Here is a 115,343-nt window from a genome sequence, read left to right as displayed (position 1 = left end):
TCGATCTCGCCGACCGATATGTCCATTGGGTCCAGTAAATGTTTCATCAGGTTCCTCCTGTTTTGTCGATTTCATACATAATCCGCACACGCGGCTTCCCCCCCGAAGGTACAAAAAAATGTCTCCCCTGTGACAGAAAGACATTGCGATTGCACGAAAAAATAAATGTGTAAAACCTTATCAGCCTCTCTGTACCAATTTAAAGGTTCTTTTATGTATCCTCAATTATTCTACTACACAAGAAAGCGAATGGCAAGAGGAGAATTTTCATGTTTCCATATGGAAAAAAGCGTCCATTATTAAACCAGAACGATTGATTTCGGGAAAGGAAGTGAAACAAATGTCACACAGTATGGCGGCAAAATTTATCGCACTCTCGGCAGTTATTATCGTAGGCCTCGCAATGATCTTTGTGACGCTCCCGAATACTCCGCTTCCCGTACGAAACCTGGCGGAAAGCCTTACGGCGTCAACAGAGACCCAAGCCGAAACGGTATCAGCCTCAATTAACTGATTTTTCTCCTTTCAAATGATAAAAGGGCACGGATTTATTCCGTGTCCTCTTTGCTTTTCCCGCCCTTCAGCACCACGCTGCGGTATGGGTAAGGAATCTCTATCCCGTGACGGTCAAACTCTTTTTTGACCGAATAGCGCAAATCGGACAGGATCGGGAAGCTGGAAGAGGTATCCGGCGTCCATACAAACGCCCGCAGCTGGATTGCCGACTCCCCGAGATTCTGTACGCGCACCGTGACCGCCGGAACCCCGTTTTTCTTTTCTTTCTCCGTGCGCACGTCGAGCGTTCCTGCGTGGGCCTTAACAATATCCGAAAGAAGCTTCATTGCAAGGTCGATATCGCTGTCATAGGAAATTCCCACATCAAGGAAGCTGCATACGTTTGACTGTTCCACAATATGAGACGCGCGGATCATATCTTTGTCAATGATGCTGTTCGGGATTACAATGCTCTTGTTCGAGGCATCGAGAATTGTCGTATGGCGCAGGCCGATGTCCTTTACCACACCCATGACCGGCGGTGTAACATTCAGGATTTCAATGAACTCTCCCACCTCAAACGGTTTTGCCGCGCTGATCGATATGCCGCTGAACACATTCCCAAGCGTCTGCTGCGCCGCAAGGCCAATCACGATCCCGGCGATTCCCGAGCTTGCAAGAAGGCCGGCCCCGAGGTTGCCCAGCGGCTTAATCGTCGCGAGCACGCATAAAACCGCAATGATAATAATCGCCACATAAATCAGCCGGTAAAAAATCCGCGCGTTGCCCGTCAGCTTTCGCGCGAGGAAATGCTGGATCAATTTAATGATGATAAAAGCAATCACGGCCACAATCGCCGCATAAATAACGGTGTTCAAAAGCCCGCCGAGGGCAAAGGTCTCTTTCTCCCATGTGGTGTATGAGTCCACGGCGTTTTGCGCGATATCGGTTACCGTTTGATCCGCCAGAAGGCCGATCCCTTTATCTGTTTGTATCATTTTACACTTCCCAAGCTAATATTTTGAACGACATATTAATACCCCAAAAATCCTTTTTCATTACATCATCGGCGCAAACACGCGCAGAATCGCCTGCATGAGGCGTATATACCACGGCCGCCGGTGCACCTCTTCATAGGATACTTCCCGGCATACCTCGAGCGTTTCCAGATAATCCTCTTTCAGCTGCCCGATGGTCTTCGTTCCATAGAGCCACACACCGCATTCATAATGCAGGAACAGGCTGCGGTAATCGAGGTTAATTGTGCCGATAATCCCGAATTCATCGTCGCATACAAAGGTTTTTGTATGGATAAAGCCCGGCGTATATTCATAAATCCTGACGCCCGCCTTCAAAAGCTCCTCGTAATGCGCCCTCGTAAGCAGGAATACCATCTTTTTATCCGGAATATGGGGCGTGGTAATACGTACGTCCACCCCGCTTTTCGCCGCGTTTTCAAGGGCGGTCATGAATTCATTGTCCAGGATCAGGTAGGGCGTATTGATATAAAGATACCGCTTTGCCCTGCCGAGCATATTCATGTAGGTATTTTCACTGACGTATTCGTCGTCCATCGGATCATCCGTAAACGGCTGGACATATCCGTCCGACTCGATTCCCTCGAGCTCCTGCGGCTTTGGCCGGAACACGGAATAGTCGCCGTCCTCCTGCATCATAAAATTCCATGCCTGCAGGAACATCACGGCAAAGGCCCATGCGCCCGCGCCCCTGAGCATCACCGCGCCGTCCTTCCAGTGGCCGAAACGCTCGATTGCATTGATATATTCGTCGGCAAGGTTCGCCCCGCTGCAAAACGCCGTATGCCCGTCTATTACAGTGACCTTTCGATGGTTTCGGTTATTGAAAATCGAGGAAAGCTCGGGCCGGAGCGGGTTAAACGTCGTGGCCTTAATTCCCATTTCACGCAGCCGCTTGAAATAGCGGAACGGAAGCGTGCGCGCACAGCCCATGTCGTCGTACATAAAGCGCACGTCCACTCCTTCGGCCGCCTTGCGCTGCAAAATTTCCAGCACGCTGTCCCACATGACGCCTTTTTCCACAATAAAATACTCCATGAAAATATAGCGCTCCGCCTTTTCAAGCTCTGTTTTCAGCCGCTCGAAAAAGGCTTCCCCGCTGGAAAAATATTCCGATTCCGTTTTATCATAAACGGGAAACATGCTTGCCCGGCGTATATAGTCCGTCTGGCGCAGCGCATCAAGGTTTTTCTCTTCAAGCTCGTGCGTCACGCGGCGGTCCTGCCCCAGGAGCGGCATTGATTTTTTGATCTCCGCCTCCGCTTTCCGTCGCAGCCTCCTTGTCAGCTGGCGCTGGCTGAAAAAGATATACATCAACACGCCGAACACGGGCAGCACCAGGATCACAATGATCCAGGCGAGCTTGTAAGACGGGTTTTGCCGCTTATTTACAATGTAAAGCGTCATCACAAGACCTGCCACCCAGAAAATTGTCCGGATAACCTGTGACTGGTCGTCAAAATACAAAAAAAGGCTGATGATAATCCATGCCTGGATGCCGATCAAGGCAAATACGATAAACATCCGGCTGATGAAGAAACTGAAAAATTTTTTCATATAATACTCCCGCGGGTTTGCCCCAGCTATCATTTTACGTTAAAACAAATTTTTACGCAATAAACAAAAAACGCGCACAAAGGAGCGGTGAAGTAAAAAAACATAGTGTAGTGAATCGGTATAGCATAAGAAGTCTATGCCGATTTTCTTTTTGCCTGCTCGATTGCTTTGTCAAAATCAAATGGCCCGATGAAGTTATATACAATGTGGATTTCCCGTGTATCAGACGTCCTGTCACACGCGGAAATATAAATCTTATGGATAAATTCCCGCAGTATCGTTGCGTCCACCTGCTTCAAATCGGTATATTTCTTTACCATAGCAATAAAGTTCTTGACATTGACCTTTTGCTTTTCTCCCTGCTGTATGTCCTTACGAAGCGTTTCTGATTGCATTTTCAGTTCTTCCTGTTCGCGCTCATATTCACGGGACAGCTTCAGGAACCGCTCGTCCGTCAGTTTTCCCATAACATTATCTTCATACAGCCTGCGGAAGATCGTGTCCAGCTCAGCCCTCCGCTTTTCCGCCTGCTCAAGCATATCCTGTTTTTTCGCCAACATATGGCTTTGCTCCCTTGTTTCCAGCTCCGCCGCTTCCCGGATAAAATCATTTTCATACCGGGAAACATATTGTATCGCTTCCCGCAGATTCCTCAAAACGATTTCTTCCAATATTACGTGGCGGATCGTGTGCGTGGAACACAGCGCTCGATCTTTGCGGTATGTGGAGCAGAGATAATATTCCTGCCGTTTTTCAAAATGATTTGCGCGGCAAAGGTACATCCTGCCCCCGCAGTCCATACAGTAGAGCAGCCCGGAGAACATCCCCATTTCTCCCATCCGCGTAGGCCGTTTGCGTTCCTTGCGGATATTCTGCACGGCCATAAACACGCTTTCCTCAATGATCGGCTCCTGTGTGTTTTCAAACACCGCCCACTCGCTCGGATCAGTCCACAGCTTTTTTTTGCTCTTGTAAGACTTTTTGCAGGTCTTGAAATTCACCGTATGCCCCAGATATTCGATCCGGGATAACATTCTGGAAACTGCTTCGTTATTCCAGCGGTATACATCCTGCGGCGGCTTTGTAGTCGGTTTTTTGCCTTTGGACACAGCGTAAGCCGCAGGACATAGGACACGGTTTTCATGCAGCCACTTAGCGATCTGCGTCGGGCCTAATCCACCGATACAGAGGGAAAAAACCTTCTGTACCACGGCGGCGGCTTCCTCGTCAATGATCCACTTCTTTTCATCCTCCGGGCTTTTCCTGTATCCATAGGGCGGGTTTGTGCAAAGGTGTTCGCCTGCATTCCCTTTGGATTTCCACGTTGCCCGTATTTTCTTTGACGTGTCCCTTGCGTACATCTCATTGAATATGTTGCGTATGGCGGTAAATTCGTTGTCGCCCCGTGTGCTGTCCACTCCGTCGTTGACAGCGATAAAATGTACGCCTAACTCTTGAAACAGGACGTCCGTATACATTCCCACTTGCAGATAATCCCTCCCAAACCGGGACATATCTTTAACGATTACGCGAACGATCCTGCCCGCCTTGATATCCGCAAGCATTTTCTGAAAGCCCGGACGGTTGAAATTCGTCCCGGTATACCCGTCGTCCTCATAATGCCGGATATTCGTGTAGCCGTGGTCGCGGCAATAACGCTCCAATATCTTTTTCTGGTTGCTGATACTGTTGCTTTCGCCTTCCGTGCCGTCATCCTGCGACAGGCGCGCATACAACGCGGTCAGCCCGGTGTATTCCACAGGCTGCCCTGCGGGTTCCTGTGCGAACAGTTCTAAAATACTTTCGCGTGCTTCTGCGGAAAGCGGACTTGCTTCACCAATTCTTTGAAAGGACGTTACGGGGGTTGTCATTTCAAGCCGCCCCCTTCCATCATGCAGGACAGCAAGAGAAAGGAATCTACCGTTATGTTTTCGTCAATCACGGTAATATCCACATCATATTTTCCCGCCAAATGGAAGAATTCCATCATGCCTGATATATTCCGCGCAATTCGGGCTGTGTCCGTTACGACGATCCTGCTAATCTTTCTGTCCCGTATACCGGCTATCATTCCGGACATTGCCGGGCGGTCAAGCGTTATGCCGCTTACCCTAGTGTCCACATAAAGGAGATAGCTTTTGAGCCTGCTTTCTCTTGCATAGCAAAGAAGTTTTTGCATTTGATTGTCAAGGTGCGGTTCTATACTTTGGTGCGCTGTACGGTAGTATAACGCTATCGTTTTGTCCGTATTTTGTTTCATGATCTGCCTCCAATTCCGGCAGCCGGACAAACGGGAACCATATATACAGAACTTATACATATATTATATGACATATCCCGCCTGCCGTCCATGATGCCGTAACTTCCTCAAAAAGGTTACGCCTGCTTTGCTTTCTGCATTTCGCCCCTGATCAGGCGGCGTACTTTTTTGACCGCATCCTCGGCAGATCCTGACTTGACGGAAGCCTTTACGATATATGTCGTACCTCCGATATTGTATTTACGTACTACTGTATTCTCATTTTGGTTTTTCATAAGCGAAAATTCCTTTCCTGTTTCACGATCCACATAAAAGGAAAGGACAGCGTATACCGTCCGTTTCGCTTTGTTTTGCACTCCGGGCCAAGTTGGCCCGAAGCTCCTTAAAAAAGTCCCTCTATATATCAGGACATTTTTTGAGGATTTCGGTCCCCTGATGGCTAAAATTTTTTCAAAAATTTTCCCATCGCCCGTAATCCATAGCGGATAGACTTGCGCAGATTGCGTTCTCCGATGCCTTCCATCCGGGCAAGCTCCCGAATGCTGACGCCGATTATATAATGGGCTTCAATCCTCCTTGACTGAATCTCCGGCAGGGCGTTCAGCGCACGACAGAGGTTACAAAACATCTCCTTAAATTCCAAGACTTCATGCGGAGATTTGGCCGCAAATGCTACCCGCATTTCAATTCCATCATCAGCGTCGAGGGAATACTGTGCCTTATAGCGACGGATGCGCCGTTCGCTGGATTCTTCATGCCGCTTACAGATCAACATTTCCTCCGCGATCTCGTCCGGCACTTCCACATATTCATCGTGCGTATACCACGGATAAAAATCTTTCAAGTTGATTCTCATCATTATATTTACCTCCATTCGATTTCGAGCTTAAATTGTGAAATCATATATCGAATGGGATAGGGTGGAGATCGACAATGAGATTGTATGTATATTACCTCGGGCCAAGTTGGCCCGAGGTCCCATGATATGGAAACTTGATGCAGCCCTTCAAAAACTTTTCCGTAAAATCTTTTAGATGTCAAAAAAACGCAATAACCGGTCTTAGATCAAGACCTGTTTTGCGCCTTTCCGATTAGCATTTAGCTTTACTTGTGTAATGTATGTCAAGGGCGGGTGATAACTCTTAAATGGATAAAGCATGGAATATAATAGACGGCGTAAGCAATGCGCCAAACGGCAATTGCCCCGCCAATCACACCTCCAATAATGATATTTAACGCAAACACTCCTACTGTGCCACCGATTCCATAACCGTGTGGCACAAACCACACAAACATCTTTTGTAAACCAAATGGAATCCCCAATATAATCCATGCAAGCAGATAATTTATTTTGTCGTTCTGTACAAACAATGGCTTACACAGAAAATACAACAGAGCAAGGATAAGAAGAGGAAATATTGAATTCTCAAATAATGTAAAAAATCCGGGTCTTGCAATCTTCGCCATTACAACTCCCTCCTATCAGGAATTGATTTCAATTATGGAAACGTTTCATTCATTCCTCTTGAAACACCGCCTTTCTAGCTCATCAATATTACTTTCTATGTAAAATTCTTTCTTAATAAGGCTGACCTCATAGACCAATGGATTCAGTTTTTCCCAATCATATAATTCTTTGCTCAGCTTTTTCCAGCGTTCGTAAGCATCACAAAAGCCCTTATGCACGACTTCTTCTGCCTCTTTACGCACAGCCAATGCCTCTGCAAGATTCTCATAGTTTCCTAAATAGTACTTCTTCCTCTTGAACCCTATATGTACTTGGTAACGTCCGTGTCGTGTTATTGTGATGCCACGATATCCGCTTTTGCTGTCAGATCGTGTATTTTTCCGGAATTTCAACAACTCATAACTTGTCCCGTCTATGAAGCTTACCAGCCTACCCATTTCTTTATTGATCTCAGCTTTCCTACAGCCACAGCTTACAGTATTGCCTGAAACCAGAGAATCCTCTGTCACGAGGCACTTTTTTCCGCAATCACAGATACATTTCCACTTGACCGATCCTTTCTTATCTCTGTGTTTAGTCGCTTCTAAAGCCAGAAGTCGTCCAAATTTATGTCCAGATATGTCTTTGTATTTTTTATCGTTCAATCCACGGATACATCCGCAGCTTTTTTGTCCTGCTTTTAAATCGCGTGCGGTATATATTTTTTCTCTGCCGCAGTCACACCGGCACAGCCAACATACCTTTCCATTTTTGTTTTCCGCGCGCGTTAGAACCGTCAATTTTCCAAACCGTCTGCCTTTCAAATTCTCTGCACGCTGGCCATTTTTCGCCGTTTTCTTCGGAATACATCCGCAGTTTGTAACCGTGCCTCTCGACAGCCACTTGGTATTGACGATGGTTTCGTTACCGCAGTCGCAACGGCACAACCATTTAGCATAGCCCTTTGTCCCGTCTTCAACACGGTGCAGGGCAGTCAGTTTTCCAAATCTCTGTCCTGCGATTTTAAGATATCTACCCATTGTTCAATCCGTTTTGTTTACTGCAATTCACCGTTGCTCAAAGCCGACTGGTTGATTGGATAATGTTCATGCTCATGCCCCTTCCGCTGTCCAGCCGCTAATCATAAAGACGCTTTAGCCGTGGCGCGGTCTCTTTCAGACACGTAAGGAGATCAGGACAAAACGAGCCGCAATCTCCAGCGTTGATCATATTGATCGTATCCTGATATGGCAAAGCGTTTCTGTAAACACGTTTGCTCATCAGCGCATCGTAAACATCCGCCAACGCGGTTATGTGCGCCCAAAAAGGAATACTATCCCGTATGAGCCCAAAGGAATACCCCTCTCCGTTCCACCGTTCGTGGTGATACAGACAAATCTCCCTGCAAAACCTGTACATTTCCTCATCCTGCAGCACCTCTATATACCGCAGCTGTTCAAGCAGCTTTGCTCCTTTTTCACAATGTGTTTGCATGATTGCACGCTCTTCCGGCGTCAATTTCTCAGGCTTATGCAGAATACTATCCGGCATAGAAATCTTTCCAATGTCGTGAAGCATGGACGCCCTCGTAATTTTTACAATCTGTGCGCTGGATATCCTCGCTGCCCACGCGCAATGTCGTTTTGCCGATCCCAATAAGAGGTTCACTATGTCAGATATTCTGCGCAGATGCCCTCCTGTTTCCAAATCTCGGAATTCCATCATATCGCACAGGCATTGGAGCTGGCGTTCATACAGCCCTTGCAGTTTATCCATATTGGTAGTTTGCATCACTGCTCCCCCCCTGCCAACTATCTGAAGGTATCGCTTTACGGCGTCAGAGAAATATATGCTTATTGCTCGTTATACAGATACGGCCTTCTGGCCAGATTGAAGCCAACCGCATCCGTTACCACCACGCCGTTTTTCGAGGAAGAACAGTGGATGACCTCTTTCGGCGTACCGTCGCTGTTCACAGATAAAACAATCCCCACATGATTTGTCCCTTGGGCTGACGGAGTTTTGTAAAACAACAGATCTCCCGGCTGCACCTTGTTCCATGCAATGGCTTTTGAATTCAAATACTGGTTTGCCGTGCCATTGCCAACGTAGGGCAACGTGGATTTATCTCCCGCCGCGTTGATGAACGCCCACGAAACGAATCCCGAACAGTCCATCCCCATCGGACGCGCCGTGCCATAAGTTGAACTACCTATGTCGGTTACCCTCCGCATTTCGCCCCAACGGTCATCCCAGCCAACATAGTAACTTTTACCGCCCCAGAAATACTCGACTTTTCCTTCAAGGGCCAGCGCAGCCGTGAGTACCGCTCTGCGTTCAGATGAGATGCCGGCAGGCAACCGTTCCTCTATTGCAGTAAATTCCTCATCCGTAAGAGCAGTGAGGATACTGCCTTCAAGAAGCTCATTTATTTTTGCCTTATTGCTTTCCGTTATGAGCGCCTGCGCCTGTTCCGCTTGTGTGCCGCTCATTTTGAGAACGTCCGTCGCTTCGGAAATACCAAGCCGCCGGACGCTTATGGTCTCGCCCTTGGTGTTGGAAACCCCCACCACCTGCGTCATGCTCCAATAAACGTTCCTCAATATCTCCGCATCTTCTTTCGTCTCTATCGTCAAGCCATAGGGAAAGTCCTCCGTCTGTCCGCTCAGTGCTGCATACGCCGCGAATACAGCGCAAAGATTCTTCGGATCTTCCCGTATCCTTCCGCTATTGGTAATTCCCACAACATCCATGACTTGCGCAATATGCCCCGCAAGGGCTATATCCAGCGTCTTGCACTCGGAAGCCGCAAGCAGATTTCCCTTAATATATTTTTGTCCGCTGCCCGCCCAGCCGGGAGGATATTCCCAATCGGTAGTATCGCCCTCCTCCGGATCCTCAATGGCAGGGTCTTCTTCCTCGATCGGATCAATCTCTACTGTGCGTACTTCTATCATAACATCCGCTTCCGGAACAAACTCCGCAAGCTGGCTGGCCGAATACGCTTCTGCGTCGATGATATATGCTTCGAGTTTGTACCCTTCAGGAAGCGACAGTAAAGGGATATTTTCTACGCCTATCGCTTCTCCTTTCGCTACTGTTGCTTCTGTGAAGGATAATTCGCCCTTATCGTCTGCGTGCAGAGAATAAACCAAAAGATATGTTTCTGTCTCGGGCGCTTCGCTCAGCGTTGGCTTCGGCGTTTGGCCCGGCGCAGGAAAAGCCTCAGAACTTTCGTGCGGCTCCGGCTGCTGTGGTATTTCCGTTTCAGGTTCCGGCAGTATTGTTGCTTCCAGCGTTTCGTTTTCTACGAATGCTTCTTTTGCTTCATAGAGTGGGCAGCCTTCCGCATGCGTATCCGCAGCGCAGCCGCAATGTGTCAGTTCATCAGGTTGTCCGTAAAGCGGACAACTCTCTTCGTGTTCTAATTGCCCACAGGTGCAGGCAGATAATGGACAGTTAGAGCCATGCACCGTTATCTTGCAGGTGCATTCCGGCTCCGCCGCGCCGACCACGACCAATGAAAGGAATACCCCCAACGCAAGAGCCGCGCATACCACCACGGATAACGTCCGTTTTCTTTTCATGTATTTGCCTCCTTCAGTTAGCCGATCCGTTCGGCATAGACTACATATCTCTGGTAATTATGCCGATAGGGATGGCAGGTAATCAGCGTCACCAAATCCCTACCCGGCTGTATCATGACTTCGCCCGTCTCGTCCGGGGCGATTACTTTCAGTTCACACACACGGTAGACAAGCGTTTCCCACGGATTGTGGATATATATCTCGTCCCCTATTCGCAGTTCCTCAATGTCGCGGAACATGGCTGCCCCATGATAGCCTCGGTGTCCCGCGATGACACAGTTCGTATTCTTGCCACCGATGGGCAAACTGGTTTCCGTCAAATGTACCGCGCCCAGTTTCATGTGCTTCTCAGTCGCGCCAAGATAAAGCGGCAACCTAACGTCCATACGGGGGATATGGATATATCCAATCATCTGATCGTCAAACCCCCATTGCGTCAGATCAAAGCTTTTCGACTGGTAGCTCCATGCATCCTTGAACTCCGCTTGTCCATTCCTGTACAGACTCTCATTGTACTTTTGCATTTCTCCATACAGCTCCGATAGATACGGCGCTTCTTCAGGCGTCTCATAGTTGATTGCTTCACCGGGCTGTGGCTCCTGCGATCCTGCCTGTTCCCACATTTCCTCCCGCCATTCATCAAACTGCATAGCGGATCGGTCCGCGTTTCTCGAGTAGAGCCATTGTTCTATATGGGGAAAAGAGATTACGCCAATCCCCAATACAATACACACTATCGATATGATGGTCACGATCCTGCGTCTTACCATTTTCCGATCTCCTGCCGCATACGCCTGATCCGTTCCTGTTTTTCCATCCTGCGCCGATGTATGTGCAGCGCGAAGATCACGACTGCGACCATCACGGCCGTAGCAATCACGGCCACGATCAGCACGATTCTGTCCTCATCTGTCCCCGAAGAAACCGGAGTGATCGCCTCTTTCTCTTCCGGGATATATTCTGTACGCACCCCGCGCACCAACAGCCGATGAGAATTGACGGCGTAGGGCGTACAGGTCAAAAGTGTACAGTAATCCATACCATCCACGCGCCGCAGATCATCCGTGTTTTCCGGCTCTATAACCTTTATCTGATCGACCCGGTACGCCAGCGTTTGGTTCAACACATGGACATAAAACAGGTCGTCTTTTCCCAGCTCAGTTAAATCCGTAAAAATCTTCGCGTGTGTCAGCCCGGTATGTCCGGTCAATACACTATGCGTTCCCTCTCCGCCTACGGGTATAGACGACCCCTCCAGATGTCCTACGCCTTTTTGCAGCACTTCGTCTGCCGTTCCGTGGTATATAGGTAAATTTACGGATATTTTCGGGATTTCCACATATCCCATTGTATCGTTCAGCTTCAAAACCTCGTTATAGTTATCCTGCATCGCCATTCCGGTGCCTTCCAGAAACGGATCGTGCACAGGCTGACCGGACAGACTCTCGTTGTATCTGACCGCTTCGTCCCATGCCGCTTGGATCGCTTGTTCATCCTCGTTTGCAACGGCTTCCTCATATGTTGCGATTGCATAAGAACCGTTTTTTTCAGACAGGTAATTGCTGATAGTCGGGTACGCCAGTACGCCCAAACCCGCCAGCATGATAAAGATAATAATAACGCTTCGTTTCATCCTGCCCTACTTTCCATTTATAATAGCAGGGGAGAGGAGCTTCCTCTCCCCTGCGCCTTACAATCTTCGGATCGTTTTCCCTTATTTTGCCGATTGTTTCTTCTTTTTCGAGGTGGCGATCAAAATAACGGCAATCCCTATGATCGCGATCCCGCCGACCGTAAACAGGATTGTCCCCATGCCGCCTGTCTTGGGCAATGTGAACTTGTTTGTATCCTTTACGGTTGAGGCGATCGTGTAGCTGTTCGTTTCCGTAGAGTTCGTCTCGGAAAATGTAACGGTAATGGGTGCGTCCAGTAAGTTGTAACCTGTGGGCGCCTTTGTTTCAACAATATAATACGATAAATATGTCTTGTTCTCTGTGCCGTCCGGTAAAAACGTTGAGGTGTAATCTTTGAGCCCGTCAAAGCTGGCAATACCGGTCGTCACTGCGCTCGTCGCAATCCACGGCTGTGCGGACGCATAGTCCGGGTCGCCCTGGTCTACGATGCCATTTGGCCTCGTCGGATGAGACGAAGGCAGTTTTTTCAAATACACTCCATTTTGCGCGTTAGCAAGGCTGGACGATATTTGGAACTCTGCTCCGGCCAGTTTCGCCGCTGTGGAAGCATCTTCCTTTGTAAGATCGACCGAAGCAGTGTGTACCTTCACGGGATCGCTTTCTTTGCTCTTATCCTCTCCGAATTTGTTGGTAAAATCTACCTGCGCCTTATTCTCCACCGTCTGGTTCGGCTTGGATAGAATTCCTTCGTTGACAACCGTATCAAATTTGATGGACAGGAACTTGTATCCATTGTCATGCAACAATTTTCGGCCGGTTGCGTTCATTGCGACTGTAAAGCTTCCGGACACTGTGTAATTGGAAGAGGGAATCAGAACGCCTACACCCGTTTTTGTGGTGAGCCCGTACACTTTAATGCTTGCCGCGTTCAGCGTCAGCGCGGAATCCAGCGTATCTGTCACGCTGTATTTGATTTTTGCGTCCTCTGTCGGAATCGTGGAATAGATTCCGGTTGGAATGGACGAAATAATCTCAAAACTCATTGTGCTGCCGATTGCAACCGACGTAGTGGTCGTAGGTTTCTTTTCAACCGAAATATCTTCATTTTTGGGGTAAACGTGTACGTTTTGAATCCAGCCTTCACCATTCGGGTTGGTCATGGGAACGGCAACCACAAACGGATCTGCCGGGGAAGCAACCAGCGCGCTGGTCTGCTCTACCACCAGATAATATCCTTGTGGCAGGTTGCTCGCTGTCGCTTCGCCCGCAGGGTTTTCAAGTGTACCGCCTGCCGTGGTAATACTGGGCGTTGCCGCAGCCGCAACAGTAAAGCTCGCGCCCGCACCGTCTGTCAACGTCGTTCCCGAAAGCGTGTAAGGGCCCTCCCCCGGAAGCGCGCCGGTAGCAGGGTTAGGCGTTATTTTATACAAATTAAACGTAATACCGTTCAACGGCTTGGCCGAGGCAGGTACCGCCGGGTTCGTGCCGGTTCCCGCCGGGTTGCCGTCGTTGGGCAGAGCGGCTTGCGACACGTCATCCATAATATACTTATGTATGGTCAGATTTCCCGTTGCCGGAGGCAACGCGGTGTTGTCCGCAAGCGCCACGGTCGAGAACATGGCTAGGATCATCAGCACCACGACCAGCATCACACCAATTTTTACAGATTTCTGTTTCATAAGTTCTCTCCTTATCTCAATGATTGTTATTTTTTATATCATCAGCGGCGCGCAACACGTCCGCTGTTGCAGCGTGTATTATTTCTTCTTTTTTCTTTTATTTATCACCAGAAGGGCAACCGCCACACCCACCAGTGCAATGCCGCCGATCGTAAAGAGGATCGTTCCCATACCCCCTGTTGCCGGGAAGGTCATTTTCGGGTAATTCGGCAGTTTAAGAATCGTTACCCCTCCCGATGTTTCGGTTGCAAAGGCCGGCGGCGTTTCGCCCCGCGCTTTGATCGTTACAGTTCCCGCTACCGCATCAACCTGTATCAGCCACTGGCCGGCAGGAAGCTGGCAGCCGGGCCTTGTGCTTGTCTCAGCTAGCATATAATCCCCGCTTGAAAGCTTTTCAAACAGCACTTTTCCATTCGCATCCGTTGTCGCAGTCAGGACGCTGCTTCCCTCCACGGCCCAGCAGTTCCCGGCTTCGTTGTTGGCAATCTCAGAGTGATTGTCCTCTCCTGGAATAGGGTGCCCTCCCGCGTCTATCTTGTGGTAGTGGTTGCAGGCGGCAGGATCCACCAGCCCGCCGCAGTACGCGTTGTGGGTATGGGTACAGCGATATAACTGGAAGGTCGCTTCTCCCTCGCCAAAGGCATTGCCGTCCTTATCTGTTTTGATAAATTCAAAATCCATTCCGCTCCGCACCCACAGGGTGATTTCCGTATTGAATTGTATGTCGTTGATATATGCCAAAGCTGCGGCAGGTATCCCTGTCGGATCGTTGGTTCCGCCCGTCGCCGATGTGGTTTCATCCGACGGCACGTTTGCAAGTTTGTTGAACCGCAGGTACAGCGCTCCATTCGCATCTTGCGCCACTGTATAGGTCACATTTACCGTTTCCTGCTTAATGACCTCACGGTTCGCCTGCTGCGCCGAATCGTACTCCTTATCGTAATAATAATATTTTACGGGAATGGTAAGGGTATCTCCCGCTTGCAGGTCGCCCGCGATCGTCGCCGTTCCCATGAGGGTTTTATTCGTGTCGTTGGCGTACAAGTCTACCTGCGTCTTTACGACCAGAATATCCCCGTTCAGTTTTTTCCACGCCGCCGCCACGTTTTTTGTATAGCCGATATCCAGTGTTTCAGCGTGCGTGGCTGTACCCGTGGTCAGCGTATATCCCGGCTGTCCCAACGCGTTGTCTATCCCCGTCCCGATATACAGGCTGCTGGCATTAACTGGGTCTGTTTTCAATCCCGCCTGCATGGACAACACATCCAGTTTCAGGTCATATTCGCCCGGCTCAATGGTGATGATCTTATAGTCCGTGGCATATCTGCCGTCCGAAAGCATCCAATAATATGCAACGATATATTTCCTTTGTATACTGGTGTCCGGGTAAAGCGGTAACTCGCCGTTCCAGCGCTGCTCGTCCAGCGTCAGCCCGTTGCCCGTGCCCACACCTGTTACTTTGACTGAAATATCCGGCACAAGCTTGTTTGTGCCTTCCACATACCCGTATTGATTGGCCGTATCCTGCACATAGCTTCCGTCTGCGTTCTGTTTTGCACGCCATACCTCCGTATACAGCCATGCATCCCGCGAAGCTGAAAAATTTGTTTCCATATGGGTTGTAGGTACAGCCCAAAACTTTTTACTGGCCGGATAGCCGCCCTGTTTGCTGGTCGACCAGATCTCACTGTCGTCCAAACCCACAACAAGGTTATCTGTAAGGGTATCCATCATAGTCAGTACAACGTCCGGGCGATGATCGTAGGTTTCGCCGTTATGCGACGTATGATTGGTGCCCGCTTCGATACCCATATACCCGATCAGCCGGATGGGGCGCGATCCTGTCTGCCCCCCGCTCGTTGCCGAAATGCGGTACCAATCCATCCCCGGATTCTCCGTTGTTCCTGTTTTTGCCGTGTTGTCGATCACCACCGTATTCGTGACCGGCGTTGTTCCCGACATACTGGGCGCGCCGCTGCCCACCATATGGGCGTAACTTGCATTTGGCGTTGCCGTAAACGGCGATGTGATCTCGCGCACCGTATCGTATGTATATTCATTTCCCTTGTGATCCGGCTTTCCCGTCGACGCCAGCGTCCGATCGTAACTCACCTTGTTCACTGTACGCACGCCGTTGTCATCCCAGTCATAACCTTCGCTCCAGGTGTTAAGCATGACCGTAGAAGTGGACGCAAGGGAACATGCCCGCACTAAATTGGCTTCTGCTGCGTTATACCAGTCGCCAGTTGCCGCCGATGCAAATTTGTTTAACTGTGGATAATGATTCGCGGTGTATACCCATTGGGTATTATCTGAAAAGCCCGTAAATCCCAGCGTCCCCGCGCCAGCCGCCGTAGGATCGTCCGTTAAACCGTTGATTCTCTGCCCTCCACTGGTTTGCGACGCTGTAGTAAGGACGCCAGTTACGCCGGGCCATGCATTTGTAACGCCTGTGGCAACTTCACGCATGGCCGTTGTCTGTTTATCGTAGTAACAATTCGTTGCCTGTAAGCCGTTTGCCCTTGGGATATATCCCGCAAATCCGCCTGTATAAAACGGAGCAGATGCGGCTTGGTTAATATCTGTGGTAAAGTTGCCCACTTCACCGGCCGCATAGCAATCACGTACTGTCACCGGGGTGTTGTAAGTGCCCCACTCTAATGTCGTTCCGACGAAACCGCCGAGACGTTTCGCCTCACTTCGCAATCCAACAAGCATCGTACTATAACAATTTGTAATGATAGACGGTCTATCCGAGATTGGTGCTGTGCCAAAAAAGCCATAGATATCGGCGAACCCTTCCATCTTTCCAGAAGCGTAACAGTTGTCGATAATAGATTCATAAGATACGCTTGCAAATGTTGCCAACTGAACGGTTCCATAGAATTCAATATTGCTTACAAAGCATTCCCGGGCCCCCAATCCGCCGACAATGCCTGCACAGGAAGCAAATCCACCCGAATGGCCTCCTGTTGAGCAGACGAGATTGTTGACTGAATACGAATTTTTTACGTTTGATACTGCGCCAAATATAGAGGTAACATGGTCATATGCATAAATATATGACTCCGCCGTAACACAATTTGTGAACACCCATTCATTAGTTGCAGATGGCTGAACGTTATATGGAAAGACCTGTAATGTTCCATAAAGCAGACCTGTATATGTTCTCAACATTTTCCCTGAGGTCATTCTTGTATTTTTAAAAATAGAGCAAGAACTCGTTATGTCCGCAGTATTTATGATTTTGGGTGAATGAAAAGTACAATAATTATATTGGCTGACTGCATTGGGGTCACTGGGAGTCGCGTAAATAAACCCGGAACGATTCCCATTTGCCGTATTTGTAGAGCCGAGATTGAAAAAACCCACATTGCTTCCATTCAAAATCAATGCCTTGTTGCCTGTATTTATCTGCCCCCAGTTATACATATTCCCATTAAAATTTAGAGCTTTTTGGACCTTTATTGTTTGCCCTGAGGTAAAATTAAGCAACGCATAACGAAGTTGTTGAACAGAATACACATACCATATTCCGGACGTCGGCGACGGAATACAGTTTGGATTGCTAGCGGGAGTAATCGTTGCCGTTGGCGAAACTGAGGCAACGGTTCCATCCCAATTCCAATAAGCAGTCACGCTCGTCTCCGCTTGTGTTTTCCACGCAAATTTATTAAACGCTTTGTTAATCCAGAGCGTATTAACATAATCTTTCCAGCTTCCAGGAATTGTCATTGTAGACACGGTTGAGGTATAATCCATATTTCCGCTTGTCGGGGTTGCGGCTATCATGGCGTTATCTCCCGCAACATCGTTCGCGCCCCCGCCATTAATGGATAATAGTTCCATTTTGGCATCATAGCTGTTCCCGAATTTTTCACTACCTTCCACGATCTCAATTTTCCCAAGGGCAGGGTAAAGGACACCCGCTTCTACTTTGACCTGCTCTGCCGCAGCTCTGCTATCCGCCGATTCATCAGAGGGGAAACCATTTTCTGCTGCAGGAGACCCTGCCTCGCTTGATTTTCTATCAAGCGTATCGACATCAGTCTCATTTTCATAGGTGGTGACATTTTCTCCGTCAAGGGAAGAGGTCAATTCGGTCGGCTCACTGTTTGTCGTTTCTGCTGCTTCGGTTGCCTCCTGTGCCGCAACGATCCTTTCCGCATCATCTTTTCCCATTACAGATTTTTCACCTGTAGATAATTTAATAATCTCCACTGTGTCCCTTCCGTAAAGGGGACAGTCAGGGTTTGAGGGATCGTGAATATGGGTAAATCCGCCGGGAACCAATTCGGTATGTGTCCCTGTTACGTCTCCACTGCAGCAATCAATATCCTCCACTTCCATTTCCACCATCTCCCGACACATGCATTCGACGGGGGAATAGTGGACGCAATCCTCCTGATGTGCCCATGGAAAATTATCTGCGTCGATCGCTTCTCCATCGAGGCCACAGTGACAGTCATGATAGACCAGCCCGTTCTCCGCCTCTTCCGGTTTTTGTATTGGCTCCTCCGGCAGAGTATCTTCTGCATTCGTGTTATCGTGGTCATCGCGCTTGTGATCGTGGCCGCCGTTGTTTCCATATTGTTCTCCTACTGTAATTTTTGCAAACGGGCGGGCCTTACCATAAACATAACCGGAAAAAGAGGCGGTAAAAGTATACTCGCCCTCGCTATCCTTATCATAGTCTCCACCCTCCCATGTCACAGGAATATCCAATATTGCACCAGTGATGCTCCCCGCTTCATCACAGGCAAACCACATATTTTCGCTCCCGTCGATAGAACCATATACGCGATATGCCACTTCGCCCACTTTTTCGGGTTCGTCCTGGTCGGCATAATAAATAGAATAAATAGCTTTTTCACCCGCAGCATATATTTCCGCCACGTTCTTGGGAGCGACATAACCATAGTAGTAATAATCATAGTGCTCATATCCGTCGCTCATGTCCGCTTCTGGTTCTGCCTGCAAAAAAGCGCTTGTATCCACATCCTGTGGTAAAGAAACGACCGCACGCAGCGTTTCCGGCAGCTTTAAATCTTCCTTTGCCGTTCCTACTTCCACAACCTCGGTATACACAGGGTCATATCGCTCAAACCGCTCGATGTTTGTCGGCCATTCAATAGCTGCAATCGCCGGAACGATCAGCCCCGCAAGCATTAGCGCAGCCACAACTACCGACAATATTTTAATAGATATTTTTTTGCGGCCTGTTTCCATTCCCATTTCTCCTTTACCGTTTCTTTCTCAATACCACTTCGAGTCAAGTTGGCCCGAAGACATCATATATATCAAGCAAATCGTTATTGCTACTGAACCCCATTATCCGGCTTTAATCACCTGCGCCAGTGTCCCCGCATCGACCACGCCCCAACCATAGCTGGGATCGTAACCTTGCTCACCTTTATCCTGCACACTTTGCTTCAAAAGTTCTGTAAACGCCTCCGGCGTTATATCCGGCTGCCTCTGTTTGGCAAATGCCGCCAGCGCGGTTACCTGTGCCGCCGCATAGGACGCGCCGGCGCCGTTTCGTTCATAGCCGCCGTTAAAATCAAGGCTCACAATCTTTTCTCCTGGCGCCGTCACGAATACGCTCTCGTTATTTACCGCTGTTTCCAGCAGCTCTAAATCGGCAGACACTGCATCCACGCCGATCACGCCGTCGTATGCGGCAGGGTAATAGGGCGTTTCGCTGTCGCCGCCCGCCGCCGCAATGATAATCGAACCCTTGCTTATGGCATATTCCACGGCTTCCTTCAATGTATTATTTTCATTTGGGGTTCCCATCGAAATATTGATAACTGAACACTGATAAACATCTACCGCATCCCGAATGGCCTGCGCCACGTTGTCGATACCAATATGCGGCTCGCTGCCAAATACCTTTAGAATCACAATCTCGCTATCCGTCATGCCCGCGATTCCGGTTTCGTTGTCCCGCGTGGCGGCAAGCAGGCCTGTTATAAATGTTCCATGCCCGCGCACATCGGATATATCCGTTTGGTCTTCGTCCACATAGCTCTTGCCCCTTATTTTGCTCATATCTAAATCTTCATGTGCGTTAACGCCTGTATCAATAATTGCGATCTTTACGTCCCTGCCGGTAAGCCCTGCCCGCCACGCATCTTCTATATGAATGGAAGCAAGATTTCCCTGTTCCGCATATAACGGGTCGTTCGGCGGCAATTTGTTGAGTAAGACTGTTATCTGCGGATACAGGAGAAGCAGAACAACGGTTGCCACAATCAGCACGGCTATAACCGCAATCAGTATTTTAATCTTCCTGCCTTTCTTACTTTTCGTATCTTTCACGTGCGTTCCCTGATATTTTTTCAATTCCCAACCCTCAAAACCGCTATTACCTTTCCTTCGATCCCGCTTTTATTCACCGCGCCGTAATTGCGGCTGTCAAGAGAATTTTCCCGATGGTCGCCCATGCAGAAATACTCGTTTTCATTGAGCGTCAGCGGGTAATTCACTCCGACTTTGCTGTTTGTTTCTTCATATACGCATGGCTCAATGGCCACCTGCCCATCCACTATAAAGGCCCCCGCTTCGTCGTCTATCTCTACGGTCTGCCCCGGCAGGGCGCAAACCCGTTTCAGATAATCCTCTCGTGAATCCGTGTCGATCAGCACAATATCTCCCATATAGTACTCCGGAGCAAGACGGTAAAACAGCAGGATATCTCCTTCCTGAATGGCAGGGAGCATGGACTCCCCCTGCGCAATACCGATCCCGAATACAACCCCGAACAACAGGTATATAGCGGCTACGGCAATCACAGAGCGAATGCACAACGCCCATAGCCACTTTCTTCCGCTCACGCGTTCCAGTCGTTCGTCCACCGCCGCGCTGACGCCGCGCTGCTTTCTTCTCACCGTATCAATTCCTTAATACGGTCGCTGCTGCGATCGTTCTTTTTATCCAATCCGGCAAGACTTTCCTCCGCATGTGTAATCCGGTCAAGGATCGCTATCACGTCGTTTTTAACCGTTGCCAGAACCGGGGACGCCTCGTCCATCGTCATCTGTATCCTGCGCTCAGCCTGTTCCTTCTGTTGCCGCAGTTCCCGTAATTCAGTCCCAGCAGCGATACGCGCCCGCTCCCTGATCTGGTCTGCTTCTTTATGCGCAACATACACGATATCTTCCGCTCTGCGCCGGGCGTCATCCAGCAGCCTGCTTTCCTGTTCCCGCTTTTCTTCCTGCTCTCTCTCAAACTCCCTGTACTGGCTTAATAATTCTGTTCCCCGGTTTTTGCTCTGTTCCTGTTCCTCCGTCAGCTGTTTCTGCAGGATATCCGCGCGTTTCCGTGCATTTTCCATCTGTATGTATAGCTCGGAGCTGCGTTTTTTTTCAGCTTCAAACTGACGATCCACAGCAAGGCGCTGTACGTTCGCCTCTTTCGTTTTATTCTCCGATTCTTGCAGTTGGCGGCGTAAAAATTGTACGTCCACATTTGCCTGCGCCAGCTTCTTTTCCAGTTCCGCTCTGTTGACATTCGCTGCTTCCAATTGGCGCAGAACACTCTCTGTCTGCCCCGCGACCTGCTGCTCGCACATATCCTGGTACATCGAACAGATATCTTTTATGGCGTGCAGCACATCCTCTTCGTCGCAGCCTCCAAAAATCTTCTTTCGAAACTTCCTTTCTTTGATATATTGGTCTATTTTTTCATATGCCATCGCGCAGCCTCCTAACGTTATTCGGCGTCCAGATCACTCAGATGGATACTGGAAAAGTATTTCTCGGTCTGTTCCTGGTATGCTTCATATATTTTATGTAAGGCGCAGTATTCGGTTGCATTGCGGCTGCAAAAACCATCCGGCTCAAGGCACCGGTTAAACCTGATCGTATCTTCGGTCACACGCATCACATCAAGTAAGGAGATATCCCCCGCCCGACCGATAAAGCGATAGCCGCCGTCCGAGCCGCCTATGGAATCCACCCATCCCGCATCCCGCAATTTGCGCAACGATTTTAACAGCGACGCATTGCTGATACACGTATGATCGGCAATTTCATGGAGTGGGACATATCCGTTTTCTGTCGAAAGATAAAGAAGCGCGCGGATCGCATAGTCTGTTATAGTCTTTAACTGCATATGTATTCCTTCCTCGTCTTATTGCGTTCCTGTTCGGAACGGGAATCTGGTAAAAAAACACCTTTCTTCTCTACTACATAATTAGCATTATGTAGTGCGGTTTTACCCCGTCGGCCAAAGCAAACCGATGTTAACACGGTTTGCACACAAAAACGGCCGCGCAAAAAAAGCAAAAGCATACCAAAACTGGCCAGCTTACAAAAAAATGAAGTTCTGGTGTATTTGTCGTACTGTTTTTATAGATAATATGGCAGGATTTTTCATGTTTCGGAGAAAAATCCTTGTGTTTTTATTTAATATATGGTTTAATTAAGAAAAGTTATTTGATTTTCAGACAGAAATATATGATTGCTTACTACATAATGCTAATTATGTAGTTTTTTATAGTTACCCCGTCAGGCCACAAGCCCCAGCTTTGATACGATCCTCACATGCTCTTCTCCGGTTTCCATAATATATATACGCGTTGTTTCAATCCTGCTGTGGCCAAGTACATCCGCCAGCTTCGCAATATCCTTTTTGATATGGTAAAACGTCCTCGCAAACAATCGGCGGAGGTTGTGCGGATACACCTTCCCCGGCTCAACATTCGCTGCTGCGCAAAGTCGTTTCATAGCCTTCCAGATATTTGACCGGTTGACCGCCTTGCCATTGGCTGTGACAAAGATCGGACCCGACTCGATCTTATGTCTTTTGATATATTGTTTCAGCCGTTTTTGCAGCTTTCCGGGAATCAGCACTGTCCGCGTTTTCCCTTTCAGGCATACTTCCGCGCGTCCCGCCCACAATGCGTCCACCGTAAGAAAAGCCAGCTCGGATACACGCATTCCCGTTGCGCAAATACTCTGCAAAATGAGGTTTAGGCGTTCGTCGCCCGTCTTTGCCGCAGCGTCCACCAGCCGCAGGTATTCCGATTTGGTCAATTGCGTGTTCGCATGGCAATATGCCCGCCGTTGTGTCCGAACCTGTCTGACCCGGCAGCAGCCATACCCTGCAAACGATAAGAAACCATTGATCGCGGCGAGCATCGAGTTCACGCTTGCAACCGCATAACGAGCGATCAGTTTTTCTTTATATGCGATCACAAGTTCTTTTGTAATGGTACGGCCGCCTGCGAATGAACAAAATCCGTTGATATCCCGCAGGTATTTTTCTATTGTGGCAAGCGATTTTTCCATTGAGGCCAGGTAGAAACGATAAGCGTCCATATCTGTCTGTTGGATATATTTTCCCATGTAAAATCTTCCTCCTTCTTTGTCTCCCATTATCCTCTGTTTTTCCATTGGATATACCTATATATTTTAATTCAAAATCCGATGCAAACAGTCATAGAAATCAATTTTTGATATTTTTGATTCTTTCTGGCTTTATGCAAAAATAAAGCCTCCATGCTTGTTATGAGCGGGTATCCTTGTTATAATAGATTAAAAATCAGAATGGCGGTCATTGTTATGAAAAAGATAATCATTTTAGTTCTTGTTTTACTTATGATGTTCCCGTTCGCGGCTTGCGGAGACATCCCGTCGGAAAAAGAAACAACCCCGGTTGAAACGGAGGCGCCGCCCGAAACGACCGCCAAACCCGAATCGACGGAAACGCCCGGCGAGAATGAAGAGCCCGAGGAGACCACATCCTTTGCATCCGGGGATAAAGGAACGGGAGAAGCCTTCATAAGCAATGGCTTGTTTTCTGTCACCATTCCGGAAGGGCTGGATTATGAGATTTATACATGGTATACCGCAGAGGATAACGAAAAGTTTGGCACATACGAGATAGATATTGCAGAAAAAGGCGAGAGCAGCGCCGTTCGTCTTACGGTTACGACACAGAGAATGGTAGATTCTTTGGAGAGCGCAGCGAAGGAATGTATCCGCATGAACGATTTCAGCGGAGCAAAAACAGCAACGATCGGAGCTGATATAACAATCAACGGCGTCACATATAAGACCGTGACGATCACCGGCGACGAAAGCTATGACGAAACCAATATGTATTATGCGACCTTCTACTATACGAATGCAGATGGCGACAATGACGTATATGTTGAGATATCTTCTACGGAAGCCGGTCCATTTACCAATCTTAGCATGGAAAATCCTCTCGTCCAGAAGATGATCGAAAGCCTCAAGTTTTATCAGTAAGTTTTTGCTTCTCTCTATTCAGAACTTATATGATTGACGGTGTGCGAAGTATGTTTCGGGAGGCATAGTTCGCTTCTGGGTCAGCCAATGGGGTGTAAGAAAAACATTCAAATCAGTATGTGGGAAAAACAATGTGAAAAATGAATGCATACATACAAAATTGAATTAAAGAAAATAGAGAAAAACATATATTTTCCTATTCGTTGTTATATAAATATGATCTAAAGAGCTGTGGTCGGAAGCCATCTGTGGTAGGAGGTAAAAAACAATTCGCAGTAGTACTTACAGTGTAGCACGGCCCTTGGAGAGGGGCCTTAATAACTACTACTTTATAATACAAGGAGACAAAGATGGAAAAGTACATTTGTGAACCCTGCGGATATATCTACGATCCTGCAGTGGGAGATCCGGATAGCGGCATTGCTCCGGGAACAGCGTTTGAAGACATTCCGGAGGATTGGGTTTGTCCGATATGCAACGTAGATAAAAGTATGTTCAAAAAAATTGATTGAAAAAAGGAGAAAACAAATGGACAATCAAATGTTTTGCTATCAGTGCCAGGAAACGGCGAGGGGCACGGGATGTACCATGGTCGGAGTCTGCGGGAAAAGGCCAGATGTTGCAGAGATGCAGGATCTTCTGATCTATGTCACAAAGGGACTTGCCTGTGTAACTACTAAACTCCGTGAGGAAGGAAAAACAATAAGCAAGGATGTTAATCATCTGGTGACTGTCAATCTCTTTACAACGATTACGAACGCAAACTTCGATAAAGCTGCAATTATCGCAAAAATCAAGAATACACTTGCAGTAAAGGAAAATCTGCTTTCTAAGGTCAACGATAGAAGCGGCCTCCCGGACGCGGCGCTCTGGAATGGAACAGAATCTGAATTTGAAGCAAAAGTCGCATACGATAAAGTTGGCGTTCTCGCAACCAAAGATGAAGATGTCCGCAGTCTCAGAGAACTCATTACATACGGTTTAAAAGGGCTGGCTGCTTATTCCAAGCACGCAAACGCTCTTATGCAGGACAATGAAGATGTGGACGCCTTTATTCAGAAAGCGCTTGCCCAAACGCTGGACGACAGCCTGACCGTCGATGAGCTAGTTGCTCTGACACTGGAAACTGGCAAATACGGCGTGGATGGCATGGCGCTTCTGGATGCAGCCAACACGGGAGCCTATGGCAATCCAGAAATTACCTCAGTGGATATCGGTGTCAGAAACAATCCCGGCATTCTGGTTTCCGGCCATGACCTTAAAGATCTTGAGCAACTGCTTGAGCAGACAGCCGGAACTGGTATAGATGTTTATACGCACTCGGAAATGCTCCCGGCTCATTACTACCCTGCCTTTAAGAAGTATCCGCACTTCGCGGGAAACTACGGTAATGCATGGTGGAAACAGAAGGAAGAGTTTGCCACATTCAACGGCCCGATTTTGATGACCACAAACTGTATCGTTCCTCCCGCCGACGGCTACAAGGATAGGCTGTGGACCACAGGCGCGGCCGGATATCCAGGCTGCCACCACATCGCCGGCGAGTATGGGACCGTCAAAGACTTCTCCGCTATCATCGAACAGGCAAAGATTTGCCAGCCTCCGCAGGAGATTGAGACAGGAAGCATCGTCGGTGGATTCGCGCATGAGCAGGTATTCTCGCTTGCGGACAAGGTTGTGGATGCTGTGAAGTCTGGTGCGATCCGGAAGTTCGTTGTTATGGCTGGATGCGACGGAAGAATGAAGTCCAGAGATTATTACCGCGAGTTTGCCGAAAAACTGCCGAATGACGTGGTTATCCTTACCGCAGGCTGCGCAAAGTACAGGTATAACAAGCTGAATCTTGGAGACATCGGTGGAATTCCTCGCGTGCTTGACGCCGGGCAATGTAATGATTCCTACTCTCTTGCACTGATCGCTCTGAAACTCAAGGAGATATTTGCATTGAATGACATCAATGACCTTCCGCTTGCGTTCAACATCGCATGGTATGAGCAGAAGGCAGTCCTCGTGCTCCTTGCGCTGCTGTACCTTGGTGTTAAGAACATTCACCTCGGGCCTACACTTCCGGGCTTCCTGTCACCAAATATTACGAAGGTTCTTGTAGAAAACTTCGGTATTGCAGGGATCGGAACAGTTGATGATGATCTGAAGCTGTTCTTCGGAGAAAATGCGTAAAAATCGTATATGAATTAGATCTTTAAACAAATAGACAGAAAATTTTAGCAGACCGATTATGGCCAAAGGATTTCCGAAAGGAGGCCCTTTGGCCGTTTCTCTGGGCAAAGGATGCTGCTCCGTCATTGGCAATCATAACGGTGCATCTGAAAATATAATAAAAAAGGTTTTGTTGGAGCGTCACCCTTGCATCAACTACACACTGGTCACAAAGTCCCCGACCTTTAACCTATCAAAAGAAGAAGAGGTGAGGGGAATATTTGAATAATAGCTGGCAAATTGCGGCGGAAAATATTTCGATTATTACCTACTCCACAATCTGCACTGTATTCTTTATATAGGAGAAATTAAGACCTTCCGTCTGAGTGCATGAAGAATGGAAGGATATCAGCGTGGGAAAACTATGAGTCCGGCAAAGCGGCGATCGCCGACAGAGAAAGTATGCAGGCATATCCGTCTATCCGAGCACCGGGCATAAAAATTGATATCAAACGGCAGGCAGATAATTTGGTTGAACATCATTAATGAACAACACAAGGGAGCGACTAACGAGCGTCCCAAAATGGAACTGGCAATACATGAATGTTATCGAGACTCTTTCGAGGTTGTTTGTGCGGCAAGGCTGCCCGGAGCACCTTCGGAGCGATAACGGCAGCGAGTTCACGACTACACATATTAGGTTTTAAGTGAACAGATTTGCTATTGAAACTTGATATTGTTTTCAAAGTATAGTATATTATATAAAAATGGTAATATTAATAATCTTATGGTGATCGAAGAAAAAATCATAATTATTTTCTAAGCACTGGCTTTTCGGCAAAATTGACGAGAATTTAATATGGAGGTTAGCCTTATGAATATCGATAATAATGAAAAGGAAAAACGTGCTTTTGCTTTGACGTACGAAGGAAAAAAGGAAGAAGGGCAAGCTCTTCAAGAAGAATTTTTGGATGACTTGCACAAAGCACTGCGCAATAAAGAACAAGATTTTTGCTCTTGTAAAGTTGATTGTAATCTTCACGGCAAATGTTTGGATTGCATTGCAGTACATCGAGGTCATCAGGACCATCTCCCTAACTGCCTGCATGATATTGTAAATAAAAAGCTTGAAGTTGTTTTGTCGGTAACAGAGAGTAAGCTTGATACTGGAATCAAATAGGTACTTTATAACGTACTTTTTCTGTAAAGAGTACGGCGTTTCTCAATCCGTCCTTGGCAAGTGGATCAAGCAGTATTCTACCGTTCAAGTCGATGACGACGGTGAAGTCCTTACTGCCAAACAGGTTAAGGAACTCCAAAAACGGAATGCCCAGCTCGAAGAAGAAAACCTTATCCTAAAAAAAGCGATTGCCATATTCACGCCTCACGCAAACAACGATTAGACGCTGTCCACAGGCTCCGTTTTCAGCATCGTATTCAAACGCTTTGCCGTGTCCTGTTTGTCAATAGAAGCACTTACTACAAGCATTTTTATTCTCCTCCCGCTCCCCGTGTTTCTCTTAACCAGGATCTCCGGCGCCTTATCCTTGGCGCCTATAAAATCCACCATGTCCTCCAGCGTGACTATGGCGTCCACATCAGCGTTGAACGAGTGTACCGCCTGATGCGCTCTATGCATTTACCAAAAATGTCTACTGCCCACCCCAAACATTATTTCTGTCGTTCCGATGACAGCCTTTGTCCCGACCATCTCCGGCAAAGCTTTACTCAAAATGCCCCTAATCTTGTTTGGGTGAGTGATATTACTTATCTGCGGGCTGGCGGAAAATGGCATTATCCCTGTGTTGTCATTGACCTTTTTTCCCGCAAGGTCATTGCTTGGCACCTGTCTTCCAAACAGGATGTGGAGCTTACGGTCACTGCTTTCCGCAAAGCTTATGCCGCCCGCAACGCTCCGCAGAAGCTACTCTTCTTTTAAGGATTTAAGCCTTGCTGTTTTTTCCTATATTGAATGCTTCTATAATGCCAAACGTCCTCATGCTTCCCTTGGCTATTTGACTCCTGATGAAGCCGAGGCTCGTTTTCCCTGATTTTTTCTGTCATCTCTATTGACTACACTTCAAAATTGATGCATAGCATTTTCTTGGCAAGCAGGGCGAGTGTATATACACTCGCGTTTTTTTACTAAATTTCCTTATTCGTAAATTTAGCAAAAATGCTTGTTGGGGAGCCTCCCCAAACCCGGTACTTCGGGCCATGTTGGCCCGAAGTGTGGCGGCGCGCTGCGCCTTGTTTCGCGTCATGCCGCTATCGCGCCATTTCCTTGTTTTTTTCCTTGCCTGTCCTACCGAGCAGGCAGTCTATATTTGCCTTTACCGTAACGGCCTCCCGCATTTCTTTTTGCATGGCGCGGTATTCCGCGTAACCGGATTTTTTCTTTGCCGCAAGCCTGCGCCATTCCGCTTTGAGCGCGTCCATCTTCGGCAGTTTCGCACCACCCAGAAGCTCCCGCATGGAAGCCTGCGCCGCCCGGTAAACGGCAAGCTCCGCTTCGTGCTCCATGAAATATTTCCGGCTATATTTTTTCGCCTTGTATTCCTCAAACACAGGCCGCGTCTTTGCATAATCCACGATTGCCTTTTTGAGTGCGGCATTTCGTTTCATGGCAGCTTCAGTTTGCTTCAATTTATCTGTGGCAGTATGGAAACGCTCGGTTATCTCAAACGTCTTTGCTTCCAAGTCCTTATAGGAAAACAGGTTGTTTTCCTGTAAATACTGCACGGCAACCGCCATCTGCTTTAAGTTGAAAACCTTTGCCCACCGCTCATAGCCGGGGCCTTTTCCTGCTTTCAGCCGCTCCTGTATATCGATCACAAGGCTCATTTTCCTCCGGGGCGGTACGTTGCCGAAACCTGTGGCGCAGCCCTCTATGGCGGCCCGTATCTCATCTTCACCATAGCCCTTTCCAAGCGTGGAAGCGCACAGGCGGGTAAAACGCTCCTGTCCCTCCGTGCGGAACGAGATCGCGCCGCCGCGCCCACGTTTCATCTCCCATCCAGCCTTTTGCATAGCCTGCAAAAATGTTTCAAAACTTTGGGGGATATTCGCAAGGCAGGCATCGATATGTGTCTTGAGCCGTTCCTTAAAACCCGGTTTCCTGTTTGCGCCCAGCCATTCACCGTAGTGCCTGTATTTCCCTTTGCTTTTCAGCTTTGGATGGGCAATATATGACAGGCGGTTCTCAATACATATCCTGTCGGACAGCCGCCGGAGCGCCCATACCGATCCGTTGAAATTTCTGAATTTCCGTGTACAGTCAAGCGTAGTGGAGTTGTAATAAATATGGATGTGTGGGTGCGGGCGGTCTATATGCGACGCGACGAAAAAGGCGTGCTTTCCTTTCGTCCAGCGCATGGCAAGCTCATATCCGATCTTGAGCGCGCCTTCCGCATCAATCTCTCCGGGTAGAAAGGACTGACGTATCTGGTAACACAGCACGTCCTCGTTTTTCTTCTGCTTTCGTCCGGTAATTGCGTGGTATTCTGCTTTGGCAAGGGCAAATTCCCGGTAAGCGGTTTTTGCGTCGCACTCGTAGGACAAAACAAGATCGCCGTCATTCGTTTTCAAAGGATTCTGCCCGTAGTCAAAACGACCTTTCATGGTTCGCCCTGCTGTGGAGCCTTTGGTGATGTGATGAGCGATGAGGCGTGTTGTCGCCATGAAATGATACCTCCTTTATGCTTCGGGCCAACTTGGCCCGAAATTAGTTAAATCTTGTTGATCTTTGAAAAACAAGATATAATCATCATATAGAAACTATTATGAGATGAAAGGATAATGGGATTTATGGGAGATAAAATACCAAAAATTTTCATATCATACTCTTGGATTGTATCTGAAAGGGTACTTGAACTTGCAGAACGGTTTGTTGCGAACGGCGTAGATGTCATTTTAGATAAGTGGGACTTGAAAGAAGGACAGGATAAATACGCATTTATGGAAAAATGTGTTGTTGATCCTGAAATAGATAAAGTGCTTCTGATTTGTGATAAATCATATTGCGATAAAGCCAATTTGCGTGCGGGTGGGGTTGGGGATGAAACAGTAATAATTTCACCAGAAATCTATAATCAAGTAAATCAAGAAAAATTTTTGCCGATTATTTTTGAAGTAGATGAATATAACAAACCCTATATACCAGCTTATATAAAATCACGCATTTATTTTGACTTGTCAACAGAGGACGATCAATACGAAGTCGAATATGAAAAATTACTTAGGAATATATACAATAAACCTTTATATAAAAAACCTGCATTGGGTAAAAAGCCTGATTGGTTAGAAACTGAAACAGTTGATTTATCTCCAATACGTGACTTGATTAGGCAAACACGAGGCTATACGGGCGGTAATAAAACAAAGGCAGACTTTTTACTTAGAAAGGCAGTTGCTTCATTTATTACGGCATTATTAGGGTATGCAAGTCCTCGAATAGATAGTGAAACATTATTAAAAAAAAATCGAAGAAATGAAACCTTTGAGAGATTTGTATAGTGACTTTATTGAATCTATCATTTATAGTGGCTTACCTTTAGTTGATACAATTACATCATTTTTTGAACAAACATATAATGCCACGCATGATGCCAATGTTAACGAATTATCAAGTTGTAGTGCGTCTGATTTTGAACTTTACGATTTTTTTATCTGGGAAACTTTTATAGCTACTGCTGCCGTATTATTTCATTATGAAAAATACGCTGAATTACGTGGTGTTTTGTTGCACACTTATTTCTTACGCGATAGCTATTTTGATGAATCTCGTATAAAAGAACACGATTATTGCGTTTTTAGGAAATATTTAAGAACTATTGAGGGAAAATGCAAAGCGGATTGTGACGAACCAAATTTACATTCTTTAGCAGGGCGTATGCTAATACGGCGTGAAAAAAAACCGCTTCTTACAAGCCAGTCATTATCCAGAGCAGATGTTTTACTTTATCAACTTCATAATGTTATTGGTCTGTCAACCTCGGATACAGAGTATTGGTTTCCCTTTTCCTATTGCTATTTTAAAGGAGGGGAGTCGATGTGGATAAAACTCAAATCAAAAAAATACTGTCAAAAAGTACTGCCTTTATTCGGTATGAACACAATAGAAGAATTAAAAAAAAGATTGGCTATCTGTACGACTGATAGGAGAATGAGTTATCCATATAGTTTTGATCCTGCCCCTAACATTTTAAGTAGTATAAACCTTGACAGTATTGCAACTTTAAATTAACCTAATAATAAATTATTCATTATAAATGCAAGGGAAAAATCCCCTTGCATTTATAATTTCACAATTTCCGTAAGCTGTTTTAGAACCTCGGAAACTTGCTCCCACAGCTTCGCGTAGTCTTTCTGCAATCCTTTGACCTCGTACTCATAGATCCCGTAGGTGTTGGCGTGAACCGCCACCTGATTGAGATTATTCGAGCAGCGCCGGAGCAAAGATACCAGTTCCCGGACGGGAGCAAGGTCTACGTTCAGCACATACCCATTGAGCGCCATTTTGCGGATGTACGCGCTCATATTTTGTATGCCTGCTGCAGCCATGCGCTCCTGTATTTCCTGCATTTCATCTTCTCGTACCCAAACATAGATGGGTATATTCCGTATCCGTTTGCAGCTCACCGTTCCACCTCCCGTTCCCGCGCCTTTGGCGTAGGCTCCTTTACCTTGTCAACCGGCTTTTTCACCAGTCGGGCAGAGTGGATCGCCGGAGCTCCCGGCAACGCCCGTCCTATCGCGTCATTTCCATGATTTTTCTTTTGCAGCTTCATAGTGATTCCTCCGTTTTTTTGCTTTTGGGGACAGCCGTTCCCGCAGGCTGTCCATGATCCCCGCGCGCGTTACCACGAGCGCGAATAAAATGCAGCGTATCAAACCAAACATCCAAACCTCCTTAAACTCCATTCATATTTACCGCCAAAACGGCCAGCCTCCCGCTCGCGCCATACCGGGAACGGTCGCAGGTGGAGAGCGTCAGGATGTTCGCGCCCTCCGGTATCTGCATGTCCGCACCGCAGAGGGATAGCGCCTGCGCCTGCGTGATCCATTCCTGAAATTCTGTCTCGTCCCGGAAGTTTTGCTTCAAATAATCCCATTTTGCTGCGTCCGCGTCCAGTTGAACGACGGCGAACACCCGCCACGGGCCATGCTCCTGCCAGACGGTATCAAATTGAATCTGCCTGTGCGCGTCATAGTATTCTTTTTCATTGTAATAAAGGAGCGCACCGAACATATCTGTCCGTCCCTGTCCCATGTTATGCCCATAGAGAATGGTGTTTCTGTCAAGCGGATGAATGACATTGCCGCAGTCCATAAAGACAGTCCCCGCGCCGGAGCGTTCCCCGTAAAAGGACGTGTGCAGGTATTTTTCGTTGTCTTGCGCCTGCACCACGGGATAGCAAACTTCTGTGCCAGGAATCGACAGCCATCCCACGGTTTCGGGGTTCGCGTCCAGCAGGGCTGCAAAGTCCACGGACAGGCCGGGTGCTTCGGCGTATTCAAAGCCTTGCGGCATATTGCCGGAAACAATGTTTTCAACAGTGTAGGTTTCCCGTATCTGCACATATTCCAATACTTCTTCCTGCGCCGTTTGGTATTCCCGCCAAAAGAAAAAGCCGCACAGGGCGGCGGTCAAAAGCAGGGGTAGCAGGAGCAGGAAAACAATGGTCTTTTTCATTCACGCCTCCACATCCACCCGCTTCGGGCCTCGTCCGCGCAAATTCCGCTTACAGGGCTTCGGGCCAAGTTGGCCCGAAGCAGGTTCGTCATGTTATCCGCGTTTGTTCTTGCGGAGATAGCGCACAAGCAAGACCGCCCCGGCGGCGGCTCCGCCCATCACAGCAAGCATCCAAAACGGCAGGCCGCCGCGCCCGGTCTGCGCGCCCTTGCCGCTTTGCGGTTCCTCTGGGGGCGGTTCCACGCCTACGCTTACCATCTGCGCCTCGTCGTCTATGTCCGCGTGTTCGGCCAGTTTCGTCCCGCTTTCGTTATGCGTGAGCGTTTCAAATACCACGAGCTCTTTGCCCTGCAAGCTCCGCGAATCGAAAACAAATTCCACTGCGGCGCTGCCGCTTGCGCTTTCCGGCGTAAACACCGTGGAAGCCGTCACTTCCTTTCCATTTACGGAAACAGGGTTTCCCGTTTCCCGGTCGATCAATGTACCCGTCAAAAGGTATTCTTGTCCAGGGGAAAGGTTTTCATAGGCGACGGTATCAACAGCCTTTGCAGTCTCGGAAACGGCGACGGTCTTTGTCCCGTCCTCTGCAACCGCGCTTGTCCCGATCATGGGCGTTAAAAATCCCACGGTCTGGCCTTCGTCGGAAATATCCCTGTGTTCCGCAATAAGCAGTCCGTCAAAATACAGTTCCTCAAACACCACGGCCTGTTTTCCCGCAATGGCGAGGGAATCTAACGTAAATTCCACCGTCACGCTGCCGTCTGCTTCCTTTGGGGTAAACTTCTGTTTCACGCGGATTTCTTCGCCGTTTACGGTAAGCGGCGCGTTTTTCTCCCTGTCCATGAGTATGCCTTGCAGGGTGTAGGTCTTTCCGGGGATCAGCCCCGCGTATTCCACCTCATCATAGATCACGGTTTTTGGGTGAACAGCAAGCTGTTTCGCTTCATTTTCTCCCGTCGCCGTTGTGCGAACCTCCGGGTTTTTGAACCTTACGGTCTGGCCCTCGTCGGAAATGTTCTTGTGTTCCGCAAGGAGCGTCCCGTCCACGCCGTAAAGTTCCTCGAACACAACGATGCTTTTCCCGGCAAGCAGGGTGGAATCAAAGGAAAATTCCACCGTAACGCTCCCGGCATCAGACAGGGCGCGGAACGGCGTTTGCGCCGTGATTCCCGTTGCATCTTCCGTTCCGGCGTCCATAAGCGTCCCTTTTGCAAGATATTCCCGTCCCGGCGTGAGGCCGGAATAATATACCGTATCGAGGATCACGGTTTCTTTGGAAACATACGCGCTGCCCAAATCCATCGCCTTATCGCGGGCTGTTGTGAATATCTCCGGCTTTTGCACATAATCGTTGGTGAGCGTCCCTAAATCCACTGTGGTATTGTAGCGGTAGATGGACACGTCGAATGACAAAAGCTCCCTGTCCGCGTTTGCCTCGCAGGGCAGCTCTGTGAGCCGGTAATCGTCATACAGCAAAGCCCCTAAAGAATCATCCAGCGCGTTCATGCTGCCAAACCAAATCCCGTCCCGGTCAGTTTCGCCTCGGTTGGTATTCTGGCTGTGCGGGTTCCATGACGATGATGTATTCAACTCTCCGTTTTTGTCGGTAACTATGATATGGGCCTCGCCGGTCGTGAGGGAGCGTATCTCAAACGGGATCCCTGCCATGCGGTTCCCGTCGCTGTCCGAGATTTTCACGCCCCGGAGATCACCGCGAATGGGATTGTTTTTGAGCGCCATGTCCGTGGTATCGAGCCTCACCATTTCGCCGTGCCTGCGTATGGTAAAAATGCGCGTCAAAACGCCCGTTGCAAGATAGCCCTCCGAAACAGCGGTTTCCCGCACCTCGTAAGTAGAGTAAGGCAGGTAGTATGCGTCCGGCGTGGAGCCGCGCCCCTCACTGTCCAGCGTCATGGTATAGACCACTTCGCCCGGTGCGTATTCCTTGCCGCCTACCAATACCGGATGTTTGCCGATGTTGGCGATCTCCACCGTTACATCGAGGGAACCGCCGCCCTGCGCCTTGTTTTCGTCTAACTCTGCGTCCCACTTCTCTATATATACGCCGCCCCGGATCACCCCCTCCGGCACAATAGGCATATTGTAGGTGTTGACCGCTTCCATCGCGCCATCTGCGGTGATTTGCCGAATGAATACGGTATCATTTTTCAAATATCCCTCCGGGCTTTTGGATTCACGGATCGCCACCGTTCCAAGCGGGATCGTGGGCGTCGTCCCGTTACTCGCATAATACAGGGGATCGCTGCCCGGTATAAGGCTTTTCGGGAGCAAGATTGCGTAGCCGTCCCTATCCGTTTCCACAATCCATGTACGATCTGGGGTTTTGCCTTTGAGCTCGTCCGCCGTTTGGTACGATCCCTTGTAATACTGAATGGTAAACTGCGCGCCGCTCAAATCCGCGCTACCCTGCGGAGTATTTGACGCAGTATCGCCGTCCTGTTTTTTGAGCAGGATCGTGACCGGATCGCCCTGCGGGTGGTTTGTAACCGTTACCGCCGCTGTCTGGCCGGAAACGATCTCAAACGGGATTTTTTCCGTATGCTTGGCATAGCCTTTGGGCGCGGCTTCCTCCAACAGGTACAATCCGTTTTGTCCCACCGCGATCCCGTCCAGCCGGCCTTTGCCGCTTTCGTCCGTGGTAATGCTGCCAAGCTTTTCGCCATTCCCGGTATACACGCCGAACACCGCGCCCGCAAGGGAATAACAGGGATTGCCGTCCGTCTTGGCGGGATCGCCGGACACTTTCCGTACCTCCACGCTTCCCGTTGGGGTATATTCCCACGACATCAGGGGCTGGTTCGTGCCGGAGCCCACGTTATATAGGAATACCTCAAATCCCTCCGGGGGTATGGGCTGTTCGTTTATGGCCGCAACAACCTGTTTCAAGTGCTTAATCACCTGCGCCGACAGTCCTTTGAACGCTCCCTCGTCATTCAGGTACACATACGAAGCCGTCGCGTGGCACAGGCCATAGGCTTCCATCGAGTCGGGTTCACCGAACAGGTTATGCTTGACGCTATCGTAACCCGGCCCACCATACAGGTAATATGCCATCTTGATGAGTAGATCGTCCGTACCGCGTGTGAGCCATGCGCTCACATCGTATGTTCCCGCGTTGAGCCCGCTTACCGTGGGATCGAGGCAGAACGCCGTGTTGCCGTTCGCCGTATAGTACGACGTATAATATCCGTAATATATCTGCTCCGCGCTTCGCGTATGGACGACCTGCGCGGTATTTCCTTTTGCCGCGCGCATGGCACGCATAGCCGGGATATATGCCGTAACGGAAATATCCCCGCCGAGCGCGGGTGCGGAAATATGCAGCTTCCCGTCGTCCAAACGGTACAGGCTTTCGTCAAGGTCAATACCGTTCTGCGATACGACCAGCCCGATTGATTCTGTAAACGGTATGCTGATCCCGCCCGCGTTGGAAGCGACATTTAGCTTTTTTGTTTCCGTGGAAAACGCGCCGTTTCGGTACATGCTCATTGTTATCCTGACCGGAAGCTCCACGGCTTCGGACTGCGGGCAATACCATTCCACCGTAAGCTCATGTCCCATATATTCCTGCGGCAACGTTACGATTCCCGTTTCCGCGTCATACGACGCAAGGGCGGTAATATCTGTCTCGCCGCAGAGAACGCGGAAATGCAGGGCGTCCGTATAGACGGGTACTCTGCCCGGATAATGGTTGGCGGGTATGGCAAGCCCCGCGTCTGACGTCTGCGCGAGGGTGTAATATGCGTGGGTGGACGTAACCGCGTAATCCGCAATACTGTCCACACTGTTTTGGGTATCGTCATAGTAATGGTATATAACCTGTACCAAAGGGCGCTCCACGGTCTTAACAGGTTCGGCTTCCACGGCTGGAATCACTGCAGCTTCGGGCCAAGTTGGCCCGAAGCTCTCCGGCGTTGGTTCCACCGTGGGTACTGGCTCTGCCGCAGGGGTGGGCGTTGGCTCCGACGTTGTGGTTGTAACAGGTTCCGCGCTTGGCACAGGCGTTTCCTGTATATCCTGCTCCGGCTGCCGGGATGCGGACGGCGCGGGGGCCGCCGTTTCTTCCGGGTTTGCCTGCGCCTGCGCGTTCGCCGCCATTACCGGGAATGGCAGTACGGAAACACACAGGATGACCGCCAGAAGCAGGCAGGTCATTGTTTTTAATCGCTTTTTCATAAAAATTCCTCCTACTACAATAATATTTGGTATTAGATACGGCACTCCAGCCGTGTCCTTTACCATCTTGTTGCCTAAGCTGTTAGAATGTTGAGGTAATTGGTCTGACGGAATCCTCCCAGGACTAACTACGTCCGTAAACAAGTCAGTCAGCCATCCTCTCATTCGCAGCGTTCGATTGAAGCAGGTTGAACTACCTCTTAGGGAGCGTTCGTGTCACTCAGTAGATTGAATCGGCAGTGAGTAAAGGATGTATTGCCAGTTGCATATCAATCTTTCGGAGGTACACATTATGAACGCAGTCGGTATTGACGTATCCAAAGGCAAAAGCATGGTTGCTGTATTGCGGCCCCTGGGCGAAGTCGTGACCCTGCCTTATTCAATTTCCCACACCGCCAGTGAACTCAGTGAGTTGGCAGACTCCCTGAAAAGTCTGGAGGGTGAGGTTCGGGTTATCATGGAGTACACGGGACGGTATTATGAACCTGTCGCTAAGGCGCTCCATCAAGCGGGAATCTTTGTCAGCGTTGTTAATCCGTTACTCATCAACCAGTATGGCAACAACTCTGTCCGCAAGGTCAAAACCGACAAAGCCGACGCTGTAAAAATCGCCAGATACGGCCTTGACAACTGGGCCGAATTGCGGGAGTATACCCTTATGGATACCATCAGGCAAAAACTGTTGCTTGTCTGCCGGCAATACCATCTCTACTTGAAGAACAAAACCACTTTTAAGAACAATCTTATTGCATTGCTCGACCAGACATTCCCAAAAGTTTATACACTTTTTACCAGTCCTGCCCGTGATGACGGCAGCCAGAAATGGGTGGACTTTGCCACAAAGTTCTGGCACTGCGATTGCGTCTGCGGTGTCAACGAGAAAGCCTTTACCCAGTGCTACCGCAAATGGTGCAAACGGCATAGGTACTGTTTCTCACCTCGTAAGGCTGCTGAAATTTATGCTGTGGCCAGTGAGCAGGTTCCAACCCTGCCAAAGGACAACCACATAAAGCTTTTGGTTACAGAGGCCATCATGCAGCTCAACGCTATTTCCAGAACCGTCGAGGCTTTACGCTCCGAGATGCGATCCCTGGCACAGTCACTGCCCGAGTATCCGGCAGTAGCGGCCATGTATGGCGCCGGAGACACCACGGCCGCACAACTTATTGCTGAAATCGGCGACGTGCGCCGCTTTAAGAACAAGCAGGCTTTAAGCGCCTTTGCTGGCGTAGACCCAAGCCCTACCCAGTCAGGCCAAAAGGAGGCTAAAAGCACTTCTATCACCAAGCGGGGCTGTGCGCCTTTGCGCAAGACATTGTTCAACGTCATGGATTGCCTCATCAAAAACAAACCACCTGATGAGCCTGTATTCCAATTTCTGGACAAGAAGCGTGCCGAGGGCAAGCCATACTATGTCTACATGACAGCAGGCGCTAACAAGTTCCTGCGTATATACTACGGGCGTGTCAAGGAATACCTGAACACGCCCCGCAGTGGCGATGATTCATAACTAAATCGCTCCCTTCATCTTAGACATGCTGCAAACCTTTACGTCATGGTCTTATTGTTGTACGCTTTTCACCTGTATTTCTTATATTTCCATTACCGTAAAAAAGTTCTTGACTTTTTATTTGCAGGCTTGTATTTTGGGAAACAGGGTACAAAAAAGAGACCTGCTTTTTCAGCAAGTCCCTCATAGAATATAGTATGGGGTTATTCGGTACTCCAGCCTCCGCCGCCGTCGTGCAGCGCATGGTATTTCATGTGTTCGTAAAGCTCGCTGTCCGGCACCATCTCGCCGCACACATTACATTTCGCGCCGGGCGGCGGCGTTGACTGCGGAGTGGGAACGGGCGTTGGTTCCGGGGTTGGCGCAGGCGTTGGAGCCGGAGCCTCTGCGGATGTAGGTGCGGAGACCTGTTCCTGCGCTTGTTCCGGTTGAACCGGCTCCGCGCCTAATTCCTGCGGCACATTGCTTTCAATGCGTGTTTCCACATGACCGGAGTTTTCCTGCGCCTTGTTTTCGTCTTTATCCTGCGGCTGCCGTGTCCCGGACGGCTTTGGCGTTTCCACTGCTTCCGCTTCCTTTGCTGGAACCCCGTTTTCAGCAGGCGAAACGGAGGGGAGCGCGGACGGCTTTACAGACGGCAGTGCGGCTGTTTCCACCGTTTCCACGCTTGCCATTTCCTGTGGCTGCCGTTTTGCCGTGTCCGGCGCAAAGCATCCTGTAAAGAGCAGCGCGCCGAGCAGGACGGACGATGCGGCGGTTATGATGATCTTCTTTTGGTTCATGGATATATCTCTCCTTTTGCTTTTCCTGATACTATTGTACCGCTCACACACCCTGTAATCCATGTTGTCGCCGCCGCACCGATCTTGTCCCGCTACCGTTCCGGCTGTGGTTCCTTTGCCGCTTTTTGCACATACGGCTGAAGCTCATACGGCTTATGTCCGCTTTCGGGACGGATGCACTCGATACGCCCTGCGGCATAAATGGCGTTTCTCGTAAGCTGTCGCTGCCACGCACCCTGACTGGGAGCCCATTTGAAACCGTTTTGTTTCAGTTCCTTTCTCTGGTCGTCGGTGGGCTTTTCGTCAAAGAACAGTTGCAGGCGGTTTTCCTCTATATTTGCCTCGGCACGGCCTCCCGCGAAAGCCCATCCGGTAAAGTCCGGCCTGTTTTGAAGCTCCTCGATCCGTTGGCGCACCCGCCGCATATTCTGGTTGTTATTGGAAAGGAGATACGCCGGGTATGGGACGGGTTCTTTCCTCCAGTCGTTTGCCATAGACGTTTTTAAGTTGCCGATCTGTTCCGCTTCCAAATGGGGGCAGCCGTCCAGCGTCTTATGCTTGCGGTAATATGCGTTGACGGATTTCATCAAAAGCTGCGTCTGTTGCATATCGTCCAGCTTCTTTTTCAGCTTTTCCACGGCTTGTCTGTCGTCTGCGCTGATCCCGCCCATGCCGGTAGACCGTATCTTTTCTAATATTCCTTGAATCTCCATATATTCGCCCATATTTCTGTCGCGGGCCATATTTTGCTTTTCCCTTTGCCGTACGGGAAAATTCGATCCGCCCGCAATCAGGATCGAGGGGACGCGCGCGTCTATGGCGCTGCGTTCATTGAAATTCTCCGCCAGCTTGCGGGCATACCTGTCTAAAAGGCGGTCTATTTTTTCGTGGTGCATGAGATCGACGCGCTGCTTCTGCCGCTCCGCAAGGGTTGCCGCTTCCTCTACCATTGCCCGGTATTCAGCCGTTGCCGAGCCCGGTGTGTAATCATAAAAACTGTTCGCCTGCTTTGCCCGGCGTGCGGCTTCTTCATCGATTGGATAATATTTCATTGTCGTGTCCTCCGTAAGTTTTGTATATACCTATCACTTCGGGTCGACATGGCCCGAAGTGACCCGGTGTTGAAAAACACCTGCCCAAAACAGGGGCAGGCCATACCGTTATATTGTCTGCATCGTTTCGCGCCCTGAAACGCCCGTTGTTATGCGGTTTTTCCATTGGTATTTTTCAACATTTATCCCGTCTTTTCCGCATATATTCCCGTTGCATCCTGCGCTGCGCCGCTTTGGCACAGCGCGGTGAACAATACCTCTGCCTGCCATGTCCGGCAAATTCCTGTCCGCATATCCCACAGGTGCGCGGGGACACTTCCGTATTGGCAAGCAATGAAACCATGAGCGCGGGATCCAGCGGCAGGACGGCGCGTACAAAATACAGGCAGTACGAGCCCGTCCACCATTTATGGAACATATAACAGTCGGAGGCAAGCGGGATACAGCCGTCCTCCCGATCATAGTTGGCGCACTCGCGTACCACAAGCGTGCGGATCACCGCCCGTTCCCAGCGTGTCAATTCGCGGCTATCCATTGTCCGGTCTTTCGGTCGGCGTGGCAGATTTTCGCCGCCTGTTCCGGCGGTCTGACGGCTGCTTTTTCTTAATATGTGCGGAACGCGGGGGACGCGGTACCTGTTTCATCATTTTTTCATAGGGGCTGTCCGTGAAATTCATTCGTTTTCCTCCTCATCTTCGCTGTCCGTTTCGTCCTCGTCCCACGGCGGGGCGTCGTCCGGTTCTTCTCCGTATTCGTCATCATCCTGTTCATACGGCTCCTGCTCCGGCACGCTTTCCGCTTCGTATTCGTCCCGCGTTTCCGCCGCCTCCCTGCGTTTGCGGTACACCTTGAAATACCATGCGCCTGCGCCAAAGGCCGCTGCGGCTGCAAGTACAACGATCAGGTTGACAGGGACGCCGCTTTGCTCCTCCGTGGGTTCCTGTTCCGCCTGTGTTTCCTGCGAGGTGGGCGGCTGCGTTTCCGCTTCCGGCGTTTGGACTTCCGTTCCCGTTATGCTTTCGCCTGCCTTTTCAGCGAGCGCAAGCAGGTCTTTTTCCGTGACCGTATCGAGGAAATATACATTCTCCGTTTGGCGGGAGCGGTCTATGACGAGATAAAAGACATTGTTTTCCGGCGTTGTAATGGTATAAAACTCGCGCCCGTCCTCCTCCGTCGCGGTCTCGATCACCGTTCCCGTTCCGGCTGGTGGCGTCGTCATACCGCTTTCCGGTATTTTCGCAGCTTCCACGTTGTCAGGCGTGTCCGTGGATTCCTGTTCCTCCGGGATCGCGCTTTCCGTGGCCGCGATGGCCGGAGTATGGGGTTCCTTCGGCTCTTCCACTGCAAACGCAACGGTGGAAAATATGCTCATAGATAAAGCAAAGGCGGCGCAAATGGCCGCCACTCGCAATTTCTTCATTCCTCGTTGTCCTCCTTTTTTTGTACGGTCATGTTCGGGCCAACTTGGCCCGAAGCAGCTTTCAGCATATCTGCAAGCTCGGTCAGGGAAATATCCATGCCGCGCACCGCGCTGATGATCTCGGTATTCTCAAGCTCAGTTTTCTGTTTTTCCAAATCCCGGAGCCGCGCCTGCAAAACGCCGATCTTGTCCCTTGTTTTCTCCATTTCTTTCATTACGCGCTGTATCTTTGCGTTCAATCCATTTCCTCCTTCTTCAATTAGTTGATAGTTAAAAATGGATAGTGTATAGTTGACTGGAAAGCAGGTGTATGTATGGATAATCAAAGTATTGTTGCCGAAAAGAGTTTTTCTTTTGCCGTCCGTATCGTGAAGCTGTATCAATATATTTGCAACAACAAAAAAGAGTATGTTCTTTTCAAACAACTCCTTCGCTCCGGAACGAGCATCGGGGCAAACATTCAGGAAGCCCTGAACGGCCAAAGCAAACGGGATTTTCTTTCCAAAATGAACATTGCGCTCAAAGAAGCCGGTGAAACGCAATACTGGCTTCGCCTATTGACCGCTACAGAAATCCTAACAGAAAAAGAATCCCGGTCTATTCTTGATGATTGTACTGAGCTTTTGAAAATGCTCACATCCATTGTCAAAACAACTTCGTCAAATTTACAATGATTATCCACTTTCCACTATTCACTATCCACTGACTGGGAGTCGTCCAAAGCTGTAAAAGTGTTTCTGCCAGTACGGCGTGCGGAATGACGAATACTGCACGGGTTTTCCCGCGTGAAGCATGGTATCTCCGCCCACATAAAACGCGACGTGCGTCACGGGGTTGGGGGTGGAATATGTCCCGGTAAAGAAAATGAGGTCGCCGGGCTTCGCTTCGCTGGGCGGTATGGGAGTGCACATATTGTATAGCCCCTGCGCGTTGGTGCGTCCCATGCTCTTCACGCCGCTATGGTTCAGCACATAGCACACGAAACCGGAGCAGTCAAAGCTGTTTGGCCCGGAAGCGCCGAACACATACGGTTTCCCCAAATGCTTTTCGCCTTCCGCGATCAGCGCAGCATAGCTGCCGCCCTCCATAGCCGCTCCCGGATCGCCGTAGGCAGGCCCCGCGCCGTAGTCGTTGGTTACGGCAAAAAACAGGGGGTTCAGGTATTGCCCATCCTTGAGGATTTCAAGGTGCAGGCTTGGGCCTGTCCGGGCGACCTGATCCCCGGCCTTAACTTCCTGCCCCTCGCTCACAAACAGATACGAGCATCCGGCGTACTTGGAAGTAAGGGTGCCGTCCTCGATCACAACGGTAAGGCCATATTCCGGCGTTTCTCCGGCAAACGTGATCGTGCCGTCCTGTCCAGCAAGGACATCCGTGCCCTGCGGCATGGAAATATCTATGCCTTTGTGGTAATCCTTTGCGCCGTCCATAACGCGGAAGCCGTAATATGCCGTTACATACGGAAGCCAGTTTTCTTCTCCAAACGGGCTGTGCAGGTACTGGCGGCCGCCTTTGGCAGCCATCAGCACGCTATACCGCTCGCGCTGCTCCTCGTCCATACGGAAATATATCCCGTTTGTAAAGGAACGCGCGGTGAGCGTTACCTCCAATATGCGGTATTCGCGCGTTTCCGTTATGGTAAGGGTATTGCTGTTTCCTTCGGACAGGTACATGGCGTGGGATTGCCGTCCCCACGCAAGTGCCTGCGCGTGGGTATTGAAATATATGTCGATGTCTGAATTGTTGGCGTTCAGGTTTCCCGTATCTTCTACGGTATATCTTTTGCCGTTAATGATGACCTGCGTTCCCATTGGCACAATGGGGTTCTTTGCGTCCACGGCTATCGTGTGTCCCGCCGTTGGCATCGCGCCGCTCGACGTCGGGCCTCCAGCCCATTTGCCGTTGCATACGGCGCAGTTGCAGTACGCAGTCGTCCGTACCTGTCCGATCAATTCTCCCGCCTGTACCGTGCGCGTTTCCGTCCGGGTTTCCACCGTTTCGTTTGTCGTAAGGGTATATTGTTCCTCAAATATACCGCGCAGCGCGTCCTCGATCTCCGCATAGGTAAAGTCCCCATACACGGCCGTTAAAAATGCCATAAGCTCATACGGGTTATGCCCGACGTCGTCCACGTCATACCTGTATTCATCGTAGCCGGGGCGGGCGTTTTCCATGTTTTGCAGGGTAAGCTGCAAATCTGTTTCCCACTCCGTATAGGCAAGCTCGGCCTTGTCGATTTCCGCGTCGGCGGCAAGGTAGGACGAGGCGGTGACCGCGCCGGACAGGCCGCTTCCCAGCGTCGCCGCGCCAGCCATGCCGGATAAAAGCAGCCCGGTTATAAGGAGCAGTAGCGCGAGGATCAGGGTAAGGAGCGGATGCCGAACGACAAAGTTTGCCGTCTTTTCCGTCGTGACTGCCGTCTTTTGCGCTGTCCGCGCCGCCTGTGCTGCCTGACGGGCCTTTTTTTGCCCGCGCCGTTTCCACCGTTGCTTTTGCGCAAATCCTTTCACCTGCGCCGCATTTTCGTTTGCCCGCGCCGTATTTCCTTGTATGCGCACGCTTCGGGAAGAATGGGAACGCAGGCGGTTTTTCAACAGCCGCGAAGTTTCGTTTACAGCTCTTTCCCCGGCAATCCCTGTCCTGTGCGCGGCTTCCACGCCCATGTTTTCCCGTTCTGCCTCGCTGATCCGGCTGTGGATTACAGATTTTACCTGTGTGCCTGTCATAGCCGCTACAGGCTTTGTCATCCTCGCGCGTTTGGACGGGCGGCTTTTTGTCCCGGCTTTCCTGTTCGCTGCGCCTGCCTTTTCCGTATACAACGCGGAAGTATTGCTTTCCATGCGTACCTGATACCCGGACGAATCCGCGCCCTGATGCAGCCGCTCAGACGGCGGCTCCTGCGCGCTTTCCTGCCGGAATACCCGGTGCGGCTTTTTTGATTGCTTCGGGCCAACTTGGCCCGAAGTACCATTTGAGGACATAGAAAAAGCCAGTCGCTTAGGACTGGCTCTTTCGGGATGCTTTGAATCTGTATTTAATTGTTTTCGATCCACATATTACCTCCCTGAAAGTGAAAACCCGCCACAGTGGGCGGGTTACAGCTAATGCTTGATAATTAGCACCTTAATATTCCCCATACTTTCAATATCCCTCTTAAATTCTTCTTCATTTTGAATACAGCCTAAGTCATATACAATAAATAATTGTCTCTCATATTGCTTGCTGTACGCAGTTATATCAGCATTTATTTCTTCGATAATTTTTGATTTTTTCCCATCTCGCAACAATTTCACTTCAATACACAGTTGAAGTTTTGGAATAATAAAATCCGGTATGTATTCTTTACCCGAAAACTTAAATTTGCCTGTTTCTCTGTCGTAATCCGTTCCTTTTCCCAATCCGCGGCCTAATAACAGCACTTCAATAACATCTTGAATCTCCATTTCCTTTTCGGGTTTGTTGTGAACAGCAGCCCTAAGACGTGATCCAAAAAAGCTCTCCAGATTATCAAACTCGTCATCAACGAAGTCCAAAGTTCCTTCCAAAGTAGCATATAGCATTTTAGCAGCAATCAATACTTGCTCAAAAATTCTTTTCTGCTCTCCCCAAAGAGTATCCATATAGCCTTTCATTTCATCTGTTTTAAAAGTATAGAACATACTCGCTACTTTAGTCTTTTGGCGAACTTTTTCCGCAAAATCATTATATATACATGCCATATCTTTGTAGGCGACATATCGAGAATGCTCCGCCATTTCTTTATTGTTAAGAACTCCTTGCATGGTATCAATAAATGCCTTAACCTGATGTAATAGGACTTTCAATTCGCGCGTTTCATCCAATGATTGCTTTCCCATAAATATCACCTCAATGTAATAATATCATATCTTATTCCCAAAAAGATAAAATGGTTTATTTTGCATTTGTTATATCATCTGGTCGCGTCGTGAGCAAATCGTAAATTTCGCCGTGCGGGAAGCGGTCAACAAATGGGATGGTGACGTCCCCGAAGAACAGCAGGCCTTCGCCGGACTGGCTGTGTGTGATGTAGGATAGCTGATATTCGGAAATATTAAGCTGTTTGGCAAGGATCGCCCGATCGCCCTGCGCCTGTGCAAGAAGTACCATGAAATCCGTGTTTTCCAAAATGTTCTCGATCTCGCGGCTGGTAAACAGGTCTTTTACGTTCTGTGTGAGGGCTGACGGTACGCATCCCTTTTTCCGCAGCATCTTCCAGATTCGTACAAAGTACGAAGCGGAAAGGCTGTCTTGCAGCAGGACGTGGAACTCGTCGAAATAACACCACGTTGCGATTCCCGCCGCAAAATTGGCGCTCGTCGCCGTCTGCACAAATTCGTTGGTGATGTGCATGGCGATCTTGCGTAAGCCCTCTCCGAGTTTTTTCAGGACGATGCACACCACGCGGTTATTCAGATTGACATTTGTATGGTGATTGAACAGGTTGAGCGATCCCGTACAATACAGCTCCAGCGCCGTTGCGATGCGCTTTGCTTCCGGCTCCGGCTGCTCTCCCAAAAGCCGGTACAGGTCTTGGAGCAGGGGCATTTTCGCTGTTTCCGGATACAGCACCACATCCCTGTAAACGGTGCGCACACAACGGTCAATGACTGTTTTTTCAATGGGCTGCAAACCGTCCCGCCCGCCGACAATAAGCTCGCACAGGGATAATAAAAAGTCCGCTTTCAGCGAAAGCGGGCTGTCCTCGTCTGTAAGATTCATTTTCATGTCCATGGGGTTGATATAATGCGTGCTGTCTGGGGCAAGCTCTATGACCTGTCCGCCCAGCCGTCGGATCAGCGGCGCGTATTCGCCCATTGGATCGACCACAATGATCCTGTCCTTTGTGGCGAGGAACACATGGATAAGCTCACGCTTTGCGGCAAAGCTCTTGCCGCTCCCCGTGGAACCGAGATACAGGCCGTTTGCGGATTTCAGTTTTTTTCTGTCCGCCATGATAATATTGTGGGAAAGCGCGTTCATGCCATAGTAGATGGACGGGCCGCCCATGCGGAGCTCTTGCGTGAGGAAAGGAACGAAAATCCCCGTGCTGCTCGTCGTCATGCCTCGCTCGATCTCGATCCCGTTCCAGCCGAGGGGCAGGCTGCTCATAAATCCTTGCTCTTGTTGGAAATCCAGCCGCTTCAAAAAACAGTTATATTTCTGCGTAACGCCGGACAGCGTAAAAATATCGTTCTCAAGCTGCTGCCGTGTGGGCGCAGTGTTCACCACGAGGAATGTAAGCAAAAACATCCGCTCGTTGCGGCTTTGCAGGTCTGTCAAAAGCTCCGCCGCATCCTTTGAAAACAGCACAAGGTCGGGCGGCAGGATGTCCATATCATAACCGGAACGCGCCGCTTTTTTCTGTTCGTCCATTTTCATGCGGGCAATATCCGTCAGCTTCCTTTTTACCATTTTGATCGCCTTTGACTGGTCTATCGCGCGGGCGTGCAGGGTAACGGACATTTCGGCGTCGATCTCCAGCATTTCAGTGAGCAGCTTATCCGAAAGCTCGGAAGCCATGATCTGCATATATGAGGCCGCGCCCCACGCCGAGCCTATGCGAAACGTCCGGCTTTGCCGGAAATCAAAGGAAGTGGGAGCGATAAAGTCTTTGGTGTTCATACCCGTTTGCGGAATCATGTCCCACGCAAACAGGAACGGCTCGCGTTCGCCAGGATGAAGCTGTCCATGCAGCGCCGCAAGGCGTTCCCACCCGGTAAGCGGGTGGCATTTTACACCCAAACGTTTGAAATTCCCCATAATATCCGCTTCTACACGGTCAAGCCGCATCCGCGCCGTTTTCAGGCTGTCCGCGTGGATACCAAAGGTAATGTACTTTGAGCGCGTGATGCCGTTATTGCTTTTGGCCGCCTGTGTTTTCAGCATTTCCACGAACTCGCTGCGGATCGCGTCGCTGCCGTCTTTCTGCATTGGGATATTGACAATCCGCCTGTCATCCGGGCGGGAGCGGCGGTTAATAAAGGACATCTGGAACGGCAGAGAGCTGTCAAAATAATTGAGGAACGCGCAGTACCCGTCGAAAATAACGGCTTGGTCGTCCCGCGACGCTACCGAATAATTGATGTCCTCATACGCTATGCTTTTGGTGTAATAATCCCCATAAACGCGGCACACGCCGTCCCGCAGCATTTCGCGGTATGGGATGCTTTCCTGTGCGGATAAGGCACGCTTATCCCTTTTAACGACAGGGCGTTTGTTTCCTGTGGACGTGCTTTTTTGTGCCAAACTCTTTCTCCTCCTTTGTGTTTTCACTGAAATATGCGTAAAAGTTTTGTGTCCTGTATGGCCGTATGCCCGGACGCAGGAATTTTACACGAAGTATATTCCGCAAGACCTTTTCAAAGGGCAGGCCGTCCCGCTCGTACATGGCGAACAGGAAACACGGCAGCATCAGGGCGATCATAAGGAACATTGCCCCGGTATTGCCGATAGCCGCACGGCTGCACAGGTAAACGGGAATCCCAACAGCCGCCGCGCTTCCAAAACAGATAAGCTGGCGTTTTGTCAAACCCATGACCAGCTTGTTTTTTACTTTAGACAGATCGTTTGGTACGTTTACATACGCCAATCCGAAAACCTCCTTGCTTAACTCGATCCAAAATATGTTGGTAGCGTACTTTTTACTTCATTGCCCCACACGTCCCATCCCGGTGTTTCCTGCCGGGCGAAAAGCTCCGCGCGGGGCAGGTTGCCCATCAGCCGCACGATCCGCTCCCGCGTTTCATCCGGTTTTTTGCTGTGCTCCTCTATGGGGGAGATAATAAACTGGTGAATCCCTTTATCCTGCCGCTTCGGGTGTCCGCGCGTTGCCAGCAGGCAGACCTCCGCGTTGGAGCGCGTCCAAAACCCCATGCCGTAAAACCATGTTTTGGCTTTCCGGTTTTGCTTCAACCATACGAACGCGACGGTTTTGAACCGGAACCCCCACGCGCGGATCACACGCAGCGCCTCCGGCAGCATAGGGAAAGTAGCCCATAAGAAAAGCGCGCTGTCTTTCGCGGCGATCTCCGCAACGGGCAGTGCACATATTTCATCGAGGATCATCGTGGGGTAATGGTGTTCCGCCGTACCTTGCCCGCCTTTATTGGCATACCGCCACGGCGGATCGGCCAGAATAATATTGTACTTTTTGATAAACAATCCTCCTTTCGCTTCGGGCCAACATGGCCCGAAGCCGCTATTCTTTTGTTTCGCTCATTGCCTTCCTGATGCGTTCTTTGGCAAGCGGATAATATGTGCGGGAATTTTCAAAACAGAGGAAGCGGCGGCCTGTATTGATGCACGCGACTGCCGTCGTCCCGCTCCCGGCGCAGACGTCCACGACAAGATCGTTTTCGCCGGTATATGTCCTGATGAGGTATTCGCAAAGCTCCACCGGCTTTTGCGTCGGGTGGATTCCTTTGCTCACCGTCTTAAACTGGATCACGTTGCCGGGAAACCGCCGTCCGTCCGGCGACGATATGGAGCCAGAACGGATAAACTTCCCGTAATTGCTGCTCTGCCCCATGCTCGTGTGCGTCCGCAGGTACGGTTCCCTGTACTCATATTGCGGGTGGTACACCGGTAAATGCTGATAAAACACAAGGATATTTTCGGACTTTTTCAGGGGTGCGCGCCGCGCGTTTAAGAATCCCGTGCCGCGATCCTTGTACCACACCCATTCGTACCGCAGCATTTTCAGGTTGGACACGCCTAATATTTTGTCGTAGGGGCATTGCGCGAACAACAGGATCGCGCCATTCGGCTTGACTGCCCGCCGCGCCGCCGTCCAGAACTCCGGCAAAGGAAGCCGCACGTCCCAAGCGTTGCGCGTCGTGCCATAGGGCGGATCGGTCAAAAGCATATCTACCGACGCGGGCGGCAGGGAGGAAAGCCCCTCTATGCCGTCCATGCAGTATATCTCATTTTCTTTCATTCCTTATTGTCCATTTTCCTCCTTTAACGTTCCGCCGTTTTTTCCTTTGTCGGGGTAGGGCGGGACGCGTTATGCTCCGCCGCCTGTTTTCCGGCTTTTTCCATCTGCTCCGCCATGCGCGGCTTATCTTTCAGCGCCGCCGCTCTGGCCTGTACACGTTCCACCGCCGTGTGGTATTCCTCGATCACCGCCGCGTTAAACTCCTTCCGAATATCCTTATCCACATAAGCCATACTGCGGTAGCCACCTTTGCCGTCCGGCCTGCTCGGCATACCGACAAATAACTCGCCGTCCTTGTTTTCCACAATTTTGAAGTCGTTTATGGTGATACCGCCGACTGTGATCCACGCGAATCCGTACAGGTTGCCCTGCGGCTCTACCGGGCGCACGGTGATCTCCATTTTCGGCGGTGCGGCTTTTACCATTTCCATGACACGCAGCTTCACCGCTTCGTCCACACTCACCCCGGCGTATTCAGCAAGCTCCGAGATCGGGGCGTCGAAAAGATAATGCCGTTCCTCTGCAAGTTCCTGCTCCGTCTTTTGAGCAGGCTGCTTTACCTCTGCCTGTACCTGATTCTGTTCCATTTCCTGATTTTCCATTGCCTTTTTTGCCATGATTTTTTCCTCCGAAATATTTTTAATGTGCTCCAAAAATAGATTTTGCGAGTGTTCCCGTCTTAAACAGCGCGAAGCATAAAAGGATGGTGTACCCCAAAACGCCCCATATCGCGTCAAAGGCGTTATCGCTCACCGCGATATTCTTGACGAGTACCGCGTAAATCCCGATACATACTATAATAAGAAAGCCCTGAAAAGCGATTGCCGCAAGCGACCGGAAATAGTTCTGCCCGACCTGTGATGTTTCCCGGTTGGCGACCGTGGCTGCCGGAATGGGCGCAAGGCTCGTGAGCAGATATATTTCTATCATCCTGCCGTATGCAATGACAAAGATCACTATGTTCAGTATCGGTACCACCAGCTTCACGAAAAGCGACTGGAACCACAGCCCAATGAGCGGGCCAATATCCATCGCCTGTAATTTTTCCTCTACATCGAGGATAATATCCGGCGTTATTGCCGTGGAACTGTCGATGATATCCGCCGCCCCCGCTACCGCGTTTTGCGATACGTCAAAGATTGCCATAATAATGTTGAATGTGTTTGACAGGATCATTACCGCGACAAACGTCTTGAATATCCACTTGAAAAATATCCATGTATCGAGGTCGTGCAGGTTGTTCTTTTCAACGATCATTTGTATGAGCTCGTAACACACGATCCCTGTCAATATCACGCCGGCAATGGGAAGTATCACCGTTTCAGATAGCTGCCGTATCAGCGAGAAAATATCCGCGTCCCATGCGGCGGGAGAAGTCCCCGCCAGCACGGCCACTTCTCCGATCTGGTTGTTCACATCGGAGAACAGTGTTTCCATGTTCCACATGATACCGTCGATCAGCACGCCTTTCAGCCATTCGCCGATCCACTCGAAGATGACCATAACCGCTGCCTCTCGCTAAAACAGCCCGGACAACATCGGGATCAGCGTAACACCGAGCAAAATAACTCCGCCCCCGGCCATAAGTTGCTTTACCCCCTGCGACTTTGCCGCCGGATTGTCCGCTCCATAACCTTCGAGTAGATTGATCACGCCCCACACGGCAAGCCCGGCTCCCAACGCGATCACAAGGGTTTGCAGCGTTTCTACTGCACTTGAAAAAAATCCCATAAACTACCTGCCTCCTTTATCCATAAATACAAAAACCGCCTTGCGGCGGTCTTTTCGCTTCCTTACTTCGGGCCAACTTGGCCCGAAGCATATATACTGTCATCCAAACGCTTCGGGATCGTCTATGTCATCGTAATCCAAAATATCATCGTCCGCTTCCTCCCCGGTAACGTCCACCTCGTAAACGTCATACTGTTCCTCCGGCTTTGGTCTCATGCGGCGGCTCACAAGGCCAGACAGGTCAAAAGCATTGCGCTTTGCGTCCGCTTCTGCGGTCTGCCTGTAATTCGGGTGCCGTTCCAAACGGTACTTTGGGGAATAAAAGGGGCGCAGCCCCCGAAGCTGTAAAATACACTTATCTCCCGGCATGGTGGTGAGCTCGTCTATCGTCATAAGCTCCTTTCCCAGCCTTTGCAGGTTCTGTCCATAGCTTTCTGACTGGCCCCGCGTCCTGCTGTCCGTATACATAGAGATCGTTTCCTTGCCAAGCGTCTCAGATAACTCCTTGACCGTCGTATGCTCACGGCCTCCCAAAAATATGATGGAATCCATATTGCCCATAATGGTTTCAGCATGATCCTTGTATATGGCCTTGCATTGGCTCTGCGCCTGATAGAACAGGCATAGGGATATTTCCCGCGAACGGATGACCGCGACGAGTTTTTCCAGTCCCGGTACCTGCCCGGTATTGGCCGCCTCATCCCACAAAAAACGCACATGATGAGGCAATCTGCCGCCGTACTTGTTATCCGCGCGTTCGCACAACAGGTTAAACATTTGCGAAAACGCGAGGGCAACGATGAAATTGTAGGTGCTGTCCGTGTCCGAAATGATGAAGAACGCTGCCGTTTTTCGGTCTCCCGTTTGGTCGAGCTCCAGTTCATCGTAGCTCATGATCTCCTGTAGCTGCGGGATGGAGAACGGGGCAAGCCGCGCGCCGCAGCTTATGAGGATGGATTTTGCCGTTTTGCCGCTCGCCAGCTTGTACTTTTTGTATTGCCTGACCGCAAAGCAATTTGGCTTCCGCTTTTCAAGGCCCATGAACATATAGTCCACAGCATTGCGGAAATTCTCGTCGTTTTCTCTGACCTCCATGCTGTCGATGAGCTCCACAAGGGTATTGAGGTTCCTGTCCTCCTCCGGTGCCTCGAATACGATATATGCTGTCAGGGCGCAGTACAGCAGCGTTTCCGCTTTCGTCCAGAACTCGTCTCCGTCCTTGCCGTCGCCTTTTGTATTGAGGATCAGAGCGTTGACAAACTTCAAAATATCTGTTTCCGTGCGGATATATGCGAGGGGGTTATAGTGCATGGATTTTGAAAAATCTATACTATTGAACACCTTGATCCTGTAACCCTGCCTCTCTAAAAATTTTCCCACCTGTCCGAGCAGGCTGCCTTTGGGATCGACAACCACATACGAGCTGTGCGCCTGCAAGAGCTGCGGCGTGAGCCAAAACCGGGTTTTGCCACTCCCGGACGAGCCGATAACACAGCAGTTTTTATTGCGCGCGTTTGCCGGGTTTTTGGGGCGGCCGTTCATTGTAAGGAACTCCGTTCCCGTCAAAATGACATTGTTTTGAAAAACCGGATCAATAAACGGTTTGATGTCCTTTGCCGTACCCCAGCGCGCCGTACCGTATTCTTCATCTTTGCGAAACTTCTTTGCGTTATGTTTTTTATACTGCACAGCAAGCCACACAAGCCCAGCTCCGATGAGCCCAATCAGCCAATCGAAGCCGTCCAGCCCCGGCGCTATCGTTCCAAACGCCGCATGTAGGCTATGCGGCAGCCCGGCTAATTTTTCCCAAAACATATCCCCAGCCGCGATCCGGTAAGCTGTGCCGAACTTTAGAAACACCCAAAATAGGAACAGGTAGGGAACAAGCGGGAGTGCATACTTTTTGAGTTTACCTTCCATCTTGCGCCGCCTCCCGTTCCCGTGTACGTTCCTTCGACTGTTTATTCCGTACAAGATCGGCAGCCTGCCTCACCTGTTCCCGTATGGGCGGCTTCCGACCTTTACGCAGGGCGCGTTTGGTGTATTCCGAAAAACAGGCCGTGATCGCGTCCGCCTGCTTCGCCTTGAAAAACAGCAGGTATTTTTTCGGCCCGGTCTTGTAAAAAGCATAGTCCACGTTATATTTTCGCGCCGTCCGGTCGAACAGGCGCGTGTTCCCGTCGAGCGGGATACTGTTTATCGTTTCGGCATGGTTCATCAGCTTTTTCACGCTTTGCCTGCCATGCGGGGTATGCGCCTTTTGGCGGGCCCGCCGTATCTGCCGGAGCGCCGACGACAACGCCCTTGCCAATACCCTGCCCGTCATCCTGCCCGCCGATACGGACAAGGCTAAAAAGCGCCGTTCAATATCTTCCTGCAAAATTACGCCTCCTTCCCGCTTCGGGCCAACTTGGCCCGAAACAGCCATCCCTACCGCTCATGGGCGATATTTTTGTCCCTGTGTCCTCGTTTGCTTCGGTTTTCCCGCTCCGCTTGTTTCCCGCACTCCCGCAGTACCTTTTTGATATGCGGTGGCTTCGCGGCCTTTTCCTCCAACTGTTTCAAATGTTGGAGCGCTGCTTCCGTATTTTTTCCGATTCCTTTGGAACAGGAACACGCGGCGCGGAACGGGGCAGTCATGCCTCGTACTGCTTTTCCGTTTGGTTTTGCTTCCGTTATGCCGCTCTTGCCCGAAAGCGCACGTCCCGCGTTACGCAGGTTACGCCCGGCTTCATGGTATCTTGTGCCCGCCGCCTCGACAGCGCGGATCGCTTGTTCCGCCATTTTCGCTGCTTTTTCCGCGTCGCTGCGGATCGTTTCCAATATGGGCTGCACTTTGAAAAAGCGGGAGAGATGGGCCAGCGCGGCATTTCCTTTTTCCCGGAACGCCGAGAAAGCATTTTTACATCCGGCGGCCACTGCTTCTTTCAGCCGTTGGAGTTTTTCCCGCAGGCCCGAAACATACTGCCGCATAGCTTCTTCTGCTTTTTGCAAAGCCATTTTGGCAGGATGGTTTCGCTGTTGTGCGTCCGCAAGGCCGCGCCGCACTTCCGCAAGCTCATGTACCGCCGTATCCAGTTGTTTTTGTATGTCCGCGATCTGGCCGAGAAGAATATTCAATCCATACCATTCAGGGCTATCCCGGTTCAGCACGGCAAGCAGTTCCGCCACATGAGTATTTTTTGTAATGAGTATTTCCGGCATATTTCCTCCATTCTGTTATCCTCCCAACGCCTCCACGATTCCGCGCATAATGTATTCAGCGCATGGAAGCGCGATTGCGTTCCCAAGCGCGCGGTACCGCGCGCTGTCCGATATTTCCCTGCCGTCCGCGCCGTATCTTGTCCAATTTTCCGGCAAGCCCATGAGACGTTCACATTCAACCGGCATGAGGTCGCGGATCACGCCGTTCTTGTATTCCTCCCCGTACCACAGCGCAAAGGTATTGGTATCGCTGGCTAATATGGTGGGAAAGGGATCTCCGCGTTTTCCAAAACTCCCCAAAAAACTATTTGTGTCTTTGCGTCCCGCCGTTCCCCGCATCCGTATTTTTTGGAACGGGCAGACCGTGATCCCGGATATTTCCCGCCCTGTTTCAGCAGCAGGTACTCTATTTCTTTTGGCGGCGGGCATCCCGCTTTGTCCGCAAGCCGCAGTATCCGGCTGCACACCGCCGGGCCGGAACAATATTTCTCCGGCGCGTTCGCCTCCAAAATCTGCCACGAGGAAGATGCGCCGCCTGCGCTGCGGCAGCCGGGGCTTTCCCCAATACTGGGCGTCCAGCAATCTCCATGCGACGTCAGGACGTCCCCCTCGCACCATTCCGGCGCATGCCCATCTTCCACTAACAGGCATTGGAACCTCGGTATCTGTGAAAGACTGGAGCACGGCTCTAAAATCCATCCGGTCATTTGATGAAAACGCTCCCATGACGTTCTCCCAAACAGCGATAACTGGATACCTGCCATTCGTCGCCTCCCTCATTTCCTTTATAATGCGTATCGCGTGGTGGTACAGGCTGGATTTTTCCCCGGAAAGCCCTGTTCGGTTCCCGGCAGCCGATAAATTTTGGCAGGGGGAACCGAATGTGATAACGTCCACCGCCGGGATCTCCGCCCCATGCAGGGCGGTAATATCTCCCAAATGCTCCATACCGGGGAAATGCCTTTTTGTGATAGAAACGGGGATTTTTTCGATCTCACTCGCCCATAGAGGCGTGATACCACAATTCATACCCGCAAGCGGGAATACACCGATCCCGTCAAACAGGCTGCCCAGCGTGATCAACGGCTGTCCTGCCTTTTCACGCCCTGTCCCTTGACCGCCATAATCCCTTCCAGCGTCGTTGCTGTGATATGCAGCCGTCCCGCAATGGCAATGTCATTTTTCACATTTTCGTCGATTGTGTTCCCGCATACCACAAGCACATGGGCTCTCCGCAGCAGGTCGCGCCCAATATCTATCCCGCTCTTATGCTCCTTCGGGACAGCGTCGTTGAGGAACAAAGGCAGGTACAGGATCGGACAAATGGGAGAAACGCCCGCTTCATATACCGCCCGGCAGTACCGCGCTGCCTGTTCGATGTCCGTTTTCTGTTTACCGCTCCATGCGGCTGATAAATATGCCAATGGCCGTTTCATTCTTTGCCTCCGTTTCTTTCAGCCCACCCCACGCCCGCCCATTCTTGGGCGGGGGCGGCTCTGGGGAATTTCTTGATCCCCGCCGCTTGGGCACAAAAAAAGCACAGGCCGGAACAGGCCGTCAAGGGTTAAAACCGCCTATGGCGGCGCAACGCGCCCTTGACTGCCTGTTTCCGTCTGTGCTATCTAAACACCGGCGACGGGGAATAACAGATATTCCTTTTCCTGCGGTTCGGGCCATGTTGGCCCGAGGTCCGTTATTTCTCCAACTCGTTTTTCTTATTTGGCTTCACAATATCTTTTTGCTTGTCTTTCCATTCGTCGAGCAGGTGAAGTATGGTATCTTTCATCTCACGCGGCGTTTTGTCCTTTCCAAAATACTGCGAAAGCTCCTGACTGGATATGATCACTTTGTCTACCTCCTTTTTTTCTTCCAGCATAATCCCATCGATCATGTCCGGGTTTAAGATGTTCTTTTGCGCGAGCTCCCTCATGCGCTGTGCCTGCGACAGGGAGGGCGTCGATTGCTGTCCCTCGATTGCCACCGCAATATATTCTTGTAGCTTTGCATCCTTGATATATGACAGTTCAACTGCCGGGGTAAACGCTATTTTCAGCGTCTTATCATTACCGAGCCGCTTACCGTCCACCATTTCCTGCAAAGAGGGGGAAAGGTTCGTAAGCGCGATATGCCTCTGCACCTGCTTGACGCTCATGCCGTTTCGTTCCGCGACAATAGCGTTGGAGCGTTTCCCAACGTCCTCCACGCTTGCCGTCACATCTCCTTGCAGCGCCTCCTGCGCCCCCTGGTGCTTGAGGGATTCAAGCTGTTTCTTCAATGCCCGTGCGAGCTCCATTGTCCCGATCTCCCGGTTGTTGACATTATCCTCGACCATCTGCTGGATCGCCTGGTCGTCGTTCAGCGCGCGTATGATACACGGGGTATATGGTATGCCCGCGTCTTTACCGCCTTCGTCGCGCCTGTGTCCCGAAACGATCTCATAGCCGCCGGCGGGGCGGGGGCGGACGATGGCTGGCTGCGTTACGCCGTGCGCGCGGATACTCGCCACAAACGCCATATATTTTGTGTTTTTCTCCACGTTGAACGGGTGATCCTTGAACGAGTGGAGCTCATTATGTGGGATGCGCACGACCTGTTCTACCTCCGGGGCTTTCCACGGTTCCGCCGCTTTTTCCGATTTCGGAATATGGAATTTTTCACGGAGCTCCTTCTCCAACTTTGCCTTGCGCTCCTTTAGTTCCGGCTCGTCCGCTTTTTTCTCCGCTGCCCGTTCCGCAGTTTCTCCCTGCCCGGCGTTTTTTTCCTTGCCCTGTGCTGCCATTTCCTTTTTTGCGGGAAAAGGGATCACGGGCTTTTCTTCTTTCAATTTCGATTCGCTTTTTACCTTATTATTCGGCATGGGTGAAAGTTTGGGCTTTTCTTCCGGCTTCTTGTCCGTCTTTTCATTTACCTGTATCCCCTTGCTTTGACCGGGGATCGCCGCCTTTTTTGTTTCCGGCTGTTTGGGGACGGAAGCAGGATTTGGCCCCTCCTTTGCAGAAGCCGCCGGTGCTTTGACTGGATTTATCATTTTTGCTTTTTCCGGCTTTCCTTTTTCCGGCGGAACAACCGATTTTGTTTCCGGTTTTTGGGAAACGCTTTCTTTGTTCCGGATAGGTTTTTGTTCCGCCAGCTTTCCGGCTGCCGCTTTTTTCTCCTCCGGCTTGTTTGGCTTGTCGTTTGCCATCTGTTTTTTCCCTCCTTTTTCATGGCATAAAAAAAGCCTGATATTTTCAGGCTTGTAATGGGATATTTGTTCACCTCCCTCGTGCTTCGGGCCATGTTGGCCCGGTTTTACTTTTTAAGGCATGAAAAAAGGACGTTATTTCTAACGTCCTTTATCCGTTCCCGTTTGCCGAGCCGCCTTAAACACTTTATTTTACTAAGTTCTTTCATGTTTTCTTATATCAGCCCGCATAATTGTGCGCGTTTTTTTCGTTTCCTTATTTTTCCGGAACCTCCGGCAGGCTGTCAAAGCCTTTTTGCAGTTCTTCATCCGTCGGGATATAATCGTTCATTTTCCCGTCGTGGTAGGATTCATAGGCCGTCATATCGAAATATCCGGTTCCCGTGAGGCCGAACAGGATGGTTTTCTGCTCGCCCGACTCCTTGCAGCGGAGCGCCTCGTCGATCGCCGTGCGGATCGCATGCGCAGATTCCGGCGCCGGCAAAATCGTTTCCTTTTTGGCAAACATCACGGCCGCCTCGAACACCTTGCTCTGCTCGACCGACACCGCCTCCATGTATCCGTCATGGTACAGCTTGGAGAGGATGGGCGACATCCCGTGGTAACGCAGGCCGCCCGCGTGGTTCGCGGAGGGAATAAATCCGCTCCCCAGCGTATACATTTTCGCCATCGGCGTAATTTTGCCCGTATCACAAAAATCATACGCATACCTGCCGCGCGTGAAGGACGGGCAGGAGGCCGGCTCCACCGCGACGATCCTCGGGTTTGCCTTTCCGGTCAGCTTGTCCTGCATAAAGGGCGCGATCAGGCCGCCCAGGTTGGAACCGCCGCCCGCGCAGCCGACGACGATATCCGGATATTCGTCAAGCTTTTCCATCGCAAGCTTGGATTCGAGGCCGATGATCGACTGATGGAGCAGCACCTGGTTCAGCACCGAACCAAGCACATAACGGTAGCCCTCCGTGGAGACCGCCTTCTCCACCGCCTCGGAAATCGCGCAGCCGAGGCTTCCCGACGTATTCGGGTTTTCCACCAGAATCTTGCGGCCAATTTCGGTTGTATCGCTCGGGCTGGCGATTACATCCGCGTCAAAGGTCTGCATCACCGCTTTGCGGAAGGGTTTTTGCTGGTAGGAGACCTTAACCATGTACACCGTAAGCGGAAGCCCAAAATAAGAGCACGCTTCCGCGAGCGCAGTTCCCCATTGGCCCGCCCCCGTTTCTGTCGTGAGCCCCTTCAGGCCCTGGTCCTTCGCATAATAGGCCTGCGCAATTGCCGAATTGAGCTTATGGCTGCCCGACGTATTATTTCCCTCAAATTTGTAATAAATTTTCGCAGGCGTATCGAGGGCTTTTTCCAGGTTAAACGCACGGATCAGCGGCGACGGGCGATAGATTTTGTACATCTCGAGGACTTCCTCGGGAATGTCCACATACCTCGTCTCGTTATCCAGTTCCTGATGCGCCAGCTTTTTGCAGAACACCGGATAGAGGTCCTCCTCCGTTGCCGGCTGCATTGTCGCCGGGTTCATCATCGGCGCGGGCAATTCTTTCATATCTGCGCGCATATTATACCACTGCCTGGGCATCTCGTCTTCAGTTAAATAGAGTCTGTGCGGAATTTTTACCATTGCTTTGTTCCCCCTTCAAATGTTTTATTTTAAACCAAAAAAGGCTTTTGTCCCAACTTCTGGGACAAAAGCCTAAAACTTCTGCGGTGCCACCCGGATTGGCGCAAAGCGCCCTCTCTGCCACAATCAAACAATTGTGTTTCCATGATAACGGTTGGAAACTCCGTCAGGTATTACTAAACTTTCGTTGTTCTCCCTGCCCTCATCAGTCCATTCACCGAAAATCCTATGCTGCAATGATCGCACCGCCCATTGCTCTCTCAATGCGGTTTTCCCGGTTACTCCTCTGAATCACTGGTTTCTTTATTTATGATTGCTTATTATAGCAGTCTTTCCCGGGCATGTCAAGCGGGAAGTTATCTTCGCGCTTCCGCCTGCTTTTGCATCGCCTTGAGCTCCGCCGCGGTAACGATATACTTTTTATCACGGCTGTCCTGCTCCGTAAAGCGCCCCTCCTGCTTTCTTTCATTGCGGGAATCATAGAACAGGAACGGAACCGGCTCCCCGCCGTGCGCCCCGGTATCGGAAAACGTAAAGTGGTCGGAAGCCACGGACAGCGTAAAATCATCCCCGATATTTTTAAGGAACTCTTTCAGGAATATGCGGTCAATCGCCTCTATGGCCTCCATCTTCTCTATCGGCTGGAGCTCATGGGAAAGGTCGTCCGTTTCCTGGATGTGAACGTAAATATCCTCATATTCGTTTACGGCTTTGACCGCTTTTTCAAGCTTCTCTTCCAAAAAGTCCCCGAAGGTACGGCCTTCTCGTTTGGTGCCGACGTTGGGAAGCCCGGCAATCGTCGTAATCCCGTCCATCAGCAGCGTTTCCGAAAGCGCAACACGCCCGCGGGTATCTCCTTTAATTTCGGGCATGACCGACGCGCCCCACATCCACATGCCGTTCGCGGGAATATTTTTCTTCCGCAGGAAATCATACGATTTTTTCATCAGTTCAAAAAACTTCGCCTGTTTTCCTTCCGTCCTGATAAACGGCGCAATATCCTGCCCGATGATGTCATGTGCGGGCATAAAGTCGACCGGATAAAGCCTTTTCCCATTTTTAACAATCAGCGTACAGCGGAAGGAACCACAATAAATAAGCTGGTATTCCTCGTCAAACACCGCCTCTGCCAGCTCGCGCGCAACCGGTTCCGCAACCTCGGTTGCAATATCGTAGGCGCTGTAGCTTTTGATACGGCTTGTTTCAAAGGAATCTCCCTCAAAGGCCACCAGGTTGCAGCGGATATACAAATCTTCTTCATTCATGGGAAGGTGCAGCCCCGCCGCCTCGATGATCGAGCGTCCCCGGTATGTATGGGGATCAAAGCCAAGGAGGCTCAGGTTGGCAACCGCGCTCCCCACTTCAAGTCCTTCCGGTATCGTAAGCACCGTTCCCCCCAGCGCCTTTTGGTAAAGGGCGTCAAGGTTCGGCGTTTTTGCATATTCAAGCGGCGTCTTTCCGTCAAGAGCGGCATTTGGCCTGTCTGCGACGCCGTCTAACACCAATGTAATCTTTTTCATGTCTTTTTCCTTTCGCTGTGATCCATTTATGACCTCATTATACGCCATCCGGGCTTTGGGTTCAATCTCAAACACTTTTACGGCACAAAAAAACCATGCCGCCCTTCCCAGGCAAGCATGGCCGCCGTTTTTCGCCGTCAGAGTGCCGCGCGCATCTCCTCGACCTTTTCGAAGTTGCTGCGCATCAGGCTTTCCACCTGTGTGTACCACGATTCCGATCCGCCGCAATAATTTTGGCTTACGTCTTTTGTGGTTTTACCCTGATAATATTTCCCATTTTCATCGAGGTAATCATCCCTCAGCAAGGTAGCCTGATATTCCACACAATCCTGCTTGGTCGGGAATTCCATATACCCGTCGTTCCCATTTTTAATGCCGCCGAGGTTATTGCAATTCTCGGCGAGCTTGCTTTCTCCAAAGCCGCTTTCAAGCTGCGCCACGCTAATCAGGAAAAGCGCATTGATGCCGTGTGTCTGCTCTTTTTCCGCATAGCATTCTCCCAGTCCTTCAAGGCCCGAGCCTTTAAGCAAGGCTTCCAGTTCCTCCGCCGTGCATCCCGAAAGGACCGTCAGGTCCCCATAGGGCGTATATTCATAGGGCGTGATTACGGTTTCATCCGTAAATGTTTCAAACACTGCCTGGGAAATGCTTTTCGCCAGCGCTTCCGCGCTGGTTTCTCCAACCGTTTCCGTTTCAAGGCGCGCAGGCAAATCCGCCGCCATTGCGCGCGGCAAGGCGGTGACGCCAAGGGCAAGAACAAGCACGCCGGCGCACATAATTTGACAGGTTTTCACAATCGTTCTCTTCATACCGATTCCTTTCCCTTTTGAGGGTGCCCTGTTATTATACCTCTGCGACTCCATTTTTGCAAGTTTTCTGCATTTTTTTAGGGAATACGGTTATTAATATTAAATAAATTGTTTATTGATTCCCCACAGAATCAGGGGTACACTGGTCTTGTAAAAAGGAGGAGGCGCGCTGTGGAACAACAAAAAAATTATTTTCGGGATTTGATAATTTCTCCTGAACCTGTACTCGAAAATCCGGATTCCGGCTGTGTCGTCAGCGACCGGATTTCGGTGGATGGTTATGAAGTCGGCGTTATGTACCGGGATTTTCCAATTCCGGACACTACGGATTCGGGGTGGGTATTTCTCGCCGGTGATGAAGACGCCGACTATATGAATACGCCGGGGAATACTTCCGTGTTTCCCTTACGTACAATATGCAGCTATGATTCCGCCGTTATTCCGTTTCTGGACGCCGACTATGAAACGGCGTTTATCCGGCAGGAGGACGGCAAATTTATGAAGGCGGAACATTTCTTTGACGACGGGGAATAAAACCGGTTTGGATGTAAAAACGGAACCGAGGTGTATACCATGACTGCACGAGAGGCGGGGTTAAGACATGCTCCCCGAATCGATAAAAAATATCTTCCGCTGCTGGCCGGAATTGTTTGGAGTATTGCGGGGACTGCCGTGCTTTCCATCGGCTTTCCCGCGTTGCTTAAGAGCCCCGGCCCGTTATGGTTTTCCCTTCCTGTGACGGGAATTGTTTTCTTCCTGTTTTTTAAATTCATCTTTTTCCGGCTTTTCCGCAAGCATACCGCCCGTATCGAAGCTTTTCCGGAGCAAAAAATATGCGCATTCGCATTTTTTGATAGAAAAGGCTATATCATCATGGCCTGCATGATTACTTTCGGTATTTTGCTCCGCTCTTCCAATTTGCTTCCACATGCCGTCCTGGGGATGCTCTATACGGGAATTGGTGCGGCTATGATTGGTGCGGCGGCAAGTTTTGTCGTCCATTTCATCAGGAAACAAACAGGAATAGCCTGAAAATTCTAATGGATGGCAAAAGCCCCGGATCACCGGGGCTTTTGGATGCCTGGAGCATTTTATTTCATAAGCCTGCCCACCAGCTGATTCACGAGACCTCCGTCTGCTTTTCCTTTCACAAGTGGCATCAGCTTTTTCATAATATTCCCCTTATCCTGCGGCGTTGGATTCTCAATGCCAAGCTGCTGCAAAACGCCGGTAATCACCTGCCTGATTTCTTCCTCACTCATTTGCTTCGGCGCGAATTCCCTAAGGACGGCAAGCCGTTTTTGGTTCATATCGATCAAATCTGCCCTACCTGCCTTTTCCGCTCCTGCAAGGCTTTCCTCCGCCTGCTTTATTTCCTTTAAAATAATTGCATTTTCTTCTTCGTCCGTCAGCGCTTCCTTTTTATCCTTCGCTTTTGCTTTGAGCGCAGATAACAGGAGCGTAAGCGTCTCCTTCCGTTCCGCATCCTTCGCCTTCATTGCGGCGATCATTTCTTTTTGTACTTCCCCGGTCTTTTCCATTGTGCTTCCTCCCGCTTTTTATTCCAAAGTCTTTTTCATACAGATAACCGCCCCGTCGCCTTCAAAGCTTCCATAATTCGGAATAAGGCGATATCCGAGCTTTTCATATAGGGCGATTGCCCACGGCATTTCCTTGCCTGTTTCAAGGACTGTCGCTGTGAATCCCAGGCTTTTTGCTTTTGCTTCAAGCCATGCAACAATGCCTTCGCCGATGCCCTGCCGCCTTAATTCAGGCTTTACCAATACGCGCTTGATTTCAACCGTATCGCTTTGGCAGTTCCGGATACAGCCGCACCCGACGGCAGCCTCCCCTTCCATTGCCAAAACCACTGCAAGCGCATCTTCTATTTGGTTCACCCCTTTATACTTCAGGGATTGTTCCCCAAACAGTTGGAAATATTCTTCATCGAGCTCCCGGCACAATGCCTGGAAGCGCTCGTCCGTTTCAGTTGTTTCGAGCATTTGCATATTAGATTCCTCCTCTATATTTAATTATATCATATCGCTCCGGTTCCTTCATACGTTGATATAGCAAGCCCGCAACCTGCATGGTTACGGGCTTTTCTTATTTGTTTAAACAAAATAGATACAGGGCTGGGACAAGCTTGCTTATCCCGGTACGACCTGATTGCAGGCACATAATGCAACACCGGATTGATCGGCAAACCTGTATGCTGCAAAATAATATTTACCTCATTACTGTTTGCCGCCTCTACGATTTATCCATCCCGCAGGGATAGGTTGTTTCCGATTGCTTTTTCCCCCGTTTCACCATATCGTAAAAACGGTAGCCGCCGGAGAAATTATAACAGTCATAGCCATTCTGCGCAAGAATACGGCAGGCAAGATAGCTGCGGAATCCGCTCTGGCACATGACATAGACAGGTTTACGCTGTGGAATTTCATCCAGCCTTTCACGCAAATCATCCAGTGGAATATTGACAAAACCGTCGGCGCATCCGTCCCCATATTCCTGAGGCGTTCTTACGTCAAGCAGGGCTACGCTGCCATCACGCGGAAGCGCCTCCTCCTCTTCATAATGGAACTGCCTTACCCTGCCCGCAACAATGTTTTCAATCATAAATCCAGCCATATTGACCGGGTCCTTTGCGGAGGAATACGGCGGAGCGTAAGCGAGGTCAAGATCAGCGAGTCCTGTCGCTTTCATTCCCGCGCGAATGGCGGTAGCAAGCACGTCAATCCGCTTGTCCACGCCGTCAAACCCGATAATCTGCGCGCCAAGTAGCCGAATCGTTTCCTTTTCGTACAGCACCTTCATCATCATTACTTTGCCGCCGGGATAATAACCAGCGTGAGAAGATGGAGACAAAACAACGCATTCATAATCGATTCCCGCCGCCCGCGCCGCCGTTTCGTTGATCCCCGTGGAGGCCGCCGTCATATCAAACAGCTTGATAACCGACGAGCCCTGGGAGCCGTGGAAAACACTGCTTCCTCCGCAGACGTTATCAGCCGCAACGCGGCCCTGCTTATTGGCGGGACCGGCAAGGGAAACCAGCGCTTTTGTTCCGGTTATAAAATGCGTTACCTCTACTGCGTCACCCACCGCGTAAACGTCAGGCGCGGATGTTTCCATCCTGTCGTTTACGGCAATGCTGCCTTTGATTCCAAGTTCCAGGCCCGCGTTTTTTGCCAACGCCGTATCGGGCGCGACGCCAATGGCAAGCACGACCATATCGGAAGGAAGATTGGCTTCGTCTGCGGTTTTCGTAATAATATGATCCCCGCTTTTTCCAAATGCGGTTACGGCCGTATTGAGCATCAAACGGATGCCGTGGCTTTCCATCTGCGAATGGACTGCGCAGGCCATATCAAAATCGAAGGGCGCCAGTAAATGGCCGGCATATTCCACGAGCGTTGTTTTTATTCCTGATTCGGCAAGGTTTTCCGCCATTTCGAGCCCGATGAATCCGCCGCCGATTACGGTTGCGCTTTTGGGATTTTCGGTTTCAATGAATTTGTGGATTTTTAATGTGTCCTCCACCGTACGAAGGGTAAAAATCCTCTCATGATTGATTCCGGGCATATCCGGCAGCACAGGTTTTGCGCCGGGAGAAAGAATCAGCTTATCATAGCTTTCTTCATAAATCTTTCCTGTTTCAAGATTGCAAACGGCCACTGTTTTCTTTTTGATATCGAGAGCCGTAACCTCGTGGCGGACGCGTACATCCACGCGAAACCTGTCCCAAAAAGCCTTGGGGGTTTGCAGGGTCAACGCTTTCTCGTCGGTAATAACGCCGCCGATATAGTAGGGCAGCCCACAGTTTGCATAGGAAATAAAGCCTGTACGTTCAAAGACAATAATTTGCGCATGCTCGTCAAGCCGCCTGATCCGTGCCGCCGCGGAAGCGCCGCCCGCGACACCACCTACAATTACCACCTTCATTTCGCCGTCCCCCTCTCAGTTTTGCCGTTATAGTTATGGATGCCGCCAATATTTGTAAGATCGGTATAGCCCATATTCCGCAACACCTGTTCCGCCTGCCTGCTTCTGCTCCCGCTTAGGCAATAGACAAAAACAGGCGTATTCTTATCGGGAATCTTATTGACTGCCGTTTGCAGTTCGTCTAAAGGAATATTTAAACTCCCGGGAATATGTGCCTTGAAATATTCCTCTTCGGTACGCACATCCAGCAATACGGCGCCCTGGGTATCCTGCATTTTTTTCACACCTTCGTTGATATCCGCAGTCTTAAACAAATCAAAAAGCCCCATTTTATCCTCCCTATTTGATTACTTCGTTCTCAAAGTTATTTTTATAAGTTTCATTTCAGCCATTATGGTTCTCCCCCTATTGGCAGGATTTTTCAATCTTTGGATAATCATTTCTGTTGATTAAATTCTACCATTGGATTTCAGGAAAAAACGTGACCGGGTCGCATTTCGGCAAAAATATGACGTTTATTTTTATGTGATTTTTTAAATCATTGTTTGGAGTGCTTTGATATTCTTCAGCGTAATCCTGCCCCGCTTAAATTCGACTAAACCGTCGGCGGCAAAGCGCTTGAGCATCCGCGCAACCACCTCGCGGGCGGAATTGGTGTATTGCGCAATCTGTTCGTGCGTCATTTGGATCGTCGCAAGGCCGGTATGCTCGTATTCACCGATTAAAAATGAAGCAAGCCGCCTGTCATACCCCTTAAACAAAATCATCTGCATTGTCCACATGACCGATGAAAAGCGTTCGCAAAGCATCTCGTATGCAAAACAGCGGGCATATATATTCTGGCTTATCAGTTTTTCGAAAGCGGCCGTGCCTAACACCAGTAAAACGCAGTCGGCGGATACCGACATCTGGGTTTCAAATGTAATTTGGCTGACTGCGCAAGAAGCAGTCAGGACACAAATTTCCCCCTCGTGAAGACGGTACAGGGTAATTTCGCGGCCTTCTTCAGACAGGATACAGGTACGTAATTCACCATCCAATACCATAGACATTCCAAGACATTCTATTTCACTGTTCAAAATAATCCGTTCTTTGGAATATCGCCGTATATTAGAATTTGCCTGAACAAATTCTTTCTCGTGATCGGTTAGCCGTTCCCAAAAAGGCAATTTTTCCAAATAACCAGGTTCTGTCATTCCTGTCTCCCCTTTTTCCCAAGTCTCGTTTCCGGCATAAGCCGGTTATAACACAGGCCTTTTCCCTTTTCAATACTTAAAAAAATTTTCTGCTTTGCTTCGCAAAAAATTGATCATCTACGGTTTGTCCACTTGGAGTTTCCGGTCGTCCAAATCTAATCTACCCAAAATCAGATGCAGGCAAACCACGACCCCGCACGAGCCCGGCAGAGCGGGTCGCGTGGGGAAAAGGAGCGGCAGGTTCCGCGACGTGTGTCGTTCATACAAAATAGATGCAGGTAAAACGGGCCCCCGCGAAACTCGAACGAAGTGAGTTTCGCGGGGAAAAGGAGGAACAAGCGCGCGAGTGAGGTTTTTCTTGCAAAGAAAAACGGAACAAAGCAAGCTTTGTTCCGACGTGGTGGACCACCAGGGACTCGAACCCTGGACACCCTGATTAAGAGTCAGGTGCTCTAGCCAACTGAGCTAGTGGTCCATCTTGGTTATGGAGCGGGTGATGGGAATCGAACCCACGCATTCGGCTTGGAAGGCCGACGCTCTACCATTGAGCCACACCCGCATATGCCGCTCCGACGGAGCCATGCACGCTACGGTGTTGGAGCGGGTGATGGGAATCGAACCCACATAGCCGGCTTGGGAAGCCGGTGCTCTGCCACTGAGCTACACCCGCATTGTAATCTTTCAAAAATGTACGTTCCCACCGTTTCGATGGGAACGACATTTCATAACATGGAGCGGAAGACGAGATTCGAACTCGCGACATTCGCCTTGGCAAGGCGACGCTCTACCACTGAGCCACTCCCGCATATGAAATTGGTGCGGGCGAAAGGACTCGAACCTTCACGCCTAAGGCACCAGATCCTAAGTCTGGCGCGTCTGCCAATTCCGCCACGCCCGCGTTGATACGCGTCCGTCGCGCGCAAGAATTATTATAATAGATAATCCTTAATGTTGTCAAGAGAATTCTGACCGAAAAACATCTTTTCCGTCACTCTTTAAAACATGCGCATTCCTGCGCACTGGCTCTCAAGCCGCCGTTTCCGCTCCTTCCAATCCGGCATGTGCCTGGAAAGAAAGGCTTTAAAATCGGCTCCGTGGTCGGGATAAAGAAGGTGTGTCAATTCATGCAGCACCACATATTCGATACATTCGGCCGATGCGCACATCAAATAATAATTGAACCGTATCGTCCGCTGCGTACTCGTGCAGCTCCCCCAAAGGGTCTTCATTTTCCTGATTTTGATGACCGGCCTGTCTTCCTCAGGCTGTCCCAGAACCGGATACCATTTATTGACAATCTCTCCAAGTGACGCAAGCGCCTGCTGTACCCACCAGTTTTGGAGCACTTCCTTATACTCTTCCGGCTTTCCGCAGAAAATCGTCATGTTTTCGCCGTTCAGCGCTACGCCCGTCCTGCGGTCTTTCACAACCTCCAGCGCATAATTGGTTCCCATAAATAAAACGTGGTCGTCATCCGCCTCCTGCTGCCGGAGCAAGCTGTTGATATGGTTTTCGATCCATGCGCTTTTTGAAGATACGAACTCCTGTATCCGCGCGCTGCTTACGCCAAAAGGCGCACTCACGCACACGCTCCCGTCGTGGCGGACGCGCAAACGGATATTTTTCATCGCTTTTCTGGTTACCTCGATGTCAAGATCGCTGCCATCCGATAATTTAATTTTCATATTTTCATCGCCCATGCTCTTTATTATAGCACATTTTGAGGAAAAAGGCACCTGAAAAGCAGTTGATAAAATATTGTATATTCAGTATAATATAAAGGCGTTCGGGCAATGTGCCGCGCATACCGGCTTCATCACAGCGGCCGGACTAAAAATGGGAGAATCGAATGGATACAAAATTTACACTTCCTCAGGATAAAAAGATACATTTTATCGGAATCGGCGGATGCTCCATGAGCGGCCTTGCGCAAATCCTGGCCGCCAACGGATACATCGTGACGGGCTCCGATATGAAAGAATCGGCGTTTACCCGTCAGTTGGAACAGAAGGGCATTCCCGTTACATTTGGGCACGATGAAAAAAACGTTCATGGCGCGGGCCTCGTGGTGTATACGGCCGCCATCAAGCCCTATAATCCGGAATATGCTTATGCCGCCGCGCATGAGATTCCGATGCTTGAACGCTCCAAGCTGCTGGGGCTGATTTCCAGCCGCTATGAACGCGTAGCCTGTATTTCCGGCTGCCACGGGAAGACAACCATCACCTCCATGCTTGCCCTCATTATGCAGCATTCGGCGGAAGACTGCACCGTGCATGTAGGCGGCATGGTGGATTTCCTGTCCGGCGGGGTGAAAATCGGGACGAACGACGCTTTTATCACCGAGGCATGCGAATATGTACGCAGCTTCCTCACCCTGCACCCCACCCACGTCCTTGTCAACAATATCGACGATGACCACCTCGATTGTTACCGTGACATTGACGATATTTTCGATACGTTTGTAGAATTTATCCAGAAGCTGGATAAAGACGGTATTTTGCTCCTGAACCAGTCGGACGCGCTTGCATACCGTTTGAAAGACTACGCGCCCTGCCGCGTCGTGACTTACAACCACGGCCCCGCAAGCGACTGGTATCTGGACTCCCCCGAATTCAACGAGCTTGGCTGCGGCAAAGGAACGGTGGTATGCCGCGGTGAAAAACTGGGAACGCTGGAGCTTACCGTGCCGGGGTTGCACAACCTGCGCAACGCCCTTGCGGCGGCCGCTTTTGCCAACGAGGTATTTGGCGTCGACGTCGATACCTCCATCAAGGCGCTTAGGGATTACCGGCTGGCCGGGCGCCGTTTTGAGCTTATGGGCGAACGGGACGGCGTGCGTGTATTCCACGACTACGCGCACCATCCAAGCGAAATTGCGGCATGCCTCGAGGCGGCTTCCCTCGTGCCCCACCGTAAGCTGTGGGTGGTTTTCCAGTGTAATTCCTATACCCGTGCGCGTACATTAAAGGATAAATACGCCCTGTGCTTTGGCAACGCGGACGAGGTTCTGATGCCGGATATCTATCCCGGACGGGATACGGATACGCAGGGCATCCACGCGCGCGACGTTGTAGCGGCGATCAATTCAAACTCATGCCCGTGCATGTACATCCCCACTTTCCAGGAAATCAAGGATTACCTCCTGAAGAACTGGAAACCGGGCGATATTGTAATGACGCTTGGCTCCGGGGATATCAATAAGCAGCAGATGATCTTTTTCAAGGACTAAAAGCGGCATCCAAACGGATGCTGCTTTTTTCATTTCCTTTTTCCAAATACCTTTTTTGCCGTATTGACCGCATTCAGCACCTTGGGAAAACCCGTATAGGGAATGCATTGCAGGAAAATTTCAACTATTTTTTCTTTTGGAACGCCTACATTGAGCGCGCCGTTGATATGCACATCAAGCTGCGCCTCGCAGCCGCCCGCGGTAAGCAGGCTGGCAAGCGTAATTATCTCCCGTTCTTCAAGGGTCAGGCCTCTGCGGCTGTAAATATCCCCGAATGCAAATTCAATGATGTAATCCGCAAGGGCCGGTGCAATTTCCTGCATGGATTCAATGACCCCTTTGCCGCTTTCCGCATCTACCTGCCCTAATTTTTCAAGTCCGCGTTCATACCGTTCTTCCATTGTATCTTCCTCCCTGTTCCGTTATAATAACACCATACAACTTAAAGCGTACTTTAAGTCAAGTATTTTTACAGGAGAAAAATTATGGTTTATCCTATTGGTGTTTTTTCCAGTAAGGTCGGGCTGGCGGCATCCACCCTCCGGTATTACGAACAGCAAAAGCTGCTTTCCGTAAAACGGGATAAGGCAGGCCGGCGCATATACGACGAGACCGATATCCCGTGGCTTGCTTTCATCATACGGCTGAAAGAAACGGGAATGCCCATCCGGGAAATCCGGGAATATGCACGGCTGCGGTCGCTTGGGGATTCCACTATGGCGGGCCGCCTTATACTGCTCAGGCAGCATAAAGAACGCGTACAGGCTGAACAGCAAAAGTTAAGCAGCCATCTTGAAAACCTTGACCGGAAAATTGAATTTTATCAGGCAAGCCTGGCGAAAAAATAAGAGGCTTCCGCTTTTGCGGGGCCTCTTTTTTTCTATTCCGGTTATTTAAAATCCCGGGTGAAGATATCGCTATGCTCGAGCAGGCTTTCCACCGTATCGAACCCCAGCCGGTGCAGCAATTCAATTACATAGGGGTTATCAATCGGCGTCGGATAAGCGGCCTGCCGCCCATATCCGTCCACGGACTCCGTTCCCGCCTCCCGGTCTATAAGCGCCTTTGGGCCGCCTACACAGCCGCCCGCGCAGCCCATTCCTTCAAAGAAATTGGCGTTCGTTTTTCCTTCGCGCAGCGCGGTCAGCATTTCCTTACATGCCGGGACGCCATCCGCCTGCTGCGTGCGCACCGTGATTTTCCGGTCGGGGTTCAGCCGGTTCACAGTTGCCTTTACGGCTTCGCTCACCCCGCCCTTCCGCGCATAAATCCGTCCGGCCCGCGAGGAGTGGTCCTTGTCGTCTTCGGGGAGCGTACCCGGATCGATTTCCATCGCTTCAAAAACATCCCTTATTTCCTGGAACGTCAATACATAATCCACCGCATCCGCAACGTCCTGTTCCCGTGCTTCCGCTTTCTTGGCAATGCACGGGCCTATAAACACCGTAACCGCATCCGGGTAAAGGGACTTCACCGTCCGCCCGCATGCCACCATCGGCGATACCGCACCGGGAACATGCGGCATCAACTCATGGTAAACCTTGCGGATCATGGCAATCCACATTGGGCAGCAGCAGCTTGTAAGCTGGTAGTCCGATTCCTGCAAAATATTTTTATCAAATTCGAGCGCTTCCTTGAGCGTCAGGATATCCGCAAACAGGGCAACCTCGATCATGCCGTCAAAACCGATTTTTTTAAATGCGGTCCGCAGCTTTCCGGGTGTGATCCCCGGCCCCAGCTGCCCGGTAAACGCCGGCGCAATCAGCGCATAAGCCGGGCCCTTCCGTTCCTTCAGGGCGTTTAGGACGGCAATCACATCACGGCTTGCTTTCAGCTTTTCCTTATCGCATCCGTCCACACAGGCGCAGCACCCGACGCACTCCTTCGGGTCAATTTCAATCCCGTCCCTGCCATCCGGCCTGATTGCCCCGAATTCGCAGCCATCTGCGCATTCCTTACGGCGGTCGGGCGGGCAGTCGCATGCGCCGACCTTCCATACCAGTGGATAGGCGTTTGGATGAAGCAGGCAATTAAGGTCATCCATGTCGCATTCCTGCCTGCCGATCCTTTCGCCATGGGCGGCCCGTTTAACCAGCCGTTTATAGATTTCATCAAATGTGGCCATATTTTCCTCTCCTGTTAAAATAATTTCCTTTTTATTTTTAAAGCAAGCGGCCGGAATCAAAACAGCGGCAAGGAGCTTCCCTGCCGCTTTCCGTTCTGTCTTTAACCAATATCCACATCTTCAATTCTGTATTTGCTCTGATGCTCGATCGGAACCCATTCCGTACGCGGCCGGAACAACGCGCCGAGGGCAATAAACATCATTGTCAGCAAAAAGATCGGATAAAGCAGTATTCCGCGCAGCATCGGCCTGATTTTCCGTTTTTCGAGTTTCAGGGTCAGGAATGCCACCAGCAGGCCCAGCCCAAAATTAAACAGGGAAAGCGCAAGCACAACCGGCCCGGTAAAAGCCCGGAAACCCGGCATCAGGAACATCAGGAGGACGCTCGCCACATTGAGCGGCAGCGCAAGCCCGGTAGCCGGAATAAATAAAATATACCACGCAAGGTCGAGCGCCTTCATATTGCCATGGAATACCTGCCGCATAATTTTTTTAAAATAGAGCGGAATACATTGCATACCGCCGACCATCCAGCGGAACCGCTGCTTTACGGACACTCCGTACTCCGACGGCTGCTCGTCATAGAACACGGCTTTCCTGGCGGGGACGATTTTGTGTCCCTTGAGAATCTGCTGGATCGAAAATTCCACGTCTTCCGTAAGGGAGTAGGTCGTCCAGCCTTCTTCGCCAAGCGCGGACAGCTTGAAAGCAAAGCCCGTGCCGCCTACCATGCTGGAAAAGCCAAGCGTATGGCGGGAGGTATAATAAAACCGCTGGAGCATCAGCCAATAAATGGAATAAACCTCGCTGACCCACGAATCATGGATATTTTTAGTGTCCCGGTAACCAAGCGCCACGTCGGCGCCGGAATTAAGCGCGCGGTTCATTTCCGTAAGGAAGGCGGGAGCCGCCAGATTATCCGCATCGAATACGCATACCGCATCATAAGCGTCCGCATATCCGCTCAGCAATTTGTTAATGCCGAAATGCAGCGCATACCCTTTTCCTTTTTTCTTTTCGTTGAAGCGTTCAAACACCGTCGCGCCATATTCTTTCGCGACGCGCGCCGTATCGTCCGTACAGTTATCCGCCACCACAAAAACATGGAAATCGCCGTACTCCTGTTTTTTCAGGCTGTCGATGAGGTTGCCGATCACGCTTTCCTCATTGCGTGCACAAATCAGCACCGCGAAACGATGCTGTTTTGATTCCTTGAGTTTCAGCTCCCTGGGCTTTGCCAGCCCCGCCAGAGTTGTGACTGCCAGCCAAACCATAATGGGTGCAGAATAGATGGATAATATGATGACAATCCATTTGCAGATTTCAAACCCGGGACTCATTTCCCCATACCCCCGTTTTCCGCCCTTTTCGGACTCCTGCTGTTATTATATCACTCCAAAACGGATCATTTCTTAAGAACCGCTTAAAAATTACGTTCATTCCGCAAAAAGCGGCGTACTGAAATACCGCTCCGCCGTATCCGGGAGAACGGTAACGACCGTTTTCCCCGGCCCGAGCTTTTTGGCCAGCCGCAGCGCCGCCGCCACGTTCGTGCCGCTTGAAATCCCGCACATCAGGCCCTCCCGCCGCGCAAGGTCTTTCGCGGTGCTGATCGCCTCGCCGTCCGTCACAATACAGATATCGTCGTAAATTTTGGTGTTCAGGTTCTCCGGAATCAGGCCGTCGCCGATTCCCATCTGTAAATGGGTTCCAATGCTTCCGCCCGACAGGATTGCCGCATTTTCCGGTTCCACCGCCCAAATCGTCATTCCCGGGTTTTGCGCCTTAAGCACCTCCCCGATGCCGCTGATCGTTCCGCCGGTCCCCACGCCCGAGCAAAAACCGTGGATCGGGCCGGAGACCTGCTCCAATATTTCAAGCGCCGTATGGTGCCTGTGCACCATCGGGTTTGCCGGATTGGTAAACTGCTGGGGAACAAACACATTCGGGTCTTCCTCCTGCATTTTAAGCGCCGTTTCAAGGCACTGCCCGATACAGTCGCCGATATTTCCGTCGTCATGTACCAGCCTTACCTCCGCGCCGTAATGCTCCATCAGTTTCTTCCGCTCCTCGCTGACGGAATCCGGCATGATAATGACCGTCCGATAGCCCTTCACCGCGCCTACGAGCGCAAGGCCGATTCCCTGGTTCCCGCTGGTCGGTTCGACGATCACGGAGGCCTCGTTTAGAAGGCCCTGCTTTTCCGCTTCCAGTATCATATTATAGGCGGTGCGCGTTTTGATTGAACCGCCTATATTGAGCCCTTCATATTTTACAAGTACCTGTGCGCAGTCTTCCCCCGCCATCCGGTTCAGGCGAATCATGGGCGTATGCCCGACCGCTTCCAGGACGTTATTATAAACCATCAAACTCTCCTCGTTTCCTAAACATGCTTATATATTATATAACGGATTGCCGGGTTTTGGAATAGAGAGATTTTAATCCCGGTTCCTTTGACTCTCAAATGTCGTCCCCCTATAATATAATTATAGAGTGAACGGAAGGGGGCCTTTTTATGGACAGGACAATACTGCACTGCGACTGCAACGCATACTATGCGTCTGTGGAATGTATCGCGCGCCCCGAGCTGAAAAATGTTCCCATGGCCGTATGCGGCGATCCCGAGAGCAGGCGCGGCATTATCCTCGCGAAAAACGAGCTTGCCAAGGGTTATGGTATCGTAACTGCGGAAACGGTATGGCAGGCAAAGAAAAAATGCCCGGACCTTGTTTTGGTTCCGCCCCGCCGTGGGGAATATACAAAATATTGTAAGCTGATTAATGAGATTTACGCCGAATATACCAGCAAGGTAGAGGCGTTCAGCATCGATGAATCGTGGCTCGACGTGACGGGCAGCCTGCACCTGTTCGGCTCGGGAAAGGAAATCGCCGATACGCTCCGCAAACGGGTACGCGAGGAGTTAAAGCTTACCATTTCCGTGGGGGTGTCCTTTAACAAGGTTTTTGCCAAGCTTGGCAGCGACTATAAAAAGCCGGACGCAACCACCGTGATTACGCGCGGAAATTTCCGCGATATCCTGTTTCCCTTACCGGTGACGGACATGCTGTATGTGGGCAGGAAGACGGCAAATATCCTGCAAAAAATCGGCGTTCGCACCATCGGCGCGCTGGCGTCCTTAAAACGCAGCGAAGCCTCGAAGCTGCTCGGCAAATCCGGCGAGCTGGTCTGGGAGTATGCGAACGGGCTCGATGAAAGCCCCGTCCGGGAGATTGGACGGTCCGACCCGGTAAAAAGCATCGGCAACAGCATTACCTTCCGGCGCAACCTGGTCGGCGAAAGCGATATCAGGGCAGGCGTGCTGATGCTGGCAGACAGCGTGGGCGCGCGTTTGCGCAAAGCCGGGTTTTATTGCCAGACCGTCCAGGTGCAAATCAAAGACCCTGATTTCAAAGTCATTTCCCGCCAGAAAACCCTGCCGCGTCCGATCCACCTTACAAAGGACCTCGCGGAAACGGGAATGGAGATCGTTTCCAAGGCGTGGAATATGGAAAAACCGATCCGCCTCATTTCCCTTACGGCCGCAGGGCTCACGGAGAGCGGAGAGGGCGGCCAGATTACCTTTTTTGACGCACCTCCCGTGCGCAGCAAAAAACAGGAAAAGCTTGAAACCGCTATTGATAATATCCGCGGAAAATTCGGAAAGGATGCGGTTTCCTATGCTTCCGTGCTCAAGACGGATATTGTTTCCAAACGCCAGGATGATATCCCCCTGTTATCCGAAAACAAACCTGATTTTTCAGGCGAGGAAGAATAATGGCCCGGGACCGAATGGTTCCAGGCCATTTTATTATGCGTTATAGGCGCCTGAAAGGATTTTCCCGCCCTTGCCCGTCCAGTCGGTATGGCGGGACGTGCCGGAGCTTTCCTCGAGCACATATCCATGCGCCCCAAAATAATCGCGCTGTGCCTGCAACAGGTTTGCCGGAAGCTTCGCGCACCGGTATCCGTCGAAAAAGGAAAGCGCGGACGACATCGCCGGCAGCGGAATTCCATGCAGCGCCCCTTCCGCCGCTATTCTCCTCAGCGACGGAATCGTTTTATCCAGCGTCTCCGCAAATTCCGGGGCCACCATCAGGTTCCCGGGCTTTTGCTCCCGGAACGCTTCGATCATAGGCCCGAGCAGTCCGGAACGAATAATGCAGCCTCCCCGCCACAGCCGCAGGGCGGTTCCAATATCGAAATCCCAGCCATAGGCCCCTGCCGCCTCCTGAAGGGTCATACAGCCCTGCGCATACAGGACGATTCTCGCCGCAAGAAGCGCCGCGCCAATGTCCGCCACCGTTCCCTTGTCCATCCCCGGTAAATCCGGTGCGGAGAAAACCGCTCCCGCCTGCCTGCGTTCCTCTTTTTTCCCGCTCAGGAACCGCGCGAACAGCGCCTCCGCCGTAACGGTTGCCGGTACGCCGGATATGGCCGCTTCCATCACGGTCCATTTGCCCGTTCCCTTCTGGCCTGCAACATCGAGGATTCGCGGCAGCAGGTATTCCCCGTTTTCCCGGTAGTTCAAAATATCGATTGTCGCCGACATCAGGTAGCTATTCATCATTCCCGTATTCCATGAGCCGAATGCTTCCGCTATTTCCTCCTGCCGGAGGCCGATTCCATCGCGCATCACATGATAGGCCTCACAGATCAGCTGCATCTCTCCATACTCAATTCCATTATGCACCGTTTTCGTCAGATGCCCCGCCCCGTCCGGCCCCAGGTACGCACAGCACGGCGTTCCGTCCGGCGCTTTGGCGGCAATCGCGGTCAGGACCGGCTTCACATGTTCCCATGCGGCCCGGTCTCCGCCCGGCATCAGGCTCGGTCCATGTAATGCGCCCTGCTCCCCTCCGGAAACGCCCATGCCAATATACCGGATTCCCTTTTCCGCAAGCATTTCCAGGCGGCGCCGCGTATCATGGAAATCGGAATTCCCCCCGTCGATCAGGATATCTCCTTCCGCAAGATACGGGAGCAGCGCGCCGATCAGGCTGTCCACGGGCCCGCCCGCACGAATCATCATTATAATGGTACGCGGCCGTTCCAGCTTCCCGGCGAATTCCTCCGGGGACCATGCCGCTTCAAACTTTCCGTCCCCGTAAGCATCCATGAACCTTTGGCCTGCCGCCCGGTCGATATCATAGACTGCTACCGAATATCCCTTGCTTTCGATGTTGCGCGCAAGGTTCGAGCCCATTACCGCCAGGCCTGCCATTCCAATCTGTGCCATTTCATTCCCCCTGCCGTTCCCCGATACTGCCATGCGGAAGCACCGCATGGGCGCCCCGCACACCGTTTACAATCTGCGTTACGTTCATATCCACAAGCAGGCTCGCCATCGCAAGCGCTTCCCGCTTATGGAAGCCATATTGCTTTTCCATAAAGCGGACCATATGGCCAAGCGCCATATATGCCGCATTCGTCAGGTCCTCATCATAACCGAAGGTTATCCATCCGGCGGGCGTATCCGCAACCATGAATTCCGCTTCTTCATGGATCAGTTCAAAGGTCAGCTTCACTTGATCGTAAGGGCATTCAATGGCCGTACAGCCAAGCTCGCCGTTTCCCTGCGCGGCATGGCCGTCCCCTACGGAAAAGAGCGCGCCTTCGTGGAAAACCGGGAAATAAATGGTGCTTCCCGCCGTAAGCTCCCTGCAGTCCAGGTTACCGCCGTGCGCGCCCGGAACATAGGTGGTGAACGCTTCCCCTCCTTCCGGTACGACAGCGTAAATTCCCATGAAAGGGCGCATCGCCACGCGATGCCCTTCATTGCTTATGCAGGTTCCTTTCGCGCGGTCAATATCCCAATTGAGGAAATATTCCCCTTCCTCACAGCCAATACGTTTCAAATGGTCGGGGTCGCCCATGCCGACCCGGCTCCATCCCCATCTTCCCGGGACCAACGCGTCCACATGGACCGCCAGCGTCATTCCCGGCTCCGCGCCGCGTACATACACCGGCCCTGCCAGCGCCTGCCCGCAATCCGTTTCGTACGTACGGGGAAAGAATATACCGCTGTCTGTCTTCGGTTCCGTACATTTTTCCGTCCGCCAGTCCGCCTCCAGCGTTTTAAATTCCACGCTGTCGCCGGAGTCGATCGTAACCGCGGCGGGAAGCTCCGGCGATAAAACGCCGTGCAGTGCTTCCCGCGTCGGGTCCAGCCGAAATGTAGCCATCGAGACCTCCTTTATCGCCCGGAGCGCGCTATAAACGCATCCAGCTCCTCCCTTACGGGAAGGCCTTCATTATCTCCCGCGACCATCACCTGCATTGCGCCGATTGCATTGCCGCGGCGGACCGATTCAATAAAATGCAGGCCTTCCAGCCGACCGCTCAGAACACCGGCCGCAAAGCCGTCCCCCGCGCCTACGGTGTCGACCACCTTCTGTACAGGATATCCCGGCACCATATGCCGTTCCCGTCCCTTGCAGGCATACGCGCCCTTGGCCCCCATTTTGATAATCACAGTCCGCACGCCCATCTCCTGGTAAAAATCCGCAATGCCGTCCGGATCGTTTCGACCGGTAAGGATACGTCCTTCCCCAAGCCCGGGCAGCACCATATTGGCATGGGAGGCAAAATCGTTGAGTGTGCGCACCATTACCTCTTCATTGTGCCACAATTGGGGGCGGAGGTTTGGATCAAACGAAATGTAAACCCCTTCCTGCTTCGCCTTTTGCACCAGGCGGTAAGCCGCCGCACAGGCGCTTTCCGAAATTGCCGGAAGAATACCCGTCATATGGACGACGCGCACGCCCGTGAAATCGACGTGCTCCACGTCCGCGGGCGTAAGGTGCGTCGCCGCACTGTTTTTCCTGTAATATTCCAGCACGGGGTCTCCCGAGCTTACGCGGCTTTTCATCACAAGCCCGCTTTGGTGTTCCTTATCCAGCGTAATAAATTCCCGCCCGATTCCTTCGCGCTCAAGCGCGCGGCGGATATATTTCCCGAACGGGTCCGTTCCGAGCTTCGTAATATAGGTGACCTCGTGCCCAAGCCGCCGAAGCCCGATCCCCACATTCACTTCCGCGCCCGCAAGCGAGCGTGTAAAACGCGATACGTCTTCAAGGGCGCCTTCCTCGTCCGCATGAAACAGCGCCATTGGTTCCCCCATTAAAATTGCATCCGCCACTCTGGTCTCCTCCTTATCGAAATCAGCCCTGGACCTTACATCATCCTGCCCTTATCATACCGCGATTCCTTTTAAAACTCAAATGCCGGATGCAGGGACAAAAAAACGGCGCATCGCGCCGTTTTTTGCTTCACAGTTCGTTTAGTGCATCCTGGCAGACCGGGGTGATTCCATTTTTGGTCAGCACCTCTATCGCCTTCTCGTTATTTTCCACCCGGAAGATCATATAGGCGGTATCCTTTTTCCTTGCGATAAACGCATATGTGTATTCAAGGTTTACGCCGTTATCCCCCAGGATGGTAAGCAGCCTTGTAAGGCCGCCCGGCTCGTCCGGGATCGCAACCGCAAGCACCGGCGTGATCGAGCAAACATATCCGGCATCCTTGAGCACGCATGCCGTTTTATAGGTGTCGTCCACAATCACGCGCAGGATTCCGAAATCCTTGGTATCCGCAACGGACAATGCCCGCATATCAATATGGTTCTCGTTCAGCACCTTTACAAATTCGGCAAGCTGGTTTGGCTTGTTTTCCAAAAAAACGGAAATTTGTTTGACCGTCATGGTATGAACCTCCCTTTCTAATAGAGATTGCGTTTATCAATCACACGTACCGCTTTTCCCTCGCTGCGCGCGATGGTTTTCGGCGCGACGAGCTGTACCTTCGCATAAATACCAAGCATCGCCTTGAGGGCCCCGATAAGCTCTTCCTCACGTTTTGCGATTTGCCCAAGCGAATCGGAGAACATTTCCGGCGTCATTTCAACCTGCACCTCCAGCTTGTCGCTGTTGTGCTCGCGGCTGACCGTAATCTGGTAGTTGGCCGGGTAGCCCTTATTGAGGAGCACCGTCTCGATCTGCGACGGGAATACATTCACGCCCTTCACGATCAGCATGTCGTCGCTCCTGCCCATGGGCTTGCTCATTTTTACATGCGTCCTGCCGCAGGAACACTTTTCATGGCTCAAAACACAAATATCGCGCGTACGGTACCGGAGCAGCGGGAAGGCCTGCTTGGTGATGCTCGTGAACACCAGTTCGCCCTTTTCCCCGTCCGGGAGTACTTCGCCCGTCTGCGGGTCGATAATCTCGGCGATAAAATGATCTTCATTGATATGCATTCCGGTCTGTGCGCTGCACTCAAAAGACACGCCCGGCCCCGAAATTTCCGTAAGGCCATAGATGTCATATGCCTTGATGCCAAGCTTGTTCTGGATATCCTGGCGCATTTCTTCGCTCCATGCTTCCGCGCCGAAAATGCCCGCTTTGAGCTTAATCTGGTCTTGCAGGCCGCGCTCGCAGATCGTCTCCGCGAGGTAGGCCGCATAGGAAGGCGTACAGCACAAGATCGTGGAGCCCAGGTCTGTCATGAACTGAATCTGGCGGTCCGTATTTCCGGAAGACATCGGCAGCGTAAGCGATCCAACCTTATGCGACCCGCCGTTCAGCCCGGGCCCGCCCGTGAACAGGCCATAGCCATAGCTAACGTGTACCACGTCGTCTTTCGTTCCTCCCGCAGCCATAATCGCCCGGGCGCAGCAATCATCCCACAGGTCAAGGTCGTGCTGCGTATAAAAAGCCACGACACGCCGCCCCGTCGTCCCGCTGGTGGACTGGATGCGCACCGCTTCCGAAAGCGGTACGGCCAGAAGTCCGTAAGGGTAAGCATCCCGAAGGTCGTCCTTCGTGAGGAAGGGCAGCTTGTGCAGGTCGTCCGCAGATTTAATATCCGCGGGCATTACCCCCTTTTCTTCCATCATCTTCCTGTAATAAGGTACGTTGTCATAAACGTGCTTTACCGTATGTGCCAGGCGTTCATCCTGCCAGGCACGGATTTGTTCACGCGAAGCGCATTCGATTTCCGGTTGATAATAATGCTCCATTCCTTTTGCAGTCCTTTCTTGTTTTCTTACTCTTCTCTTCTATGATACCATTTCAGGGTTTTTCCGCAAAGATATTTTTCCCGCCGGGACGCATATTCTTACCGCGCTTTCCAGGTCGCCGGCACAAGCAGCATCAGCATGGGAAATATTTCCAGCCTGCCGATCAGCATATCCGCGCTGAGCACCAGCTTGCTGAAACCCGAAAACGCGGCATAATTTCCCATCGGGCCCACAAGGTCGAGCCCGGGGCCAATATTATTCATACAGGCCACAACGGAGGTAACCGTCGTTTCCAGAGAAAAATTGTTGATTGAAATCAGCAGGACGGAAACCAGCGCAATCAGGATATAGGCCGTAAGATAGCTGTGCACCCCCCGTACCGTATCTTCTTCCACCGTGCGGTCGTTCATCTTTATCAGCGCCACGGAACGCGGCCGCAGGAGTTTGCGGACGTCGCGCACAAAGGCTTTTCCGAGGAGCACAACCCGGGCGGTTTTAATTCCCCCGCCGGTGGAGCCCGCGCAGGCGCCGAGCACCATAAGGATTACCAGGATCGTTCGCGAGAGCTGCGGCCACATGTTGAAATCCACGGTGGCGAAGCCGGTGGTTGTCATAATGGATGCCACCTGAAAGGCCGCGTGATGCAGGCTTTCCCCCACGCTTGCAAACATGGGGAGCACATTGATGGTAATGACGAGGATCGACCCAAGCAACAGACCAAGATAGACCCACAGTTCTTCATTGCGCAGTATCTTATAATATTCGCGCATAATAATCAAAAAGAAAATATTGAAATTAATCCCAAACAGGATCATAAATACGGTAACGACCGATTGCAGGTAGGGGCTGAAGCTGGCCATGCTGTCGTTCAGTACGGAAAACCCGCCGGTGCCCGCGGTGCCGAACGCCGTCGTTACGCTTTCAAAAAGCGGCATTCCCCCGGCCAGCAGGAGCACAATTTGCAACAGCGTCATGCCCACATAAATCGCATATAGAATCTTGGCCGAATTATGCATGCGCGGCACAAGCTTATCCACCTGCGGTCCCGGGCTTTCCGCGCGCAGTATATGCATCGTATTTCCCGAATTCTTCGCAAGCGGCATGATGGCAAGCACAAAAACCAACACGCCCATGCCTCCCAGCCAATGCGTAAAACTGCGCCAGTATAAAAGGCTCATCGGCATCGCTTCCACATTGGTAAGGATACTCGCGCCCGTCGTCGTAAAACCGGAAACTGTTTCAAACAGGCTGTCGATAAAATTTGGAATCGCGCCGCTCGCCCAAAAAGGCAACGCCCCGAAAACAGAGACCACGAACCATGCGAGAGCGACGATGATGAAGCCCTCGCGGGCATAAAATACTTTTTTCCTGGGCTTTTTGAGGAGGGTCAGCAAACTGGCGCCAAGCAGGGCCGCAATGGCGACAAGGAAGCCGAACGCGGCCATTTCTTCGTGCTGTACGAGCGCAATAATAAGCGGCGGAACCAGCAGCACCGCCTCGACGCGCATAATGAAACACAGCACATAAAGGACCATACGGCGGTTCATTCGCGGGCCTCCTTAAAACGGAAGCGCTCTTCCTGCTCGTCAAAAATATCGTTCAAATCATGGACGATTTTTTCCGCCGTCGTTACCACAATTACGGTATCGCCCTTTTGGATGGAATCCGAGCCCTGGGGAATAATGATCTCTCCCTGCCGACTGATACACGCAATCAGGATATCCTTTTTGAGCCGCAGCTGGCTTAGGGTCATACCCAGATACCATGTGTTCTCATTCGCTTTGAATTCAAGAGCCTCCATGCGGCCGCCCACAATCCGGTGGAGCGTAATAATGGAATCCTCCGTTGTATTGTGCATCGCACGCACATAACGCACAATTTCATGGGAACACAGTTCCTTCGGGCTGACAACACATTCGATGCCGCGGTCGCGGAATACTTCGTGGTATTCGGTCCGGTTAATTTTGGTAATTACTTTGGATACGCCTGCAAAATCGGCATACATTGAAATAATAAGGTTTTCTTCGTCAATATTGGTCAGCGTTACCACGGCGTCCGTATCGCTGATGCCTTCGGAATCGAGCACGCCGCGTTCCGACCCGTCCGCTTCAATAATCGTCGCATGCGGCAGCGCCTCCGCAAGAAGCAGGCAGCGCTCCGGATCGATCTCTATCATTTTCACGTTTACGCCGGAGGCAAGCAAATCCTCGGCAAGATAATAGGCAATGTTTCCCCCGCCCACAATCAGCACATTCCTGATTTTCCGCCGTTCCAGCCCAAGGTTGTGGATCAGCTTTGCAAGGTCTTTGGAGGATGCGGTTACGTATAGCTTGTCATGCCGCTTCAACTTAAAATTCCCATCCGGGATAAGCACGTTGTCTCCGCGTTCCACCGCGCACACGAGAACCTTGACCCGCGCCGTTTTATAAAGCTCGGCCAGTTTTTTCCCGATCAGCTTGCTTTCCTCACGCACCTCGATTTCCACGATCTCCACGCGCCCCTTGGCAAACGAATCGCGCTGCAGGAACGACGGAAACTGGAGCAGGCGGAAAATTTCACTGGCGGCGGCAAGCTCCGGGTTTACCATCATGCTGAGGCCCAGCTCATCCTTCAGGAAATAAAGCTGGTGTGCATATTCCGGATTGCGCACCCGCGCTATGGTGTGCGGACAGCCAAGCTTCCGCGCGATAATACAGCAAAGGAGATTGATTTCATCGGCAGAGGTCGCGGCAATCAAAAGGTCGCTGTGCGCCACGTCGGCCAGTTCCTGCACCTTAAGCGTCGCCCCGTTTCCATGCACGACCATAACGTCGAGCTCTTCTACGGCATCCCGCAAAACAGCCTTGTTGCTGTCAATCACAACAATATCGTGGCCTTCTTTTGCCAACTGCTCTGTCAGTGCGGAACCAACCTTTCCATCCCCGACGATCGCAATCCTCATGATGTGGTTCTCCATTCAAACTTTTATTGTCATTTTAGGAGGATTGGTGCGAAATAAAGCGTGTGGGTACCGCCAATCCAGCACATCTGATTCTATCACAAACCCCAACACCGGGCAATAGCGATTTCCGCTCCTGACTTGAAAAATAAGTCCCCGGGCTGCGCTGGCATTATTTTTAATATGCGGACGTTTTTTCTTTTAATTGCTGTTCAGCTTTCTTCGCCGAGCAGTTTGAGCGCCGCCTGAAGCTGGGGATCGCTTTCGGGGGAAAGCGGTTCCTTGGGGTCGCGTACCGGGTCCATTTCCACGGCTACATCCGGCTCAAGCCCATGGCCGTGAATCGGATATCCGTTTTTCGTAAAATAGGCCGTCGTCGTAAGCCGCACGGCGCTCCCATCCCCTACCTCGAAAATTTCCTGTACAATCCCTTTGCCAAACGTTTTCGTCCCGACCAGCTTCGCGCGTCCGTAGTCGCGCATTGCGCTCGCGAAAATCTCCGACGCGCTCGCCGAATTTTCATCCACAAGCACCGCCGCCGGTAAATCGACCTCGTGTCCGTCTTCTCCTTCATAAACGTTCCGGCGCACGCCGTTCTTATCCGCCGTATAGACAAGCAGCCCGTCCGGCAGGAGGTAATCCAGCATATCAACCACACTGTTGAGGCTTCCCCCCAGGTTGCCGCGCAGATCGTATACCAGGCGTGTGGCGCCGTCTTCAAGCAATTCGTCCACCGCCTGTTTGAACTGCTCTATAGTCTCTGCCTCGAAAGCCGTGACGGCAATATAGCCGGTTTCCGCATCCAGCATCCGGTGGGTAACCGTTTGGGAAATAATGGGTTCCCGGGTAATTATAAAGTCATATTCCCTGCCGTCGGAAGGCCGCAGCACTTTTAGGGAAAGGACGCTTCCCTCGGGCCCGATTCCATAGGTTTCAATCAGGTCGCCAAGCTCCATCTGCGTAACGTCGTTTCCGTCCATCTCAAGGAAAATGTCCCCTTCGCGCACTCCCGCCTTGTCGGCCGGTCCATCGGGTTCTACGCTTTCCACCAAGGTTTCGAGTGTATCCAGTTTCTGGACCACCGTCGCTCCCATGCCGCAGTAATTCCCGTCCATTTTGCGCTTATAGGCCGCATATTCATTTGCATCCATATAGTAGGCATACTGATCCTCAAGCCCGTCGACCATACCCTTGTAGATGTAATATTCCCCTTTTTTTGCGTCCTCATCGAAATAGAAGTGTTCGTCAATCAGCGCCTGTATCGTTTCCATTTTATCAAAGACAGCGTATAGATTGAGATTTGTGCCGGTTTCCCTGCGGGCGCTGCCCGCTGTTGTCAGGATGATCCCGGCAATTACAAGCGCTGCAATTCCGCCGACAAACCCCTTCCAATATCCCTTCCGTTCCATAGACGCCTCCTGCCGTAAATTTACGTTGGTTCTATTTTACTACCGAATACCGTAGATTTCCATGAGGAGTTCATATTTTTCGCCGATAAAGGGGCTGTCTCAGGATAGAAAATCCTGAGACAGCCCCTTTTTGAGGCCCGAAGGCCCGAATCTGCATTTTTACATGGAACTCCTGCGCTTTTTCCACAACACTTTATTGTTCATGCTGCCGCGGAGCGAATATTAATTTCCCTCCGAATCACAGCTTGCACAATGCGTGCAGGAACCACAATCAGGAAACTGGTCCGCATCATAGGCGATTCCATTTTTTTCATAGTAATTCTGGATTGCCGCTTTGATTGCTTCCTCCGCCAGTACGGAACAATGCATTTTATGTGCAGGAAGCCCGTCCAGCGCCTCGGCAACCGCTTTATTGGTCAGCGCCAGCGCCTCGGGCAGCGGCTTTCCCTTAATCATTTCCGTCGCCATGGAAGATGAGGCAATCGCCGATCCACAGCCAAACGTCTCGAATTTAACATCCGAAATAGTATCGTGGTCTATTTTTAAATAGATGCGCATAATATCGCCGCATTTTGCATTCCCGACTTCACCGACCCCATCCGGGTTCTCCATCGTCCCGACGTTACGGGGATGGGTGAAATGATCCATTACTTTTTCACTGTATAACATAATCTTTCTTCCCTTCCTGTAAATCTCTCCAAACAGGAGATAAGCTTCTTAAGTATTCAACAACCTTCGGCACCTCACGTATGAGATAGCGGATTTCTTCCTCCGTATTCGTTTCGCATATGGACAGCCGCAGCGATCCATGCGCAATTTCGTGCGGTCGGCCGATCGCCAGCAATACATGGCTCGGGTCCAGCGAGCCTGAGGTGCAAGCGGAGCCCGACGAAGCGGAAATGCCCTTTTCATCGAGGAGCAGAAGCAATGATTCGCCTTCAATTCCCTCAAAACAAATGTTTACATTCCCCGGAAGCCGCTTGTCCCTGTCTCCATTTAAAATGGAATGCGGTATCGTAAGCAGGCCGTCGATCAGCTGGTCCCTCAGCTTTGATATCTTGCGGCTGTTCCCGTCCATTCGGGTGCATATATCTTCAAAAGCCGCCGCCATGCCCATAATAGCCGGGACATTCTCTGTCCCCGCCCGTTTCCCGCGTTCCTGCGCGCCCCCCTCGATCAGGCTGGTGAGCGGGATTCCCTTTTTGACGTAAAGCGCGCCAATCCCCTTGGGGCCGTGAAACTTGTGCGCGGACAACGAAAGCATATCGATATTTTCCTTTTGCACGTCAATCGGGATATGCCCCGCCGCCTGTACGGCATCCGTATGGAAAATTACGCCGTGGCTGCGGCATACCTTTCCAATTTGCTCAATCGGCTGGATGGTGCCGATTTCATTGTTCGCATACATCACGGTTACCAGACAGGTTTCCGGACGTATCGCTTTTTCCACCTGCTCGGCGGAAATAATGCCATTTTCATGCACATCCAGCAGGGTAACTTCAAAGCCCTGTTTTTCCAGTTTCTCCAGCATATGCAGCACAGCGTGGTGCTCAAACGCCGTAGAAATAATATGCTTGCGCCCCTTTCGCTCTCCTATGACCGCCGCCGATAAAATCGCCTGATTATCCGACTCGCTGCCGCCGGAAGTAAAAGTGATCTCCGCAGGCGTGCAATTCAGGTACCGCGCAACCGTCTCCCGCGCCTCATCGAGCGCTTCCGCCGCCTGCTGGCCGAGACGGTACAGGCTTGACGGGTTGCCATATTCTTTTTCCATATATGGAAGCATTGCTTCAATGGATTTCCGGCTCATTTTGGTGGTAGCCGCATTATCCGCATATACTTTCATTTGCCTCACTCCTCCATATAAATATCATTAATTATTCCGTACCGGACTTATCCTGCGCCGGATATCCCGATACCGGTTCTACTAAATATTAGTACCCACATTTCATACACTTATAACATATGTGTTTACTATGTTTTAATGTACGCCTGTTTCCAATTTTTGTCAAGAAGGAAGACCGCCCGTCCCTTAAAAAGCATGGGAATTTTTAAAACACAAAGCGCCATGCCGTTTCCGTCAGATGTAGTACTCATTTACCGCCTGGTTTTGATTCTGGTCAAGAATATCTTGGAGCGTAATCCCGTTCAGATAGTCAATAATAACCTTATTGAGCCCCTTCCAGATGTTAAGCGTTGGACATTCGCCGCTCCGCTCGCATAAATTCGGATTATCATCGAGGCAGGCAACCGGCGCCAGGCTCCCCTCCGTTATATACAAAATTTCCCCAACCGTATATTGATCCGGGCTTTTTGCGAGGATATACCCGCCCTGGTATCCGCGGTTTGTCCGCAGCATTTTGGCATTGTTGAGCAAAGGGACAATTTGTTCCAAATATTTCTTGGAAATATTTTGCCGCTCCGCAATGCTTTTCAAGGTAACAAAGCCTTCCTTCTGGTGCTGCGCCAGATCAAGCATCATCCTCAGCGCGTAACGTCCTTTCGTAGAAATCTTCACTTCCATCACCTCACTAATTACTAATATAACATAGGTTATGTAAGTTTTCAAACACATCTCTCTCTCTTTCTTTCCTTGTTTATGCCGGACCAGCGGTCTTTCCATTTGCACAACAGCCGACTCGAGTAATCTTTTTTCAGTGTTGACATCGGCCAGCAATCGCTGTACAATAATTCCTATAAATTTAATATGTTTTATAGGTTATTGTGTTTATATCAAAACAAGGAGAACGATTATGAAAAAGTTATTTTTACACCAACGATGTTGCCGCGGACAAACCAAAGCATGAAAAATTCCACCCGAATTATGAAAGGAGTCATTTACGATGAAAATATATGATAAAATTACGGATTTAATTGGCGGCACCCCGCTATTGAAGCTCAACAATTACACAAAGAAGCGCGGGCTGGATGCGACCCTGTTGGGTAAGCTGGAATATTTCAATCCTGCCGGAAGCGTAAAAGACCGCATTGCAAAGGCGATGCTCGACGATGCGGAAGCAAAGGGGCTGCTAAAGCCGGGGACGGTTATTATCGAGCCGACCAGCGGCAATACGGGAATCGGGCTTGCTTCAGTCGCAGCCGCAAGGGGATACAAGGTTATCCTCATAATGCCTGAAACGATGAGTGTTGAACGCCGCAGCCTCCTGAAAGCGTATGGAGCGCAGCTTGTCCTTACCGAGGGAGCCCTCGGAATGAAGGGGGCAATTGCAAAAGCCAATGAACTGGCAAAGGAAATTCCCGACAGTTTTATTCCCAGCCAGTTTACAAATCCGGCTAATCCGGCGGTTCACCAAAGCACCACCGGCCCGGAGATTTGGAACGACACCGACGGTAAGGTCGATATCTTTGTCGCCGGCGTAGGAACCGGCGGCACAGTTTCCGGCGTCGGCAAATACCTGAAATCCCGGAACCCAGGCATCAGGGTGGTGGCGGTGGAGCCCGCCGGGTCCCCTGTCCTTTCCAAGGGTACGGCGGGGCCCCATATGATCCAGGGCATCGGCGCGGGATTCATTCCCGAAACCCTGGACGTCGGAGTATATGATGAAATCCTTCCGGTTGCAAACGAAGATGCTTTTGAAACCGGGAGGGCTATTGCAAGGGAAGAAGGCGTATTGGTGGGCATTTCCTCCGGGGCGGCAGTTTTCGCGGCAACAGAGCTTGCCCGCCGTCCTGAAAACAAAGGGAAGGTGATCGTCGCCCTCCTTCCCGATACCGGGGAACGTTATCTTTCCACTCCTATGTTTTCGGAATAAGGCGGCAGCAGGCCTTTTCCGATTGTTTAAAACAGAAATAGGAGCAGCCGTATGGCTGCTCCTATTTCTGTTAAAATCATTTTCCCCCTGTTATTTCACCGCCTCAAACGCGCTTTCAAGGGCGGCAATCAGGTCGGCGGCGTTTTCCGTACCAATGGAAAGCCGGATCGTGTTTGGTTTAATTCCCTGATCCAGGAGCTCCTCTCCGGTGAGCTGGGAATGTGTCGTGCTGGCCGGGTGGATTACCAGGGATTTGACATCGGCAACATTCGCAAGCAATGAAAAAATTGCCAGGTTATCAATGAACGTTTGGGCCGTCTGGTCGTCTCCCTTGATTTCAAAGGTGAAAATCGATCCGCCGCCGTTCGGGAAATATTTCCGGTACAATTTATGGCTTGGCTCGCTCGCCAGGGACGGATGATGAACCGCCTCGACCTGCGGATGTTTGCTGAGGTAATCAACAATCTTCAGCGCATTTTCCACATGTCGTTCCACTCTTAAGGACAAGGTTTCCAGGCCTTGCAGGAACAGGAACGCATGGAAGGGTGAAAGCGTGGCGCCGGTGTCGCGCAGGAGTATCGCGCGGATATAGGTCACGAAAGCCGCGGGGCCCGCAGCATCCGCAAAGGAAACGCCATGATAGCTTGGGTTGGGTTCCGATATCCACGGATATTTCCCCGAGCTTTTCCAGTCAAATTTCCCGCTGTCCACAACAACGCCTCCGACTGCGGTTCCGTGCCCCCCGATAAACTTCGTTGCAGAGTGCACGACAATATCCGCCCCGTATTCAAACGGCCTCACAAGGTATGGCGTCGCAAAGGTAGAATCCACCACCAGCGGAATATTATGCCTGTGGGCAACCCGGGCAACTTCTTCGATATCGATAATATTGGAATTCGGATTGCCCAGCGTTTCAATAAAAATCGCTTTGGTATTTTCCCGGATCGCTTCTTCAAACGCTCCTTCCCGTTCCGGATCAACAAAGGTAGTGGTAATCCCGGCCGACAGCGGGAGCGTATGCTCAAGCAGGTTATATGTTCCTCCATAGATGGTCTTGGCAGCCACGATATGCTCGCCTGAACGCGCCAATGCATTAATCGTGTAAGTGATCGCCGCAGCGCCGGAAGCGAGCCCCAGGGCCGCAGTGCCGCCCTCAAGGGAAGCGAGTCTCCGTTCAAAAATATCCTGCGTGGGATTGGTCAGCCTGCCGTAAATATTTCCGGGGTCCCTCAGGCCGAAACGGTCGGCTGCGTGCTTTGAATCGTTAAACACATAGGATGTTGTCGCATAAATCGGCACCGCCCTGGCGCCCGTAGCGGAATCGGCCTCTTCCTGGCCTATATGCAGCTGTCTGGTTTCAAAACTCCAGTTCTTCGAATCTTTAATGTTTGACATCTTGTGTACCTCCTGTATGGTATGATTTCCGTATACTTATTTTGAATGCCCTGTGAGGGCCCGGCGATTACAAGCTACATCGGCACATTCGGTTGAGGCTTAACAGGCGGGAATAAGGCGCGCGGTGGCAAACGGGCCTGTTCCCCGATAAAAATTTTATTCCCACTGCCCTCACCTCCTGTTCCTGGTTTTAGTTTACGCCGCCTTGCCTAAGCTGTCCAATACAGGAAAGATATACACAGATATAGACTGTTCCTATAGGTTGAATCTGTTATTTAGTATATTGTGCAAGATAATTTTTGGTTTCCTCAATGTACAGCTTCCCTATTTCGCTGAGAATGCTGTTTTTCTTTACGATATAACCGATCTCCATCGCGCTGTTCGGATTCAACTCATCCGCTTCAAACGGAACGGCGGTAAAATCCGTTCCGTTCAATTCCTCGCAAATAATTCCCGAGCACAGTGTGTAGCCGTTCAGGCCGATCATCAGGTTCAGCATCGTTGCGCGGTCGTTGGCTTTGATTGTCCGCGCGTACTCGTTCGTGCTGAGTATTTCCTCGGCAAAATAAAAGGAGCTGTTGTCCCCCTGCTCGAACGACAGGCAGGGATATTTCTCAAGCTGTGAAAAATGGATTGATTTGCACCGTGCCAGGGGATGCCCGCGCCAAAGATAAACATAGGCCTGGCAATCGATCAACCGGTGGAATTCCAAATGATTGGTTTTCAGCAGCTTTGTTATGATGTTGCGGTTAAAATCGCTTAAATACAAAATTCCAATTTCACTTTTAAGCGTATTGACATCATCGATAATATCAAGCGTTTTCGTTTCCCGGATTGCAAATTCATATTTTGAGGTGTCAAATTTTTTTACCGTCTCTACAAAGGCCTTCACGGCAAACGAATAATGCTGCGTAGAGATTCCAAATTTCTTTTTCAAATTCCCGGATTTTCCATATTTTTCAAGGATCAGTTCATATTGATGATAGAGCTGGCGTGCATAAAGCAGAAATTCCGCACCGTCGTTCGTCAGTGTAACGCCTTTTCCGCTTCGGTGGAAAATTGTAATTCCCGCTTCTTTTTCCAGCTCCTTTATGGAGCTGCTTAAGGAAGGCTGTGAAATATACAGCACCTCCGCCGCCTTATTCAAAGAACCTGTTTCTGTAATTGTAATGATATAGTGCAGCTGCTGTAACGTCATATGAATATACTCCTGTATGTTCGCTCAAATGAAAAAGGAACCGGCCGTTTCCAATGCATTATAAGTTCCATTGCTGGCGCCGTCAATATTTCCTTTACAAAGCGCAATCCCACGTATTCCTATTTTATATATGTATATAGTAGGAATTATAATAGAGAAACACCCCTTTTGTCAATCGGAAACCGGTTGTTTCAATCCCTCGGGCGCATCAATAAAATCCATGGATACCACCCGGGCACCAAAGGGCCGCAATGTTGCTTATCTTATGAAGCCGTACCGTTCTTTACCTGCCGAAAACCGGCCGGTTCTCTCTTCTGCAAACAAAAAAGGTACGGTATGGATTCAGTTCCAGATCGCACCCATAATTCGGCTCATATATTCTTCCGTTATTTGCTTTTTTCTTCTTTTATATCTCCATCCGGCCATTCATATATGACCGCTCCGCATTTTGGGCAAATATATACTTTTGTGGCATTTGATGATTGCTTCGATTTTCTTTCATACATTTGGATTTTACAAGTCTTACATTCCATTGGCGTGCCTCCGTCAATAATTATACCATAAATCTTGTACAAATTTTGTTAATTTCATAAGAAAAATTTGTATTCCTTTTCCATTATGGGTATAATCCTGCAGTCTCTATAAATAAAAAAACCATGAATAACATTCATAGTTTTTTTATTGGGAATCCGGCAGGCAAAGAGCAAATTCTCTCCCGGCCAAAGCGACAGCAAAAACCACATATTACGGCATTCATATTCGGTTTCAAATTATTTGCCATTTTTCCAGGTAGGTGCATTTCCTGCAATGCCGCCTCCCAATATTCAGCAGCTTCCTTTCTTGCTTTCCCAGTTCCCGTGTGGCTATGCCTTTCCTTCGTTTTCCTCCACATTCTGTATCCGCTTTTTGAGGGTAGGCCCCGCACGGAACCCCGGCGTTTCTCGTTTTCCGATGAAAATATGTTCTTTGGTCCGCGGGTCGATACCACGGTGGGCGGCGCACTCACGTACGGCAAACGTCCCCAGGTGCCGTATCTGCACCGGCTCGTGCCGTTCAAGCGCCTGCGTAATATTTTCCGTCATACACCTCAGCAGCATCGCAACATCCTCACTCCGCACCATGCAATCATCAGATATCTTTGCAATCAATTCTCTGTAGGTCATTATTTCATATCCTTTATTCGGCGATCCGCCTTAAGTTTCGTTTCGGCATCTTTTTGCCTTTTACATGCCGGTCAAATAAATCCCGTATGGTCGTCCGCCGCATCGAAAGCACAATCATATCCTCTACTCCGTCGAAATATTCTTTAATTGCCGCCTCCCTGTTGTTGCAGCGCACATCTGCCTGGGGATCGTAAAGATGGAGCGTCCCTTCAATGGCGGCATATACTTCAAAGACCGTAATCTTTTCCGCCGTCTTTGCCATACGGTATCCGCCGTTGCAGCCCTGGAGGGACCGAATAAATCCCGCCGCTTTCATCTTCCCCAGCAGTTTCATCATATACAAATATGAAATATCCAGCTTCTCCGCCATTTCCGTCCCGGTAATCGTCCTGTTCCCCTGTTCATGGATATATTGCAGGATTCGCAGGGCGTACCCCGTTGTCGCCTGTATCTTCATCGATTTCTCCTTAAATGAGTCTTCCAAACGCATAGAAATGCGCCTGCCAGTAATCTGTTTCCATGCTGCTGTAGCCGATCGGCTTGCCTGCGTGCAGCATATATCCGTTCCCAATGTAGATGGCGACGTGCGTCACCGTGTTGGGCGTATCGTACGTTCCCTGGAAAAATACAAGATCGCCAGGCCGCGCTTCCTCTTTGGATATTTCCGTACTTAAATCATGCAGCCCCTGCGCGTCTGTCCGCCCGACCTCCGCAAGCCCGGTTTCGTTCAGCGCCCAGCACACAAACCCGGAGCAGTCAAATGATGTTTCCGGGGTCGAGCCTCCCCATACATACGGATACCCAATATATTTCTTTGCCTCCGCGAGCAGCCTGGGGTATTTCCCGTCATTGTATACAAGCCCGGGATACCCGCCCTCGCCGCCGTCCGTCAGCAGGGGATCGAGGCTGTCCGCCGCCTGCATGGTCGGCGCGGTAAGGGACAGGGCCGACGCCGGAATATATGCCATCACGCCGTCCACTGTCATGACCGCATCCCATTCGCCGTTTACATTCAAAGAATATACATCAAGGACGTCCCCCACCCATACGGTTCCTGTTTCGGGGGCATCCTTCTCCGGCAGGGCTTTGAGCGCTGTGTCATATAATACGCTGCCCTGTCTCGTTTCGCGGACGGATACGGCGGACGTTCCCGGCAGCACAAGGGGGAGCTCCTTTTGCACGTTTGCTTCCCGTGCCCCGGGCAGGGTCAGCGGCAAATCGAACGCATACGCCGTTCCCGCCGCAAACAACAGCCATGCCATGACCAATATACCGGCTATATATCTTCCTGCTTTTCCCATCATTCCTTTATTCCTGCTCCTTCCGTTCCCTGAAATCCGGCCACCGCAATCTCTACCAGCAGCGGGTCAAACTGCGTCCCCGCGTTGGCCTGTATTTCCATGACCGCTTTCTCCGCCGGAACGGCCTTCTTATATGGCCTTGGGCTCATAATCGCGTCAAACGCATCGGCAATTGCGCAGATGCGGGCAATTGCCGGTATCTCCTCGCCCCTGTATCCGCACAGGTATCCGCCGCCGTCCCACCGTTCGTGATGGTAATAGGAGACGTCCATCGCCGCCTTGCGGTCTTCCTCGCCGATTTCTTCCGGCCAATTCCCGCGTGAGTACAGCACCTTTGCATACTCTACGTGCTTTTGCATCTCCCGGTATTCTGTTTCCGTAAGCTTCCCCGGCTTGTCCAGTATCTCCCGCGGCACCATCAGCTTCCCAATATCATGCCACAGCGCGAGGGTGTGCACTTTACTCCGCAGATTCTTCCGGATACTCACATCGTTTGGATAAACGCCATAATCCAGCGCCCAGCCATATATCCTCTCCGCATACCCGGCGACACGCACCGAATGCCTGCGCACATCCCCCGGCAGCTTTTCAAACAGCGATAACATTCCTTCATACGTTCAGCGTGAGCGTAAGCAGCACGTCGTCAAAGCGCGCCGCCTGCTTCAGGAGGCCAGCCGTTAAGACCGTTCCCGCCTCAATCCTGAAACTCCCGTCTTCACTTATTATGGTATCCTTTGTTGTCTTTCCCATCAGGTAGCTAAGCGATTCTTTCTCAAACGTACCCTCCATGTCACCGGGCTGTTCCTTTTTTTCTATCTGCCGGGGAACCGGCATACCCATACCGTTCGCTTCCACGAACACCATTTTGCCTGCCATCGCCACGATCCGGCTTCCTTCGATCTCCGCCTGGCCGTCCAGGTATAGCGCGCCGATCGTCCCTTCCTTTTCGTCAAAGCTGAAATCCTCCACCTTGCCGACCACGTCCCCGGCGGCGGACAGCACCGTTGTTCCCAGCATAAAGAATCCCCGCTCGATCTGTTCCAGTATTTCCTTGGACTCATACATCTTTTTTGCATTCCCGATGCTCTGTGTCATGATATAGTCTGCTCCGATCCCCATTACGTCCGCAATCCGAAGCGCATTAAAACCATAACCGTGGCTTGTTTTCAATACCAGGTATTCCACCTTTTTGGTCTGCGGGTCCACCATGAAATCCTGCGCATTCCCATTCTCCTGCCCTTCCATGATGCCCAGCACCTTGAGTCCCAATACCTCGCTTGCCCTTTTCATGATCCGTTCCTCCTGTTTGTTTTCTTTAATATGACGATCATGGATTTCAGCTTCTCGCGTTCCTCCAATGAATACTCGTAATCCTTGTAAAAAACTTTCACCGCCAGCACCAGCGCCGCCTTGTACTCTTTTGCGAGCGTCAGGCACTCCACCGTTTGCAGGTCCGCCGTTTTACCGATCGCCTTATCTGCCGTATGCTTGGCGCATTCGTGGAATTCCTTTGCCGCAAAAATGTAATCTCCTTTGGCCTTGAGGTCAAAACCGCGGATCAGCTCCGCATTCTCGTCATAGACCTCTGACACTATTCCGGGATTTTTCCGTACCGCATCCGGCTTCATTTCTTCCAGTTCCAGCGGGTGTACCGCATCTCCGCTATATTCCGGCTTAATCGGCTGCAGGGCAAACTGCGCCTCCCGCCTCCACCGGTCATACAGTGCATGCATTTTTTCCTTTTGTAAATCATTCGTTCCTTCCTCTCCCCGGATATAATCCTGCACCGAATCCTTATCCCCGTTATCCTTTACCAATTCTTCCCGGTCCCGTTCCGTTTTTTCCGGATTTATCGGCTCATTGATTTGCGGAAGCGGCCTTCCGCTCCGTCCGATTCTCTCTTCATATTCCGCGTCCTTAGCTTCAGGTATATTATTGCGTTTACTTTTCCTGTGTTTTGCAATAAGCAGTACTGTGAGGATCATAATCACGATAAGCGCCGCAAAAAGAGCCAAGATAAGAGGATACTGCAAAAATCCGTTTGGTATCCCGTGTTTCAATTCCGGCATTTCCAGCGGAACGGTACTTTCCGTTACTTCCGGCACCGGCTCCAGGGTGGGTTTCGCAGTCGGGCTTGGCGTTTCTTCGGGAGTCGGCTCGGGGGAAACCTCCGTGTCCCCGCCCAGCTTCATCGTCCCGAGCTGGGCCGTTGCAGCTTCAAAGCTTGCATTGCCTTCATCTTTTCGGTAGATCATTGTGGAAACATATAGATATCCGCCCTCTTCCAATATGCATGCCTTAACCGCATAATCCGGATTCTTCAGGCTGTCTCCCGCAAGGATAACAGCCTCGCGCCCGGCTATTGTTTCCGCGGCATCCTCCGAAAGGGTATACTCTTCCGCAAGGTTTTCCTTCACGTCGGCCGCTTTTCCCTGTACGGGCGTCGTTTCCGTTTCTTCTCCGGCAGGCTGGGTTTCCTCCCGCACGAGTTTCAATGAATACGACAATACGCCGTCTTCCGAATAAACGCCGGTCAGCACAAGCGGGCTTTCTTCCCGGGCCGCCGCGAGCATATCCCCCGTCATATTCGTCCCATTCGGTGTGTAGTAGTATATTCCGCTGCCGTCAGGAATATCCATTGCAACGCCGTCCCCCTTGTACTCAAATGCGGAGGCGGACAGCGGCACCAGAAGAACCGCCAGGCTTATCAGTATCACACATATCCTGCGAATAATTTTTTTGCCTTTTTCCCTCATACTGTTTTATCTTTCAGCATTTTCAGCATTATCTCCAGGCGTTTTTTTTCCTCCGGCAGCAGCGCATAACCTGCATTCATGATGGAAAGCACCTGTTTCAAAGCCGCTGCGTATTCTTTCCCGGATACCAGCGCTCTCAGCTTGCCCATTGCTTCCTGCGTTTCACCCGCACTGGAGGCCTGTATCTTCCGGCATGCCGGTTCAGCGTCTTTCTTTTCCACTGGTTCAGGGCATGGCGGCGCTTGTTCGTTTTCCAATAGGGTACGCTCTCCATTCCTTATGCCCTCCTGTTGCGGCGCTGCCGGTCCGGGCTCAGGTATTGTTATTGGCATAGAATATTCTGTTTTTTCCCTGTCCTGTGCATCCTGCCCTATTCGTTCGGTAATTTTGCTCCCGGCTGCTGTCCCGGCATCCGGACTATCTACTTCCAAATGTTCGTGCAACGCCATTTTGCAATAAGGATCGGCTCCGGGAATCGGTTTGATCTTTAATTCCAACTGAATCCCGGGGACCAGCTCGAACACCGCTCCGGTACAGAGGGGAGCTTCAAGCCGATTATTTTTTGTACTCTCTCCCTCGGTACGGACGTTTTCCCCAACTTTGCTTCCGGCATTTTTGCCGCGGCACAGCAGCGATATAAGAACGCTTACCAGCACGAGCAGGAATGACGTCAGGCCAATCGTCAGGATCAGGGTCGGCGTATCCGGCAGGGCCGTCACGCTATAATACAGCAGGATCGCGAGCGTACATCCCAGAATCACCGCCGAGATTCCTCCCAGCCTGTTCCATTTGCTCCCCTGGTTCAGAATGCATACGGCGACGATTCCCATTACCGCTGCCGCGATGATTACAACCATACTCAATCCATTTTCCCCCGCGGGTTATTTTTTATCATCATATACTGTGTAATCCTTGGTGCTTATATAGCGTCCCGTCCAGGCTGTATGATCGATATACCCTCTTTTGCGTTTTTTCTTCCATAGGATAAGCAACACGATTGCAATCGCCGCCGCGATGATAACCGCGTACCATATCCAGCAGGAGATTCCAAGCAGCATGCATAGCGGTCCCGCTCCGCCAAACAATTGCTCTGTCAGGCAATACGGTATTCCGAAAAACAGACAGCCACTGCCGGGTACAGCGCCGTCCCCTGTCTCGCCGGAGATCACAATTTTCCCGTCTTCCCTTGTTCCGTCTCCCGTACCGTCCGTATTGCCTTTATCCATGTATCCCTCGCGCACAGCGTTCACAATGCCGTTTGCCGATTCCGGGTCGATTTCCAGTTCAATAATAATGCTTTGCACCGCAGTACGTACCGTTACGCCCGTGAGGCCGTTTTCAATCCGTAGTGTCGTAAGGCTGGAACGTTTCAGGTCAAACTCTGCCCGGGCCAGGGTTTTGCCGCCGTCCTTCACATATACCGTATGTTTTCCAATCTCCACACCCTGGAATGTTTCCGTGCCATCCTTGCCTGTCGTGCCGTACAGCACCCTCGAATGCAGTTCCAGGCCAAGACCTGCCGCAGGCGTCCCATCCTTATACTTCACCAACAGCACTATATTTACCGGGGTGGTATCGATGGCCTCCACCGTACTGCTGCCGGACACGGACGGCGAAGCCGCAGGCGGCTGTGTGGCGGGGTCCGGCGCGCCGCCGTCGTCCCCGCCGCTGTTATCCGGGACGCTATCGGCACCCCCGCTGCTTTCCGGCTGCTGTGTCGGCCCCGGCTGCGGCTGCGCTTCCCGGCGCAGGATTACGGCATAAGCGTTGCCGTCCCCTTCGGGTATTGACAGGCTCCCCGTATATGTTTCATATCCCTCATGTGTCACAAAAAAGCTGTATTCCCCCGCATACAGGCCAATTGCCTGTGCATATCCGGCTGCGTCCGTGCGCATCCCCTGCCCTGCCACGGTTACAATCGCATCCCGCACAGGACTTCCCGCTTCATCCTTTACGATAAATTCCGCCGTAAATTGCCTGCGCTGCATCTGCACCTGTTCCGTATGACTGTCTCTTTCGTCACCCGCAATTGTCACAATGCCCGAAAAGTCTTCGTGGTGCGGGTGCGCCACTGTGTAGGAATATATCCCGTCCGGAAGCTCGCACCGTGCAAATCCTTTTCCGTCGCAGGTATATATCTCTTCCGTGGTCCGCGCCGCCCGTGACACATTTGAAATCTTCACTTCCGCACCGCCAACGGGCGCTCCCGTCTCGTTTTTGACCGCAAACAGCACCGGCATTACTTCCGGTGTCAGTCCAACTACGCTTACGATTTTCCCACGCCGGTGCACCACCGTAATTTCATTGCTTGCCTTGTATCCGACCGCGCTTATAATGTAGATATATGTCCGTTCTTCCTCATAATTCGGGAGTTCCCGGAACAGTTCTCCGTTCGCGTCCGTCGTCCCCGGCACGAGCACCGCAGCTTCCGGCGGCTGCGAAGCCAGCCGTTCTGTGGCTGTCGCTCCCTCGATGGGTTCCCCTGTCCGGCTGTCCGTCACGGTAAACAGGATACCGCCGTTTAAGACCTCAATTTCTATGCTTACCGTACTCTCCAGGCTTTCGGTCTGCCGTGGATAATGCGGATATCCGTCTCCCGGATTTTCAGGCACCGCACCCATGCCTATGTCCGCCGCCAGCCCTATACTGCCCATGCCCAGAACAAGGCCCAATATTAAGATGGCTGCCGCTAATTTCTTCATCCTATCCTTCCTTAATTCTGCACAATGATGTTCACGCGGACTCCCGCCGAACCCACTTCTTCCTTCGTTTCCGGGTCATACGCCGTAAACTTTGCGAGTGCCGGATATTCGCCCTTTGCAAGCGGGACATCCAGCGTCACGTTTTCCACAAAATATCCCGGATCAATCAGGCCGCTCGTATATACGGCCTCACCGTTATCGTCACGGATTACTTCTACCATCACCGCATATTTGTTGCCCGGGATGTTCTCGATGCGCAGGTTTCCCTCGCTTGTTCCATCCGGGAAGGTGGGGTTTGGATTACACGCCACATTCAGCATTCCTTCCGCCACCTTCTGGTTCAGCCGCGCCTCGATATCTTCGTCGCTCATGCCCGGGATAATTCCCATTTCCGCGTTTTTTTCCGCCTGCAGCTCCTGCCGCGCCGCCTGCGCGTCCGCCTGCGGCTTGTACAGGAAGATATATCCCAAAAGCCCCGCTACAACCGCGATCAGTACGACAACCAGGGCAACGAGCCCTTTCCTTCTTTTTTTCTTCTCTTCCGCCTTTTCCATAAATGCTATCCTTAATTTAATATGTTGGTAGTGATCCTGGCCGCCGCGGTTCCCGCGTCGTCACAAAGTTCGCTTCGCTCCATTCATTCGTGCTTCGTTTCACCCGCACTCTTGGAACCTCAGGCAGCTCTGCATACCTTCCATTTCCCGCTCGCGCTTCGCTTCGCTTGCGCTTGCGGAATGTCAGGCATCCGTTGGGCTCGTGCGGGGCCCCGTTATGCTCACCCAAGTACATTGATCGTAATTTTAGCCGCCGCAGTGCCCATGACGTCCTCGGTTTCCTGATCGATCGCCGTGAACACCGCCGTACATGGATATTCCCCTTTTGGAAGCGGGACCGTAAGTTTCGCATTCCCGATGTAATATCCCGGGTCGATGAGCTTGCTCTCATACACCCCTTCGCCCGTATCGTCCCGCGTGATGCGTACCTGCATGCTGTAATGATTTCCGGGGATATTCTCTATGTTGAGGTCTCCCTCCGCACTCCCGGTTTCAAACACCGGCGCGGGATTGATCGTAATATTGAGCATCCCTTCCGCCACCGCCTGGTTGAGCGTGGCCTCGATGTCCTCCTGCGACTTACCCGGAAGCTGCCCCGCCAGCGCCGCACGGTCCCGTTCCGCCCGCGTTTCCTGCCTGAATACACCGCCCAGATACATCCCCACTACCGCAATGGCGGCAACCAGTATAATGATGACTACAATGATCCATTTTTTCTTTTGCTTCCGTTCTTCCGCCATACTATCTTTTCCTTCCCATAAATCGGCTTTGTGGCAGGGACTTTGAAAATCCCTGCCACAAAGCCGGTTCCCCGGCTTTCCGTTCAAAGGCTGTTAAGCGTGCTGTGCAATGGTGAACTGCACTTTGAAAATGTCGGCTGCTACGCCGTCAACATTGGTATAATCACCGGCTTCGCCGCCTGCGGCCGCTTTGACAGCAAGATTTGTGGAGGTTCCGCCCGCAATGTTTTTATAAGCCGAAGCGATGTCTCCTGTCGCAATATCGGAAACGCCGCCTGCAGCCACATCGAGGTCTGCAAAAAATCCGCCGCAAAGGCCGAGCTGCAGTTTATACTTGTCTGCTGTTACAGCTGTAGGAGCGGTTTTGGACAGTGACCATTCTGTTGATCCGGGCGCAATGGACGCCGTGATCCCCGTTACGTCGATCGCCACGCCGCTGTTGTCCCCGAGGTTCTTGGAGTTATTGATGATGTTGCAGTCCGTAGGAGCGTAGGTGTTAACGAGGCTATTTCCGGTATCTACCTCAACCGCCAGAGGGATCGTGATCGGAACCGTCGCGGAAATGCTGATCGGCGCCGTCGCGGACACCGCCATCGTTACTGTAGATTCGGCGGTGCCAGCCTGCGCGCCTCCGCCGATATCCGGTTCGGCAGCAAAGGCGATGCCCCCCAGAGAGATTACCATGACCGCAGCAAGCGCGATCGCTATTAATGCTTTTGTCCTTTTCATTTTCTTTTCTCCTTTCATGTAAGAAAATATGATGTTAGGTTGCCCTTAATTAAGGCTGTTTTATATAAACAATGGATTTCCATTGATTATCTTCTTCAATTCAGTACGTGGATCGTTATCTGTGCCGCGGCGGTTCCCACTTCTTTCAATGTGTCCGGGTCGACCGCCGTGAACACCGCCGTGCAGGGATATTCACCCTTTGGAAGCTCCACGGACAGTTTGGCGTTCTCGATATACTGCTCTTGCTTCAATCCCTTGGATTGGTATATTTTTTCGCCTGTATCGTCCTGTGTGATCACTACCGTCATGTAATATGGGTTATTGGGCACATTTTCGATCCGCAGGTTTCCCTCGCTTTTCCCGTCCTCAAATACCGGGTTTGAATTGATCGAAATATTGAACATTCCTTCCGAAACCACCTGGTTTAGCAGCGCCTCGATATCCTCCGGGCTTTTATCCTTAAAAAAGCCGTCCCGGGCAAGCTCGTCAAGTTCAAACCTGCTATGGCCCCCCGCCGCGTTCTGCCAGATAAAATAGCCGGTCACTGTTCCGAGGGCGATCAGCGCTATAACCAAGACTATGATTGCTTTCCTGCTGCTTTTCTTTTTTCCCCTGCCCTGTCTTTCCATTTACTCCCTCCGCCTATGCGTTATCCAACTCGAATTTAAAAACGCAATTGTAGTCCACGATCTCGCCAATATGTTTGTCGGCCATTTCCGCTATGAACTGCGCGTCAAATGTATATTCCATCGTCCGTTTCGCACTGACGGGACCCATAACAAAAGGATTTGACGCGCTGATTTGCGAAACGTCGCTTTCCGCTCTTCCCGCCTGGCCGTTCACCATCACCTTCATGGCAAAATTGTCTTGTGTGAGCATGCTTCCCCACGGTGCCAGCTCGAGCGTGCTGGTATTGGCGCTGTCTTTTGTGAAGGAAATCAGGCTCATTCTCGCGCGCGTAACCTTACTGTTGTTGCGAATTATGCCAATGCTGGAATAAAATTCCTTGTTCGCGCCGTTATACATCGCCACCGTGCCCACCTTGAGCGGCACCGACACGTCCAGAAGCTCCAGGCCCACGATATTGAAGTCGTAAATTCCGTCCATATCCACATCAACCAGCCCTTCCTCGTTTGCATTGGCAATATATCCCCACAGCGAGGTATTGCTTTGCGCTCCCGAATTCCCGGACGTTTCGCCCTGTGCGGGCGATTCCTGCCATCCCGCCAGCGCAAACGCGGCCGTCGGCACAGCAGCCAGTATACATACAACGAATAAAACCAAAATGACGCGTTTCATGCTGTTCCTCAGTTCTTAATAATAATTGTCATCGCGGCGGCTGTTTTTCCCACTTCTTCCCTCGTCTCCGGCTCATATGCCGTAAACATAGCCGTTGCGGCATACGAGCCTTTTTTCAGGGCGACGTCCAGGCTGTCCTTTGCAATATTGCTGTTTGGCTTGAGCATTCCCGTGCTGTAGACCGTCTCTCCCGTATCGTCAAGCGTAATCGTTACCTGCATGAGGTAGGTATTCGTCGGTGGATTTTCAATCAGCAGCGCCCCTTCCGAACTGCCCGTTTCAAATTCGGGCCTGGTATTGATCCTGAGGGAGAACATGCTTTGTTCCGCGCGTTCCTGCAGAGCCTTCTCGATATCCCCTGCCCCTGCGTTCGGGTCAAGCTGCCCGTCCTGCGCCTGCCGGTCCCCAATGAATCCAATTCCCGTATTTGCCCCGATCAGGATTCCTGCAAATATGGCAGCTACTGCCGCAACGACGGCGAATATGGCCGTAAGGCTTTTTCTTTTTGTACGTCCCTTTTTTCCCACTTTCCATTCCTCACTTAGCCTGTCTGCGCATCAAACTTGAATACCATATCAAACCTCGCGCGGCGGGACACGTCCGCTTCCGATTCCTGGTAGTCGTACATTTTTGCGTCAAATGTGAACGTACCGCTGTTATACCCGCTCTGTCCCAATGCTTTCAGCGTGCCAAGCGCAAACGGCCCCATTCCCGTTTGCAGGGTGGTCTTCCTCATCGATGAAAACGCGCCCGGCGACGATTCCGCCGGTTTTATGTACAATACAATATCGTTCCTCGTGAGCTTCGCCGCCTCTTCTTTCAGCTTGATCGCCTGGTATACGCCGTCTTCCGCCAGGCCATTAAGCGATACCTGCACATCCGCAAGGCTGCTGTTGTTTGTAACCGTGAAGTTCTGTGTGAAAAACTTCTGTCCATCGAGGCTCACCGTAAGGTTCGGTATCACGACAAACATGTATTTCATGGGCAGGCTGACGTCAAGCAGGCCGGTATTATCATACGCAAGCGCGGGCGCGGTGGCATTTCCAAGGAAATCCTCGGCGCGGATATAGTAATCCTCTTCACTGTATTCCGGGATATAGAAGGAATATTTTCCCTCCGCTTCCTTTGCCGCCTGCTGCCACGTTCCCTCCCCGGCGATTGGCGAAGTGGAATACCAGGCCTTCGCGACGCCGCTGCCTTCCGTCAGGTCTGGCTGGAGGTCCCGGACGTCGAAGGTTACCTTCCGCTGTTTGCCTGTGGTCTGCACCGTAATATTGCTGATTGTCGGCGCGGTATTGTCCAGCTTATCGATCACAAAGGATGCAACCGACCTGTTTTTTGCCACATCATAAGCAATGATGTAATAGGTTCCTTCCTTTTCAAACGGCGTAAGCGAACTCCATTGATCGCCGTCCTTTGCAAGCGCGGTTCCTGATTCAGCGTCCGCCGTTTCAGCCCAGAAAACCGTGCTTACTCCTGTCATGTCATCCGTAACGGTTGCGCTGACGCTCTTTGTTTTTGCAAACATGCCTGCGTTGCTGACGGTGATGTTCGCAACCACGGGCGGCGTTTCATCCTTCAGGTTTTCCGGGTTACTCCTGATATTCGGGTAATTCCCGGCGGCAAGTACATAGTCCCCACTCGGTAGCGTCGCCATCATTTGGCTGTTGGAAAGCTTCGTGGCGGCAACATTCCCCGCGCCGGATGCTCCTGTGGAATCCGTATAATAATTTGATCCGCCGGATGCGCTGCCGTTTCCAATCACCGCCGTTCCGCTCGATATGTTTCCCGTTACATAGCATGCATTTATTGACAGCGTTCCCGCATTGAGGCTTCCCACAATTCCGCCGCCCGTGGTGCCCGTTACGCTTCCCCTGCTGTAGGAGGTTATGATCGTGCCTGTACCGCTGGACATATATCCCACGATTCCCCCGGGAAAGCTTGCCGCCGAAATATTCGCCGTCACGTAGCAGCCGTCTATCGTCACATTTCCCTGCATCTGGCCGGTAATTCCCCCTGCCTGGTTTGTGGTAGCGCTCACCGTTCCCCCGTTGACGTCGCAGTTCGTAAACGATGTTTCCGAATTTGTCTGCCCAACCAGTCCGCCCACATAATTGGTTCCGCTTAACGTGCATTGGTTTGCCTCGCAGTTTATAATGATCGTTGCATTCGCATTCGATGCGAGCGCGCCAAGGTAATTTTTTCCGGCAATATTGGCTCCCTCGATGCGGATATTCCGCAAAAAGGCGCCTTTTGTGTTTCCAAACAATCCACGGTTGCCGCTTGTTCCCGTTATCTTCAATCCCGTGATTTTATAGCCGTTCCCGTTGTATACTCCTGTGAATTCCGTAATGGGGTCCCAATTTGCATAACCGGACAGGTCGATGTCCGCCGTCTGGATATAATTCCCCTTGAGGTTATTGCGTACGTTATACAGTTCTTCCGCAGTGCGCACCTCGGTTGCCGGCGCCGTCGGCTCCGGATTTTCCCCTAAAATTGGATATTCGCCCGGCAGAAGCTGGTATGAATTGCTCGGGCATATCTCAAACATATCCATATCGTTGACCTTTGTGGCAAAGCCGCTCGGCTCGTCTTTCGACAGCGCCAGCGTCCTCTCCGTCTTTACCGTGTAATAGTTCCCGCTGCCCGTTACCGCACCGTTCGTATTGTTCGCAATCGCTCCCGTCGCTCCCGTCACCGCCCCCGACGCATAGCATCCTGTGAACACCGCCGGGCTTGCCGCCGCATCCATTGTAAGCCGTCCAACCAGTCCGCCCGCATACGACGGCCCCGTCACCGCCCCCCGGCTGTAGCTGTCCGTGATCGCCGCGTCCGTTCCCTGCAGGTAACCAATAAGGCCGCCTGCGTTCGCCGCTCCCACGTTCACCTCCGCCGTGTTGTAGCACTTTATGAGTCTCGTTACGCCCACGACGCCCCCCACAAGTCCACCTGTCGTTCCGCCCGTCTTGGTTGACCTGCCCTGCAGGATTCCGCCGTTCGTATCGCACCTCTCCATGCTTACGTCCTGGCCGCCCCCAACGATCCCGCCAATATAGGTACTTCCTTCGAAGGTGTTTCCACTGCTCTCGCAGTCCGCATACGTCCCCCGCAGCAAATATCCCGTCAGGCCCCCAAGGTAATTGCCTGTCGCCAGGAATGCGCCTTCTTCCGCCTTGCAGTCTTCAAACGTTCCGTCTGCCGCATATGCCGCCAGCGCGCTCACATAGGTTGCTCCCGCAACATCCGCACCTTCGATCCGCATATGCCGGAACGTTGCTCCAATCGAATACCCGAACAGGCCCCGGTAGCTGTTTGTTCCCGTCATCTTAAGGCCCGTGATTTTGTAGCCGCCGCCGTCGTACGTTCCCGTGAACGGCGCATAATCCGACGTGGACGTGAAATACCCGATCGTCTCCCACTCTGCATATGCCGACAGGTCGATGTCCGCCGTCTGCACATAGTTCCCCTGCAGATCGTTGCGCACCTTATACAGGTCCTCCGCCGTCTTTACCTCATACGTCCTCTGGTCCGCGTCCGGCTCCGGGTTGTCCTTCAGCACCGGCGCTTCCGCGCCGCCGCTCCGCAGCCTGTATACGCCGCTCGGCAGCGTCCTCCACAGCGTTGCATCCGTCACCTTTTCCACGAATCCCGCCGGTGCCGCCGCCTGCAGTGGAATCGAGCACTGCGTCCGTTCCGTGTAGTAGTTGTTTGAACCTGATAGCTGCGAGACGTTCGACAGGTAGCCGATCGCGCGTCCCCCGTATACAAACTCCGACGAATAGCATCCGCTGACCTCAAACGTATACGACGTGTTCCGTACGATCTGGCCCACCAATCCGCCGAATAAGTATGTTGGAGATGTGCCTGACGACATACCGCTGATGTTAATCACGCCGCGGTTGTAGCTGTTGGTGACTGTCCCGTCCCCAAGCGCCGCGTTCCCTACAAGACCGCCTACAAGCGTACCGCCCTTGATGGCCGCCGTGTTGTAGCATTGGTCGATCGTCAATTTACCCGTTTCATTCCCGATCAGCCCCCCGATACAACTCCGGTAGGTCGTTACCGCGCTTACCGTTCCGCCGTTTGTGTCGCACCTCACCAACGACGTATTCGTTCCCTGCCCCACAAATCCTCCAAGGTAGTTGCGCGGCGACGCCAGTTCAAGGCTGTTACTCTCGCAGTCTTCAAACGACAGGTCTGTTCCTATTCCTGCAAAACCGCCCGCAAAGGCGCTTGAACTTGAAGCCGTTACCGTCAGGCTGTTGTTTTGGCTGCCCGTGAACGCGACTCCCTGCGCCTGTCCCGCAAAGCCTCCAATATACTGGGCCCCTGCCACTGTGCCCCCGTTTACCTTACAGTTTTGCACAATTCCGCTGCTCGTGATCCACCCCGCCAGCACACCTACGTAATTTGTGCCTGTCACGCTCGCGTTTTCAATATTAATATTCTTGAACGTCGCCCCAAGCGCGTATCCGAACAGCCCCCGGTAGTTGCCTGTCCCTGTGACCTTCAGCCCCGTTATCTTGTATCCGCGCCCGTCGTACGTTCCCGTGAACGGCGCATTGTCCGCCGCGGACGTATAATACCCGATCGGCGTCCAGTTGTCATAGCCGGACAGGTCAATGTCCTGCATCTGGATATAATTCCCGCGCATATCATTGCGCGCGTTGAATAAATCCTCCGCCGTCCATACCTCGTATGTTTTTTGTTCCGTTCCCGGCTCCGGGTTATCGATAAGGATCGGATATCCTGCAATTATTTTTTGATAGGAATTACTTGGGAGAGTGACCCACATAAAGGTATCCTCGACCTTTGTGGCAAAGCCGCTTGGCTCGTCTTTCGACAGCGCCAGCGTCCTCTCTGTCTTTACCGTGTAGTAGTTCCCGCTGCCCGTTACCGCACCGTTCGTATTGTTCGCAATCGCTCCCGTCGCTCCTGTCACCGCCCCCGACGCATAGCATCCTGTGAACACCGCCGGGCTTGCCGCCGCGTCCATTGTAAGCCGTCCAACCAGTCCGCCCGCGTAAGACGGCCCCGTCACCGCCTCCCGGCTGTAGCTGTCCGTGATCGCCGCGTCCGTTCCCTGCAGGTAACCAATAAGGCCTCCTGCGCTCGCCGCCCCCACGTTCACCTCCGCCGTATTGTAGCACTTTATGAGTCTCGTTACGCCCACGACGCCCCCCACAAGTCCGCCCGTCGTTCCGCCCGTCCTTGTTGACCTGCCCTGCAGGATTCCGCCGTTCGTATCACACCTCTCCATGCTTACGTCCATTCCATATCCTACAAGGCCGCCAATATAGGTACTTCCTTCGAAGGTGTTTCCACTGCTCTCGCAGTCCGCATACGTCCCCCGCAGCAAATATCCCGTCAGGCCCCCAAGGTAATTGCCCGTCGCCAGGAATGTGCCCTCTTCCGCCTTGCAGTCTTCAAACGTCCCGTCTATTGCATATGCCGCAAGCGCGCTCACATAGGTTGCTCCCGCAACATCCGCACCTTCGATCCGCATATGCCGGAACGTTGCTCCAATCGAATACCCGAACAGGCCCCGGTAGTCCTTTGTTCCCGTCATCTTAAGGCCCGTAATCCTGTAGCCGCCGCCGTCGTACGTCCCTGTGAACGGAGCGTAATCCGACGTGGACGTGAAATACCCGATCGTCTCCCACTCTGCATATGCCGACAGGTCGATGTCCGCCGTCTGCACATAGTTCCCCTGCAGATCGTTGCGCACCTTATACAGGTCCTCCGCCGTCTTTACCTCATACGTCCTCTGGTCCGCGTCCGGCTCCGGGTTGTCCTTCAGCACCGGCGCTTCCGCGCCGCCGCTCCGCAGCCTGTACGCGTCGCTCGGCAGCGTCCTCCACAGCGCCGCATCCGTCACCTTTTCCGCGAATCCCGCCGGTGCCGCCGCCTGCAGCGGAACCGAGCACTGCGTCCGTTCCGTGTAGTAGTTGTTTGAACCTGATAGCTGGGAGACGTTCGACAGATAACCGATCGCACGTCCCCCGTATACAAACTCCGACGAATAGCATCCGCTGACCTCAAACGTATATGACGTGTTCCGTACGATCTGCCCCACCAGCCCGCCAAACATAGTAGTCGTCGCTCCCGTAGCACTGATGTTGATCACACCCCGGTTGTAGCTGTTGGTGACCGTCCCGTTCCCCAGCGCCGCGTTCCCTACAAGACCGCCTACCTGCGTGCCGCCTTTGATGGCCGCCGTGTTGTAGCATTGGTCGATCATCAACTTCCCGGTTTCATTCCCGATCAGCCCGCCGATATTGCTTCGGTTGGTCGTCACCGCGCTCACTGTTCCCCCGTTTGTGTCGCACCTCACCAGCGACGTATTCGTTCCCTGTCCCACAAATCCTCCAAGGTAGTTGCGCGGCGACGCCAGCTCAAGGCTGTTACTTTCGCAATCCACAAACGATAAGTTGGTTCCCATTCCTACAAAGCCGCCTGCATATGAGCCGCCTGTTATAGCCACCGTCAGGCTGTTGTTTTGGCTGCCCGTGAACGCGACTCCCTGCGCCTGCCCGGCAAAGCCCCCGACATAGTTGCTGCTTCCCGTCACCGTGCCGCCGTTTACCTTGCAGTTTTGTACAATTCCGCTGCTTGCGATCCACCCCGCCAGCAGGCCCACGTAACTTCTGCCCGCCACGCTCGCGTTTTCAATATTAATGTTCTTGAACGTCGCCCCAAGCGCGTACCCGAACAGGCCGCGGTAGTCTTCTGCCCCCGTAATCTTCAGACCAGTAACTTTGTAGCCCCGCCCATCGTACGTTCCCGTGAACGGCGCGTTGTCCGCCGCGGACGTATAATACCCGATCGGCGTCCATACGCCTTCCGCGTACCCGGACAAGTCGATATTGGCTGTCTGTACGTAATTACCGCTCAGGGGATAATTTGCATCTACGCCAATTTTTGCAAGCTCTGCCGCGGAAGCGATTGCAATTTCCCCGGCCCGCGGTTCGATGGAAAGCGTCGCCGCCCCGGAATAAACCGTTTTTTCCCCGGGCAAATCACTTTTTTCCGTTGGTTCCGCCAATTCAAGCGGGAAAATCTCGCTGATCTGTTTTGCCTGTAGCGCATCCGTTTCTTCGGTTTCCGGTTTTATAATTTCAACCGCGCCTGCTGCCGGAGATATGCCAAATAACAGCGCCGCCGCTAAGAGCACGCCTGTAAGACGGTATATTATTTTTCCGGGTTTCCCGCTGCCTTTCATACGCTGCCTCGTCATACGTTTCATTATTTTCCGCTTACCGCGCAACGGAACTGCTTTCCGTTGTCTTCCGGTGTTGCCGCAAAGGTATACTCGCGCCCTGCCGCTCCTTCAATATCGGTCCATGTACTTCCGCCGTCCGCACTGACCTGCCATTGGTACAGGAGGGCCTCGCCCTGTGCCTCTACGGAAAACGTTACTTTCTCCCCCGCGCTTCCCGTAGTATCCACAGGATTCTTTATAATGCGGATATCCGTTTCAATCAGCGTAGGAAATACGCCATCCAGAGGTTTTACTTCCGTAATTTGCTCTATCTCTGTCGGGAATACGGGGTCTACGGGTTCCAGTGGTTGTTCACCGCCCGTATTTTCTGATATGATGACGGGAACAGGAAAATATATTTGCGTTTTGCTTTGGTCCGCCCATATTTTTTCATAAACTGCAGTCAGGTTCCCTGCTCCCTGTTCATTTTCACTTGTCACTGTCGCCGTTTCCGTTTGGCCTCCCGCCAGTTTGAATAGTTCTCCGCCGGTTGTCCATTCCCGGAACGCAAGGCCCCGCACCGCCGCGTTTTCCGTGTCTGCCGTAACCTGTTGGCTTTTCCCGCCTGTCATAAGCGTTACATAAGACGGCGCGCTTTGAATGGTCGCGGCGCCTTCGCTTTTATTTACCGTGCTGTCAAGCCCAAACGCCTGCCCTGTATAAGACGGCGACCACGTACATCCCGAGTAAGTTTCCGGCACAGCTTTATTGTTGCCAACCAGCGCGCCCACCAACTTATCCATATCCTGTATCTCGTTGATTTCCACGTATGCCTGCGTATTTTGTATTTTGGCCGCGTTTTCCACAACCCCGGCAAGGCCTCCGGCCATTACATTTTCCGGATGTTCTTCCGAAAGGGTGATTGTCCCCGTAATAAAAACGTCTGCAATCTCCGCGCTGCCCGAAACCGTTCCCGCCAGCACCCCCGCTGTGTCGGCTGCCTTTACGGATATATCCTTTAGTTCAAGCGAATGCACCGTCCCCGAGAGGTTCGCAAATAGTCCGCCGTCCGCAATTTGCAGGTTTGCGACCATATGTCCGCTTCCGTCAAATGTTCCGGAAAAGGGCGTGTCAATACTCCCAATCGGGGCAAATGCCATTCCCCCGCCGTCTATATTGTTTGCGAGGATATAGTTTCCGTCCAGCGGATATGCTTCATCCTGCCCGATCTTCTGCAAATCGGTAACCGTGGATATTACTATACTTTCCTTGCTCGGTATGTTATCTTCCGAAAAAAAAGTGCCTTCCGGCGTGGATTGCGTTGTTTTCAGTTCCGCATCAGGCGTTGCGCCTGCTTCGGATGTTCCGGCGGGCACTTCCGTTGAAATTGGTTCTTCGGTTTCCTGTGGCACGCTTGTACCGGCTGCCGCAGACTCCCGGGCTTCATCCGGCACGGCATATGCGATTACGCTTACCAACAATATAAGCGCCAATGCCAGCGTGATAATCATTTTTAATTGAATGCTTTTCATGCTTATCCCCAATATTAAAACGTTTGTAACTTTAATGTCTCCGGCTGCCTTGTTATGGTATCCTGTCAATAGCAGCACATCTGTTTTAGAGATATTGCTGACAGGGCCGGCGTATCCCCAGATACCCCCGACCAAGTACAGGCTTGGCGTAACCATCCCCGTTGCGCAATAGAATTCATATTGCATACGCTCCCTGTTTTCCGCATTATATTCGGTTTTCAAGGTACATGCCTGACGGGTTTTGACGGCTAACTCTAACAGGCGATTGCTTTCAGTTTTCTCACCGACGCGAATTTATTCTCCCGCGTACAATGCGCATAATATTTGAGTGTAATTTGCGGCCCGCTGTGTCCAAGGAGATCAGACAATGTTTCCATGCCGATCCTGTTTTCCAGGCAGCGTGTTGCATAGGTGTGCCGCAGGGTATGCATATGGACGCCTTCAAGGCCAATTCCCTTCGTCAAAGCTTTCAAACGCGCTTGCATAGTGCGCATAGAGGCAGCCTTTCCGCCTGTTCCGAATACGAATCCATTTCCCCCTGTTTGCTTTATCCTGATGCGCAGCATTTTCAGTACAAAGGCGGGAACCGGCACTTCACGTTCCGAATTTCCGCTTTTTGGCGCTCCGATCACTGCCTTTCCGTCTATACGCTTCATGGTGCCTCGTACATACAACGCTCCCGTTTCAAAATTCACATCGCTCCATTTAAGCGCACAAAGCTCGCCCAGCCGCAAGCCCGTATACAGGCACAGCAGGTATTCGATCGCCCCTTTTTTTACGGCTGTCCGTTCCAGCTTCTGTTGCTCGTTTCTTGTCAGCACCCGCGGCGTTTTTGCTCTGTTTCTTGGCAGTTTAATTCCCACACACGGGTTATCCCGAATCAGTCCTTTTTCGTGCGCCGCCCTCATGGCAGACCGAAGCAAGCGGTGTATATTGTGCAGCATTCCTGCCGATAGGCTGTCCTTCTTTCCATTGACCAAATCCTGGATATCGTTTGGCTGCAATTTACCTATTTCTACCGCTCCGAGCCGGGAAACGATATGTGTTTTAATCTGTGTTTTATATGTATAATAGGTTGTCTCGCCTATATATGGCCTGGTCAGCTTTTCCAGCCAGTAATCCATCCATTCCGCAACGGTCCCGTTTCCATAAATGCGTACCATATCCGGCTGTTTTGCAAATTGTACCTTTAAGAGCGTAAGCTTCTGTTTGACCTCGATATACTTCCTGCCATATATATATCCGAAGCTTGGCTTGCCGTCCCATTTCCTGCCTTTGATATACCGTCCTTCCCACCTGCCGTCCTTCCTCAGGTAGATGTTTTCTCCTCGCTTTGCCATAATAAAATTCTCCTCTTTGCATTAAAATTTTTGACGGCTCGGCTGACGGCTTATTCACCAGATATAGTACCTAAAATATCTTTTATACCTCAAAATCCGCTATGTATCCGCTTTTTTGATACATCTGAATTATTACGTTGCTGTAACAATTTCCTTCGTGAATGTTGACACTTTCATGAAAAGATGTTACGATAGGCTGGTAATAAGGGTTTTAGTGCTTCTGGCCGCCTTGTTGCACAATATGAATTCTATTGCGCAATCCGCTCCGTCCAAAGAACGGATTTTTTTGATTCATTTGTTTTCAGGCTAATCTTCCATCTGACAGAAAAAGGCAACACAAAACACATCTACGTGTTTTTTATCAAACTCGCGGTGATTTTTACTCTATTGCTTTGATTTGTTTGTTGCTGGGTTTCTCCTCTGTGAGCTTTATTTATGCTACCCTGAAATACATAAATCCTGTTCCTTTATCAATTATATTCCCATTGCAAAGCCAATTTCAAGAAATCCAAACGAATCATGCACTTTCCTGAACGAATGACGATTTTTAATCTGGTCCTTTAATATCTTAATGTGCTTTCTATGGTAAAATTATCCATACAGGTATTATTTTGAAATTCAAGGAGCCAAATTGAGCAGGAAAGAAGGAAGCCCTTTATGGGCCGATATTGGTAAAAATATCCGGGCTGTCATGGAGGCAATTTATTCTCATGACGTCGATACATTTTTGGAATGGTTGGACGACCAGATTCTGTGGATCAGCTCCCTGACTGGATATGCGCTGTCCGGGCATGATTCCATCCGTAAGGTAATGAAACGAATGCCGGTGCATGAGTATAGCTGGAAAATCTCTGATGAGCAATATACAATCGTGGCGGAGGATGCTTGTTCCTGCACCGCATCCGGTAGTTATACCCTTAATTTATTTAACGGTAAAAATATTTCCCTTACGCTTGTCCAGCAGCTTTCCTTCCGTTTCATATTGGTGAATGGATTCCCGAAAGTCGCATATATGCACCATTCCAATATTTGGGCAGATAAAAAGTACGATGATATATTTTTCAGGAACAGGACGTTTGACCTTTATTTACGGATGTATCAATGGACATATGGCAAATTGCAGCAAAAAGAGAAGGAAAAATGCCTGACTATCCGGGATACTTCGGGGATTACCCATATTCTCGCGGATAATGAAATCTTATATGTTTCCGCCAAAAAAAACCAGACAATCCTGCATTGCCTTAAAGGCTGTATTGAAATTGCAACAGGTATCTCTAAGACAGCAACGATGCTGCCCAAGCATTTTTTGCGGGTGCATCGTTCTTATTTGGTGAACACAGATTATGTGATAGAAATCGGCCGGTATTATATCATGCTTGCCGGCGGCGCCAGAATTCCAGTTCCTGCCAGACAGTATTCAGCGATCAAAAAGGAATTGGGTAGCGATTAAGAGACATGGTACTCTTACAAAGGCCCCTGCCATAAATACCGGAAATCTGTAATGCTTCTTCAAACCAAAAAAGTACGGTATGGATTCGAGGCTCCAGAACCGTACCTGCGATTCGGATAATATGTTCTTACATATCTGCCATTTACTTTTTTTCTTATGGATTTTATAAGTCTTACTTACTATCTCTATAAATAAAAAAACCATGAGATACTCATGGTTTTTTTATTTGGAATCCGGCAGCTACCAATCCTCCCACACCGTCACCAGTGCAGTACTTTAGGCGTATAGAGGCTTAACTTCTGTGTTCGGAATGGGAACAGGTGGGTCCCTCTAGCTATCGCCACCGGAAATTGTTTCCCAGGCAGACGAACTTACGACCTAGAATCATACGTAACATCCGCTCTGAAAATGGCTCCCCAGGTTGGGTTTGAACCAACGACCCTTCGGTTAACAGCCGAATGCTCTACCGCTGAGCTACTGAGGAATATAAAGTTTTAAAAGTGCCAAGCACATTCAAAACTGAATAGCAGTCATGAAAGAGAAA

At 51.1% G+C, this 115,343-nt stretch carries 112 protein-coding genes, 6 tRNA genes, 1 rRNA gene and 1 pseudogene (1 of these 120 running past the window's edge); 22 read left to right on the top strand and 98 right to left on the bottom strand.

From position 1 onward, the window contains the following. Positions 1-47, bottom strand: the start of a protein-coding gene (gene pyrB / locus BBD38_RS11900; RefSeq protein ID WP_066688497.1) for an aspartate carbamoyltransferase. Its footprint begins 874 nt before the window's first position; only the first 47 of its 921 coding nucleotides appear in the window; it begins with the start codon at positions 45-47; its stop codon lies off the left edge, out of view. 305 nt (positions 48-352) lie between these two features. Here pyrB and BBD38_RS14580 point away from each other — a divergent pair, with 305 nt between their 5' ends. Further along, positions 353-514: a hypothetical protein gene (locus BBD38_RS14580; RefSeq protein ID WP_172807834.1), complete on the top strand. Its 162-nt coding sequence runs from the start codon at positions 353-355 to the stop codon at positions 512-514. 34 nt (positions 515-548) lie between these two features. Here BBD38_RS14580 and BBD38_RS11895 read toward each other — a convergent pair whose 3' ends face one another. The 19 genes from BBD38_RS11895 to BBD38_RS11805 form a co-directional block, all read right to left on the bottom strand. Next, complete coding sequence (locus BBD38_RS11895; protein ID WP_082989651.1) at positions 549-1,493, bottom strand: mechanosensitive ion channel family protein; 945 nt, start codon at positions 1,491-1,493, stop codon at positions 549-551. Between the two features lie 60 nt (positions 1,494-1,553). Further along, on the bottom strand, positions 1,554-3,089 hold the full coding sequence (cls, locus tag BBD38_RS11890; protein WP_066688495.1) for a cardiolipin synthase: 1,536 nt from the start codon (positions 3,087-3,089) through the stop codon (positions 1,554-1,556). A 134-nt stretch (positions 3,090-3,223) separates the two neighbouring features. Next, positions 3,224-4,960, bottom strand: coding sequence for a recombinase family protein (locus BBD38_RS11885; RefSeq protein ID WP_082989650.1), 1,737 nt, complete (start codon positions 4,958-4,960; stop codon positions 3,224-3,226). Next, on the bottom strand, positions 4,957-5,349 hold the full coding sequence (locus tag BBD38_RS11880) for a recombinase family protein (protein ID WP_066688493.1): 393 nt from the start codon (positions 5,347-5,349) through the stop codon (positions 4,957-4,959). Before BBD38_RS11880 ends, BBD38_RS11885 begins: the two co-directional genes overlap by 4 nt. A 116-nt stretch (positions 5,350-5,465) precedes the next feature. Further along, positions 5,466-5,657 (bottom strand): transposon-encoded TnpW family protein, encoded by a 192-nt coding sequence (locus BBD38_RS11875; RefSeq protein WP_235829133.1) that lies wholly within the window; start codon positions 5,655-5,657, stop codon positions 5,466-5,468. A gap of 131 nt (positions 5,658-5,788) precedes the next feature. Beyond that, complete coding sequence (locus BBD38_RS11870) at positions 5,789-6,208, bottom strand: RNA polymerase sigma factor (RefSeq protein WP_066688489.1); 420 nt, start codon at positions 6,206-6,208, stop codon at positions 5,789-5,791. Between the two features lie 263 nt (positions 6,209-6,471). After that, entirely contained in the window at positions 6,472-6,816 is a 345-nt protein-coding gene (locus BBD38_RS11865) for a DUF6050 family protein (protein WP_066688487.1), read from the bottom strand. A gap of 45 nt (positions 6,817-6,861) precedes the next feature. Next, a complete protein-coding gene (locus tag BBD38_RS14575; RefSeq protein ID WP_147568160.1) occupies positions 6,862-7,836 on the bottom strand; it encodes a transcriptional regulator in 975 nt (324 codons plus the stop codon). A gap of 97 nt (positions 7,837-7,933) precedes the next feature. Beyond that, the gene (locus BBD38_RS11855; RefSeq protein WP_066688485.1) at positions 7,934-8,587 is read right to left on the bottom strand and encodes an HD-GYP domain-containing protein; all 654 of its coding nucleotides are present in this window, start codon (positions 8,585-8,587) and stop codon (positions 7,934-7,936) included. A gap of 62 nt (positions 8,588-8,649) precedes the next feature. Next, complete coding sequence (locus BBD38_RS11850) at positions 8,650-10,383, bottom strand: C40 family peptidase (protein WP_066688480.1); 1,734 nt, start codon at positions 10,381-10,383, stop codon at positions 8,650-8,652. Positions 10,384-10,400: 17 nt separating this feature from the next. Then, positions 10,401-11,153 (bottom strand): class C sortase, encoded by a 753-nt coding sequence (locus BBD38_RS11845; RefSeq protein ID WP_066688478.1) that lies wholly within the window; start codon positions 11,151-11,153, stop codon positions 10,401-10,403. Beyond that, complete coding sequence (locus tag BBD38_RS11840) at positions 11,147-12,016, bottom strand: class C sortase (RefSeq protein ID WP_066688476.1); 870 nt, start codon at positions 12,014-12,016, stop codon at positions 11,147-11,149. Before BBD38_RS11840 ends, BBD38_RS11845 begins: the two co-directional genes overlap by 7 nt. A gap of 81 nt (positions 12,017-12,097) precedes the next feature. Then, positions 12,098-13,696, bottom strand: a complete 1,599-nt coding sequence (locus BBD38_RS11835; protein ID WP_066688473.1) for a SpaH/EbpB family LPXTG-anchored major pilin — start codon at positions 13,694-13,696, stop codon at positions 12,098-12,100. Positions 13,697-13,774: 78 nt separating this feature from the next. Beyond that, positions 13,775-18,925, bottom strand: coding sequence for a SpaA isopeptide-forming pilin-related protein (locus BBD38_RS11830; protein WP_066688471.1), 5,151 nt, complete (start codon positions 18,923-18,925; stop codon positions 13,775-13,777). Positions 18,926-19,027: 102 nt separating this feature from the next. Further along, on the bottom strand, positions 19,028-20,041 hold the full coding sequence (locus tag BBD38_RS11825; RefSeq protein WP_066688469.1) for a S8 family peptidase: 1,014 nt from the start codon (positions 20,039-20,041) through the stop codon (positions 19,028-19,030). Beyond that, on the bottom strand, positions 20,038-20,586 hold the full coding sequence (lepB, locus tag BBD38_RS11820) for a signal peptidase I (protein ID WP_172807833.1): 549 nt from the start codon (positions 20,584-20,586) through the stop codon (positions 20,038-20,040). Before lepB ends, BBD38_RS11825 begins: the two co-directional genes overlap by 4 nt. Then, positions 20,583-21,392 carry a coiled-coil domain-containing protein gene (locus BBD38_RS11815; RefSeq protein ID WP_066688468.1) on the bottom strand — a complete coding sequence of 270 codons (810 nt, stop codon included), beginning with the start codon at positions 21,390-21,392 and terminating at the stop codon, positions 20,583-20,585. Before BBD38_RS11815 ends, lepB begins: the two co-directional genes overlap by 4 nt. Before the next feature lie 17 nt (positions 21,393-21,409). Beyond that, a complete protein-coding gene (locus tag BBD38_RS11810) occupies positions 21,410-21,811 on the bottom strand; it encodes an RrF2 family transcriptional regulator (protein ID WP_066688466.1) in 402 nt (133 codons plus the stop codon). Positions 21,812-22,206: 395 nt separating this feature from the next. Further along, a complete protein-coding gene (locus BBD38_RS11805; protein ID WP_066688464.1) occupies positions 22,207-23,046 on the bottom strand; it encodes a tyrosine-type recombinase/integrase in 840 nt (279 codons plus the stop codon). Between the two features lie 216 nt (positions 23,047-23,262). Between BBD38_RS11805 and BBD38_RS11800 the strand changes: the two genes are divergently transcribed. The 9 genes and pseudogenes from BBD38_RS11800 (at position 23,263) to BBD38_RS15210 (ending at position 28,160) form a co-directional block, all read left to right on the top strand. Then, positions 23,263-23,952: a hypothetical protein gene (locus BBD38_RS11800; RefSeq protein WP_066688463.1), complete on the top strand. Its 690-nt coding sequence runs from the start codon at positions 23,263-23,265 to the stop codon at positions 23,950-23,952. Between the two features lie 350 nt (positions 23,953-24,302). Further along, positions 24,303-24,464 carry a rubredoxin gene (rd, locus tag BBD38_RS11795; RefSeq protein WP_066688462.1) on the top strand — a complete coding sequence of 54 codons (162 nt, stop codon included), beginning with the start codon at positions 24,303-24,305 and terminating at the stop codon, positions 24,462-24,464. Between the two features lie 16 nt (positions 24,465-24,480). Continuing rightward, complete coding sequence (hcp, locus tag BBD38_RS11790; RefSeq protein WP_066688461.1) at positions 24,481-26,130, top strand: hydroxylamine reductase; 1,650 nt, start codon at positions 24,481-24,483, stop codon at positions 26,128-26,130. A 41-nt stretch (positions 26,131-26,171) separates the two neighbouring features. Continuing rightward, entirely contained in the window at positions 26,172-26,288 is a 117-nt protein-coding gene (locus BBD38_RS15225) for a DUF488 family protein, N3 subclade (RefSeq protein WP_407919655.1), read from the top strand. Positions 26,289-26,983: 695 nt separating this feature from the next. Next, positions 26,984-27,289: an LPS biosynthesis protein gene (locus BBD38_RS14570; RefSeq protein WP_147568158.1), complete on the top strand. Its 306-nt coding sequence runs from the start codon at positions 26,984-26,986 to the stop codon at positions 27,287-27,289. Beyond that, on the top strand, positions 27,270-27,512 hold the full coding sequence (locus BBD38_RS15220) for a transposase (protein WP_066688459.1): 243 nt from the start codon (positions 27,270-27,272) through the stop codon (positions 27,510-27,512). The genes BBD38_RS14570 and BBD38_RS15220 overlap by 20 nt, the downstream gene beginning before the upstream one ends. Before the next feature lie 53 nt (positions 27,513-27,565). Next, positions 27,566-27,706, top strand: a pseudogene (locus BBD38_RS15215) (IS3 family transposase); the annotation flags it as partial. Between the two features lie 36 nt (positions 27,707-27,742). Next, positions 27,743-28,048 carry a DDE-type integrase/transposase/recombinase gene (locus BBD38_RS14320; RefSeq protein WP_172807832.1) on the top strand — a complete coding sequence of 102 codons (306 nt, stop codon included), beginning with the start codon at positions 27,743-27,745 and terminating at the stop codon, positions 28,046-28,048. Beyond that, positions 27,972-28,160, top strand: coding sequence for an IS3 family transposase (locus tag BBD38_RS15210; protein WP_147568157.1), 189 nt, complete (start codon positions 27,972-27,974; stop codon positions 28,158-28,160). The genes BBD38_RS14320 and BBD38_RS15210 overlap by 77 nt, the downstream gene beginning before the upstream one ends. 217 nt (positions 28,161-28,377) lie before the next feature. Here BBD38_RS15210 and BBD38_RS11765 read toward each other — a convergent pair whose 3' ends face one another. Then, positions 28,378-29,790, bottom strand: coding sequence for a relaxase/mobilization nuclease domain-containing protein (locus BBD38_RS11765; protein ID WP_066688454.1), 1,413 nt, complete (start codon positions 29,788-29,790; stop codon positions 28,378-28,380). 126 nt (positions 29,791-29,916) lie between these two features. Between BBD38_RS11765 and BBD38_RS11760 the strand changes: the two genes are divergently transcribed. Further along, a complete protein-coding gene (locus BBD38_RS11760) occupies positions 29,917-30,624 on the top strand; it encodes a toll/interleukin-1 receptor domain-containing protein (RefSeq protein ID WP_066688452.1) in 708 nt (235 codons plus the stop codon). After that, the gene (locus BBD38_RS14560) at positions 30,599-31,354 is read left to right on the top strand and encodes a hypothetical protein (RefSeq protein ID WP_147568156.1); all 756 of its coding nucleotides are present in this window, start codon (positions 30,599-30,601) and stop codon (positions 31,352-31,354) included. The genes BBD38_RS11760 and BBD38_RS14560 overlap by 26 nt, the downstream gene beginning before the upstream one ends. 50 nt (positions 31,355-31,404) lie before the next feature. Here the strand turns inward: BBD38_RS14560 and BBD38_RS11750 are convergent, their stop codons facing one another. From BBD38_RS11750 to BBD38_RS11740, 5 genes are all read right to left on the bottom strand, one after another. Then, positions 31,405-31,749 (bottom strand): plasmid mobilization protein, encoded by a 345-nt coding sequence (locus tag BBD38_RS11750; RefSeq protein ID WP_407919653.1) that lies wholly within the window; start codon positions 31,747-31,749, stop codon positions 31,405-31,407. Continuing rightward, the gene (locus BBD38_RS14555; protein ID WP_156738183.1) at positions 31,746-31,898 is read right to left on the bottom strand and encodes a hypothetical protein; all 153 of its coding nucleotides are present in this window, start codon (positions 31,896-31,898) and stop codon (positions 31,746-31,748) included. The genes BBD38_RS11750 and BBD38_RS14555 overlap by 4 nt, the downstream gene beginning before the upstream one ends. Continuing rightward, the gene (locus BBD38_RS14550; protein ID WP_156738182.1) at positions 31,867-32,010 is read right to left on the bottom strand and encodes a hypothetical protein; all 144 of its coding nucleotides are present in this window, start codon (positions 32,008-32,010) and stop codon (positions 31,867-31,869) included. The genes BBD38_RS14555 and BBD38_RS14550 overlap by 32 nt, the downstream gene beginning before the upstream one ends. Before the next feature lie 10 nt (positions 32,011-32,020). Then, positions 32,021-32,803: a class B sortase gene (srtB, locus tag BBD38_RS11745; protein ID WP_066688450.1), complete on the bottom strand. Its 783-nt coding sequence runs from the start codon at positions 32,801-32,803 to the stop codon at positions 32,021-32,023. Positions 32,804-32,896: 93 nt separating this feature from the next. Next, entirely contained in the window at positions 32,897-37,000 is a 4,104-nt protein-coding gene (locus BBD38_RS11740; RefSeq protein ID WP_066688449.1) for a VaFE repeat-containing surface-anchored protein, read from the bottom strand. Between the two features lie 292 nt (positions 37,001-37,292). Here BBD38_RS11740 and BBD38_RS11735 point away from each other — a divergent pair, with 292 nt between their 5' ends. Further along, positions 37,293-38,510, top strand: coding sequence for an IS110 family RNA-guided transposase (locus tag BBD38_RS11735; RefSeq protein WP_066688447.1), 1,218 nt, complete (start codon positions 37,293-37,295; stop codon positions 38,508-38,510). 203 nt (positions 38,511-38,713) lie between these two features. On the opposite strand, the gene BBD38_RS14965 is transcribed toward BBD38_RS11735, so the two are convergent. The 6 genes from BBD38_RS14965 to BBD38_RS11710 form a co-directional block, all read right to left on the bottom strand. Beyond that, a complete protein-coding gene (locus BBD38_RS14965; RefSeq protein ID WP_066688446.1) occupies positions 38,714-39,292 on the bottom strand; it encodes a hypothetical protein in 579 nt (192 codons plus the stop codon). A 92-nt stretch (positions 39,293-39,384) separates the two neighbouring features. After that, the gene (locus BBD38_RS11725; protein WP_066688444.1) at positions 39,385-40,344 is read right to left on the bottom strand and encodes a hypothetical protein; all 960 of its coding nucleotides are present in this window, start codon (positions 40,342-40,344) and stop codon (positions 39,385-39,387) included. Positions 40,345-40,519: 175 nt separating this feature from the next. Next, on the bottom strand, positions 40,520-40,879 hold the full coding sequence (locus tag BBD38_RS11720) for a cysteine-rich VLP protein (protein WP_066688442.1): 360 nt from the start codon (positions 40,877-40,879) through the stop codon (positions 40,520-40,522). After that, positions 40,872-41,021, bottom strand: coding sequence for a hypothetical protein (locus BBD38_RS14730; RefSeq protein WP_172807830.1), 150 nt, complete (start codon positions 41,019-41,021; stop codon positions 40,872-40,874). Before BBD38_RS14730 ends, BBD38_RS11720 begins: the two co-directional genes overlap by 8 nt. Continuing rightward, the gene (locus tag BBD38_RS11715; RefSeq protein ID WP_066688440.1) at positions 41,018-41,764 is read right to left on the bottom strand and encodes a CD1107 family mobile element protein; all 747 of its coding nucleotides are present in this window, start codon (positions 41,762-41,764) and stop codon (positions 41,018-41,020) included. Before BBD38_RS11715 ends, BBD38_RS14730 begins: the two co-directional genes overlap by 4 nt. After that, on the bottom strand, positions 41,761-42,003 hold the full coding sequence (locus BBD38_RS11710; protein WP_066688438.1) for a DUF4315 family protein: 243 nt from the start codon (positions 42,001-42,003) through the stop codon (positions 41,761-41,763). The genes BBD38_RS11715 and BBD38_RS11710 overlap by 4 nt, the downstream gene beginning before the upstream one ends. A 75-nt stretch (positions 42,004-42,078) precedes the next feature. Here BBD38_RS11710 and BBD38_RS11705 point away from each other — a divergent pair, with 75 nt between their 5' ends. Next, positions 42,079-42,438 carry a four helix bundle protein gene (locus tag BBD38_RS11705; protein ID WP_066688437.1) on the top strand — a complete coding sequence of 120 codons (360 nt, stop codon included), beginning with the start codon at positions 42,079-42,081 and terminating at the stop codon, positions 42,436-42,438. A 21-nt stretch (positions 42,439-42,459) separates the two neighbouring features. On the opposite strand, the gene BBD38_RS11700 is transcribed toward BBD38_RS11705, so the two are convergent. The 15 genes from BBD38_RS11700 to BBD38_RS11630 form a co-directional block, all read right to left on the bottom strand. Continuing rightward, positions 42,460-44,745, bottom strand: a complete 2,286-nt coding sequence (locus BBD38_RS11700) for a CD1108 family mobile element protein (RefSeq protein ID WP_066688436.1) — start codon at positions 44,743-44,745, stop codon at positions 42,460-42,462. A gap of 120 nt (positions 44,746-44,865) precedes the next feature. Next, complete coding sequence (locus BBD38_RS11695; RefSeq protein WP_066688434.1) at positions 44,866-45,621, bottom strand: PD-(D/E)XK nuclease domain-containing protein; 756 nt, start codon at positions 45,619-45,621, stop codon at positions 44,866-44,868. 55 nt (positions 45,622-45,676) lie between these two features. Further along, positions 45,677-48,031 (bottom strand): VirB4-like conjugal transfer ATPase, CD1110 family, encoded by a 2,355-nt coding sequence (locus BBD38_RS11690; protein ID WP_330672306.1) that lies wholly within the window; start codon positions 48,029-48,031, stop codon positions 45,677-45,679. Continuing rightward, on the bottom strand, positions 47,985-48,374 hold the full coding sequence (locus BBD38_RS11685; RefSeq protein ID WP_066688433.1) for a PrgI family protein: 390 nt from the start codon (positions 48,372-48,374) through the stop codon (positions 47,985-47,987). The genes BBD38_RS11690 and BBD38_RS11685 overlap by 47 nt, the downstream gene beginning before the upstream one ends. A 17-nt stretch (positions 48,375-48,391) precedes the next feature. Beyond that, positions 48,392-48,946, bottom strand: a complete 555-nt coding sequence (locus tag BBD38_RS11680; protein ID WP_066688432.1) for an MT-A70 family methyltransferase — start codon at positions 48,944-48,946, stop codon at positions 48,392-48,394. A 37-nt stretch (positions 48,947-48,983) separates the two neighbouring features. After that, complete coding sequence (locus tag BBD38_RS11675) at positions 48,984-49,721, bottom strand: DNA-methyltransferase (RefSeq protein WP_066688430.1); 738 nt, start codon at positions 49,719-49,721, stop codon at positions 48,984-48,986. A gap of 23 nt (positions 49,722-49,744) precedes the next feature. Then, positions 49,745-50,338 (bottom strand): SpoVG family protein, encoded by a 594-nt coding sequence (locus BBD38_RS11670; RefSeq protein WP_235829132.1) that lies wholly within the window; start codon positions 50,336-50,338, stop codon positions 49,745-49,747. A 22-nt stretch (positions 50,339-50,360) separates the two neighbouring features. Next, positions 50,361-51,224 (bottom strand): VirB6/TrbL-like conjugal transfer protein, CD1112 family, encoded by an 864-nt coding sequence (locus BBD38_RS11665; protein ID WP_066688428.1) that lies wholly within the window; start codon positions 51,222-51,224, stop codon positions 50,361-50,363. A 15-nt stretch (positions 51,225-51,239) separates the two neighbouring features. Beyond that, a complete protein-coding gene (locus tag BBD38_RS11660) occupies positions 51,240-51,452 on the bottom strand; it encodes a Maff2 family mobile element protein (RefSeq protein ID WP_066688427.1) in 213 nt (70 codons plus the stop codon). Between the two features lie 99 nt (positions 51,453-51,551). Beyond that, positions 51,552-53,372 (bottom strand): VirD4-like conjugal transfer protein, CD1115 family, encoded by a 1,821-nt coding sequence (locus tag BBD38_RS11655; protein WP_066688425.1) that lies wholly within the window; start codon positions 53,370-53,372, stop codon positions 51,552-51,554. Further along, a complete protein-coding gene (locus BBD38_RS11650) occupies positions 53,362-53,832 on the bottom strand; it encodes a PcfB family protein (protein ID WP_066688423.1) in 471 nt (156 codons plus the stop codon). Before BBD38_RS11650 ends, BBD38_RS11655 begins: the two co-directional genes overlap by 11 nt. Positions 53,833-53,882: 50 nt before the next feature. Continuing rightward, positions 53,883-54,656, bottom strand: coding sequence for a DUF6674 family protein (locus BBD38_RS11645; protein WP_066688420.1), 774 nt, complete (start codon positions 54,654-54,656; stop codon positions 53,883-53,885). Positions 54,657-54,671: 15 nt separating this feature from the next. Continuing rightward, on the bottom strand, positions 54,672-55,685 hold the full coding sequence (locus BBD38_RS11640) for a DNA cytosine methyltransferase (protein WP_066688508.1): 1,014 nt from the start codon (positions 55,683-55,685) through the stop codon (positions 54,672-54,674). A gap of 50 nt (positions 55,686-55,735) precedes the next feature. Next, a complete protein-coding gene (locus tag BBD38_RS11635; protein WP_066688419.1) occupies positions 55,736-56,092 on the bottom strand; it encodes a DUF7768 domain-containing protein in 357 nt (118 codons plus the stop codon). Between the two features lie 257 nt (positions 56,093-56,349). Beyond that, a complete protein-coding gene (locus tag BBD38_RS11630) occupies positions 56,350-57,684 on the bottom strand; it encodes a ParB N-terminal domain-containing protein (protein WP_407919654.1) in 1,335 nt (444 codons plus the stop codon). On the opposite strand from BBD38_RS11630, the gene BBD38_RS15135 reads away from it, so the two are divergent. Then, complete coding sequence (locus BBD38_RS15135; protein WP_331463062.1) at positions 57,617-57,898, top strand: hypothetical protein; 282 nt, start codon at positions 57,617-57,619, stop codon at positions 57,896-57,898. The two genes, BBD38_RS11630 and BBD38_RS15135, sit on opposite strands and share 68 nt — an antisense overlap. A gap of 198 nt (positions 57,899-58,096) precedes the next feature. Here BBD38_RS15135 and BBD38_RS11625 read toward each other — a convergent pair whose 3' ends face one another. The 3 genes from BBD38_RS11625 to BBD38_RS11615 all read right to left on the bottom strand — a co-directional run bounded on the left by BBD38_RS11625 (position 58,097) and on the right by BBD38_RS11615 (position 61,799). Then, the gene (locus BBD38_RS11625; protein ID WP_066688417.1) at positions 58,097-59,470 is read right to left on the bottom strand and encodes a TrpB-like pyridoxal phosphate-dependent enzyme; all 1,374 of its coding nucleotides are present in this window, start codon (positions 59,468-59,470) and stop codon (positions 58,097-58,099) included. A 356-nt stretch (positions 59,471-59,826) separates the two neighbouring features. After that, the gene (locus BBD38_RS11620) at positions 59,827-60,990 is read right to left on the bottom strand and encodes an alkaline phosphatase family protein (protein ID WP_066688413.1); all 1,164 of its coding nucleotides are present in this window, start codon (positions 60,988-60,990) and stop codon (positions 59,827-59,829) included. A gap of 137 nt (positions 60,991-61,127) precedes the next feature. Then, a complete protein-coding gene (locus BBD38_RS11615) occupies positions 61,128-61,799 on the bottom strand; it encodes a glucosaminidase domain-containing protein (RefSeq protein WP_066688411.1) in 672 nt (223 codons plus the stop codon). Between the two features lie 171 nt (positions 61,800-61,970). Here BBD38_RS11615 and BBD38_RS11610 point away from each other — a divergent pair, with 171 nt between their 5' ends. Then, entirely contained in the window at positions 61,971-62,333 is a 363-nt protein-coding gene (locus BBD38_RS11610; protein ID WP_066688410.1) for a DUF2185 domain-containing protein, read from the top strand. A gap of 39 nt (positions 62,334-62,372) precedes the next feature. Then, a complete protein-coding gene (locus BBD38_RS11605; RefSeq protein WP_066688408.1) occupies positions 62,373-62,831 on the top strand; it encodes a hypothetical protein in 459 nt (152 codons plus the stop codon). A 59-nt stretch (positions 62,832-62,890) separates the two neighbouring features. On the opposite strand, the gene BBD38_RS11600 is transcribed toward BBD38_RS11605, so the two are convergent. The 11 genes from BBD38_RS11600 to BBD38_RS11550 form a co-directional block, all read right to left on the bottom strand. Further along, positions 62,891-63,340 carry a GatB/YqeY domain-containing protein gene (locus BBD38_RS11600; protein ID WP_066688406.1) on the bottom strand — a complete coding sequence of 150 codons (450 nt, stop codon included), beginning with the start codon at positions 63,338-63,340 and terminating at the stop codon, positions 62,891-62,893. An 18-nt stretch (positions 63,341-63,358) separates the two neighbouring features. Then, the gene (locus BBD38_RS11595) at positions 63,359-63,808 is read right to left on the bottom strand and encodes a GNAT family N-acetyltransferase (RefSeq protein ID WP_066688403.1); all 450 of its coding nucleotides are present in this window, start codon (positions 63,806-63,808) and stop codon (positions 63,359-63,361) included. A gap of 244 nt (positions 63,809-64,052) precedes the next feature. Next, positions 64,053-65,747, bottom strand: coding sequence for an FAD-dependent oxidoreductase (locus tag BBD38_RS11590; RefSeq protein WP_066688399.1), 1,695 nt, complete (start codon positions 65,745-65,747; stop codon positions 64,053-64,055). Next, the gene (locus BBD38_RS11585; RefSeq protein WP_066688398.1) at positions 65,744-66,076 is read right to left on the bottom strand and encodes a rhodanese-like domain-containing protein; all 333 of its coding nucleotides are present in this window, start codon (positions 66,074-66,076) and stop codon (positions 65,744-65,746) included. Before BBD38_RS11585 ends, BBD38_RS11590 begins: the two co-directional genes overlap by 4 nt. Positions 66,077-66,280: 204 nt before the next feature. Beyond that, complete coding sequence (locus BBD38_RS11580) at positions 66,281-66,943, bottom strand: Crp/Fnr family transcriptional regulator (RefSeq protein ID WP_066688396.1); 663 nt, start codon at positions 66,941-66,943, stop codon at positions 66,281-66,283. A gap of 398 nt (positions 66,944-67,341) precedes the next feature. Further along, a tRNA-Lys gene (locus tag BBD38_RS11575) sits at positions 67,342-67,418 on the bottom strand. A gap of 10 nt (positions 67,419-67,428) precedes the next feature. Further along, positions 67,429-67,502: transfer RNA gene (locus tag BBD38_RS11570), tRNA-Gly, on the bottom strand. A 37-nt stretch (positions 67,503-67,539) separates the two neighbouring features. After that, positions 67,540-67,613, bottom strand: a tRNA-Gly gene (locus tag BBD38_RS11565). Between the two features lie 60 nt (positions 67,614-67,673). After that, positions 67,674-67,748: transfer RNA gene (locus BBD38_RS11560), tRNA-Gly, on the bottom strand. Between the two features lie 9 nt (positions 67,749-67,757). Then, positions 67,758-67,841 (bottom strand) — tRNA-Leu (locus BBD38_RS11555). A 97-nt stretch (positions 67,842-67,938) separates the two neighbouring features. Then, positions 67,939-68,628 carry a M48 family metallopeptidase gene (locus BBD38_RS11550; RefSeq protein WP_172807829.1) on the bottom strand — a complete coding sequence of 230 codons (690 nt, stop codon included), beginning with the start codon at positions 68,626-68,628 and terminating at the stop codon, positions 67,939-67,941. Between the two features lie 164 nt (positions 68,629-68,792). Between BBD38_RS11550 and murC the strand changes: the two genes are divergently transcribed. Beyond that, positions 68,793-70,175, top strand: a complete 1,383-nt coding sequence (gene murC, locus BBD38_RS11545; protein WP_066688392.1) for a UDP-N-acetylmuramate--L-alanine ligase — start codon at positions 68,793-68,795, stop codon at positions 70,173-70,175. 29 nt (positions 70,176-70,204) lie between these two features. Here murC and BBD38_RS11540 read toward each other — a convergent pair whose 3' ends face one another. Beyond that, entirely contained in the window at positions 70,205-70,576 is a 372-nt protein-coding gene (locus tag BBD38_RS11540) for a carboxymuconolactone decarboxylase family protein (protein ID WP_066688391.1), read from the bottom strand. Positions 70,577-70,660: 84 nt separating this feature from the next. Between BBD38_RS11540 and BBD38_RS11535 the strand changes: the two genes are divergently transcribed. Continuing rightward, on the top strand, positions 70,661-71,023 hold the full coding sequence (locus BBD38_RS11535) for a MerR family transcriptional regulator (RefSeq protein ID WP_066688386.1): 363 nt from the start codon (positions 70,661-70,663) through the stop codon (positions 71,021-71,023). Positions 71,024-71,064: 41 nt separating this feature from the next. On the opposite strand, the gene BBD38_RS11530 is transcribed toward BBD38_RS11535, so the two are convergent. From BBD38_RS11530 to cysK (BBD38_RS11520), 3 genes are all read right to left on the bottom strand, one after another. Beyond that, the gene (locus BBD38_RS11530) at positions 71,065-72,300 is read right to left on the bottom strand and encodes a [Fe-Fe] hydrogenase large subunit C-terminal domain-containing protein (protein WP_066688506.1); all 1,236 of its coding nucleotides are present in this window, start codon (positions 72,298-72,300) and stop codon (positions 71,065-71,067) included. Between the two features lie 101 nt (positions 72,301-72,401). Further along, positions 72,402-73,640: a glycosyltransferase family 2 protein gene (locus tag BBD38_RS11525; RefSeq protein ID WP_066688384.1), complete on the bottom strand. Its 1,239-nt coding sequence runs from the start codon at positions 73,638-73,640 to the stop codon at positions 72,402-72,404. Between the two features lie 96 nt (positions 73,641-73,736). Then, entirely contained in the window at positions 73,737-74,666 is a 930-nt protein-coding gene (cysK, locus tag BBD38_RS11520) for a cysteine synthase A (RefSeq protein ID WP_066688381.1), read from the bottom strand. Between the two features lie 149 nt (positions 74,667-74,815). Here cysK (BBD38_RS11520) and dinB point away from each other — a divergent pair, with 149 nt between their 5' ends. Further along, entirely contained in the window at positions 74,816-76,075 is a 1,260-nt protein-coding gene (gene dinB, locus BBD38_RS11515; protein WP_066688379.1) for a DNA polymerase IV, read from the top strand. Positions 76,076-76,108: 33 nt separating this feature from the next. Here the strand turns inward: dinB and gnd are convergent, their stop codons facing one another. The 11 genes from gnd to BBD38_RS11460 form a co-directional block, all read right to left on the bottom strand. Next, the gene (gene gnd / locus BBD38_RS11510; RefSeq protein ID WP_066688377.1) at positions 76,109-77,536 is read right to left on the bottom strand and encodes a decarboxylating NADP(+)-dependent phosphogluconate dehydrogenase; all 1,428 of its coding nucleotides are present in this window, start codon (positions 77,534-77,536) and stop codon (positions 76,109-76,111) included. 1 nt (position 77,537) lies between these two features. Further along, positions 77,538-78,482, bottom strand: coding sequence for an acetamidase/formamidase family protein (locus BBD38_RS11505; RefSeq protein WP_066688375.1), 945 nt, complete (start codon positions 78,480-78,482; stop codon positions 77,538-77,540). Positions 78,483-78,493: 11 nt separating this feature from the next. Next, entirely contained in the window at positions 78,494-79,438 is a 945-nt protein-coding gene (locus tag BBD38_RS11500; protein ID WP_147568155.1) for a sugar kinase, read from the bottom strand. A 130-nt stretch (positions 79,439-79,568) separates the two neighbouring features. Then, positions 79,569-80,000: an acetolactate synthase gene (locus tag BBD38_RS11495; protein ID WP_066688373.1), complete on the bottom strand. Its 432-nt coding sequence runs from the start codon at positions 79,998-80,000 to the stop codon at positions 79,569-79,571. A gap of 17 nt (positions 80,001-80,017) precedes the next feature. Beyond that, positions 80,018-81,319, bottom strand: coding sequence for a phenylacetate--CoA ligase family protein (locus tag BBD38_RS11490; RefSeq protein ID WP_066688370.1), 1,302 nt, complete (start codon positions 81,317-81,319; stop codon positions 80,018-80,020). A 98-nt stretch (positions 81,320-81,417) separates the two neighbouring features. Continuing rightward, positions 81,418-82,866: a TrkH family potassium uptake protein gene (locus tag BBD38_RS11485; RefSeq protein WP_066688368.1), complete on the bottom strand. Its 1,449-nt coding sequence runs from the start codon at positions 82,864-82,866 to the stop codon at positions 81,418-81,420. After that, on the bottom strand, positions 82,863-84,260 hold the full coding sequence (trkA, locus tag BBD38_RS11480; protein ID WP_066688364.1) for a Trk system potassium transporter TrkA: 1,398 nt from the start codon (positions 84,258-84,260) through the stop codon (positions 82,863-82,865). The genes BBD38_RS11485 and trkA overlap by 4 nt, the downstream gene beginning before the upstream one ends. A 209-nt stretch (positions 84,261-84,469) precedes the next feature. Beyond that, entirely contained in the window at positions 84,470-85,666 is a 1,197-nt protein-coding gene (locus BBD38_RS11475) for a S41 family peptidase (RefSeq protein WP_066688362.1), read from the bottom strand. A 222-nt stretch (positions 85,667-85,888) separates the two neighbouring features. Next, positions 85,889-86,335 (bottom strand): Fe-S cluster assembly scaffold protein NifU, encoded by a 447-nt coding sequence (nifU, locus tag BBD38_RS11470; RefSeq protein WP_066688360.1) that lies wholly within the window; start codon positions 86,333-86,335, stop codon positions 85,889-85,891. After that, positions 86,322-87,512, bottom strand: a complete 1,191-nt coding sequence (gene nifS, locus BBD38_RS11465) for a cysteine desulfurase NifS (RefSeq protein ID WP_066688358.1) — start codon at positions 87,510-87,512, stop codon at positions 86,322-86,324. Before nifS ends, nifU begins: the two co-directional genes overlap by 14 nt. A gap of 234 nt (positions 87,513-87,746) precedes the next feature. Beyond that, complete coding sequence (locus BBD38_RS11460; RefSeq protein ID WP_066688356.1) at positions 87,747-88,184, bottom strand: RrF2 family transcriptional regulator; 438 nt, start codon at positions 88,182-88,184, stop codon at positions 87,747-87,749. Positions 88,185-88,509: 325 nt separating this feature from the next. On the opposite strand from BBD38_RS11460, the gene cysK (BBD38_RS11455) reads away from it, so the two are divergent. Then, entirely contained in the window at positions 88,510-89,439 is a 930-nt protein-coding gene (gene cysK / locus BBD38_RS11455; protein ID WP_066688354.1) for a cysteine synthase A, read from the top strand. Positions 89,440-89,529: 90 nt separating this feature from the next. Here cysK (BBD38_RS11455) and BBD38_RS11450 read toward each other — a convergent pair whose 3' ends face one another. From BBD38_RS11450 to BBD38_RS11360, 20 genes are all read right to left on the bottom strand, one after another. Then, positions 89,530-90,834: an O-acetylhomoserine aminocarboxypropyltransferase/cysteine synthase family protein gene (locus BBD38_RS11450; RefSeq protein WP_066688352.1), complete on the bottom strand. Its 1,305-nt coding sequence runs from the start codon at positions 90,832-90,834 to the stop codon at positions 89,530-89,532. Between the two features lie 271 nt (positions 90,835-91,105). Continuing rightward, on the bottom strand, positions 91,106-92,032 hold the full coding sequence (locus BBD38_RS11445; RefSeq protein WP_066688350.1) for a LysR family transcriptional regulator: 927 nt from the start codon (positions 92,030-92,032) through the stop codon (positions 91,106-91,108). Between the two features lie 386 nt (positions 92,033-92,418). Beyond that, positions 92,419-92,565, bottom strand: a complete 147-nt coding sequence (locus BBD38_RS14545) for a hypothetical protein (protein WP_156738180.1) — start codon at positions 92,563-92,565, stop codon at positions 92,419-92,421. A 330-nt stretch (positions 92,566-92,895) separates the two neighbouring features. Next, positions 92,896-93,195: an HU family DNA-binding protein gene (locus BBD38_RS11440; RefSeq protein ID WP_066688348.1), complete on the bottom strand. Its 300-nt coding sequence runs from the start codon at positions 93,193-93,195 to the stop codon at positions 92,896-92,898. 13 nt (positions 93,196-93,208) lie between these two features. Then, on the bottom strand, positions 93,209-93,652 hold the full coding sequence (locus BBD38_RS11435) for an RrF2 family transcriptional regulator (protein ID WP_066688346.1): 444 nt from the start codon (positions 93,650-93,652) through the stop codon (positions 93,209-93,211). Between the two features lie 10 nt (positions 93,653-93,662). Next, the gene (locus tag BBD38_RS15205; RefSeq protein WP_066688345.1) at positions 93,663-94,499 is read right to left on the bottom strand and encodes a C40 family peptidase; all 837 of its coding nucleotides are present in this window, start codon (positions 94,497-94,499) and stop codon (positions 93,663-93,665) included. Beyond that, positions 94,496-95,101 (bottom strand): HD-GYP domain-containing protein, encoded by a 606-nt coding sequence (locus tag BBD38_RS11425; RefSeq protein ID WP_066688344.1) that lies wholly within the window; start codon positions 95,099-95,101, stop codon positions 94,496-94,498. Before BBD38_RS11425 ends, BBD38_RS15205 begins: the two co-directional genes overlap by 4 nt. Positions 95,102-95,105: 4 nt before the next feature. Beyond that, a complete protein-coding gene (locus tag BBD38_RS11420; protein ID WP_066688338.1) occupies positions 95,106-95,786 on the bottom strand; it encodes a PRC-barrel domain-containing protein in 681 nt (226 codons plus the stop codon). Further along, a complete protein-coding gene (locus BBD38_RS11415; protein ID WP_147568154.1) occupies positions 95,783-97,213 on the bottom strand; it encodes an RAD23 family protein in 1,431 nt (476 codons plus the stop codon). The genes BBD38_RS11420 and BBD38_RS11415 overlap by 4 nt, the downstream gene beginning before the upstream one ends. 35 nt (positions 97,214-97,248) lie before the next feature. Further along, entirely contained in the window at positions 97,249-98,115 is an 867-nt protein-coding gene (locus tag BBD38_RS11410) for a hypothetical protein (RefSeq protein ID WP_147568153.1), read from the bottom strand. Positions 98,116-98,133: 18 nt separating this feature from the next. After that, positions 98,134-99,954 carry a carboxypeptidase regulatory-like domain-containing protein gene (locus tag BBD38_RS11405; RefSeq protein WP_066688333.1) on the bottom strand — a complete coding sequence of 607 codons (1,821 nt, stop codon included), beginning with the start codon at positions 99,952-99,954 and terminating at the stop codon, positions 98,134-98,136. Between the two features lie 11 nt (positions 99,955-99,965). Beyond that, entirely contained in the window at positions 99,966-100,508 is a 543-nt protein-coding gene (locus tag BBD38_RS11400; protein WP_066688331.1) for a hypothetical protein, read from the bottom strand. A 221-nt stretch (positions 100,509-100,729) separates the two neighbouring features. Beyond that, positions 100,730-101,248 (bottom strand): hypothetical protein, encoded by a 519-nt coding sequence (locus BBD38_RS11395; RefSeq protein ID WP_066688329.1) that lies wholly within the window; start codon positions 101,246-101,248, stop codon positions 100,730-100,732. A 93-nt stretch (positions 101,249-101,341) separates the two neighbouring features. After that, positions 101,342-101,977: a hypothetical protein gene (locus BBD38_RS11390; protein WP_066688327.1), complete on the bottom strand. Its 636-nt coding sequence runs from the start codon at positions 101,975-101,977 to the stop codon at positions 101,342-101,344. 95 nt (positions 101,978-102,072) lie between these two features. Beyond that, positions 102,073-102,606, bottom strand: coding sequence for a hypothetical protein (locus tag BBD38_RS11385; RefSeq protein WP_066688325.1), 534 nt, complete (start codon positions 102,604-102,606; stop codon positions 102,073-102,075). A gap of 13 nt (positions 102,607-102,619) precedes the next feature. Next, positions 102,620-103,276, bottom strand: coding sequence for a hypothetical protein (locus BBD38_RS11380; RefSeq protein WP_066688323.1), 657 nt, complete (start codon positions 103,274-103,276; stop codon positions 102,620-102,622). An 8-nt stretch (positions 103,277-103,284) separates the two neighbouring features. Beyond that, entirely contained in the window at positions 103,285-103,803 is a 519-nt protein-coding gene (locus BBD38_RS11375) for a hypothetical protein (RefSeq protein ID WP_066688321.1), read from the bottom strand. A gap of 14 nt (positions 103,804-103,817) precedes the next feature. Further along, positions 103,818-110,522 (bottom strand): hypothetical protein, encoded by a 6,705-nt coding sequence (locus BBD38_RS11370; protein WP_066688319.1) that lies wholly within the window; start codon positions 110,520-110,522, stop codon positions 103,818-103,820. Beyond that, on the bottom strand, positions 110,522-112,009 hold the full coding sequence (locus BBD38_RS11365; protein ID WP_147568152.1) for a M26 family metallopeptidase: 1,488 nt from the start codon (positions 112,007-112,009) through the stop codon (positions 110,522-110,524). The genes BBD38_RS11370 and BBD38_RS11365 overlap by 1 nt, the downstream gene beginning before the upstream one ends. A 254-nt stretch (positions 112,010-112,263) precedes the next feature. Further along, entirely contained in the window at positions 112,264-113,349 is a 1,086-nt protein-coding gene (locus BBD38_RS11360; protein WP_066688316.1) for a tyrosine-type recombinase/integrase, read from the bottom strand. Positions 113,350-114,040: 691 nt separating this feature from the next. Between BBD38_RS11360 and BBD38_RS11355 the strand changes: the two genes are divergently transcribed. Then, positions 114,041-114,799 carry a LytR/AlgR family response regulator transcription factor gene (locus BBD38_RS11355; RefSeq protein WP_147568151.1) on the top strand — a complete coding sequence of 253 codons (759 nt, stop codon included), beginning with the start codon at positions 114,041-114,043 and terminating at the stop codon, positions 114,797-114,799. Positions 114,800-115,030: 231 nt separating this feature from the next. Here the strand turns inward: BBD38_RS11355 and rrf are convergent. Together rrf and BBD38_RS11345 are read right to left on the bottom strand one after the other, a co-directional pair. Beyond that, positions 115,031-115,147 (bottom strand): 5S ribosomal RNA (gene rrf / locus BBD38_RS11350). 61 nt (positions 115,148-115,208) lie between these two features. Next, a tRNA-Asn gene (locus BBD38_RS11345) sits at positions 115,209-115,283 on the bottom strand. Between the last annotated feature and the right edge of the window lie 60 nt (positions 115,284-115,343).

It is taken from the genome of Christensenella intestinihominis (assembly GCF_001678845.1).
Taxonomy (GTDB): Bacteria; Bacillota; Clostridia; order Christensenellales; family Christensenellaceae; genus Christensenella; species Christensenella intestinihominis.
This window is presented reverse-complemented; position numbering and strand designations above follow the sequence as displayed.

What these genes read in the sequence shown, in the direction of transcription:
- BBD38_RS11660 (WP_066688427.1), bottom strand. Translation starts at nt 51,452, where the DNA reads ATGGGATTTTTTTCAAGTGCAGTAGAAACGCTGCAAACCCTTGTGATC.
- BBD38_RS11590 (WP_066688399.1), bottom strand. Translation starts at nt 65,747, where the DNA reads ATGAAGGTGGTAATTGTAGGTGGTGTCGCGGGCGGCGCTTCCGCGGCG.
- BBD38_RS11665 (WP_066688428.1), bottom strand. Translation starts at nt 51,224, where the DNA reads ATGGTCATCTTCGAGTGGATCGGCGAATGGCTGAAAGGCGTGCTGATC.
- BBD38_RS11835 (WP_066688473.1), bottom strand. Translation starts at nt 13,696, where the DNA reads ATGAAACAGAAATCTGTAAAAATTGGTGTGATGCTGGTCGTGGTGCTG.
- BBD38_RS14575 (WP_147568160.1), bottom strand. Translation starts at nt 7,836, where the DNA reads ATGGGTAGATATCTTAAAATCGCAGGACAGAGATTTGGAAAACTGACT.
- BBD38_RS11360 (WP_066688316.1), bottom strand. Translation starts at nt 113,349, where the DNA reads ATGGCAAAGCGAGGAGAAAACATCTACCTGAGGAAGGACGGCAGGTGG.
- BBD38_RS11440 (WP_066688348.1), bottom strand. Translation starts at nt 93,195, where the DNA reads ATGACCTACAGAGAATTGATTGCAAAGATATCTGATGATTGCATGGTG.
- BBD38_RS14550 (WP_156738182.1), bottom strand. Translation starts at nt 32,010, where the DNA reads ATGTTTGGTTTGATACGCTGCATTTTATTCGCGCTCGTGGTAACGCGC.
- BBD38_RS11855 (WP_066688485.1), bottom strand. Translation starts at nt 8,587, where the DNA reads ATGCAAACTACCAATATGGATAAACTGCAAGGGCTGTATGAACGCCAG.
- BBD38_RS11885 (WP_082989650.1), bottom strand. Translation starts at nt 4,960, where the DNA reads ATGACAACCCCCGTAACGTCCTTTCAAAGAATTGGTGAAGCAAGTCCG.
- BBD38_RS14555 (WP_156738183.1), bottom strand. Translation starts at nt 31,898, where the DNA reads ATGAAGCTGCAAAAGAAAAATCATGGAAATGACGCGATAGGACGGGCG.
- nifS (WP_066688358.1), bottom strand. Translation starts at nt 87,512, where the DNA reads ATGAAAGTATATGCGGATAATGCGGCTACCACCAAAATGAGCCGGAAA.
- BBD38_RS11580 (WP_066688396.1), bottom strand. Translation starts at nt 66,943, where the DNA reads ATGACAGAACCTGGTTATTTGGAAAAATTGCCTTTTTGGGAACGGCTA.
- BBD38_RS11365 (WP_147568152.1), bottom strand. Translation starts at nt 112,009, where the DNA reads ATGAAAAGCATTCAATTAAAAATGATTATCACGCTGGCATTGGCGCTT.
- BBD38_RS11800 (WP_066688463.1), top strand. Translation starts at nt 23,263, where the DNA reads ATGAAAAAGATAATCATTTTAGTTCTTGTTTTACTTATGATGTTCCCG.
- murC (WP_066688392.1), top strand. Translation starts at nt 68,793, where the DNA reads ATGGATACAAAATTTACACTTCCTCAGGATAAAAAGATACATTTTATC.
- BBD38_RS11620 (WP_066688413.1), bottom strand. Translation starts at nt 60,990, where the DNA reads ATGAAAAAGATTACATTGGTGTTAGACGGCGTCGCAGACAGGCCAAAT.
- BBD38_RS11600 (WP_066688406.1), bottom strand. Translation starts at nt 63,340, where the DNA reads ATGGAAAAGACCGGGGAAGTACAAAAAGAAATGATCGCCGCAATGAAG.
- BBD38_RS11525 (WP_066688384.1), bottom strand. Translation starts at nt 73,640, where the DNA reads ATGAGTCCCGGGTTTGAAATCTGCAAATGGATTGTCATCATATTATCC.
- BBD38_RS11765 (WP_066688454.1), bottom strand. Translation starts at nt 29,790, where the DNA reads ATGGCGACAACACGCCTCATCGCTCATCACATCACCAAAGGCTCCACA.
- BBD38_RS11380 (WP_066688323.1), bottom strand. Translation starts at nt 103,276, where the DNA reads ATGAAACGCGTCATTTTGGTTTTATTCGTTGTATGTATACTGGCTGCT.
- trkA (WP_066688364.1), bottom strand. Translation starts at nt 84,260, where the DNA reads ATGAGGATTGCGATCGTCGGGGATGGAAAGGTTGGTTCCGCACTGACA.
- BBD38_RS11615 (WP_066688411.1), bottom strand. Translation starts at nt 61,799, where the DNA reads ATGAAGAGAACGATTGTGAAAACCTGTCAAATTATGTGCGCCGGCGTG.
- BBD38_RS11705 (WP_066688437.1), top strand. Translation starts at nt 42,079, where the DNA reads ATGGATAATCAAAGTATTGTTGCCGAAAAGAGTTTTTCTTTTGCCGTC.
- BBD38_RS11595 (WP_066688403.1), bottom strand. Translation starts at nt 63,808, where the DNA reads ATGCAAATGCTCGAAACAACTGAAACGGACGAGCGCTTCCAGGCATTG.
- BBD38_RS11435 (WP_066688346.1), bottom strand. Translation starts at nt 93,652, where the DNA reads ATGAAGATACAGGCGACAACGGGGTACGCCCTGCGAATCCTGCAATAT.
- cysK (WP_066688354.1), top strand. Translation starts at nt 88,510, where the DNA reads ATGAAAATATATGATAAAATTACGGATTTAATTGGCGGCACCCCGCTA.
- BBD38_RS14580 (WP_172807834.1), top strand. Translation starts at nt 353, where the DNA reads ATGGCGGCAAAATTTATCGCACTCTCGGCAGTTATTATCGTAGGCCTC.
- BBD38_RS11845 (WP_066688478.1), bottom strand. Translation starts at nt 11,153, where the DNA reads ATGGTAAGACGCAGGATCGTGACCATCATATCGATAGTGTGTATTGTA.
- BBD38_RS11695 (WP_066688434.1), bottom strand. Translation starts at nt 45,621, where the DNA reads ATGGGAAAGCAATCATTGGATGAAACGCGCGAATTGAAAGTCCTATTA.
- BBD38_RS14965 (WP_066688446.1), bottom strand. Translation starts at nt 39,292, where the DNA reads ATGAACCAAAAGAAGATCATCATAACCGCCGCATCGTCCGTCCTGCTC.
- BBD38_RS11395 (WP_066688329.1), bottom strand. Translation starts at nt 101,248, where the DNA reads ATGGCGGAAGAACGGAAGCAAAAGAAAAAATGGATCATTGTAGTCATC.
- BBD38_RS11740 (WP_066688449.1), bottom strand. Translation starts at nt 37,000, where the DNA reads ATGAAAAAGCGATTAAAAACAATGACCTGCCTGCTTCTGGCGGTCATC.
- BBD38_RS11760 (WP_066688452.1), top strand. Translation starts at nt 29,917, where the DNA reads ATGGGAGATAAAATACCAAAAATTTTCATATCATACTCTTGGATTGTA.
- BBD38_RS11895 (WP_082989651.1), bottom strand. Translation starts at nt 1,493, where the DNA reads ATGATACAAACAGATAAAGGGATCGGCCTTCTGGCGGATCAAACGGTA.
- srtB (WP_066688450.1), bottom strand. Translation starts at nt 32,803, where the DNA reads ATGAAAAAGACCATTGTTTTCCTGCTCCTGCTACCCCTGCTTTTGACC.
- BBD38_RS11880 (WP_066688493.1), bottom strand. Translation starts at nt 5,349, where the DNA reads ATGAAACAAAATACGGACAAAACGATAGCGTTATACTACCGTACAGCG.
- BBD38_RS11635 (WP_066688419.1), bottom strand. Translation starts at nt 56,092, where the DNA reads ATGAAACGGCCATTGGCATATTTATCAGCCGCATGGAGCGGTAAACAG.
- BBD38_RS11425 (WP_066688344.1), bottom strand. Translation starts at nt 95,101, where the DNA reads ATGTTATCGCTGTTTGAAAAGCTGCCGGGGGATGTGCGCAGGCATTCG.
- BBD38_RS11870 (WP_066688489.1), bottom strand. Translation starts at nt 6,208, where the DNA reads ATGATGAGAATCAACTTGAAAGATTTTTATCCGTGGTATACGCACGAT.
- BBD38_RS11725 (WP_066688444.1), bottom strand. Translation starts at nt 40,344, where the DNA reads ATGAAATATTATCCAATCGATGAAGAAGCCGCACGCCGGGCAAAGCAG.
- BBD38_RS11815 (WP_066688468.1), bottom strand. Translation starts at nt 21,392, where the DNA reads ATGGCATATGAAAAAATAGACCAATATATCAAAGAAAGGAAGTTTCGA.
- BBD38_RS11540 (WP_066688391.1), bottom strand. Translation starts at nt 70,576, where the DNA reads ATGGAAGAACGGTATGAACGCGGACTTGAAAAATTAGGGCAGGTAGAT.
- BBD38_RS11445 (WP_066688350.1), bottom strand. Translation starts at nt 92,032, where the DNA reads ATGACGTTACAGCAGCTGCACTATATCATTACAATTACAGAAACAGGT.
- BBD38_RS11400 (WP_066688331.1), bottom strand. Translation starts at nt 100,508, where the DNA reads ATGGAAAAGGCGGAAGAGAAGAAAAAAAGAAGGAAAGGGCTCGTTGCC.
- dinB (WP_066688379.1), top strand. Translation starts at nt 74,816, where the DNA reads ATGGACAGGACAATACTGCACTGCGACTGCAACGCATACTATGCGTCT.
- BBD38_RS11420 (WP_066688338.1), bottom strand. Translation starts at nt 95,786, where the DNA reads ATGAAAAGGGCAAGCGAGGTATTGGGACTCAAGGTGCTGGGCATCATG.
- BBD38_RS14545 (WP_156738180.1), bottom strand. Translation starts at nt 92,565, where the DNA reads ATGGAATGTAAGACTTGTAAAATCCAAATGTATGAAAGAAAATCGAAG.
- BBD38_RS11405 (WP_066688333.1), bottom strand. Translation starts at nt 99,954, where the DNA reads ATGAAGAAATTAGCGGCAGCCATCTTAATATTGGGCCTTGTTCTGGGC.
- BBD38_RS11830 (WP_066688471.1), bottom strand. Translation starts at nt 18,925, where the DNA reads ATGGAAACAGGCCGCAAAAAAATATCTATTAAAATATTGTCGGTAGTT.
- BBD38_RS15205 (WP_066688345.1), bottom strand. Translation starts at nt 94,499, where the DNA reads ATGATGGGAAAAGCAGGAAGATATATAGCCGGTATATTGGTCATGGCA.
- BBD38_RS14570 (WP_147568158.1), top strand. Translation starts at nt 26,984, where the DNA reads ATGAATATCGATAATAATGAAAAGGAAAAACGTGCTTTTGCTTTGACG.
- BBD38_RS11735 (WP_066688447.1), top strand. Translation starts at nt 37,293, where the DNA reads ATGAACGCAGTCGGTATTGACGTATCCAAAGGCAAAAGCATGGTTGCT.
- cls (WP_066688495.1), bottom strand. Translation starts at nt 3,089, where the DNA reads ATGAAAAAATTTTTCAGTTTCTTCATCAGCCGGATGTTTATCGTATTT.
- BBD38_RS11715 (WP_066688440.1), bottom strand. Translation starts at nt 41,764, where the DNA reads ATGAAGAAATTGCGAGTGGCGGCCATTTGCGCCGCCTTTGCTTTATCT.
- BBD38_RS11530 (WP_066688506.1), bottom strand. Translation starts at nt 72,300, where the DNA reads ATGGCCACATTTGATGAAATCTATAAACGGCTGGTTAAACGGGCCGCC.
- BBD38_RS11585 (WP_066688398.1), bottom strand. Translation starts at nt 66,076, where the DNA reads ATGGGGCTTTTTGATTTGTTTAAGACTGCGGATATCAACGAAGGTGTG.
- BBD38_RS11385 (WP_066688325.1), bottom strand. Translation starts at nt 102,606, where the DNA reads ATGGAAAGACAGGGCAGGGGAAAAAAGAAAAGCAGCAGGAAAGCAATC.
- BBD38_RS11550 (WP_172807829.1), bottom strand. Translation starts at nt 68,628, where the DNA reads ATGAAAATTAAATTATCGGATGGCAGCGATCTTGACATCGAGGTAACC.
- BBD38_RS11865 (WP_066688487.1), bottom strand. Translation starts at nt 6,816, where the DNA reads ATGGCGAAGATTGCAAGACCCGGATTTTTTACATTATTTGAGAATTCA.
- BBD38_RS11640 (WP_066688508.1), bottom strand. Translation starts at nt 55,685, where the DNA reads ATGAATTGTGGTATCACGCCTCTATGGGCGAGTGAGATCGAAAAAATC.
- BBD38_RS11810 (WP_066688466.1), bottom strand. Translation starts at nt 21,811, where the DNA reads ATGCAGTTAAAGACTATAACAGACTATGCGATCCGCGCGCTTCTTTAT.
- BBD38_RS11450 (WP_066688352.1), bottom strand. Translation starts at nt 90,834, where the DNA reads ATGTCAAACATTAAAGATTCGAAGAACTGGAGTTTTGAAACCAGACAG.
- cysK (WP_066688381.1), bottom strand. Translation starts at nt 74,666, where the DNA reads ATGGTTTATAATAACGTCCTGGAAGCGGTCGGGCATACGCCCATGATT.
- BBD38_RS11490 (WP_066688370.1), bottom strand. Translation starts at nt 81,319, where the DNA reads ATGGAGCATTATTATCAACCGGAAATCGAATGCGCTTCGCGTGAACAA.
- BBD38_RS11720 (WP_066688442.1), bottom strand. Translation starts at nt 40,879, where the DNA reads ATGGATAGCCGCGAATTGACACGCTGGGAACGGGCGGTGATCCGCACG.
- BBD38_RS11495 (WP_066688373.1), bottom strand. Translation starts at nt 80,000, where the DNA reads ATGACGGTCAAACAAATTTCCGTTTTTTTGGAAAACAAGCCAAACCAG.
- BBD38_RS11645 (WP_066688420.1), bottom strand. Translation starts at nt 54,656, where the DNA reads ATGCCGGAAATACTCATTACAAAAAATACTCATGTGGCGGAACTGCTT.
- nifU (WP_066688360.1), bottom strand. Translation starts at nt 86,335, where the DNA reads ATGTTATACAGTGAAAAAGTAATGGATCATTTCACCCATCCCCGTAAC.
- BBD38_RS11505 (WP_066688375.1), bottom strand. Translation starts at nt 78,482, where the DNA reads ATGGCTACATTTCGGCTGGACCCGACGCGGGAAGCACTGCACGGCGTT.
- BBD38_RS14560 (WP_147568156.1), top strand. Translation starts at nt 30,599, where the DNA reads ATGAAACCTTTGAGAGATTTGTATAGTGACTTTATTGAATCTATCATT.
- BBD38_RS11850 (WP_066688480.1), bottom strand. Translation starts at nt 10,383, where the DNA reads ATGAAAAGAAAACGGACGTTATCCGTGGTGGTATGCGCGGCTCTTGCG.
- BBD38_RS11670 (WP_235829132.1), bottom strand. Translation starts at nt 50,338, where the DNA reads ATGGCAAAAAAGGCAATGGAAAATCAGGAAATGGAACAGAATCAGGTA.
- BBD38_RS11840 (WP_066688476.1), bottom strand. Translation starts at nt 12,016, where the DNA reads ATGAAACGAAGCGTTATTATTATCTTTATCATGCTGGCGGGTTTGGGC.
- BBD38_RS11625 (WP_066688417.1), bottom strand. Translation starts at nt 59,470, where the DNA reads ATGGTAAAAATTCCGCACAGACTCTATTTAACTGAAGACGAGATGCCC.
- rd (WP_066688462.1), top strand. Translation starts at nt 24,303, where the DNA reads ATGGAAAAGTACATTTGTGAACCCTGCGGATATATCTACGATCCTGCA.
- BBD38_RS11805 (WP_066688464.1), bottom strand. Translation starts at nt 23,046, where the DNA reads ATGGGAAAATATATCCAACAGACAGATATGGACGCTTATCGTTTCTAC.
- BBD38_RS11655 (WP_066688425.1), bottom strand. Translation starts at nt 53,372, where the DNA reads ATGGAAGGTAAACTCAAAAAGTATGCACTCCCGCTTGTTCCCTACCTG.
- BBD38_RS11535 (WP_066688386.1), top strand. Translation starts at nt 70,661, where the DNA reads ATGGTTTATCCTATTGGTGTTTTTTCCAGTAAGGTCGGGCTGGCGGCA.
- BBD38_RS11675 (WP_066688430.1), bottom strand. Translation starts at nt 49,721, where the DNA reads ATGAAAGAAAATGAGATATACTGCATGGACGGCATAGAGGGGCTTTCC.
- BBD38_RS11485 (WP_066688368.1), bottom strand. Translation starts at nt 82,866, where the DNA reads ATGAACCGCCGTATGGTCCTTTATGTGCTGTGTTTCATTATGCGCGTC.
- gnd (WP_066688377.1), bottom strand. Translation starts at nt 77,536, where the DNA reads ATGGCACAGATTGGAATGGCAGGCCTGGCGGTAATGGGCTCGAACCTT.
- BBD38_RS15210 (WP_147568157.1), top strand. Translation starts at nt 27,972, where the DNA reads ATGTGGAGCTTACGGTCACTGCTTTCCGCAAAGCTTATGCCGCCCGCA.
- BBD38_RS11700 (WP_066688436.1), bottom strand. Translation starts at nt 44,745, where the DNA reads ATGTCCTCAAATGGTACTTCGGGCCAAGTTGGCCCGAAGCAATCAAAA.
- BBD38_RS11355 (WP_147568151.1), top strand. Translation starts at nt 114,041, where the DNA reads ATGGAGGCAATTTATTCTCATGACGTCGATACATTTTTGGAATGGTTG.
- hcp (WP_066688461.1), top strand. Translation starts at nt 24,481, where the DNA reads ATGGACAATCAAATGTTTTGCTATCAGTGCCAGGAAACGGCGAGGGGC.
- BBD38_RS14730 (WP_172807830.1), bottom strand. Translation starts at nt 41,021, where the DNA reads ATGAATTTCACGGACAGCCCCTATGAAAAAATGATGAAACAGGTACCG.
- BBD38_RS11370 (WP_066688319.1), bottom strand. Translation starts at nt 110,522, where the DNA reads ATGAAACGTATGACGAGGCAGCGTATGAAAGGCAGCGGGAAACCCGGA.
- BBD38_RS11475 (WP_066688362.1), bottom strand. Translation starts at nt 85,666, where the DNA reads ATGGAACGGAAGGGATATTGGAAGGGGTTTGTCGGCGGAATTGCAGCG.
- BBD38_RS11390 (WP_066688327.1), bottom strand. Translation starts at nt 101,977, where the DNA reads ATGAAAAGGACAAAAGCATTAATAGCGATCGCGCTTGCTGCGGTCATG.
- BBD38_RS11605 (WP_066688408.1), top strand. Translation starts at nt 62,373, where the DNA reads ATGACTGCACGAGAGGCGGGGTTAAGACATGCTCCCCGAATCGATAAA.
- BBD38_RS11630 (WP_407919654.1), bottom strand. Translation starts at nt 57,684, where the DNA reads ATGATAAATCCAGTCAAAGCACCGGCGGCTTCTGCAAAGGAGGGGCCA.
- BBD38_RS14320 (WP_172807832.1), top strand. Translation starts at nt 27,743, where the DNA reads ATGCATTTACCAAAAATGTCTACTGCCCACCCCAAACATTATTTCTGT.